Source organism: Cupriavidus neocaledonicus (genome assembly GCF_000372525.1).
GTDB classification, from domain to species: domain Bacteria; phylum Pseudomonadota; class Gammaproteobacteria; order Burkholderiales; family Burkholderiaceae; genus Cupriavidus; species Cupriavidus neocaledonicus.
Genome location: NZ_AQUR01000102.1, coordinates 1 through 115343, shown reverse-complemented (window position 1 = coordinate 115343; position 115343 = coordinate 1). Strand labels below are relative to the sequence as shown.

Below are 115343 nucleotides of genomic sequence, written 5' to 3'. Positions count from 1 at the left end.
GGCTGCCGGCGCGCGTGGCCGAGCCGCATTCCGAGACCGCCTACACCATCGGCCAGGCCATGCAGTACATCGCGGCGCGCGGCGACGATCCGTGGGTGCTGCACCTGTCGCTGGTCAAGCCGCACTGGCCCTACCTTGCACCGGCGCCTTACCACGCCGCCTATTCGCTGGATGACTGCCTGCCGCTGCAGCGCCACGACGCCGAACTGGAAGACCCGCATCCGGTGCTGTCGGCCTATCGCACGCAGGAGGAATGCGCCAACTTCATGCGCGCCGAGGTCTCGGATACGGTGCGCCCCGCCTACCAGGGCCTGATCCAGCAGATCGACGACCGGCTCGGGCTGCTGTGGGAACAGCTGGAACGGCTGGGCCGCTGGGACGACACGCTGATCGTCTTCACCGCCGATCATGGCGACTTCCTCGGCGACCACTGGCTGGGCGAGAAGGAGCAGTTCTACGACACCGTGCAAAACATCCCGCTGATCGTCTACGACCCTTCCGCGCAGGCCGATGCGACCCGCGGCAGCGCGCAGGACAGTCTGGTCAGCGCGGTCGACGTGGTGCCCACCGTGCTGGATGCGCTGGGCCTGCCGCCCGCCGACCATCGCGTCGAAGGCCGCTCGCTGCTCGACCTGACGCGTGCCGCCGAGCGCAAGAGTGCCGCTGCGTGGCGCGATGCCGTGGTCTCCGAACTCGACTACGCCTACCGCGGCGCGCGCGTCGCGCTGGGCCGCCATCCCGGCGAATGCCGCGCCTGGATGGTGCGCGACGCGCGCTGGAAGTACGTGCACTGGCAGGGCTTCCGGCCGCAGCTGTTCGACCTGCACGACGACCCGCAAGAGTACTTCGACCTGGGCGCCGACCCGGCGCACGAAGCCGTGCGCAGTGCCATGCGGCTGCGCCTGCTGGACTGGTTCTGCACGCTCAAGCCGCGCGTGACGGTGACCAGCGAAGAGGTCGCGGCCAAGACCAATGTGTATAAGCAGGCCGGCGTGTTCTTCGGCGTCTGGTAACCGGATCGCTGCCGCCTGCGTGCGGCGTCGCCAGCGCCGGTTGCCTGAAAAAGTTGCACGGTTTGCCTGTCGATACTGCAACCATGTGCCGTGGCCGGCATCCCGCGCCGCGCATGCCGCCGTCTGCGGCCGGGGTGAGGCGTCGGCCCGGATGGCGTACCCCTTGCAACAGATGCGGGAGGGCCCTGTGTTCGGGCCGGCAACCGGAGCGATCATGAAGAACATCTGGATCCTGGTGGCGGATGAATCCGTCGCCCGCATCTTTGCCTCGCATGGCGACAGCGCGCCGCTGGAAGTCATCGAGGAAATCACCGACGCGGCCGCGCATGCCGACCGCGCCGACTTGCGCCGCGACGCCTATGGCCGCCGCGGCCAGGCCGCCGCCCAGGGCGACGCGGGACACCCCGGCGCCCACCAGGTGGGCCCGTCCACGGTCACGTCTTCGGCCGGCGAGGACGAGCTGCACCAGGAAGCGCAGCTGTTTGCCCGGCGCGTGGCCGACTACCTCGACGATGCGCGCAACAAGCAGCGCTTCGACGAACTGGCGCTGATCGCGGCGCCGCGCTTCCTGGGGCTGTTGCGCAAGACCCTGCCGGCGGGCGTTACCGATGTGGTCACCAGGGAAATCGACAAGGACTTCAAGTACGTGGCCAACAACGACCTGCAGCAGCGACTCGCCGATGAAGGCATCGTGCCGGCGCGGCGCGACGAACGCGTCAATACCGGCCGCGACCGCTAGCGGGATGGCATGACCAAGCAGCCGCCCGTGCTGACGCAGGCGGCTGCGCACCGCGCTCAGCGGGGGGTGCCGGTGCCGCTCGCGGCTCCGCTGCCCCCGCTCGGGGTACCGCTCGGGCTGGTGGTGCTGGTTGCGCCGGAGGTGCCGGTCGAGGTGCTGGTGCCAGGCGTGGTGCGGCTGCGGTTCTGTTCCGTCACTGAACCCGAGCCGGATAGCGAACCCGAGCCGCTGGTGCTGCCGGTGGCGGTGCAACCCGCCAGGATGCCAAGTGCGAGCAGGGCTGTGCCGATGCGCAAGGGTGTTTTCATGTTGTCCTCCATCTGGCAGGTTGGCGGCAAGCCTTGCTGCGTGGCGCAGCCTGCCGGCGGGGCGCCGATGGCGCCGCTGCGCGGGAGAAGACGCAACTGACGTACCAGATTGGGACCGGCGGGCACAGTGCTGCGGCGAAGCCGGCACGGCTGCGCGGCGCGCCCGCGGCGCAGTAAGAAGTACGCGCGGCCGGTAAAAGTTACCGTCCGGGTACCTCGTGACAAGGGAATGGGGCGCCGTGGCGGCGCTGGCTGCCAGCGCCGGCTTCGCGACAGCGCTTCAGCGCGTCAGCGTCCACTTGTAGGCATAGCGGTCCGGGCGGAACAGCAGGTCGGCGCAGAACAGCGGCGTGCCTTCGATGTCGTACGGCGTGCAGCGCAGGCGCAACAGCGGCAGCCCTTCGGCGACGCCGAGCTTGCGGGCCACGTCGGCCGGCGCCGGGACGGCGCTGGCCTCCATCGCCACGTCGCGAAAGCGATACCCGAGCCGGCTTTCGAACAGCGCCATGGCGTCGTTGGTCTCGACATCTTCCTGCACCAGGCGCCGCATCAGCGGCTCGGGCCCCATCAGGTTGAAATACGCGACCGCCACGTCGTCCCAGTAGCGCACCGTGGCCACGCTCAGCACCTTTTCGCCGGGCTGCAGGCTCAGCGCTGCCGCCACATGCGGCGGCGCCCGCAACAGGCGCACCGACGCCAGCTTGCCGTAGGCCAGCTGGCCGCGGGCGCGCCCGGTCTCGTAGAAACCGGTCAGCGCGCCCAGGCTGGGGGTATCGGCGGGCCGCGTGACGAAACTGCCCTTGCCATTCACTTTTTCGATCAGCCCGGCGTTGTGCAGGCCGGACAGGGCCTGCCGCACGGTGATGCGGCTGACGCCGAACTCGGCCATCAGCTCGGCCTCGGACGGCAGCTTGGCGCCCGGGCCGAAGGTGTTGCTGGCAATTCGCTGGCGAATCTCGCTTTCGATCTCTTTGAACCTGGGCAGCGCCACGTGTATCCCCGTGTGTCCCGCCCCGGCGGGCGGCTCCGAACTGAGTGAACCGGATTATACCTATCATGACAGGTCTCGTCTTGACCTATTGACCTGTCATAACAGGTAATGGCAGTATCCGTCGTCACCAGCTGTCTGCGCCCCGCTACCCTCACCGCCGGCTGGCAACTCAGGAGACATCACCATGGATAACAGGGCAAACGACAACGCCAGCCCGCCGGCGGAGTTCGACTACATCGTCATCGGCGCGGGATCGGCGGGTTGTGCCGTGGCCGGGCGCCTGGCCGAGGACGCCAGCGTCACGGTGGCGCTGCTCGAGGCGGGCCCGCATGACCATCACTACGCGATCTGGGCGCCAGTCGGCATCGCCGCCGTGGTGCCCAGGGCCGGGCCGCGCAATTACGCCTACTACACCGAGCCGCAGGCGGGCCTGAACGGCCGCCGCTCCTACCAGCCGCGCGGGCGCGGCCTGGGCGGCAGCTCGTCGATCAACGGCATGGTCTATATCCGCGGCCACCGGCGCGACTATGACGACTGGGCCGCGCTCGGCTGCCGCGGCTGGGGCTTCGACGACGTGCTGCCCTACTTCCGCCGCAGCGAGCGCAATCCCCGCCTGGGCGGACAGCAGGACGCGCTGCATGGCAGCGACGGGCCGCTGCACGTCAGCGACCTGCGCTCGCCCAACCCGTTCGCGCAGCGCTTCGTCGAGGCTGCGATACAGGCCGGACTGCCGCGCAACGACGACTTCAACGGCGCCACCCAGGAGGGTGCGGGCCTGTACCAGGTAACGCAGCGCAACGGCGAGCGCTGGAACGCGGCGCGCGCCTACCTGCACAGCGGCAACGCGGCCGACACCGCGCTGAACGGGGGCCGCCGCGGGCTGGCGGTGATGACCGACACGCAGGCGCTGCGCATCCTGTTCGACGGCAAGCGCGCCACCGGCGTCGAGGTGGTCCGTGGCGGCACGGCCCAGGTGCTGCGCGCGCGGCGCGAGATCGTGGTCAGCGGCGGCGCCTTCAACTCGCCGCAGCTGCTGCTGGCCTCGGGCATCGGCCCGGCCGCGCACCTGCGCGAGGTCGGCATCGACGTGCTGCACGAACTGCCGGGCGTGGGCGAGAACCTGCAGGACCATCTCGACATCATCGTCAACAAGCAGCTGCAGACCAGCGAGCTGTTCGGCAAGACCGGCCGCGGCATGCTGCGGCTGGCGCGCGAGGTGATGCGCTACCGGCGCACCCGCACCGGCATGGTGACCTCCAACATCGCCGAAGCCGGCGCGTTCCTGCGCAGCCGTCCCGAACTGGAGATCCCCGACGTGCAGCTGCACTTCGCGGTGGCGCTGCTCGGCAACCGCAACCTGGGCAACCTCGGCCACGGCTATTCCTGCCATGCCTGCGTGCTGCGCCCGAAGAGCCGTGGCCACGTGCGCCTGCGCAGCGCCGACACGCGCGCAGCGCCGCTGATCGACCCGCGCTTCCTGTCGGCCGAGGAAGACATGGCCGGCATGGTCGAAGGGGTGCGCGCGATTCGCCGCATCTTCGCCCAGCCCGCGCTGGCGCAGCACGGCGGGCGCGAGGTCCTGACCGATGCGTTCGGCCCCGACAGCAGCAACGAGGCGGCGATCCAGGACTTCGTGCGCAACCATGCCGATACCGTCTACCACCCGGTCGGCACCTGCAAGATGGGCGTCGACGACATGGCCGTGGTCGACCCCGAGCTGCGCGTGCGCGGCGTGCAGGGGCTGCGCGTCGCCGACGCCTCGATCATGCCGACCCTGGTCGGCGGCAACACCAACGCGCCGGCCATCATGATCGGCGAAAAGGCCGCGGACCTGATCCGGGCCGCGCACCGCTGAGCCCGACCCGCACCGGCACGACACACCAAGGAGACCACCATGCAAGCCACCCCACCCGCCAGCCTCAGCCCGCAAGACTACCGGGCGCTCGAGCAGGAGCCCTTTCCCTTCACCGTGCGCCGCTGCACGCCGACCATCGGCGCCGAGGTCGAGGGCATCGATTTCCGCGAGGCTCTCGACCACGACACCTATCTCGCGCTGCGCCGCGCGCTGCTGAAGTACAAGGTGCTGTTCTTCCGCAAGCAGGCCATCACGCCGGCCCAGCACGTTGCCGTGGCGCGGCGCTTCGGCGAGCTCGAAGTCCACCCCATGTTCACCAACCATCCGGAGCACCCGGAGCTGGTGGTGTTCGGCCGCAACGACAAGACCCGCGGCCGCGAGAACCTGTACCACTCCGACGTGTCGTGGCGCGAGATCCCGTCGATGGGCTCGATGCTGCGCTGCCTGGAGTGCCCGGAGGTGGGCGGCGACACCCTCTGGATCAACATGGCCGCGGCGTACGACAACCTGCCCCAGGAAATGAAGGACCGCATCGCCAGCCTGAAGGCCGTGCACGACGCCATGCCGGCGTTCGGCGCCGCGCTGAGCGAGGAAAAATACGCCGAGATGCGCGCCAAGTATCCGCCCATGGTGCACCCGGTGGTACGCACCCATCCGGAGACCGGCGAGAAGATCCTGTTCGTCAACGAGGCCTTCACCACGCACTTCGCCAACTTCGCCAGGGAACAGCCATACCGCTTCGGCTCCGACTTCCGGCCCGCGGAACTCGACCTGCTGCAATACCTGTACCGCCAGGCCGCCGCGCCCGAGTACCAGGTACGGCTGCGCTGGCAGCCGGACACGATCGCGCTGTGGGACAACCGCTCGACCCAGCACTACGCCGTGCAGGACTACTTCCCCGCGGTGCGCCACATGAACCGCGCCACCATCATCGGCGACCGCCCGGTCTGACCGAACGCCAACCCATCGAGGCAACCGGACATGCATAGCGTCGACAAGTTCTATATCCATGGCAAATGGGTGCAACCCGCCGAGGGCGCCACCCAGGCCGACATCATCGACCCGGCCACGGAGGCCGTGGCAGGCACGCTCGCCATGGGCACCGCCGCGGACGTGGACCGCGCCGTGGCCGCCGCGCGCCAGGCCTTCCCGGCGTGGTCGGTGTCTACCCGCGAAACCCGCATTGCGCTGCTCGAGCGCATCATCGCCGCCTACCAGGCGCGCATGGCCGACCTGGCGCAGGCGGTGCGCCAGGAGATCGGCGCGCCCATCACGCTGGCCACCAACCTGCAGGCCGCCATCGGGCTGGCGCAGTTGCAGGCGACGCTGCAGGCGCTGCGCGACTTTGCCTTCGAAAGCCCGCGCGGCAAGAGCCTGGTGCTGCGCGAGGCCATCGGCGTGGCGGCGCTGATCACGCCGTGGAACTGGCCGCTGAACCAGATCGCGGCCAAGGTGGCGCCGGCGCTGGCGGCGGGCTGCACGGTGGTGCTCAAGCCCTCGGAGATCGCGCCGCTGGACGCGCAGATCTTTGCCGAGATCATGGATGCCGCCGGCACGCCGCCCGGCGTGTTCAATCATGATCTATGGCGAAGGCCGCGTGGTGGGTGCCGCGCTGTCGTCGCATCGCGAGGTCGACATGGTGTCGATCACCGGCTCGACCCGCGCCGGCGTGGAAGTGGCCATCAGCGCCGCGCCGACGGTCAAGCGCGTGGCGCAGGAGCTCGGCGGCAAGTCGCCGCTGATCGTGCTGGACGACGCCGACCTGCAGGCCGCGGTCACCAGCGGCGTGGCCCAGTGCATGGTCAATTCGGGCCAGACCTGCGTGGCGCCCACGCGCGTGCTGGTGCCGCGCGCACGCTACGAGGAAGCGGTGCAAATCGCGGCGGCGGTGGCCAATGCGGTGAAGGTGGGCGATCCGTCGGACCCCGAGACCAAGATGGGGCCGATTTCCAACCGCGGCCAGTACGACAAGGTGCAGCGCCTGATCGGCGTCGGCATCGAGGAAGGCGCGCGGCTGGCCGCCGGCGGCCCGGGCCGCCCCGACGGCCTGGCGCGCGGCTTCTATGCCCGTCCGACTGTCTTTGCCGACGTGCGCAACGACATGACCATCGCTCGCGAGGAAATCTTCGGGCCGGTGCTGTGCCTGTTGCCGTACGACAGCGAAGAGGAAGCCGTGGCCATCGCCAACGACACGGATTTCGGCCTGGCGGCCTATGTCGCCTCGTCCGACCCGGCACGGGCGCGCAGGCTGGCGGCGCGGCTGCGCGCCGGCAATGTGCGCATCAACGGCGCGATGATGGATATCACCGCGCCCTTCGGCGGCTACAAGACTTCCGGCAACGGCCGCGAGTACGGCCCCGAGGGCATCGCCGAGTTCCTCGAGACCAAGACCGTGACTGGCTGAAGTCGGCGCTGCCGCTCCGGGCCGGCCATGATCCGCCCGGCCGCCAGCGCAAAGCTGGCCGCCGGGCGGTGTCGTCTGCGCGACGCATGCCTGCGCGCTGCCGCGCTTGTCTGACATCGGCAGGCGGCGGCGTCCGACAGGCCAACGCCTGACGGAGCGCTATCTTCGAGGGTAGCGCCAGGCCTTTTGCCGAAGCGCCCGGCTATGTCGACCGTTCCCGATCCCACCGCTACGGCGCTGCCGCCAGCGCAGCCCGTCCCGCAGCTGAGCGCTGATGGCCGCCCCACGGGCGCCGCCGCGGACCTGTCCACGCCAGCGTCCGCGCCGGCGCCTGCGCTGCTGACCGATGCCGCCGTCGCCACCGCGCTGCATCGCGCCAGCACCGCGCTGGTGGTGCTGGCGGTGCTGTTCTCGCTGTACGCCGTACACGTGGCGCGCGACTTCCTGGTGCCGGTGGTGATCGCGGTGGTGATGGCCTACCTGCTCGATCCACTGGTGTGCGCGCTGCAGCGGCTGGGGCTGGCGCGCTCGCTCGCCAGCACCATCGTGCTGCTGGCGCTGCTGGCCGCCCTGCTCAGCGGCGCTTACCTGCTGCAGGGGCAGGTCGAATCGATGGTCAACAGCCTGCCGGAGATGGCCAGCAAACTGTCGCGTTCCATCGGCGCGCTGCTCAGCGGCGACGACTCGATGTGGCAGAAGATACGCCGCGCCGCCACCGTCCTCAGCGGCACCGGCCAGCCACCGCCGGCGCGCGGCACTCACGTGGTGGTGGAGCAGTCGGCGGGCCAGATCAACAACATGCTGCTGGCCGGCTCGGTCAGCATCTTCACCATGGCGGCACAGGCGGTGGTGGTGGTGTTCCTGCTGTATTTCCTGATGCTTGCCGGCGATACCTTCAAGCGCAAGTTCATCAAGATGGTGGGCACCACCATCTCGAAGAAGAAGATCAGCGTGCACATGCTGGACGAGGTCAACCGCTCCATCCGCCGCTACATGGGGATGCTGCTGGTGACCAACGCCGGCCTCGGCGTGTGCACCTGGCTGCTGCTGAAATGGCTGGGGGTCGACAACGCCGGCAGCTGGTCGATCGCGGCGGCGGCGCTGCATCTGGTGCCCTACTTCGGCGCGCTGGCGATCGCGCTGTGCCTGGGCATGGTGACGTTCATGCAGTTCGGCACTCTGGGCATGGCCGCCGCCGCGGCCGGCGGCTCGCTGCTGATCGCCACGCTGATCGGTTCGGTCATCACCACGTGGATGACCGGCCGCATGGCGCGCATGAACGCGGTGGCGGTGTTCGTCGCGCTGCTGCTGTTCACCTGGCTGTGGGGCGTGTGGGGAATGCTGCTCGCGATACCGCTGATCACCATCGCCAAGGTAGTCGCGGATCACATCGAAGGCATGGAAGTGGTGGCCGAGTTCCTTGGCGAGTAGCGTGCGTTCGTACACCTGTCGCGGCGCCGCTGCACCGCTATACTGAAACAGCGAATGCTGCACCACAGCATTTCAGCCGCAGCCATTCGCGCGGAGGAACCACCATGTCTCTATGCGACCTGTGCGAGTCGCAACTGGACCGCCCTGGCCATGTACCGCCGCATCCCCAACTGGCGATTTCGGCGACGCTGCGCACGGCGAGCGGCCAGAATGCGTTCGTGTACCGCTGCGGCCACTGCGGCGAGACGCTGCTGCTGGCGTCCGACGACGGGGAAGCGCCGGACCGCTGGACGCACCTCGACGCCGACGGCTGGCGCTGAACGGCGCCACAGTGCTGTTGGCGCTGCCTTGATTCCGCGCAACGCTGATGACTGGCAGCGTCGACATAATCGCCCATCATGGCCAAGAAATTTCCCATCCATCCCAGCCATCCCGAGCGCATCTGCTGGGGCTGCGACCAGTACTGCCCGGTCGACTCGATGCGCTGCGGCAATGGCTCCAGCCGCACCCAGCACCCGGTCGAACTGCTTGGCGACGACTGGCTCGAATGCGGTGACTGGGGCATCGAGGCGCCGCCCGGCAGGGAACCGTCCGGGACCACCCCCAGGTAGCGGATTACAATCGTTGTCTACGGCTCAACGATAAGACCCGGCGCAACTGCCGGCATCCACCGAGACAACCATGCTGAACCTCCAGGATTCCTCGCTGCTGCGGCAGCAGTGCTTGATCGACGGCCGCTGGATCGATGGCGAACGCCGCATCGACGTGACCAATCCCGCCACCGGCGAGCGCGTCGGCCAGGTGCCGCTGCTGGGTGCCGCAGAAACCCGTCAGGCCATCGAGGCCGCCAACCGCGCGTGGCCGGGGTGGCGCGCCCGCACCGCCAAGGAACGCTCGGCGCTGCTGCGCAAGTGGTTCGAGCTGATCATGGCCAATCAGGAAGACCTGGCCCGCATCATGACCGCGGAGCAAGGCAAGCCGATCGCCGAGGCGCGCGGCGAGATCGCCTACGCGGCCTCGTTCATCGAATGGTTTGCCGAGGAAGGCAAGCGGGTCTATGGCGATACCATTCCGGCCCCGGTCAGCAACCAGCGCATCGTGGTGACCAGGGAACCGGTCGGGGTCTGTGCCGCGATCACGCCGTGGAACTTCCCCGCCGCCATGATCACCCGCAAGGCCGGCCCGGCGCTGGCGGTAGGCTGCACCATGGTGCTCAAACCCGCCTCGCAGACGCCGCTGACGGCGCTGGCGCTGGTGGCGCTGGCCGAGCGTGCGGGCATCCCCGCCGGCGTGCTGTCGGTGGTGACCGGATCGGCCAGCGCGATCGGCGGCGAGATGAGCAGCAATGCGCTGGTGCGCAAGCTGACCTTCACCGGCTCGACCGAGGTCGGGCGCACGCTGATGGCGCAGACCGCCGCCACCATCAAGAAGGTGTCGATGGAACTGGGCGGCAACGCGCCCTTTATCGTATTCGACGATGCCGACCTCGACGCCGCCGTGGAAGGCGCGATCGTCTCCAAGTACCGCAATGCCGGGCAGACCTGCGTCTGCGCCAACCGGATCTACGTGCAGTCCGGCGTGTACGACGCGTTTGCGCAGAAGCTGGTGGCCGCGGTGGCGGCGCTGAAGGTGGGCAACGGCATGGACGACGGCGTGCGCATCGGCCCGCTGATCGACGACAAGGCCGTGGCCAAGGTCGAAGAGCACATCGCCGACGCGCTCGGCAAGGGCGCCCGCCTGCTGCAGGGCGGCCAGCGCCATGCGCTCGGGCACTCCTTCTTCCAGCCGACGGTGCTGGCCGACGTCGCGCCCGGCATGCTGGTCGCGCGCGAGGAAACTTTCGGTCCGCTGGCGCCGCTGTTCCGCTTCGACACCGAGGACGACGTGGTTGCCATGGCCAACGACACCGAGTTCGGCCTGGCCAGCTACTTCTATGCGCGCGACCTGGGCCGGGTCTGGCGCGTCTCGGAACGGCTGGAATACGGCATGGTCGGGGTCAACACGGGCCTGATCTCGAACGAGGTGGCGCCCTTCGGCGGCGTCAAGCAATCCGGCGTGGGTCGCGAGGGCTCGCATTACGGCATCGACGACTACCTGGTCATCAAGTACACCTGCATGGCCGGCATCTGATCGCGCCGCCTGTCAGCCCGCCGTGCCCACGGCGGGCCGGGGGCCGGACTGCGGCGCAGGCAGCCGGCAGCTGTCCCGAAAGCGCGCGATCTGGTCGCGCAGCTGCTGCATCTGCTCGACATGGTAGCTGGCCCGCTCCCGGCTGTAGCGGGTGCCGAACTCATACAGCGCCCCGTCCGCGGCGCGGGCCAGGCCTTCGAGCGCCTGCGCCAGCATGCGTCCCTCCACGCTGCGGTGCCGCCGCAGGCGCCAGGACAGCGCCTCCTGGCCTTGGTCGAGCAGATTCTGCTGCAGGTAGCCAAGCCGCTCGGCAAGACCCTGCGCGTCCTGCAGCGCCGCCAGATAGGCGCATGCCACCGCGAGTCGCAGCTGCACCTCGCCGCCGGACAGCAGCTCGCGCGCGCACGCGCCCCAGGCCTGCGTCTCTGGCCCGCGCTCCTGCGCGCCGCATTCGCGCGCGTAGATGTCCAGCGGCAGCACCGACACCGCCAGCCCGGGCGGCAGCACGCTGGTGAAGCGGCTGGCAATGGCCTGCTGCAGGGTAAGGTCCAGCGCGCAGCACGTCTGGATGTCCGCATCGACATGGAAGTCCAGCGCCGGCTGGCGGCCGTGGCCCACCGTAACCACCGCCCGCACCGGGGGGTGCCCCGCCAGGGCCAGGGTCTCGAGGCCGGCTTCGATGCAGCGCTGCTCGGCGGCCTCGGCGCCAAGGGCCTGGACGAGGTCCTGCATCTGCAGCGTGCCCGCGATTTCGGTGCGGTCGACCGCGTGCAGCCACCCGCCGCGGCGGTCGGCGGCCATGGTCATCCGCTTGAGATCGACATGCGTAATCGCATTGCCAGTCATATACCCTCCGGTTCGAGAAGTCGTGTGTCAATCCCGCCGCGATGCCATCACGATCGCGGCATGCATGCCTTGCAAGGCGTGCGGCGGCTCGGCCTCGGTCAACGCGGCCACCAGCAGGCTGTCATCCAGCCGGAAGCGGTACAGCATCTGGTTCGACCGCGCCAGCGCGATGACCCGCGTCGGCGTCAGCGATGCCAGCAGGCGGCCTACCTCGCGCCCGAGACCGAGCCGGAACAGGGCCTCGGCCTCGTTCTCGCGCATCAGCCGCTGCACCAGCAGCAGGTAGGACAGGTTCAGCACCTCGATCTGGCGCAGGCTGTCGGCGTCCGCTTCCGGGGGCATGTCGGGCCCGGCTGCTGCGGGTGTGCCGGCCGGTTCCATGTCAGCCTTGCGCCGGGGCAGATGCGCCCCCGGCGCGGCGCAAGCGCGGCGCGGGCGCGTGGGCGAGGATCGTCGCGCGCGCGGCAATGGCGCGCAGCGCGGGCTTGTCGAGCAGCGTGATGGTGCGGTGCCGTACCGTGATCAGTCCGCCCTCGGCCAGCCGCGAGAGCTGCCGGCTGACCGTTTCCAGCGTCAGGCCGATATAGCTGCCGATTTCCTCGCGGCTCATGCGCAGCACAAAGGCCGACGACGAAAAGCCGCGCAGCGCCAAGCCGTCCGCCAGCCACAGCAGGAACGTCACCAGGCGCTCTTCGGCGGTCATCAGCGCCAGCATGGTCTGCACTTCCCGCGCGCGCTGCAGCTGGCCGTCCAGCGCCTGCAGCAGTTGCCGGCCGAGCGGCGCAAGCGTGGCCGCGGCCAGGCGCAGCGCGTCCACGGTGAACAGGCACAGCTTGGTGTCTTCCAGCGCGGTGGCGTACGACGCATAGTGCGGGCGCACCAGGCTGTCCAGCCCGACCATGTCGCCGGGAAAGTGGAAGGCGACCACCTGGGTGCGCCCGTCCTCGGTGGTGACATGGGTCTTGATGCTGCCGACGCGAATGGCATAGATCGATGTCACCGGGTCTCCCAGCAGGTACAGGAACTCGCCCTTGCGCAGGCGCACCAGGCGTTGCGAGGCTTCGATACCTGGCGCGCCGAGGGCCTGCCCGGCCGGTGCGCACTCAGGCCAGGCGCCGGCCATCTGGCAACACGTGCTGCACGGCATGGCCTCGCGCTGCGGCTGGCGATCGTCGGACTGTGTCATCGGCGCTGTGGGCTGGAAGACCTGGAGAAGCTCGTGCGTCCATTCTATGGAGCCACCCCGGCCAGACAATCCGTACATTCTGATTCTCGGCACGGAAGCGTCCGACCTTGCCGTGCGCCGGGCCGCCGGGACGTCCGTGCTGCACTTGACCGTGCGGGCGGGTGCCAGCGAAGTGCAAGCAGGCGTATCCTTACCGCACCATCAGGATCGGACGCGCCGGCAGCGCCGGCGCGTCGCCCAACCCCATCCCATGACAAGACGCCCCGACGATCCGCAACCCCAGGCCGGCAACGCCAGCACCCCCGAGCCCGGTGCCCCGGACCATGCGCAGGCGGCGGATACCCCTTACCGGACGCTGGTGGAAGCCGTGCAGGACTACGCCATCTTCACGCTCGACGTGGGCGGCCATGTCTCCAGCTGGAACAAGGGCGCCGCCCGCATCAAGGGCTACCGGCGCGAGGAGATCCTGGGCAAGCATTTCTCGCAGTTCTATACCCCGGACGCGGTGGCGCGGCGCTGGCCCGACGCCGAGCTGAAGGCCGCCGCCGAACTGGGCCGCTTCGAGGACGAGGGCTGGCGCGTGCGCAAGGACGGCAGCCGCTTCTGGGCCAACGTCGTCATCACCGCCCTGCGCGACCCCGAGGGCCGGCTGATCGGCTTCGGCAAGGTCACGCGCGACCTGACCGAACAACGCCGCGCCGCCGAGGCGCTGCGCCAGAGCGAGGAGTCGCTGCGCCTGCTGGTGGAAGGGGTCAAGGACTACGCGCTCTTCATGCTCGACCCCGGCGGCCATATCGTCAGCTGGAATTCCGGCGCGTCCTATATCAAGGGATACCGCCGCGACGAGATCATCGGCCGCCATTTTTCGCTGTTCTATCCGCAGGAAGACGTCGCCGCGGGCAAGCCCGCGCGGCACCTGGACCTGGCCCGGCGCGCCGGGCGCGTCGAGGACGAAGGCTGGCGCGTGCGCAAGGACGGCTCGCTGTTCTGGGCCAATGTCACGCTGACCGCCGTCTACGACGATTCGCGCTCGCTGCGCGGCTTTGCCAAGGTGACGCGCGACATGAGCGAACGCCGCCGCCGCGAAGAGCTGGAACGCTCTAGCCAGCGCCTGAACGAGTTCCTGGCCACGCTTTCGCATGAGCTGCGCAATCCGCTGGCACCGGTGCGCAGCGCGCTGACCGCGATGCGGCTCGCCCCGGGCGACGGCGCGCTGGCCAACCAGAGCCTGGCCCTGATCGAGCGCCAGGTGACGCACCTGAGCCGGCTCGTCGACGACCTGCTCGACATCGGGCGCATCACCTCCGGCCGGATCGAGCTGCGCACCGGACCGGTGGAACTCGACGAGATCATTGGGCTGGCGATCGAGGGCGCGCGCCCGGCGCTCGATGCCAAGTCGCAGCGCGTCGACGTGCAGGGCACGCCCGGTGCGATCCGCATGGATGCCGACAAGACCCGGCTGGTGCAGGTGCTGCAGAACCTGGTGCTCAATGCGTCGAAGTTTTCACCGCCCGGCTCGGTGGTGACGATTGCCGCGGCGGTGCAGAACCGTACCCTTGAGCTGCGGGTGACCGACCAGGGCCGCGGCATCTCGCCACATGCGCTCGAAGACATCTTCCAGCTGTTCGTGCAGGAAAGCCGCCCGGGCACCGATGTGCAAGGCGGACTGGGCATCGGCCTGTCGCTGTGCCGGTCGCTGGTGGAGTTGCACGGCGGGACCATCGCGGCCTCCAGCGCCGGGCCGGGGCTGGGCAGCACCTTCACGGTACGGCTGCCGCTGCCGGCCGCGCGCCCGTCCGACGATGCGCACCGCGCCGCCCTGCCCGCCGTCAGCCACGACAAGGCCGACCTGCAGGTGCAGCGCATCCTGCTGGTCGACGACAACCGCGACGCCGCCGACAGCCTGGCGATGCTGCTCGAGATGTGCGGCCACGAGGTGACCATCGCCTACGACGGCTCCGAAGCCCTGCACGTGGCGCCGCGCTGCCGTCCGCATATCGCGCTGATCGACCTGGCCATGCCGGGCATGGACGGCTTCGAGGTCGTGCGCGCCATGCGCGGCGTGGCGGGCACCGAATCCACCCGTTACGTCGCGCTGACCGGCTTCGGCCAGCCGGCGGACCGGCAGCATACCGAGGCCGCCGGCTTCGATGCGCACCTGGTCAAGCCGGTGGAGCTGGAAACCCTGTTCGGCACCATCGCGCGGCTGCGCCCGCCCGGCTGAGCGGCACGGCATCGGGCCGAACCCGACCTTCGCCAATCCCGAACCCGCGCGCGCCGCCGCTGCGACACACTGACGCCCGTTCCATCGCAACAGATCAAGGAAAGGAGACAGCGATGCAGGGTTGGATCAGGCGTGCGGCCATGGGGCTGCTGTTTGCATGCGCGGCCACCGCCGCCGGCACCGCGCTGGCGGACTACCCCGACAAGCCGGTGCGGCTGGTGGTGCCGTTCCCGCCGGGCGGCGCCACCGACCTGCTGGCGCGCGAGATCGGCAACGCGCTGTCGGCGCGGCTGCGGCAGCCGGTGGTGATCGACAACCGCCCCGGCGCCGGCGGCAACCTGGCGGCGGTCGCCGTGGCGCGGGCCCCGGCCGACGGCTACACGCTGCTGTTCGGCACCTTCGGCTCGCTGGCGGTGAACAAGAGCCTCTATGACAAGCCTGGCTACGACCCGCTCAGGGACTTCGCGCCGGTGGCGTCGGTGGCCTACCTGCCCAACGTGCTGGTGGTGCACCCCAGCGTGCCCGCGCGCACCGTGCCGGAACTGCTGGCGCTGGCGCGCAAGGAGCCGGCCAGGCTGACCTACGGGTCGTTCGGCAACGGCTCGTCGTCGCACCTGGCGGGCGAGCTGTTCACGCACCTGGCCGGTGTCGAGATCACGCACATTCCGTACAAGGGCAGCGCCGCAGCGATGACCGACCTGATCGGCGGGCGCATCACCATGATGTTCGACAGCGTCTCCACGGCGCTGCCGTATATCCGCGACAAGCGCGTGCGCGCGCTGGCGGTGACCACGCAGAAGCCGTCCGAGCAGCTGCCCGGCGTGCCGACGCTGGCCGCCGCCGGCGTGCCCGGCTACGAGCTGACCGCCTGGTTCGGCGTGGCGGCCCCGGCAGGCACGCCTAGGGCGGTGATCGACCGTCTCAACGGCGAGATCGTGGCCGCGCTGAAGCAACCGGACCTGGCCGCCAGGCTGGCCAGCCAGGGCACGGTGCCGTTCCCCGCCACGCCGGCGCAGTTCGGCAGCTATATCCGCGCGCAATACGAGAAGTGGGACGGCCTGATCAAGTCCGCCAACATCAAGCTCGATAACTGACCCGCCGCCCCGAGCTCCCTCGAGCTACCCTCGGGTCCTCCTCAGACCGCCTGCGGCGCGCCGAAGCGCCACGACAGCCGCGCCGCCGCCTGCCGCACCAGTGCGGCGGTGGTGCCTTCGGTGCTGCTGTCGAAACTGCCGCTGGAACCCATCACCGCGATCACCAGCGCCAGGCTGCCGGTGTGGTCGAACACCGGCGCCGCCAGCGTGTCGATGCCCGGCACCGGATGGCTCAGCGCATTGTCGAGGCGCGCCGCGCGCACCTGCGCCAGACGCCCGGCGTATGTCGGCGCCAGCTCGCCGCCGGGCCCGAGCACCTGGTCGGCGGCGGCGCCCGCCATGCGCAGCGCATCGTTCTGCAGCAGGCCTGCCAGCACGTTGGCCGGCAGGTGCGCCGCCACGGTGCGGCCGATGGCGGTATGGACCAGCGACAGCACCGTGCCCACGCGCAGGCTGACATGCTGGGGCCGCGCCGATTCTTCCAGCCTCACCACGGTGGGCCCCAGCGGCCCCAGCACCGCCATCGCCACGCTCAGGCCGGTGGTCCCGGCCAGCTCGATCACCTCCGGTTCGGCCTCGCGCGTCGGCGACAGCCGTTGCAGCGCGATCAGCCCCAGTTCCAGCGCCAGCGGCCCGCACAGGTAGTTGCCGGCGGCATCGCGCGCCAGCAGCCCGGTCTTCTGCAGGCTGACCAGGTGCGGAAATGCCTTGGCCGCCGGCATGCCCGCGGCCAGCGCCAGGTCGCGCAGCGGCAGCGGCCGCCCCGCGGCCACCAGCGCGCCCAGCAACCGGCCGGTGCTGTCGAGCGACTGGATGCCGCGCTGCGGCTTGCCGCCGTCGAGGTCCTGCGGGGTTTCGTTCGCGCCGCTCATGCCTGTTCACCATTCGGTTCGCGCAGCACCGCGCCGATCTCCGCGCCCGCGGCGAGCAGCGCCCGTGCCGCCGCGCCGTGCCAGTCGACGTCGATGGCACCGGTCGAGCCCACCAGCGTCAGCACCAGCCGCAGCGCGCCGGTACCGTCCAGCACCGGCACGCTGAGGCTGCTGACCGCCGGGCTGGGGGCGTCGATGCTGCGTTCGATACCGCGCGCACGGATTTCCGCCAGCCTGGCAATGAACGCGGCCTGGTCGGCTTCACTGGCATCCGGCTGCTGCGCCTGCCACAGCGGCTGCCACTGCGCGGGCGGCTGGAACGCGCAGAACACACGGCCGGTGGCGGTGGCCGCCAGCGCCATCACTGTGCCCACGTGCAGGTTGACGTGCAGGGGCGCGCTCGCCGGCACATAGCGCACGATGGTCGGTCCCTGCGGCCCGGCCAGGCAGATCGCCACGCTGCAGCCCAGCGCCTGCGCCAGCGCGTCCGCGCGCGGCAGCGCGGCGCGCCAGGCGGCGTCCTGCTCCAGGTGCAGCAGGCCCAGGCGCAGCGACAGCGGTCCGGGCTCGTAGCGGCCGGACAGGTGGTCGCGCTTGATCAGGCCCAGCCGCGCCAGGCTGACCAGATAGGCATGCGCCTGCGCCGGCGCCAGCTGCGCGGCGTCGGCCAGCGCCGCCAGCGGCATCGGCACGCGTGCCGAGGCCAGCGCCGCGAGCAGGCGCGCGCCCACCTCCACGCTCTGGATGCCGCGCTGCGCCTTGTCGGCACGCGCCGCCGGTGCGCCCGCCGGCGTTACCGCTGTCCCGGTCCTGGGTCTGGCCATCAGCGTCCTGTGTGATCGGAAAAACCGGATATTAATCGAACGCCTCCCCGATCCCGCCGCGCGCGGGTTTACCCCCATTCCGATCCGGCCAAAGTGCATCGCCTCAATTATTTGTCATAGGCTAATCATTTTGCTATTGATTAATTTCCTGACCTTTCCTAAGATGGCATTACCCCGTCGCGACACGGCACACCCGGCCGTGCGACATCCGGAAATCCAAATGAACGGGGGCGAGACAGCCAGTGCCACGCCGCATGCGCTTGCGGCCATTCCCGCGCCGTCCCGCCCTGCCCACAAAAGGAAAAGACGCCATGTCCAAGGCATTCGCATCGCAAGCCGACCTGGAAGCCAAGCAGATCACCTTCACCCAGCTGTCCGAGAACGCGTGGGCCTATACCGCCGAGGGCGATCCCAACTCCGGCGTGGTGATTGGCGATGACGGCGTGCTGATCGTCGACACCACGGCCACGCCGGCGATGGCGCAGGACCTGATCGCGCGCATCCGCGCCATCACCGACAAGCCGATCAAGTACGTGGTGCTGTCGCACTACCACGCCGTGCGCGTGCTGGGCGCCTCGGCCTACTTTGCCGAAGGCGCGCAGCAGATCATCGCCAGCCGCGGCACCTACGAGATGATCGTCGAGCGCGGCGAGGCCGACATGAAATCCGAGATCGAACGCTTCCCGCGCCTGTTTGCCGGTGTCGAGACCGTGCCCGGCCTGACCTGGCCGACGCTGGTGTTCGACAAGGAAATCACCCTGTTCCTGGGCCAGCTGGAAGTGCGCATCGCCCACCTGGGCTCTGGCCATACCAAGGGCGACACCGTGGTGTGGCTGCCGCAGCAGAAGGTGCTGTTCTCGGGCGACCTGGTCGAATACGACGCCGCCTGCTACTGCGGCGACGCGCAACTGGCCGAATGGCCGGCCACGCTCGATGCGCTGCAGGCGCTGAACCCAGAAAAGCTGGTGCCGGGCCGCGGCCCCGCGCTGACCACGCCCGATGAAGTGAAAAAGGGCATCGCATACACCAAGGACTTCGTCACCACGCTGTTCAAGTCCGGCCAGGAAGCGGTGGCGAAAAAGCTCGACCTGAAGGCCGCGATGGCGCACACGCGCCGCGCCATGGACCCGAAGTTCGGCCACGTCTTTATCTACGAGCACTGCCTGCCCTTCGATGTCTCGCGCGCCTACGACGAGGCCAGCGGCATGCGTCATCCGCGCATCTGGACCGCCCAACGCGACCAGGAGATGTGGGCCGCGCTGCAGGACTGACGACGGCACATCAGCAAGCCATCGCACAACAGAGTTTTTCAGGTGGAGGAGACACAAGCATGAGCAGCATCGACTACCAGCGGCTGACGTTCGCCTATCGGCCCTGCGCGGAACAGCAGCGCGCCGGGCAATCCGCCGAGGCCGCGCCCGCGGCGGTGCATCCGGTGGTCGTGGTCGGGGCCGGCCCGGTGGGGCTGGCCACCGCCATCGACCTGGCGCAACGCGGCATGCGCGTGGTGCTGGTGGATGACGACTGCACGCTGTCCACCGGCTCGCGCGCGATCTGCTTTTCCAAGCGCACGCTCGATATCTTCGACCGCCTCGGCTGCGGCCAGCGCATGGTCGACAAGGGGGTGCGCTGGCATGTCGGCAGGGTATTCCTGCGCGACGAGCAGGTCTACAGCTTCGACCTGCTGCCCGAGAGCGGCCACCGGCGCCCGGCCTTCATCAACCTGCAGCAGTACTACCTGGAAGGCTATCTGCTGGAACGCGCGCAGGCGCTGCCCAATATCGAGATCCGCTGGCGCAACAAGGTGGTCGGCGTGGAAAGCCGCCGCGCGCCTGACGCCGGCGTGGTGCTGACCGTCGAGACCCCGGACGGCTGCTACCCGCTGGCCGCGCACTATGTGGTGGCCGCCGACGGCTCGCGCAGCCCGATGCGCAAGCTGCTGGGCCTGGACAGCAAGGGCCGCACCTTCCGCGACCGCTTCCTGATCGCCGACGTCAAAATGGAAGCCGATTTCCCGGCCGAGCGCTGGTTCTGGTTCGACCCGCCCTTCCATCCGCACCAGTCGGTGCTGCTGCACCGGCAGCCGGACAATGTCTGGCGCATCGACTTCCAGCTCGGCTGGGACGCCGACCCGGTGCTGGAAAAATCCCCCGAGCGCGTGATTCCGCGGGTGCAGGCGCTGCTGGGCAAGGACGCGAAGTTCGAGCTGGAGTGGGTCAGCGTCTACACCTTCTCCTGCCAGCGCATGGACAGCTTCCGCCACGGCAATATCCTGTTCGCGGGCGATGCCGCGCACGGCGTCTCGCCGTTCGGCGCGCGCGGCGCCAATAGCGGCATCCAGGATGCCGAGAACCTGGCGTGGAAGCTGGCCTACGTGCTGCAGGGCCATGCCTGCGACCGGCTGCTGGACACCTACGCCAGCGAGCGCGAATTCGCCGCCGACGAGAACATCCGCAACTCCACCCGCTCGACCGACTTCATCACGCCCAAGAGCGCCGCCAGCCGCGTATTCCGCGACGCGGTGCTGGCGCTGTCGAGGCGCCATGCGTTCGCACGCGCACTGGTGAACAGCGGCAGGCTGTCGGTGCCGGCGGTGCTGCATGGCTCGCCGCTGAACACCGAGGACGCCGCCCCGGATGCTGCCGGCAAGCTGGTGCCGGGTGCCGTCTGCTGCGATGCGCCGGTATCCGCAGTGGACGGCCCGGGCTGGCTGCTGTCTTACCTGGGCGGCGATTTCACCTTGCTGGTGTTCGGCAATCCGGAGGCCATCGATGGCGCCACTCTGGCCGAGCTGGCCGCCCTGAAGCAGGCCGGCACGCCGCTGCAACTGGTCTATGTCACCGACGCCGCGCAACCGCCCATGACCTGCACCCACGCGACCGTGCTGCGCGACGACGAAGGCCTGGCGGCGGCGCGCTACGGCGCCGCGCCGGGCACCTGCTACCTGGTCCGTCCGGACCAGCATGTGTGTGCGCGCTGGCACCGTCCCGACCCGGCCGCGATCCGCGCCGCGCTGGCGCGCGCCACCGGCGCCGACCTGCGCGCGCCGCAGCCCGGCCGCATGGCCGCCTGATTGCCCGGACGCCAGCCCTGCCCCACGGAGATTGCCATGCCCAATATGCTCAACACCCAGCCCAACCTGGCGCGGCCCGACGACTTCTACGAGGCGCTGATCGATATGCACCGCGACCTCGACGAGACCCAGAGCCAGGCCGCCAACGCGCAGCTGATCCTGCTGCTGGCCAACCATATCGGCGACCACGACGTGCTGCTCGCGGCCATGGCCGAAGCGCGCGCCGGCGTCGTCGCCAGCGCCGACACCATGCCGGCCTGACCTGAGCGCCAGGCGCAGGCACGGCCAGTCCGGGCCTGCGCCACGCGCCGCCCTTCAACCCATCGCGGGCCAACGCGCACCAGACGCGGCCCACTGGCGGCAACCGCCCGGCTGACTGCCGCCGCAGCCACCACCGCACGGAGACAACATCGATGAGCCATCCGGTCTCAGGGCAGCTTTCGTCCCTATCCAGCCTGGCGCCTTCGGCGCCGGCCGCCCCAGCCCCCGCAGCACTCGCCGCGCGCGACGAGGACGCGCTCTACCGCAAGGTCTGGCTGCGCATCATTCCCTTCCTCTTCGTCTGCTACGTGGTGTCGTTCCTGGACCGCATCAACATCGGCTTCGCGCAGCTGCAGATGAAGCACGACCTGGGCTTCAGCGACGCCATGTACGGCCTTGGCGCGGCGGTGTTCTACGTCGGCTACGTGCTGTGCGAGGTGCCGAGCAACATGCTGCTGGCGCGCTTCGGCGCGCGCCGCACCTTCACCCGCATCATGGTGCTGTGGGGAACCGTGTCGGTGGCGATGATGGCGGTGTCGACGCCCACGCAGTTCTACGCACTGCGCTTCCTGCTGGGCGTGTTCGAGGCCGGCTTCTTCCCCGGCATCGTGCTGTACCTGACCTACTGGTTCCCCGCGCGCCGGCGGGCCGCGGTGATGGCGATCTTCTTTGCCGGCGTGGCGGTGGCGGGCGTGCTGGGCGGGCTGGTGTCCGGCTGGATCATGCGGGACATGGCCGGCGTGCTGGGCCTGCAGGGCTGGAAGTGGATGTTCGCGATCGAAGGCGCGCCGGCGGTGCTGCTTGGCCTGGCGGCCGCGCGCCTGCTGGTCGACGGGCCGCAGCAGGCCAGCTGGCTGAGCGAGCGCGAGCGCGACCATCTGCTGCGCGACACCGCCGCGCACACCCAGGGCGGCGGCCATTCGCTGCACGCGCTGCGCCAGGTGCTGCGCAACCCGCGCGTGTACCTGTTCGCCTTTATCTATTTTTCGCTGACCTGCGGCTCGCTGGCGCTCAGCTTCTGGATGCCGCTGATGATCCGCGATTTCGGCGTGACCGACGTGATGTCGGTGAGCCTGTATTCGGTGGTGCCGAATGCGGTCGGTGCGGTCGGCCTGATCGTGATTGCGCGGCATTCGGACCGCACCGGCGAGCGCCATCGGCATTTCCTGCTGTGCACGGCGGGCGGCGCGCTGGCGCTGGCGGCGCTGACCTTGCCGCTGCCAGGCCTGGCGGCGATGCTGGCGATCCTGTCGGTGGCGGCAGTGCTGATCTTTGCCGCGCTGCCGGTGTTCTGGGCGCTGCCCCCGGGCTACCTGCCGGGCGCCGGCACCGCCGCCGGAATCGCCTTCATCAGCAGCATCGGCATCACCAGCGGCATCGTCAGCCCATGGGTGATCGGCCAGATCAAGACACGCACCGGCAGCCTCGACCATGCGCTCTACCTGCTGGCGGCGCTGCTGCTGGCAAGCGGCCTGGCCATGTGGCTGGGCGTGCCGAAACAGCCCGCGCGGCCGGCGTGAGCCAGGCCTCGGGAAACTTCAATTCCGGATGATCCGCACCCGCGCGGGTGCGGCGTTCAGTGGGATCGGCCGCAGGGAATCACGGAGGCGATTTCCTCCCGCATCACCTCGACCACATCGTCGATTTCCAGCCCCTCGGCGGTGACCAGCACGTCCTGTCCGCGGCCGATCGCGTAGACCACGCCGCGCCAGCGGCCGGGCTCCACGGCCTCGCACAGGCGGATATTAAATTCGGTGTCCTGGTCCTGGCTATACACCGTCACCAGGTCGCCCACCTGGGGAGTGCGCACCGCTTCTCCGTCGAACGCCCGGGCCACCACGGTTACCGGCGACTGCGTCAGCCCCCTGGCAAATCTTGCACGCATGGTCCGCTCCTCTGATTGCGATCCAAGTCCAGCTTACAAGAGGCCCGACAAATAACCAGGGATTTCCATCGGAAAGTGGAACCGGAAGCGCTTCGCGCCTGTCAGACGCCGCCGGATAGACAGCGCGCGCAGATCGACCACAATAAAAGAACCGATATCCGAGGAGACCCGACATGGGCAGCAACATACACGTCGTTCCGCACGACGAAGGCTGGGACGTCATCCACGAAGGCGCACGCTACGCCGAATCGCACCACGCCACGCAGGAAGAGGCGGTCGCCGCCGGCACCTCGCAGGCCCAGCGCGAGCACGTCGAATTGCTGATCCATGGCCGCGACGGCCAGATCCGCTCGCGCAACAGCTTCGGCCACGATCCGCGCACCATACACGGCTGAGCCGCGCTTCTTGCCGCAACGCCGGCGACGCCGGCACGCTGCCGGCAGCCCGCGCCACCATGCCACAACACCGGGCCGACCCGCACGCCGTGGCCGCCATCGCGGCCGCGACCGTGCCGTGGCCGGCGATCGACCATGCGGCCGAGAGCCCGTTCACCGGCCCCTTCGCCAACGGCGCCGCGGCGCTGGCCGACCGGCTCGGCCGCCACCGCGTGGTGCTGCTGGGCGAGAGCACGCATGGCACCGCCGAGTTCTATCACGCGCGCGCTGCCCTGACGGCGCAACTGGTGGCGCGCCACGGCTTCCGCATCATCGCGGTGGAAGCTGACTGGCCCGACGCCGCCGCGGTCGACCGCCATGTGCGCGGACGCCCGCCGCGACCCGCCGAATCCCCCGGCGCCGCCTTTACGCGCTTCCCGGTCTGGATGTGGCGCAATCTCGAGGTGGCGCGCTTCATCCGCTGGCTGCACGCGCACAATGCCGCGCTGGCGCCGGCCCGGCGCGCCGGATTCTTCGGCCTCGACATCTACAGCCTGGGCGCCTCGATGGCGGCGGTGCTGGCTTACCTGGAAGGCGTCGATCCCCGCGCCGCGCAGGCCGCGCGCGAACGCTATGGCTGCCTGGAACCGTGGCGGCGCGATCCGGCGCGCTACGGGCGGGCCGTGCTGCATGGCACCCATGCCGATTGCGAGGACGCGGTGGTCGAACAGCTGCAGGCCTTGCTCGACAAGCGCCTGGCCTATGCGCGCGACGGCCACGAAGACTTCCTGGACGCGGCGCAGAATGCGCGCCTGGTGGCATCGGCCGAACGCTACTATCGCGTCATGTACCACGGCAGCGACGACAGCTGGAACCTGCGCGACACGCATATGTTCGAGACCCTCGAACAGTTGCTGCACGCCCATGGGCCGGAAGCGCGCGCGGTGGTGTGGGCGCACAACTCGCATATCGGCGATGCTTCGCACACCGAGATGGGCACCGGCCAGGGCCAGCTGAATATCGGCCAGCTATGCCGCGAGGCATTCGGCGACGCGGCCGCGCTGGTCGGCTTCAGCACCTACGACGGCACGGTCGCGGCGGCAACCTCGTGGGACGGGGAAATGGAAATCAAGCAGGTGCGTCCCGCGCGGGCGGACAGCTACGAGCACCTGTTCCACGCCGCCGGCCATGCACAGGGCTGGACCGACCTGCGTGGTGACGGTGCTGGCGACGGTAATGGCAGCGCCGTGCGCGCCGAATTGCGCGAACTGCTGATGCCTGCGCGGCAGGAGCGCTTTATCGGCGTGATCTATCGCCCGGAGACGGAACTGCAGAGCCACTACGCGCGCGCCATCCTGCCACGGCAGTTCGACGTGCTGGCGTGGTTCGACCGCAGCAGCGCGGTCCCGGCGCTGCCCGCGGCGCCTGTGCCGGGCGCGCCGGAGACCTGGCCATCGGGCCTGTGAGACGGCGGCGCGGCCCGGCCGCGCTGTGCCTCTTTTATTTGCGGCTCTTCGGCGCCTTCGGTTCCGAAGCCGGATAGTCATACCGCTGCGGCGATTGCGGTCCCTCGTTGACGGCGGGGCTGGCCGGCGTGGCGGGCGTTGCCGGCGTCGCGCGGGTGCCAGCGCCGCCCGGCGTCGCGGGTGTGGCTGGCGTGGCGGGGGTGGCGCGGCGCGTGTCGCCCTGGCCCGGCATGACATCCGAGGCCGACGTGCCCGGCGCGCGTGTATCGGCGCCAGGGCGCGTGGTGGTAGTCTGGGCCCACGCAGGCATGCTGAGCAGCGCGGCCAGCGCAAAGATCGCGGTGTGTCTCATGACAGTCTCCTTCCTCGTTAATCCATCGCTGATGGCCAGCCGCGTTCGGCAGCGGCCGGAACTGGCTCCGTTGCGAAAGCCATGCCAGCGCGCGCAATTCAGCCGCCGGTGCGGTCGGGCGCGACCTCGATGTGATTGACGACGTCGCGCCCGCCGGCATTGGTCCGCACGCAGGCCTCGACCGCGGCGCGGTCGGCGGCGCTGCCGATCGCGCCGCGCAGCGTGATGCGGCCCTGTGCCACGTCCAACGCAATCTCGCTGACGTCGAGGCCGCTTTCCCACAGGCGCTCGCACAGCGAGGCCTGCAGCGCCGTGTCCGCCGCGCCGACGGCGATGCCGCGCGGGTTGGTATCCGTCTTCGGGGAACCGGGCATGGGCAAGGTCTCCGCGGCGCGGCCTCAGTACATGCGCATGCCGTGGCCGGGATGGCCCTCGGTCGCCGCCGGCCTTGCCACGTGCAAGTGGTTGACCAGGTCCCTGACGCCGAACACCTCGTCGGCGATATCCTCGATGCGGTACTTCTGGTGGCGATCCGGCACACTGCCCTCCAGCGTCACCACGCCCTGCTCGACCCGCACTTCGACCTCGTTCAGGTCCAGCCGGCCACTGCGCGTCAGTTGCTCGCACAGGTCCTCGAGGATGCGTTCGTCGCTGCGCCGGTAGTTGCGCGGCCCGACCGGCCGCCACGGCTCCGTCCCGCCGCGGTAGAGATCCATGCGCTCGTTGTAGCCGGTGAACTGGCGGTACGGATCGGTCCGGTCCCGGGCCTGGGGCGCCTCGGCATCGCGCCGCCGCCATGCGCCAGTTCCGCGGCGCCCCCAAACTCGCCGGGGTCGACGGGCTGGTCATAGTCATACACGCCATACGCACCCACATAATGGCTGCGCATATCGGCCTCGGGCACGGCGCTTTCGTGCCATGGAGGGCCGCGCCGGTTGTCTCTGCGATCCATCGTTGCCTCCGTTCTTGCCTCGGTTCGCCCCGCCGCAACCGCGGGCGGGCCTGCTGTCACTGTTACCAGCCGCGCTACTTCAGACGCGGCGGCACCAGGCCGTGGTCGGCGGTGCGCAGTTCGCCATGGCGCAGCTGTTCCACCGCGCAAGCCAGCGCGCGCGCCACGTTGTCGACTTCGCCCTGCACGCTGGCATCGTGGTCCAGCGCGACATGGCTGGTGGCATAAGGCTCGTAGTAGCCGATATACCGATCCAGCCGCGCCTGGGCGCCGGCATCGATCAGTCCCATCCAGTCGAGCCAGTCCGACAGCGCGCGGCGCACGCCTTCGATACCGGCGACGTCTCCATGCACCACCAGCCCGTAGGCGCGCCCCGCCAGGTGCTTGGGATAGTCCCAGCCCGACAGCTCGATCGCCTTGGCCCGCTTCACGTCCTTGCCGTGCGTGGTGGTGGGGTCCGGGTTGCCGCCGTCGGCGCACACCAGCCGGTCCATCATCAGCTTGAGCGGGCTGCTGACCTGGTACCAGTACACAGGCGTAACGATCAGCACGCCGTGGCAGGCCGCCCAGCGCGGGTAGATCTCGTTCATCCAGTCATTGACCTGGCCCAGCGCATGGTTGGGATAACAGCTGCACGGCCAGTGGCACAGCGGCATCGCGGTCGATACGCAACCCTTGCACGGATGGATATGCAGTTGCGCGTCGGAAGTCAGTCGGCTCAGGTCGAGCAGGTCGACCTCGATGCCCTGCGCTTCCAGCCGCTCGCGCGCGCGCCCGGCCAGGCGCCAGGATTTCGACATTTCGCCGGGGCAGGTGTAGTCGTTGCGCGCGGCCGCGCATACCAGCAGCACGCGCGAACGCGTGGCCGGATCGGCCTGGCGCTGCTGGGCCACGCGCACCGCCTCGCTGGCGGCGCGCCATTCGTCGGAAAGGTCGTAATCCGGATCGGCATAGCCCGCGCCCGCCTTGTGCGTGAGCGGCGCCTTGCGGCTTTGCGCATAGGCGTCCCACGCAATGCGCTCGAGGCGGTCCAGTGCGTCATCCTCCTGCCGGTACGCCGGGTCGGTAAAGCGCGCCAGGAAGCGCTGGCGAAAGACTTCGCGCGGCAGCGGACTGGTGACCTGGCCCTTGCGCACGTCCTCGGGATCGCCGGCGTGGCGCGGCGCGCGCGGCGCATCGTGCGCGGGACGGGCGGGGGCTGCGGGTGGCATGGGAGGCTTCGGCGGCTGCTCGGGCATGTCGTTCTCCGTCAGGATCGTTGCGCGCAGACATGCAAGATGAGCGCCACCGCCGCGCAACGTATGCGCCGCGCGCGGCGCGCAGCTTTTACAGGCGCGGTCCGGCGCTGCATGTACATTTTTCCCCGCATTTGGCCGCGCCGCCTGCGTGGCCGGCGCGCGCGGTTCGAGCAGCGCAGCCCGCGCCTGTCGCGCAGGCTGCGCCCACGGTGCTGGCACGGAACCTGCCGCCTCGGCGGGAAAGCGACTGCGGATACCGCAATGGAGAGCATGCAAGTGATTGCCGAGGCGATGCGCGGGCTGCTTGGCGAGGGCGACGACCTGGCCTGGTGGCAGGCCGGCGTGCGCGCCGCCATCGTCTTCGCCGGCACCTGGGCGCTGCTGCGGCTGGCCGGCAGGCGCGCCTTTGCGCAGAAGACCTCGTTCGACCTGTGCATCGTGCTGCTGTTGGGCGCGGTGCTGTCGCGCGCGGTAGTGGGCGCAACCTCGTTCGCGGTGGCCTTTGCCGCGGCGCTGGTGCTGGTGCTGCTGCACCGCGCGGTGGGCTGGCTGTCGAGCCGTTCCCCCGGCTTTGACCGCGCCATCGCCGGCGATGCGCTGGACCTGATGCGCGCGGGCCAGCTGGATCGCGCGCGCATGCGCGGCGCAATGCTGACCGAGGAAGACCTCAGGGCGAATCTGCGCGCGACGCTGCAGACCGACAGCTTCGACGATCTCCGCCGCGTGGTGCTGGAGCGCGACGGCAAGGTCACGTTCGTGCGCGCGCAGCGGGCCGAACCCGCGCCCGCGCCGCCACGCACCGCCGCCGGCACGGTCGCGCGCGGTGACGGCGTGGCGGCGCATGCAACCGGGGCACGGCGATGAGCCACGGCAGCGACAACCGCGCGATCGCGCGCTACCTGCTGCGCCACGGACTGCGCGTGGTGACGGCGGAGTCCTGTACCGCGGGCCTGATTGCCTCGCGTATCGCTGAGGTGCCTGGCTGCGGCGAGGTCTTGCGCTGCGCGATCGTGGCCTACTCGCCGTCCGCCAAGGAGCAGTTGCTGCACGTCCCGGCCGAAACCATCCGGCGCCATGGCCTGACCAGCGAGGCGGTCTCTCTGGCGATGGCGCGCGGCGCCATGCAACTGACCGGCGCCGACCTGGCGATTGCCAACACCGGCGTGGCCGATGGCGGCGGCGACGGCGATATCCCCGCCGGCACGCAGTGCTTCGCCTGGGTGTTCCGCCGCCACGGCCATGCCGCGCACGACGTGGTGTCGCACGCGCACGGCATTGCAGCGTTTACCGAGACACGCCGCTTCGCCGGCGCGCGCAACGCCGTGCGTGAAGCCGCCGCCGACTGGGCGCTGGCACGCATCTGCCACTACCACCAACTGGCGCGCAGCGGGCAAGGCCGCGACCCGCGCGCATGAATCGCCGGCGCGCCGAATCGGCATGCCGGCAATCCCGAGGGCCCTGGGCCCGACCGACGTAGTCTTGCAATGGAGACCATCATGAAACGCACTCTCGCTACCACGGCACTGGTCGTCGGCACCGCGCTCTGCCTGCCGGCCTTTGCTCAACAGGCACCGGCGTCGCCGAACGTGCCGAACCCCAGCGTGCCGCCGATCGAAGGTTCCCCTCCGGCCGCGCGCAACCAGCCGGCCGCTACCGACATGGGCGCCGCTTCCGCCCCCGGCGCCAAGGACACCATGAAGAAGTCCAAGTCCAAGTCGGACAAGACCTCGAACACCGCCCGCAGCAAGAAGCCGCGCGAGCAAGGCGCGCCGGCCGCGCCGACCGCCGATGCGCCAAGCGGCCCCAAGGGCGATTCGCCGGATCCGGCGCCGAAGCGGTAAGCGCCTGACTGACCCCGAACACGCGGCGCGCCGTGCGCGCCGGCTGCGCTCGCCTGCGGCGCCCCCAACGTCGCGGCAGGCTAGCCGCCGCCGCGCATGGCCCGTGTCGCCTGTGCCAGCAGCGCCTCGCGTTCACGCCGGCGCCAGCGCACGCAGCGCCAAAGCTCCTCCAGATAAGGAAGTCCCGCCAGCAGCACCACCGCCACCAGCAGGCCGGCCAGATACGCCGGCGGCAGCGGCTCGGCCTTCAGCGCCAGCGCCATCCGCGCGGGCTCCGGGCCGCGCCCGAACAAGGCGAGAAACTGGCCCCAGTGCAACACCACCACATACGACGCCGCGGCCAGCGGCAGCACTTCCAGCAAGCTGTGCATGTGCTGCTCGACCGGTGCGATATGACGGCGCCTGCTGGCGTAATGCACATCCCACCAGGCAGTGATCTCGTGGATGACCAGCGCCGCCAGCACCACCGCGATCAGCAGCGCGTTGACCTCCAGGAACAGCACCAGCAGCAGCGGCAGGCCCACTTCGGCCAGCATCAGCATGTGCAGCAGCGATTCGTTGACGCCGGCGTTGCGTTCGATCTGCGTGGCCCGGTGGCAGAGCCAGTCGCCCACGCCCGCCAGCAGCCACAGCGGCACCAGCCCGTACATCAGCACGAGCCGGGCGGCGTGTTCGAAGGCAGGGAAGTCGGCCGGCATGGCAGCGCTGTGGCCCGAGGCACGCGGCTATCCGGCTACGGCCGCTCTTGCGGCGCGCGGTACTGCTGCCGCAGCACCCGGAACAGCTCGTGGTTCACCTGCACGCCGCGATACTGGCGGCGCACCACGGCACGCACGCGCGCGCCCAGCACATGCGTGCGCAGCGCCCGCGCGTAGCGCCGCTGCACCGCGTGCTCGCGCTTGCTGATGGCCTGCACGATGGAACGGTCGGAACCGTGCTTGCCAATCCCGGGGGGCGCGGGGACCGGGACCGCGGCCGGCATCGGCACTGCCTGCGGCACCTCGCCCAGGTCGAGCAGGCACGCCTGCAGCTCATGCGCGGCCTGCGCGAACGCATTGGCACGGCTGGTCAGCACGGACTTGAGGTGGGGATTGGCCGCGGCGATCGCGGCGCGGCGGCAGCCCAGCTCCCCCTCGCGCGAGGCCGCGATCAAGGCGTTGAGCAACAGGATTTTTTTCTTCGCCATGGCACACCTGCCCTGGTCCGCGGGCGGACCGTGAAGTCACCGATCGGAGCCGGCGGCTGCCGGCGGTTGCGCGTTGGCGCCGGACCCGCGACGGGTGCCGGACTGGTCCAAGGATAGCGACTGGCGCTGCCGGGCGCCAGCCGCGGCGAAGGCGTGCTGCGCGGCGGCCCGCCACGCCTTGCGCGCCTCGCGCATGCCGCGCAGGTTCATCGCGATCAGCGCCAACTGCAGCACGATCAGCGCATGGGCGTCGCCGTGCCAGCCCCACGCAATCCACAGCACGTTGCTGGCCAGGAACACCCAGAAGCCGGCACGACGCCGCGCGATCGAGCGTGAACCGACCAGCCAGGTTGCCACGACCGTCACCACCATTGCCGGCCATTGCGCCGCCTCCAGCCACTGATCCATGGGTCCCCTTGAATGGCATGCCACCGTGCCGGCCATGGCACGCATGGGCTTGCAGGGGCAAGAACCATACCGGGGAGCGCGCCGGCCGGCAGCGGGCGCGCGGCCCTGCGCGTTATTTCCATCGGCGCGGCGGCCACCAGTACTTTTTACAAGCCATTGCCGGATCGGCACATGCGCTGCCGCGCCGCACGCCCTTGCGGTGCTTGGGCGAGCCGGCCCGCCGCCGCGGCCGGGCGCGCTGGCACGCACTTCGCATGGCAGAGCCATCCCGGCGGCTGGCCGCAAGGCGCCGCTCCGGGATTTTTGTTGCTCCGCCGGAGCGAAACACCGGGAGGACATGTGCGGATCTGCCAGATCGACCTGACCGGAACGCCCGAAGCCGATCAGCATGCGTTGCAACGCGTGGCGGCGCTGGGGTTCGACCACGTATTGATCGGCGGCTGGCCGCACCTGCCTGAGGACGACACGCTCGCGGCGTGCGCCCGGCATGGGCTGGCCCCTCTGCTCGATATCTCACTCGACCGCTATATGGCGGACGGCGCCGCCGGGACCGACGACCTTCCCGATGCAGCCTGGATCGATACCGCGGCGCCCGCCTTCGCGCCGCATGAGACCGACAACCACATCCCCGGCTCGCGCCTGCGCTGGCACGACCGGCAGATCGCCGAGGCGCTGGTGCAATGGTGGGCGGCGCGGCTGCGCCTGGCGTGGGCCGCGGGCGCGGCCGGCTTCTGCTGCCGGGCGCCGGCACGCGTGCCGGGCCAGTGCTGGTCCGCACTGCTGGCGACCTTGCGTGGCGATGCGGTGCCGGAAACGGCGCGCGGCACGCCGCGCTTCCTCGCCTGGACCCCGGGGCTGACGCCGGCACAGCTGGACGAACTCGCGCCCGCCGGCTTCGACGGCGCCTTCTGCTCGTTGCCGTGGTGGGACTACCGCAGCGCCTGGCTGACCGAGGAAATGGCGCGGCTGCGCCGCCTCGGCCGGGTGCTGGCGGCGCCGGCGCTGGCGCCGTCGCGCCATGACGCGCTCAGCGCGCGCCGCGCGCTGTGGACTGCCGCGGCGATCGGCGACGGCATCCTGGTGCCGGCGGGATTCGAGACCGGCGGCGCGCAGGCGCGCGATCCGCTGGCCCCCGACGGCCCCGCGCATGACGGCGTGCCCTACGACATCACCCATGAAGTGCTCGAGGCCAACACCTGGCTGGCCGCGCGCGACCCCGCGCCCGCCCTGGCGGTGCGCCTGCTAAGCGGCCCCGACGCGCCGCTGACCGTGCTGGCACGCCTGCCCGCCCCCGACGGCCATGGTATCGGATCCGGTGCGGCGCCCCGCCGCGATGATCCGGCCGTGCCCGACGCCGGTCCCGCGCTGGCGGTGGTGCTCAACCCCGATCCGATGGAACCGGCCAGCCTTGGCGCCGATCGCGTGCTCAGTGCCATGCCGCATGCCAGCGCCCGCCTGGAGCCGGCCGCTGGCGGTCCGGGCGGCACCATCGACGGCACCAGCCGCCTCGATGCGCTGTCCAGCATCACGCTGGCGCCGGCCGACATCCGCCTGTATGAAGTGCCGCCGGTGCCGCTGAGCCGGCCCGGCATGCCGCGGCCCGACGCGACCCCGCCGCACGGCCACGAAACCCTGGCGGTAACGGGCCTGGACAGCGTGGTCGCCGCCATGGAGGCGCCGCGCATCGCCATCGAACGGGTCGAGCCCGCCTGCGATGCCGGCCGCTTCGCCGTGCGCCGCGTGGTGGGCGAGCGCGTCGACGTCAGCGCCGATATCTGGATGGATGGCCACGACAAGCTGGCCGCGGCGGTGCTGTGGCGCGCGCCGGGCGAAAGCGAATGGCGCGAAACGCCGATGCAGCCCGGCATCAACGACCGCTGGGAAGGCAGCTTCCCGCTGGTAGCGCTGGGCCGGCATGAATTCACGGTCGAGGCCTGGCGCGACACCTTCGCCAGCTGGCTCGACGAGATCGGCAAGAAGCGCGCGGCGGGACTCAACGTCGCGCTCGAGATCGAGGAAGGCGCGCGGCTGGTGGCCGATGCGCTGCTGCGGCCAAGGGCAAATGGCAAAGCGGGCAACGGCAAGGCGGGTAATGGCCGCAAGTCCGGCAAGAAGGGCAGCCAGCAGTCCGCCGCAAACGACGAACTCTCCGCCATCGTCGACGAGCTGACCGCCGCCGCCGGCGATGACGAACGGCGCCTGCAGCTGCTGCTGTCCGAACGCACCGCCGCGGCCATGCACGCCGTGATGCAGACGCCGGCCGGACGGCCGTTCGCGTCGCGCCACCCGGTGGCGATGCCGGTCGAGGCCGACCGGCTGGCGGCACGCTTCGCCAGCTGGTATGAGCTGTTTCCGCGCTCGCAAAGCAACGACGCGCAGCGCCATGGCACCTTTGACGACGTCATCGCGCGCCTGCCCGCGATCCGCGCGATGGGCTTCGACGTGCTGTATTTCCCGCCGATCCACCCGATCGGCCGCACCCATCGCAAGGGCCGCAACAACAGCCTGCGCAGCGAGCCGGGCGACCCCGGCAGCCCCTACGCCATCGGCGGCGCCGAAGGCGGCCACGATGCGCTGCATCCGGAGCTGGGCACGTTCGAGGATTTCAGCCGGCTGATCGACGCCGCCGCGGCCAACGGCCTGGAGCTGGCGCTGGACTTCGCGATCCAGTGCTCACCCGACCATCCGTGGCTGCGGGAGCATCCGGAGTGGTTCGCGCACCGTCCGGACGGCTCGCTGCGCTACGCCGAGAACCCGCCCAAGAAGTACGAGGACATCGTCAACGTCGACTTCTACGCCGCGCCGCCGGCCGGTGCCGCGCTGTGGCAGGCGCTGCGCGACGTGGTGATGTTCTGGGCCGACCACGGCATCCGCATCTTCCGCGTCGACAACCCGCACACCAAGCCCCTGCCGTTCTGGGAATGGATGATCGCCGACGTGCGCGCGCGCCACCCCGACACCATCTTCCTGGCCGAGGCCTTCACCCGGCCCAAGATGATGGCGCGGCTGGCCAAGCTCGGCTTCAGCCAGTCGTACACCTACTTCACCTGGCGCAACACCAAGTGGGAGCTGACCGAATACCTGACCGAGCTGACGCAGACCCCGCTGCGCGACTTCTTCCGGCCACACTTCTTCGTCAACACGCCCGACATCAACCCCTACTTCCTGCATCACGGCGGCCGCCCCGCCTTCCTGATCCGCGCGGCGCTGGCGACGCTGCTGTCCGGGCTGTGGGGCATGTACAGCGGCTTCGAACTGTGCGAGAGCGCGCCCTTCGTGCTCGATGGCAAGGTGCGCGAGGAATACCTGGACTCCGAGAAATACCAGCTGCGCGTGCGCGACTGGCAGCAGCCGGGCAATATCGTCGCCGAGATCTCGCGGCTCAATGAGATCCGTGCCGGACACCCCGCGCTGCAGAACCACCTGGGGCTGCGCTTCTACCATGCCGGCAGCGACGCGGTGCTGTGGTTCGCGCGCTTCGTGCCGGGCACCGATTACCTGTTCGGCGACGACGTGCTGCTGGTGGCGATCAACCTCGACCCGCGCACCGCGCACGATGCCGATATCGAAATCCCGCTGTGGGAATGGGGCCTGCCCGACCAGGCCGGCCTGGCGGTGCAGGACCTGATGCGCGGCCAGCGCTTCACGCTGCGCGGCAAGCACCAGCGCATCCGGCTCGACCCGGCGCAACTGCCGTTCGCGGTCTGGCACGTGCAGCCGCTGGAACGTCCCGCCCCCCGCCCACCTGCTGCGCCGGTCTCGACCGACCCGCACGGCGCCTGACAGGCATACGTGGAGACACGGATGAAACGCCTTACCGAAACCGCCAGCGCCGCCCTGCTCAACGCCGATCCGCTCTGGTACAAGGATGCCGTCATCTACCAGCTGCACATCAAGTCCTTCTTCGATGCCAATGGCGATGGCGTGGGCGACTTCGCAGGGCTGCTCGGCAAGCTCGACTATCTGGTCAACCTGGGCGTCGACACGGTATGGCTGCTGCCGTTCTATCCGTCCCCGCGCCGCGACGACGGCTACGACATCGCCGACTACCGCAACGTCCACCCCGACTACGGCACCCTGGCCGACGCGCGGCGCTTTATCGCCGCGGCGCACGCGCGCGGACTGCGCGTGATCACCGAGCTGGTAATCAACCATACCTCGGACCAGCACCCGTGGTTCCAGCGCGCGCGCAAGGCCAAGCCAGGCTCGGCGGCGCGCCGCTACTACGTGTGGTCGGACCATGACCAGGCCTACGCCGGGACCCGCATCATCTTCTGCGATACCGAAAAGTCCAACTGGAGCTGGGATCCGGTGGCGGGGGCGTATTTCTGGCACCGCTTCTACTCGCACCAGCCGGACCTGAACTTCGACAACCCGCAGGTGCTCAACGAAGTGCTGTCGGTGATGCGCTTCTGGCTCGACATGGGGGTCGACGGCCTGCGCCTGGACGCGGTGCCCTACCTGGTCGAGCGCGAAGGCACCAGCAACGAGAACCTGCCCGAGACCCATGCCGTCATCCGCGCCATCCGTTCCCACCTGGACCAGCATTTCCGCGGCCGCATGCTGCTGGCCGAGGCCAATATGTGGCCGGAGGACGCGCAACAGTACTTCGGCCTGACCGGGCCCGAGCCGGAGGGCGACGAATGCCACATGGCGTTCCACTTCCCGCTGATGCCGCGCATGTACATGGCGATCGCGCGCGAGGACCGCTTCCCGATCACCGACATCATGCGCCAGACCCCGGAGGTGCCGCCCAACTGCCAGTGGGCCATCTTCCTGCGCAACCATGACGAGCTGACGCTGGAGATGGTGACCAGCAGCGAGCGCGACTACCTGTGGGAGGTCTACGCCACCGACCGGCGCGCGCGCATCAACCTGGGGATCCGCCGCCGCCTGGCGCCGCTGATGGAACGCGACCGCCGCCGCATCGAGCTGATGAACAGCCTGCTGTTCTCGATGCCGGGCACGCCGGTGATCTACTACGGCGACGAGATCGGCATGGGCGACAACATCCACCTGGGCGACCGCGACGGCGTGCGCACCCCGATGCAGTGGTCGCCCGACCGCAACGGCGGCTTCTCGCACGCCGATCCCGAGCGCCTGGTGCTGCCGCCGCTGCAGGGTCCGCTGTATGGCTACGAGGCGGTCAATGTCGAGGCCCAGGCGCGCGATCCGCATTCGCTGCTGAACTGGATGCGGCGCATGCTGGCGCTGCGGCGCAAGCACCGCGCCTTCGGCCGCGGCACGCTGCGCTTCCTGTTTCCCGGCAACCGCAAGATCCTGGCGTACCTGCGGGAGTTCGAGGGCGAGCACATCCTGTGCGTGGCCAACCTGTCGCGCGCGCCGCAGGCGGTGGAGCTCGACCTGTCCGCGTTCAACGGCCGCGTGCCGGTGGAGATGATGGGCGCGACGCCGTTCCCGGCGATCGGTACCCTGACCTACCTGCTGACGCTGCCGCCCTATGGCTTTTACTGGTTCGTGCTGAGCGACGAGGCGCAGCCGCCGTCGTGGCACGTGGAGGCGCCCGAACAAATGCCAGACCAGATCACCCTTGTGATGCAGAACACGGGCCGGCCCGAACTGACCGAGGCCTCGCGCCGGCTGATGGCCAGCGAGGTGCTGCCGCACTACATCGGCCGGCGCCGCTGGTTCGGCGCCAAGCACGAGCGCATCGAGTGCGTCGCGCTGGCCTACCTGCTGCCGTTTGCGCGCGGCAGCGGCGGCGAGGACATCTACCTCGGCGAGGTCGAGGTGGGGCTGCCCGGTCGCACCGAGCGCTACCAGCTGCCGGTGGGCATCCTGTGGGACCGCGAAAGCGCCGACGGGGTCTCGCAGCTGGCGCACGGGCTGTCGATGGCGCGCGTGCGCCAGGGCAGCCGCGTCGGGCTGGCCACCGACGGCTTCGTGGTCGAGCCGTTCGCGCGCGAGGTGGTGCGCGCCTTGCGCAACGACCTGCAGGTGCATGCCGGGCACGACCTGATCCACTTCCGCGCCGAGCCCGGGCTGGCCGCGCTGGAACTGGAGCGCGACCCGATCGAATACATGTCGGCCGAGCAGTCCAACAGCTCGCTGTCGTACAACAACACCGCCGTGCTCAAGCTGGTGCGCCGGCTCTCGGGCGGCATCCACCCGGAAGCCGAGATGACGCGCTACCTGACCGCGCAGGGCTATGCCCACGCCGCGGCGCTGCTGGGCGAGGTGGTGCGCACCGGGCCGGACGGCGTGCCGCATACCATGATGCTGCTGCAGGGCTATATCCTGAACCAGGGCAACGGCTGGGACTGGACCCTCGACTACCTGGGCCGCGCCATCGACGATGCGCTGCCGTTGCAGGACAGCGAGGACGAGTTCGCCGAGGCCATGAACGGCTACGCCGCGCTGGCCGGCACGCTCGGGCGCCGGCTGGCCGAACTGCACGCGGTGCTGGCGCGCCCCACCGACGACGACGCCTTCACGCCGCTGCCGGCCAGCGACGACGATGCGCGCGCCTGGGGCGGGCAGGCGATGGAGGCGCTGCAACGCGCCCTGAGCCGGCTGCAGGCGGCGCCTGCCGCCGAGCTGGCGACGCCGGCCTTCGAGGCCGATGTGCAAACCCTGATGGCGGCGCGCGATGCGCTGCCGGGACTGGTCGACAAGCTCGCCGCCGCGGCGCCCGGCAGCCTGCAGACCCGCATCCACGGCGACTTCCACCTGGGCCAGGTGCTGATCGCGCAGAACGACACCTACCTGGTCGACTTCGAAGGCGAGCCCGGCCTGCCGCTGGACTGGCGCCGGCGCAAGACCTCGCCGCTGCGCGACGTGGCGGGGCTGCTGCGCTCGCTCGACTATGCCGCCGCCACGGTCGGCACCGACCGCAGCGAACGCACCCACAGCGAACTGCCGCCGCAGCTGGCGGAGCGGCGCGCGGTGCTGCTGGAGCGCTTCCGCACCACCGCCAACGAAGCCTTCCTGAGCTGCTACCGCCAGCACATGGAAGCCGCGCCCGTGCCATGGGTGGCGCCCGGCCAGCTGCAGCCCCTGCTCGACCTGTTCCTGCTGGAACGCGCGGCGTACGAAGTCGAATACGAAGCCGCCAACCGGGTCGCGTGGATCGACCTGCCGGCCAGCGGGCTGGCCCGCCTGCTGCGCAAGCTGGTCTCGACCGGAGAAGCGGCATGAGCGCTCCCGCCAGCACCGCCGACGGCAACCTGCCCGCCCATGAACTCGATGCCCTGCTGGGCGGCCGCCACCCCGACCCGTTCGGCGTGCTGGGGCCGCATCCGGATGGCGATGCCACGCTGGTGCGCGCCTGCCTGCCCGGGGCGGCGTCCGTACAGCTGGCCGATGCCGGTGGCGCGCCGCTGGCGGAAATGGATCGGCTGCATGGCGGCGGCGTGTTCGCCGCGCGCTTGCCGCGGGCAACGGGCACCGGCGCCGCGGCCTACCGGCTGCGCGTGCAATGGTCCGACGGCACCGAGCAGTGCAGCGCCGACCCCTACGCCTTCGGCCTGCTGCTGGGCGAACTGGACCTGCACCTGATCGCCGAGGGCCGGCACTTCGAGCTGGGCGCCTGCCTCGGCGCGCAATGCCAGCGCGTGGACGGCATCGACGGCGTGCGCTTCGCGGTGTGGGCGCCGAATGCGCGGCGGGTCTCGGTGATCGCCGACTTCAACGGCTGGCACCCGGCGCGGCATCCGATGCGGCTGCGCCATCCCAGCGGGATCTGGGAGCTGTTCGTTCCCGCCGCGCTGGGCGCGCAGCCGGGCAGCCGCTACAAGTACGACCTGCTCGACCCGCACGGCACCGAACTGCCCGACAAGGCCGACCCGCTGGCGCTGGCCGCCGAGCCGCCGCCCGCCACCGCCTCGGTCGTCACCGGTCCCGGCCAGGGCGCGCCCCCGTTCAGCTGGCACGATGACGACTGGCTGGCCCGCCGCCAGCAGTGCGACCCGTACCGCACGCCGATGTCGGTGTACGAGGTCCACGTGCTGTCGTGGCTGCGCGCGGCCAACGACGCGCAGCATGGCTGGAACCTGCTGGCCGACCGGCTGGTGCCCTACGTGCAGGAGCTGGGCTTCACCCATATCGAGCTGCTGCCCATCACCGAGCACCCGTTCGGCGGCTCCTGGGGCTACCAGCCGCTGTCGCTGTACGCACCCACCGCGCGGCTGGGACCACCGCAGGCCTTTGCCGCCTTCATCGACCGCTGCCACCAGGCCGGCATCGGCGTGATCCTGGACTGGGTGCCGGCGCACTTCCCCACCGATCCGCACGGGCTGGCGCAGTTCGACGGCACCGCGCTGTACGAGCACCAGGACCCGCGCGAAGGCTTCCACCAGGACTGGAACACGCTGATCTACAACCTGGGCCGCAACGAAGTGCGCGGCTTCCTGCTGGCCGGCGCGCTGCACTGGCTCGAGCACTTCCATGCCGACGGCCTGCGCGTCGACGCGGTCGCCTCCATGCTCTACCGCGACTACAGCCGCCAGCCCGGCCAGTGGGTGCCGAACCGTTTCGGCGGCCGCGAGAACCTCGAAGCGGTGGACTTCCTGCGCGAACTCAACGCGGTGGTCCATGAACGCTGCCCGGGCGCGCTGACCATCGCCGAAGAGTCCACCGCGTGGCCGGGCGTGACCGCCAGCGTGGCCAGCGGCGGACTGGGCTTCGACTTCAAGTGGAACATGGGCTGGATGCACGACACCCTGCACTACCTGGCCCATGAGCCGGTCCACCGCGCCTGGCACCACCAGAACATGACCTTCGGCCTGGTCTACGCCTGGTCCGAGGCCTTCGTGCTGCCGCTGTCGCACGACGAGGTGGTGCACGGCAAGGGCTCGATGATCGGCAAGGTACCGGGCGACGAATGGCAGCGCTTTGCCGGCCTGCGCGCCTATTACGGCTTTATGTGGGCGCATCCGGGCAAGAAGCTGCTGTTCATGGGTGGCGAGCTGGCGCAGTGGCAGGAATGGAACCACGATGGCGAACTCGACTGGGCGCTGCTGGACCAGCCCATGCACCGCGGCATGCACACGCTGGTGCGCGACCTGAACCGCCTCTACCGCGAGCTGCCCGCGCTGCATGCGCTGGACCACAGCCCCGAAGGCTTCCAGTGGGTGGTCGGCGACGACAACCACAACAGCGTGTTCGCCTGGCTGCGCCGCGCGGGGGCGGACAGCCAGGAGGTGGTGCTGGCGGTGGTCAACATGACGCCGGTGCCGCGCCACGGCTACCGTATCGGCGTGCCCTATGCCGGCACGTGGCGGGAATGCCTGAATACCGATGCTGCCGTCTACGGTGGCGGCAACGTCGGCAACGGCGGCGCCGTGACGGCCATCGACGTGCCTTCGCACGGGCAGCCGGCTTCGCTGGCGCTGACGCTGCCGCCGCTGGCCACGCTGGTGCTGCGCTTCGACCAGGGTGAAGGCATCGAAGGCGCCGCGACATGACGCGCCAGTTCGCTGACCGGCTGCTGCCCGGCAAGCCGTTTCCGCTGGGCGCCCACTGGGACGGGCTGGGGGTCAATTTCGCGGTGTTCTCGGCGCACGCCTCGCGCATCGAGCTGTGCCTGTTCTCCGACAACGGCCGCAAGGAACTGGCCCGGCTGCCGTTGCCGGAATGCACCGACGAGATCTGGCATGGCTACCTGCCCAACGCGGCGCTGGGCACGCTGTATGGCTATCGTGCGCATGGCCCTTACGATCCCGGCCACGGGCACCGCTTCAACCCGCACAAGCTGCTGCTGGACCCGTATGCGCGCCAGCTGAGCGGCCCGGTGCGCTGGTCGGACGCGCTGTTCGGCTACCGGCTGCAAAGCGCGCGCGCCGACCTCACGCCGGACCGCCGCGACAGCGCGCCGACCATGCCCAAGGCAGTGGTGGTGGACGAGAGCTTCCACTGGGGCGACGACCGGCCGCCGGCCGTGCCCTGGCCCGCCACCGTCATCTACGAGGCCCACCTGCGCGGGCTGTCGATGCTGCGCGACGACCTGCTGCCCAACCTGCGCGGCACCTTCGCCGCGCTGTGCGATCCGCGCTTCGTCGACCACCTGGTGCAGCTGGGCGTGACCACCATCGAGCTGCTGCCGGTGCACGCCATCCTGCAGGACCGCTTCCTGCTGGAGCGCGGCCTGCGCAACTACTGGGGCTACAACACGCTGTCGTACTTCGCCCCCGAGCCGGCCTATCTCGGCACCGGACAGTTGCAGGAGTGCAAGGTGGCGATGCGGCGCCTGCATGCCGCCGGCATCGAAGTGATCCTGGACGTGGTCTACAACCACACCTGCGAAGGCAACGAACTGGGGCCGACGGTCTGCTGGCGCGGACTCGACAACGCCAGCTACTACCGGCTGATGCCCGGCAACGAGCGCCATTACATCAACGACACCGGCTGCGGCAACACGCTCAACCTGTCGCACCCGCGCGTGCTGCAGATGGTGCTGGATTCGCTGCGCTACTGGGTGCAGTGCTACCACATCGATGGTTTCCGCTTCGACCTGGGCAGCACGCTGGGGCGCGAAGGCAACGGCTTCGACGCGGGCTCGGGCTTCTTCGACGCGCTGATGCAGGACCCGGTGCTGAGCCGCGTCAAGCTGATCTCCGAGCCCTGGGACCTGGGCCCGGGCGGCTACCAGCTCGGCAACCATCCGCCCGGCTTTGCCGAGTGGAACGACAAGTTCCGCGACGTCAGCCGCCGCTTCTGGCGCGGCGACGCCGGGCACCGCGGCGAGATGGCGGCGCGCCTGGCGGCCTCGGCCGACCTGTTCGACCGCCGCCACCGGCGCCCGTGGGCCAGCATCAATTTCATCACCGCGCACGATGGCTTCACCCTGGCCGACCTGGTCAGCTACAGCACCAAGCACAACGAGGCCAACGGCGAAGACAACCGCGATGGCACCGACGACAACGCCAGCGCCAACTGGAGCCCGGACGGCGGCGTCGAAGGGCCCACCGATGACGCCGAGATCCTGCTGCGCCGCAGCCGCGTGGCGCAGGCGCTGATGGCCACGCTGCTGCTGGCGCAAGGCACGCCGATGCTGACCGCCGGCGACGAATGGGGCCGCAGCCAGGCCGGCAACAACAACGCCTACTGCCAGGACAACGAGCTGTCGTGGCTGGACTGGAAGCAGGCCCAGGCGCCCGGCGCACAGCCGATGCAGCAGATGGTGCGCCGGCTGCTGGCGCTGCGGCGCAGGCTTCATGCGCTGAGCGGCGACCGCTTTGCCCACGGGCGCGAGGAACCGGCACCGGGCATCGCCGACATCGCCTGGTTCGATACCGACGGCAAGCCGCCCACGCCGGAGGAATGGGCCGATCCGGACATCCGCACGCTGGCGCTGCGGCGCGCGGCCGCGCCGCCACAGCCGGAACGCCCGATGCTGGGTACGCTGGCGCAGGCCGCGCCGGGCGATGCGCGCGCGGTGCAGGTGACCCTGCTGCTGCTCAACGCCGGCGACAGCGACGCCAGCTTCCAGCTGCCCGAGCCCGCGCTGCCGTGGGCGCTGCTGTTCGACAGCAGCCGGCCCGAGGCCAGCGATGCCGAACTGGCTGCGGCCCAGGTGCGCGAGACCCAGGCGGTCGCCGCGCACTCGCTGGTGCTGCTGGCCGCGCAGGCGCCCGCGCCGCGGGAGGACCTCGCGTGAGCCGCGCCGGCACGCCCTCGCCGCTGCAGGCGCTGGCGCTGCGCGCCGGCCTGCAGCCGCACTGGACCGACGCCTGGGACCAGCCGCGCGAGGTCGGCGACGCGGCCTTGCGGCGCGTGCTGGAAGGACTGGGCCTGCCCTGCGGCAGCCCCGGGCAGTGCGCCGCCTCGCACGCGTGGCTGGCCGCCGACGACGCGGCGCATGCGCTGCCGCCGCTGGTGACCGCCGAGCGCGGCCAGCCGGTCGTGGTGCCGTGGCCACATACCCTGCCGCAGCGCGCTTACCGCGTGACGCTGGAAGACGGCGCGATCATCGCCGGCACCGCGGTGCGCGGCGCGGGTGCCGACGCCACGCTGATGCACTTGCCCGCCATCGATGTCTGCGGCTACCACCGGCTGGACCTGGGCGATGGCCATACCACGCTGGCGGTGGCGCCGCGGCGCTGCTACGGCGTCGCCGACGCGCTGCGGCATGCCGGCCGCGGCAAGGGCGACCGCGACAGCGCGCGCTCGCCGCCGTGGGGCCTGGCGGTGCAGCTCTACAGCCTGCGGCGCGGCGCGGCGTGCGGCATGGGCGACCTGACCGCGCTGGCCGAAGGCTGCGCCAGCGCCGCGCGCGCCGGCGCCGACGCCATGGCCATCAACCCGCTGCATGCGCCCTTCGCCGCGCTGCCCGAGCGCTACAGCCCGTATGCGCCGTCCAGCCGGCTGTTCCTGAACCCGCTCTATGCCGACCCTGCCACGGTGTTCGGCCAGGCGGCAGTCGACGCCGCCATCGCCGGCCTGGGCGCGGGCGACACGCTGCAGGCGCTCGACGCCCGCGGCGAGATCGACTGGATCGCGCTGGCGCCGCTGCGCTATGCCATCCTGCGCTGGCTGTGGCAACGCCGCGAAACCCTGCTGCCGCGCGCGGCCCTGGACGACTATGCCGCCTTCCGCACGCGTGGCGGCACGGCGCTGCATGCGCATGCCTGCTATGAGGCGATCCAGGCGCACCGGCTCAGCGACAGCGCCAACGGCAACCACCGGCAGTCCGCGCCGGACTGGCGCTGCTGGCCGGTCACGCTGCGCTCCCCGGCCGATGCCGCGGTGGCCGCCTTCGCGCAGTCTCACGCAGACGACGTGGCCTTCCACGCCTTCCTGCAATGGCTGGCCGACGACGGCCTGGCGCGGGCGCAGCGCGCGGCGCGGGATGCCGGCATGGCCATCGGCATCATCCGCGACCTCGCCGTCGGCGCCGATCCCGGCGGCAGCCAGGCCTGGACGCGCCAGCCGGAAACCCTGGCCGGCTTCCATGCCGGCGCGCCGCCGGACCTGTACAACCCGCTCGGGCAGGACTGGGGCGTGGCGGTGTTCTCGCCGCGGGGACTGCGCCGGCACGGCTACGCGGCGTTCCTGGAAATGCTGCGCGCCAACCTGTCCCACGCCGGCGGACTGCGCATCGACCACGTGCTGGGCCTGGCGCGCATGTGGCTGGTGCCGGCCGGGGCGCCGGCCAGCGACGGCGCTTACCTGCGCTATCCGCTGCAGGACTTGCTGCGGCTGGTGGCGCTGGAGTCGTGGCGGCATCGCACCATCATCATCGGCGAAAACCTCGGCACGGTGCCGCCGGAACTGAATGCGGCACTGTCGGCGCGCGGCGTGCTGGGCATCGACGTGCTGTGGTTCCAGCGCGAGGCACCCGCACAGGACGACGCTCGGGAGCAGGCGACGCAAGATGCCGGCAACCTGGCCGGGCAGGAAGCCGAGGCCGCGGCGTTCCTGCCGCCGCAAGCCTGGCCCGCCGATGCCATTGCCACCACCACCACGCACGACCTGCCCACCGTCGCCGGCTGGTGGGCCGGCCAGGACCTGGCGTGGCGCGACCGGCTGCAGCTGCTGGCGCCGGGCGAAACCCTGGCCCAGGCGCAGGCCGGCCGCGCGCGCGAGCGCGTGGCGCTGTGGCAGGCCTTGTGCGACGCCGGACTATGCAGCGGCGCCGTCCCCGCGCCGGACCAGGCTCCGCTGGGCGCGGTGCTGGCCTGGCTGGGCACCGCGCGCACCGCGATGCGGCTGCTGCCGGTGGAAGACCTGCTGGGCCTGGCCGAGCAGCCTAACCTGCCGGGCACCACCAGCGGCCATCCTAACTGGCAGCGCCGGCTCGATACCGACGTGGGTGCGTGGTTCGGCACCCCCGTGCTGCGCGCGCGGGCCGACGCATGGCGTGGCATCCGCCCCGGCGCACGCCATCCGCCGGCGCAGCCATGAGGGCCACGCGCCCCACCCGCCGCGCAAATGTGCCGTGTCCGAAACCACCTTCCGCATCGATCGTGCATCCGCCTTGCGATCCGCTAAGCTTGACCCACGCCCATGCGCAGGAGCCCCGCCATGAACGAAGCCATCCGGCCCGAGCATGCCGATGACACCCGCACCGCCCTGTCCGGCGCCAGCCTGCGCCAGGCCTTTCTCGACCACCTGTTCCATACCCAGGGCAAGCTGCCCGGGCACGCCAGCCAGAACGACCTCTACCAGGCCGCCGCGCATACAGTGCGCGACCGCCTGGTGCAGCGCTGGATCAGCACCGCCGAAGCCTACCTCGGCCAGCCCTCGCGCACGGTGGCCTACCTCTCCGCCGAATTCCTGATGGGCCCGCACCTGGGCAACAACCTGATCAACCTCGGCATCTTCGAAGAGGTCTGCGAGGCCATGGAGGCGGCCGGACTGGATCTCGCCCGCATCCTCGACCAGGAAGTCGAGCCGGGCCTCGGCAACGGCGGCCTGGGCCGGCTGGCGGCGTGCTTCATGGATTCGCTGGCGACGCTGGAGATCCCCGCGCTGGGCTACGGCATCCGCTACGAGTACGGCATCTTCCAGCAGACCATCATGGACGGCATGCAGGTGGAGAAGACCGATACCTGGCTGCGCAACGGCAACCCGTGGGAAATCCAGCGCTCCGAATGGGCGGTGCAGGTGCGCCTGGGCGGGCACACCGAGCACTACACCGACGACCGCGGCCACTATCGCGTGCGCTGGGTCCCGGCCAAGACCGTGGTCGGCGTGCCGTTCGACTCGCCGATCCTGGGCTACCGCGTCAACACCGTGAACACGCTGCGGCTGTGGCGCGCCGACGCAACCGAGGCGTTCGACTTCCACACCTTCAACCGCGGCGACTACCTTGGCGCAGTCAGCAAGAAGGTGACCTCCGAGAACCTGACCAAGGTGCTCTACCCCAACGACGAAACCTCGCAGGGCAAGGAACTGCGGCTCGAGCAGCAGTATTTCTTCGTCGCCTGCTCGCTGCAGGACATGCTGCGGCTGCTCGCGGTCGACGGCATCCCGGTGACGCGCTTCCACGAGAAGTTCGCGGTGCAGCTCAATGACACCCACCCCGCCGTGGGCATCGCCGAGCTGATGCGGCTGCTGGTCGACGAGCACGACCTGCCCTGGAACGAGGCCTGGCACATCACGCACAGCGCCTTCGCCTATACCAACCACACGCTGCTGCCCGAGGCGCTGGAGCAGTGGCCGCTGCCGTTGTTCGGGCGGGTGCTGCCGCGCCACCTCGAGATCATCCTGGAGATCAACGCGCGCTTCCTGGACGAGGTGCGGATTCGCTTCTACGGCGACGAATCGCGCCTTGCGCGGCTGTCGCTGATCGACGAGCATGGCCAGCGGCATGTGCGCATGGCCAACCTGGCGTGCGTCGGCAGCCATGCCGTCAATGGCGTGGCCGAGCTGCACTCGCGCCTGATGCGCGAGGACGTGCTCAAGGACTTCTACGAGATGTGGCCGGAGAAGTTCACCAGCATCACCAACGGCGTGACGCCGCGGCGCTGGCTGGCGCTGTCCAACCCGCGCCTGACGCGGCTGGTATCGGACGCGATCGGCGATGGCTGGATCTCGGACCTCGAGCAGCTGCGCGCGCTCGAGCCGTATGCCGAAGACGCCGGCTTTCGCGATGCCTGGCAGGACGCGCGGCGCGCCAACAAGACCGACCTGGCGCAGCTGGTGCGCGACACCACCGGCGTGGTGGTCGACCCCTCGTCCATGTTCGACGTGATGGTCAAGCGCATCCACGAATACAAGCGCCAGCACCTGGCGGTGCTGCACGTGATTGCGCTGTACCACCGCATCAAGTCCGACCCCGGCGCGCAGATCCAGCCGCGCACCTTCCTGTTCGGCGGCAAGGCCGCGCCCGGGTACGCCTATGCCAAGCTGATGATCCGCTTCATCACCTCGGTGGCCGACGTGGTCAACCGCGACCCGCAGGTGCGCGACCGGCTCAAGGTGGTGTTCCTGCCCAACTTCAACGTCACCTACGGCCAGCGCATCTACCCGGCGGCGGACCTGGCCGAGCAGATCTCGCTGGCCGGCAAGGAAGCCTCTGGCACCGGCAACATGAAGTTCGCGATGAACGGCGCGCTGAATATCGGCACCATGGACGGCGCCAATATCGAGTTGGGCGAAGCGGTGGGCCACGACAACTTCTTTCCCTTCGGCCTGACCGCGCCCGAGGTCTATGCGCTGCGCGACAGCGGCTACGACCCGGCCGCCTATTACCACAGCAACCCGCAGCTGCGCGCGGTGATCGACCTGGTGCAGCAGGGCTTCTTCTCGCGGGGCGAGCCCGGCCTGTTCCGCCCGCTGTTCGAGCCGCAGCATGGGCACGATCCCTATCTGCTGATGGCGGACTTCGCCTCCTATATCGATTGCCAGCAGCAGGTATCGGCCGCGTATGCCGACCCGGCGCGCTGGCAGCGCATGTCGGTGCTGTCGTGCGCGCGCTCGGGGCGTTTTTCGTCGGACCGTGCCATCCGCGAATACTGCGAGCGCATCTGGCATGTCGCGCCGGTGCCGGTGCGGCTGCTGCACCGCGCCAGCGGCGAACCCTGGCAGGTGGAAGCCGGCACGAGCGGGCCGCGCGCAGCCTGAGGCGCGCAACCGTTGCCTGCACCGATGGCATCGGCGCAAGGCGCAGCGTAGTTTCTACAATGCCACAGGTAACAAAGCCCGCGCCGCGCTGGGCTGCGGGCTTGCCGGTGGCGCCGCGAATGCGCCGTTCTGCTGGCATGGAGTTCGCATTGCGCAAGGATCCTATTCCCCCAAGAAGGCAGGAGCCGAATTTGAACGCCGACCCCTTTCTCCTCGCCCCCGGCACCCGCTCCGCGGTGCCGCCGCTGGCGCCGTTCGACTGCTTTGCCGCGCCTTCGGCATCCGCCTTCTGTTCCCCCGACGAACCCGCGCAGGATTACCTGTTCGGGCCGGCCTGGCTGCCCGACGGGCGGGTACGGTTCCGGCTGTGGGCACCCGATGCCGCCGAGCAGGGCCAGGCGGTGCGCGTGGAGATCGCCGGGCTGGGCCCGGTGCCGATGGCATGCGGCGCCAACGGCTGGTTCGAGGCGATCGTGCCGGGCTGCGCGGGCGCGCGCTACTGGTTCCGGCTCGACGACGGCACCACCGTGCCGGACCCGGCCTCGCGCTGGCAGGCCGACGACGTCCACGGCCCCAGCATCGTCCCCGCGCGCGACGCCGCCAGCGCGTTTGCGTGGACCTGTCCCGAATGGCGCGGGCGCCCGTGGCACGAAGCCATCGTCTATGAACTGCACGTCGGCCTGTGCGGCGGCTATGCGGGCGCGGCGCGGCAACTGCCGCGGCTCGCGGCGCTGGGCTTCACCGCGGTCGAGCTGATGCCGGTCGCAGAATTTCCCGGTACGCGCAACTGGGGCTATGACGGCGTGCTGCCGTTTGCGCCGGAGTCCGGCTACGGCACCCCGGACGAACTGCGCGCACTGGTCGACCGCGCCCACCAGCTCGGCATGATGGTGCTGCTGGACGTGGTCTACAACCATTTCGGCCCCGAAGGCAACTACCTGCACCGCTATGCCAGCGCCTTCTTCCGCACGGACCGCCAAACCCCATGGGGGCCGGCCATCGACTTCCGCCGGCCGCAGGTGCGGCGCTTCTTTACCGAGAACGCGCGCTACTGGCTCGAACAGTTCCGCTTCGACGGCCTGCGCCTGGACGCCGTGCACGCCATCGAGGACGAAGGCTGGCTGGCGGCACTGCCGGGCGAACTGCGCACCGCGCTGGCCGATGGCGATGGTCCGCGTCGCCATCTGCACCTGGTGCTGGAGAATGACAACAACGATGCCGCGCTGCTGGCCGCCGGCTACGACGCGCAGTGGAACGATGATGCGCATCACGCGCTGCACGTGCTGCTGACCGGCGAGGACGATGGCTACTACCGCGACTACAGCGCGGCGCCGGATACGGCCGATGCCGGCAATGGCGGCAATCCCGACAGCGCCGCCGCCGGGCGTGGCGTGCCCGCGCTGCGCCACCTCGCGCGCGTGCTGGGCGAAGGCTTTGCCTACCAGGGCGAACGCTCGGCGTTCCGCTCGGCCGCGCTGCCCGCGGTGGCCGATGGCGTGCGGCGCGGCCAGCCCAGCGCGCACCTGCCGCCCACGGCCTTTGTCTGCTTCCTGCAGAACCACGACCAGACCGGCAACCGCGCGTTCGGCGAACGGCTGGCGCAACTGGCCGGGCGCGACGCGCTGCGCGCGGCCATCGCCCTGCAGCTGCTGTGCCCGCAGGTGCCGCTGGTGTTCATGGGCGAGGAAACCGGCAGCACGCAGCCGTTCCTGTATTTCACCAGCCATCCGCCCGAGCTGGGGCGCGCCGTGCGCGACGGGCGCCGGCGCGAGTTCGCCGCGACCGCCGCCTTCAGCGACGACGCGCGCGCGGCCGCCATCCCCGATCCCAACGACCCGGCCACGTTCGAGGCCTCGCGCCCGCGCCTGGACGATGACGGCGACTGGACGCCGTACTACCGCGAACTCCTCGCCGTGCGGCGGCGCGAGCTGCTGCACCGGCTGGCCGGCTGCCAGAGCGCAGGCGTCGATGTGCTGGGGCCGGCGGCGCTCTGTGCGCGCTGGCGGCTGATGGATGGCGTCGAGCTGAGCCTGTGGCTCAACCTGGGCAACGAAGCCGTGCCGTGCACGCGGCCGTGCCACGACCGCAGCACCGCGCTGCATGAGAGCAGCGCCGGCGCGGCCGCGGCGCTGTCGGCGGGGCTGCTGCCGCAGCGCTCGTGCGTGGCCACCGTGTGCGAGCCCGCCGCGGCACGCGCGCGATGATGGCTGACGGTGCGCCGCAGGCGCTGCCGCGCGCAACCGCCCGGCTGCAGCTGCACCCGGGCTTCACCTTTGCCGATGCCGCCGGCGTGGTCGGCTACTACGCCGCGCTGGGCGTCAGCCACCTTTACCTGTCGCCCATTTGCGGCGCGCGGCCCGGCTCCACCCATGGCTATGACGTCACCGATTTCACCGCCGTGCGCGACGAACTGGGCGGCGAGCCCGGCCTGAAAGCACTGGCAGCGCGCGCCCGCGAGGCCGGCCTCGGCCTGATCGTCGACATCGTGCCCAACCATATGGCGGCCGACCCGACCCACAACGGCTGGTGGCGCGACGTGCTGGCGCATGGCCGCGGCAGCCCTCACGCGGCCACCTTCGACATCGACTGGACCCCGCGCGATGCGGCGCTGCGCGGCAAGGTGCTGCTGCCGATCCTGGGGCAGTCGTACTGGGACACCGTGGTGGCCGGCGAACTGCAATGGGTCCCGGCCCGCGACGATGCCGCCGCCCATCTGCGCTATTTCGACCACACGCTGCCGCTGGCGCCAGGCAGCGTCGACGCCGAAGCCGAGCGCGACGGCCCGGCCTGGTACGACGCCACCGGCGCCGAGGGCCGCGGCCGGCTCCATGCCTTGCTGGAACGCCAGCACTACCGGCTGGCCTGGTGGCGCACCGCGGCCGCCGCGCAGAACTGGCGCCGCTTCTTCGAGATCAGCGACCTGGTCGGCGTGCGCGAGGAAGACGAGCGGGTCTTCGATGCGGTCCATGCCCTGGTCCTGCGCCTGCTGCGCGAAGGCTGGATCGACGGCGTGCGCGTGGATCACGTCGACGGCCTGGCCGATCCCGCCGGCTACTGCCGCCGGCTGCGCGCCGAACTGGACCGCCATGCCGCAGCGCGTCCGCCAACGCTGCGGCTGGAGCATCCATGGCTGGTGGTCGAGAAGATCCTCGGCCCGGGCGAGCGCCTGGCGCCGGACTGGCAGGTGCATGGCACCACCGGCTATGACTTCATGGACGAAGTGGCCGCGGTGCTGCATGACGGCGACGGCGAGGCGGCGCTGGACACGCTGTGGGCGACGGTCAGCGGCGATGCGCGCGGCTTCGCGGCGCATGTCGAGGCTGCGCGGCGCCAGGTGCTGGAGCGGCACCTGGTGACGGAATTCGAAGGCGCCGCCGCATGCCTGCGGGACTGCGCCGAGCAGGAGCCCGGCACGCGCGACCTGACCCGGGCCGCGCTGCGGCGCGCGCTGGCGGCGCTGATGGCGGCAGTGCCGGTCTATCGCAGCTACTTCGACGCGCACCCGGCCGAACGCGATGCGGCTGCGGCGCTTGCCGACGACGCCATGCTCGAGCAAGCCATGCGGGCCGCGCGCGCCGGCCTGGCGCCCGACGAAGCGGTGGCGCTGGCCTTTATCGGCGGCTGCCTGCGCACCGCCGCGCCGGCCGACAGCGAGACCGGCGCGCTGCGCCGCCGGCTGCAGCAGCTGATGCCCGCGCTGGCGGCCAAGGCCGGCGAGGACACCGCGTTCTACCGCTACGGCCGGCTGCTCTCGCGCAACGAAGTCGGCAGCGATCCGGCCCGGCTGGCCATGCCGCCGGCGCAGTTCCACGCCCGCATGGCGGCGCGGCGCCTGGCCTGTCCCTACGCCATGCTTGCCACCGCGACCCACGACCACAAGCGCGGCGAAGACGCGCGCATGCGCCTGGCAGTGCTGAGCGAGGTGCCGGGCGCGTGGGCCGATGCCGTGGCCGCGTGGGAGGCCGCCGCGGCTGCGCTGCTGGCGACCTCGCCGCAAGCGCCCGACCCGGGCGACCGGCTGATGCTGTACCAGACCCTGGTCGGCGCATGGCCGATGGAAGACCTGAGCCTTGCCGACGATGCCGGCGCCGCGCAGCCCTTGCTGGAGCGCGTGGGCGCGTGGCAGCGCAAGGCCATCCGCGAAGCCAAGCGCCACGGCAACTGGACCTGCCCCGACACCGACTACGAAGCCGCATGCGAGACCTTCCTGCGCGGCCTTGCCGCACACGGGCCTGCGCACGGGGCCGCCAGCGTGCTGGCGCAGATCGGCCAGTTCGCGCAGCGCATTGCCGTGGCCGGAGCGCTCAACAGCCTGGCGCAGGTGCTGGTGCAACTGACCGCGCCTGGCATTCCCGACCGCTACCAGGGCTGCGAAGGCTGGGACCTGAGCCTGGTCGATCCCGACAACCGGCGCCCGCCCGACTACGCCCGGCTGCAGGCACGGCTGGACTGCAGCGCGGGCTGGGCCCACTGGCTGACGCACTGGCGCGACGGCCGCATCAAGCAGCAGCTGGTGCGCCGGGTGCTGGCGGTGCGGCGCGCGCATGCGGCACTGTTCGCCGACGGCCAATACAGCATGCTGGCGGCGCAGGGCGCGCTGGTGCCCCAGGTGCTGGCCTTTGCGCGCAGCGCCGACGGGCGCCAGGCCATCACCGTGGTGACCCGGCTTGCAGCCGCGCATGTCGACCCCGCCCTGCCGCGCATTCCGCAAGCGGCGTGGGGCGATACCACGCTCAACGTGGGCGCGCCGCAACCGAGCCGCTGGACCGATGCGCTGACCGGCCACGTGGTCCAGGCCCCCATGGGCCGCCTGCGGCTGCGCGACGTGCTGGGCGGCCTGCCGGTCGCGCTGCTGCTGCGCGAACCCTGAGGCGCCGGGCTCAGGAGCGCGGCGGCGCCGTCGCTCGCAATCCGATCGGCGTGAGCGGCCCGCGCGAGGCCTGGGTCGGCGAGGCGCTGCGTTCCTGCGGCAGGTAGGGCCGGATCACCACCGCCACGTAGTCGTCTTCCTTGGGCGTTACCACGATGTACGCGAGCCCCGACATCACCAGCCCGACCTCGCCGAGTTCGGTGGCGATGCGCGCGACGATGAAGCGCTGCAGCAGCATCGGGTTGACGCTGTCGTCGATGGCAAGCGCGGCGGTGCAGATGGTCAGGAAGCAGCGTTCGACCTCGCGGCACACCACCACCACTTCATCGATGGCGTAGCCGGCGCGGCTGGCGCGCACCAGCACCGACACCCCGGCACTGGGCGCGGCCCGGTGCCATCCCGGCTTGACCTTGAAGCTGGGCAGCGCCAGGCCGGAACCGGTGTCCTGCGCGACGGTGTTGAAACGCTGGGCGAAGTCCGAAGGCGTGATCGCAAGCAGCTGGCGCTCGACCGGTGCCGACGACACCGACACCGACGAGGCCAGGACCACGGTGGACAGAATGCTGGCTAGGTTCATGGCTTCCTCGCAACGGCTATACGCTCCCCCGCGCTGTCTGGCCCGGCAGCACACGGCCGCAAGCTGCGCCGCGGCGGGAAGGCCGGCGTTGCGGGTGCTCGCCGGCACCTGCCGCACGCCAGTTATTGCCAGCATTTCCTTCACTATAGACAGGACCGCGCGCCAGCACAGGACGGAACGCAAGCGCCACGCCAGGCGCCACGTCGCCTCTGCGCGCAGCACCGCCGGCGCACTGCGGCGGCTCAGCCACGCGCGCCATGCAGTTTCTGCAGCGGCTGTAAAAACTACGGCGCATGCGGCACCGCGCCGCGCCGGCGGCGGGGCCCCTTGGCGCACAGTCCCCGCCGTGGCGCAGCGCATGCCGGTCCGACGCTTTGCCGGCCCACTTTGCGTTGCGGGAACGGAGCTTGCAGGCCAATGACAGGTGCGGGCCGAACCGCAGGCCCGCCAGCATGCAGAGGAGGGCCTTATGACCGCACCCTACCGCTCCCGCATAACCACGCTGGCGCTGCCGCTGGCCGTGCTGGCCATGGCGGCCTCGCAGCCGGTCATGGCGGCACCGACCGATGCCCCCGCGGCGCCGTCGTCCACGGGCCGCACCGCTGCGCCACGCGACACCGCCGCCGCCAGCGACCGCGCCATCACTGCCGAGGTGCAGGCGCGCCTGGCCAGCGCCCGCACGCTCGATCCCGCCAGGATCCGGGTTTCGACCACCGACGGCGTGGTCAAGCTGGAAGGTACCGTGCGCGACGACAAACAGCGTACGATGGCCATGGAACTGGCGCGTTCCGTGCGCGGCGTCAGCGCGGTTTCGGATGAACTGCGCGCCGGCACCGATTGACCACCTGTCGCCTCACCGGCAGCGCCATGCCAACCTTGATGGAGACGTGATGAGCACCCATCGCCAGCCCGACCACGACACCACCCGCCGCCGCAGCGAGCCCCGCGACCCGCACAAGGGCGGCCCGGACACCGAGCACGAGCGCGGCAAGCCGGGACGCGACCGGCGCCATGATGTCGAGCGCGAGCACGACATTCCCGACGAGAACGGCGAGCCGCCCTCGGTCAGGCGCCCCGGCGGCAAGCCGCACGAAAGCGAGCCGCCGGTCGAGAACTACTGACCCCGAGTGCAACCCGAGCGAGCCGCCTCGCATCTACCCGCACAGGAGGCATGATGAGCAAGACCGTACGAACCGGCCCCACCCGGCATGCCGGCACCCGCACCGATCGCGTGGGCAGCGCGCCAGCGGGGCGGCGCGAAGGCGCGCAAGCCGCCTCCGGCCGCGGCCGTTCGCGCCAGAACACTGCCACCGGCGCGGCCCGCGCCGCGGCCGGCAACATCCCCAGCACGCTGGACCCGGACCTGAACCAGGAAACCGACGATATCGAGAACGAGCTCGAGCAGCGCGATGAAGACGCGCACAGCCCCGAGGAAGAGGAAACTCCGGAAGAAGAGATCGCCGATGAAGTGGTGCGCGCAGCCGAGGCCCTGCCTGCCGACGTGCCGGTCGACAAGGCCGACCGCACCGACGACCGCGAAGAGAACCCGCCGCGGCCACCCCGCCTGGATTAGCCGGGCACCATGGGCGGGGCACCATGGCGCCGCCACCCGGCCCCACCGGCCGCGCCCCCCCCGCGGCTCCGCATGCTACGGAGCCGCGCGGGGTCATTCGGACGCCAGGATGCCGTAGGGCCGCACCCGGATGTGGTTGATCACGTCCTGCACGCCGAACACGCGCTCGGCAACTTCTTCGATGTCGTACTTGCTGCGGCGATCGCCGACGTGGCCCTCCAGCGTCACCAGGCCGTCCTGCACCCGCACCGTGACTTCGCTGACATCAAGTTCCTGCGCATGCGCGAGCCGGTCGCAGACTTCGTCGTGGATGCGGTCGTCGCCGCGGCGGTAGTTCTTCGGGCCGCCCCCGCGATAACCCCGGTGCGCCGGCACGTCCCAGTCGTCCGCGCCGTAGCCTCGCGCGCCTTCTGCAGTCCCATAGGGCGCGCCGGCCGGCCCGCCGTACCAGTCGCGCCGGCCCTCCCAGCGCTCTTCACCATACGGTACGCGGCGCCGCGACCATTCGTCTTCATAGCGTTCCTCGTCCCAGGGTTCCGTTGCGGGCCCCCGGCGCCCGTACCAGCCTTGCCCGGCGCCCTCGGCCGGACGCGTGTCATCGCGCGGCAAGCGCTCGGCGGTATTGCCATAGCGGCCCGCGGTCAGGTTGCGCTGCCTGCGGTTGCGCGCCTGCGCGGGAATGCCGCTATAGCCCTGGTCGTTGCTGCCGTACTGGTGATCGGGGCGCCTGCGCAGGTAATCATCGTCACGGTGTTTCATTGAAGTCCTCCTTGGCGTGCCCGGTGGTGCGCCGCTCGTTCCACCCGCCTTGCGGCACCTCGAAACACGCCACCAGGGGCAGGTGATCCGAGGCCACGCGCGCCAGCGGCGAACGGTGGCTTGCCACCGACACCAGGTGCGCGCGCGGCGACACCCAGATGCGATCCAGCGCGAACAGCGGCAGCCGCGATGGAAAAGTCGCCGTGTGCGGGGTGTGTTCGAAATAGGCGTGCAGCCAGCGCAAGGGCCTGCCCCACAAGAACCATTCGTTGACGTCGCCTAGCAGGATGGTGGGCAATGGCGGCGCGGCGGCGACGTAGTTCAGCAACTGCTGCACCTGGTGGCGGCGCTCGCCGGGGCGCAGCCCCAGGTGCGTGGCGATCACGCGCAGCGGGTTGGCGCAGCCGGAGGCAGTGCAGACCACGGTGGCGTCGATGGCGCCGCGCGGCTCGCAGCCCTTGACGGTCAGGTCGATCTGGTTCACGGCCTCGGGGGCGAAGCGCGTCAGCAGCGCATTGCCGTAGTCGACACTGCCACGCACGCGCGTAAAGCCCGACACCACGTGCATGCCGGTATGCCCGGCCAGGTATTCCAGCGTGTGGTCGTTGCTGCTGCCCGATTCCACTTCCTGCAGCGCCACGATATCGGCGTCGAGCTCGGCCAGTACCGCGGCGATCCGGTCAGGACAATAACGTCGGTCGGTGCCGACGGCGCGGTGGATGTTGTAGCTGACCACCGTCATCTGGGCCAGGCCCGCCGCGCGCGTCGGCGGACAATGCAATGCCGCCGGTGCCCCGGCCACCGCCGGGGTAGCGCCGGGCTCACGCGCGTGGGCAGGATTTACAAGGGACGGTAAGTCCGGTTGCATTCGCATGGCCGGTCTCGGTGAGCGGTTGGAAGCCGCGATCCTCAGGCCCCGTCGAGGAACTGGTTGGGCCTGCCGATGCGGCGGCCCAGGTCAGGGCTTTCCCAGCGGGCGCCTTCCATATACGGGTCCGGCGTGCGCTGCATGGTGGTGCCCGGAATGCCGGGCTGCGCCGGCATGGTCGATGGCTGCGCCTCCGGCGCGGGGGCCGCAGGTGCCGTTGGGGCGAGGTCGGTACGCGTCGGCGCATTGGCGCCTTGCGTGTAAGGGTCAAACTTCTCGGTGCTGCGCGCGCCCTGCGAATACGGGTCGTAGGAGCCGCGCGGCGTACCCGGCGTCTGGGCCATGGCGGGGATGGCGGCCGCCGCCACGGCAATGGCAGCGAGCAGTCGGCTGGTGCGGATATGCTTCATGGTTACCTCCGTTAGGGCGCGATGTGCGCGCCAGTAACCATGGGCAAGCGAAAGGCGTGCCCGTACGCCTTTCGCGCCGCCGCGTGCCCGCCGTGGCGGGCCTCAGGCGATACTCACCTTGCCCGCCCCGGCGTTGCCCCGCGCCAGCACCGGCACCAGCGCCGCACCCGTATGGCTGGCGCGGTTGCGCGACAGCGCTTCGGGATCGGCCGCGCCGACGATGGTGCCGCCGCCCGCGCCACCCTCGGGACCGAGGTCGATGATCCAGTCGGCCTCGGCGATCACGTCGAGGTCATGCTCGATCACCACCACGCTGTGGCCGCCATCGGTGAGCCGGTGCAGCACGCGGATCAGGCGCGCCACGTCGGCCATGTGCAGGCCCACGGTGGGTTCGTCGAGCACGTACAGCGTGTGCGGTGCCTTCTGGCCGCGTCGCGTGATGTCGTCGCGCACCTTGCTGAGTTCGGTCACCAGCTTGATGCGCTGCGCCTCCCCGCCGGACAGCGTCGGCGACGGCTGGCCCAGCGTCAGGTAGCCCAGCCCCACATCCTTCATCAGCTGCAGCGGGTGGGCGATGTTCGACATGGCCGAGAAGAACGCCACCGCCTCGTCGATCTCCATGGTCAGCACCTCGCCGATATTCTTGCCGCGCCAGGTCACGGCCAGGGTCTCGGGGTTGAAGCGCTGCCCGTGGCAGACATCGCACGGCACCTTCACGTCCGGCAGGAAGCTCATGCCGATGGTGCGCACGCCCTGCCCTTCGCACGCCGGGCAGCGCCCGTCGCCGGTGTTGAACGAGAAGCGCGACGCGGTGTAGCCGCGTGCGCGCGCTTCCAGCGTATCGGCGAACAGCCGGCGGATGGTGTCCCACACGCCGATATAGGTCGCCGGGCAGGAGCGCGGGGTCTTGCCGATCGGGGTCTGGTCCACTTCCAGCACGCGGTCGATCGATTCCCAGCCGGTAATCGCCTCGCAGCCATGCCAGTTGTGCTGGACGTTGAGCGGCTTCCTGGCGCTGGCCTTGCCCGCGCCGTTCTCATCCTTGGCCGCATTGCGCGCGCGCCGGGTCGCCGGCGACGACAGCACCGAGCGGCCCACCGCATCGAGCAGGTTGGTCATCAGCACATCGCGCGCCAGCGTCGACTTGCCCGAGCCCGATACGCCGGTGATCGCCACCAGCCGCGACAGCGGCAGGCGCGCGGTCACGTGGCGCAGGTTGTGCAGCGACGCGCCGTGCACCGTCAGCCATTCGGGCGGCTCCGCCGGCTTGCCCGCCGCGCCGGGACTGACCTTGCGCCGCGGCTGCAGCGGATGGACGATCGGGTTGGCCAGGAACTGGCCGGTCGTGGAAGCCGTCGCCGCGGCCAGCTCGGCCACGCCGCCCTGCGCCACCAGCGTGCCGCCACGCTTGCCCGCGCCCGGGCCGATGTCGATGATGTGGTCGGCGCGGCGGATGGTGTCTTCGTCATGTTCCACCACCACCAGCGTGTTGCCCTTGTCGCCCAGCTTGCGCAGCGCGTCCAGCAGGATCTGGTTGTCGCGCGGATGCAGGCCGATGGTGGGCTCGTCCAGCACGTAGCACACGCCCTGCAGGTTGCTGCCGAGCTGCGCCGCCAGGCGGATGCGCTGGGCCTCGCCGCCGGACAGGCTGGGCGCGGCACGGTCCAGGCTCAGGTAGCCCAGTCCCACTTCTTCCAGGAACTGCAGGCGGCTGCCGATCTCGCTGACCACGTCGCGCGCGATCTCGGCATCGCGCCCGGCCAGGCGCAGGCCGTCGACCCAGCGGCGGGTCTCCGAGACGGTCCACTGCGCCACGTCGACAATCGCGTTCTCATTGAAGGTCACCGCGCGCGCCACCGGGTTCAGGCGGGTGCCGTGGCAGTCCGGGCACGGCGTGTCGACCACGCCTTCGGGTTCCTGCTCTTCCGACGGCAGGCTCTGCTCGCGGCCGCGGTTGTCGTCGGCCAGCACGGTGTCGTCGAAGGCCGCGCGCTGCTCGCGCGTCAGCGCCAGCCCGGTGCCGACGCAGGTGCCGCACCAGCCGTGCTTGCTGTTGTACGAGAACATGCGCGGGTCCAGTTCCGGATAACTGGTGCCGCATTGCGGGCAGGCGCGCTTGGTCGAGAACACCTTGACCTCGCCCACGTGCGCGGTGCCGCCGTTGTGCATGGCATGGTCCAGTCCGTCCAGCGGTGCCAGCAGGTGCATCACGCCCTTGCCGGCTTCGAGCGTCTGCGCCAGCAGCGCGCGCAGCCCGGCCTCGTTCTCGGCCGACACCACCAGGTCGCCGACGGGCAGCTCGATGGTGTGCTCGCGGAAGCGGTCCAGCCGCGGCCACGGGTCCACCGGCAGGAATTCGCCGTCGACGCGCAGGTGCGTGTTGCCGCGCGCCTTGGCCCACTTGGCCAGGTCCGTGTAGACCCCCTTGCGGTTGACCACCAGCGGCGCCAGCAGGCCCACGTGCTGGCCGCGATGGTCGCGCAGCAGCTGCGCGGCGATCGATTCGGGGCTCTGCGAGGTCACCGGCGCGCCGTCATGCACGCAGTGCTGGATGCCGAGCTTGACATACAGCAGGCGCAGGAAGTGCCAGACCTCGGAGGTGGTCGCCACCGTGCTCTTGCGGCCGCCGCGCGACAGGCGCTGCTCGATCGCCACCGTCGGCGGGATGCCGTAGACCGCGTCCACCTCGGGACGCCCCGCGGGCTGCACGATCGAACGCGCATAGGCGTTGAGCGATTCCAGGTAGCGGCGCTGGCCCTCGTGGAACAGGATGTCGAAGGCCAGCGTCGACTTGCCGGAGCCCGACACGCCGGTGACCACATTGAACTTGCCGTGCGGGATGTCGACGTTCAGCGCCTTCAGGTTGTGCTCGTGCGCATTGACGATGCGCACCACGTCCTCGCCTTCCACCTCGCGGCGCGCGCGTCGCGCCTGCAGCGCGGCCTGCAGCGGCACGCCTTCGGCCTCGGTGCTTTCCACGCGTTCGGCGGCCAGCGTGCCGGCTTCCCCGAGGGCCGCGTCATAGTGGATCAGCGCCTGGCCGGTATGCGACCCGGCGCAGCGCTTCACGTCTTCGGGGGTGCCGGTGCAGACCACGCGCCCGCCCGCGTCGCCGCCCTCGGGACCGAGGTCGATGAGCCAGTCGGCGGCGCGGATCACGTCCAGATTGTGCTCGATCACGATCAGCGAATGGCCGCCATCGAGCAGCTTGCCGAAGGCCCGCATCAGCTTGGCGATGTCGTCGAAATGCAGGCCCGTGGTGGGCTCGTCGAACATGAACAGCCGGCGCGGCAGGTTGCTGGCGCGGGTGCGCGACGGCGTCGCCTGCGCGGCTTCTGCGAGGAAGCCGGCCAGCTTCAGGCGCTGCGCCTCGCCGCCCGACAGCGTCGGCACCGGCTGTCCCAGCTTCATGTATTCGAGCCCGACATCGACGATGGGCTGCAACACGCGCAGCACCGCCGCGTCGCCGGCAAAGCAGGCCGCGGCTTCGCTGACGGTCAGTTCCAGCACGTCGGCGATGCTGAGCAGGCGTGGCGGCTGGCCGGGCGCGGCGCGCTCGATCTTCACCTCCAGCACTTCCGCACGGTAGCGGGTGCCGTCGCAGTCCGGGCAGCGCAGGTAGACGTCGCTGAGGAACTGCATCTCGACGTGCTCGAAGCCGGAGCCGCCGCAGGTCGGGCAGCGCCCGTCGCCGGAGTTGAAGCTGAAGGTGCCGGCGGTATAGCTGCGCTGCAGCGCCAGCGGCGCCCTGGCGAAGAGCTTGCGGATCTCGTCGAAGGCGCCGACATAGCTGGCCGGGTTGGAGCGCGCGGTCTTGCCGATCGGCGACTGGTCGACGAAGACCACGTCGTCGACCAGCTCGGCGCCGGTCAGCTCGCGGAACGCGCCCGGCGACTCGGTGGCCTTGCCGAAGTGCCGCGCCATGGCGGGATACAGCACGTCCTGCAGCAGCGTGGACTTGCCCGAGCCGGACACCCCGGTCACGCATACCAGCCGCTGCAGCGGGATCTCCACCGTGACGTCCTGCAGGTTGTGCTCGGTCGCGCCCGCCAGCACGATGCGCGGCAGCTCGCCGTCGACCGGCCGGCGCTGCCAGTGCGAGGCATCGGCCACGCGGCGGCGCCCGCCCAGGTAGTCGCCGGTCAGCGTGCCGGCCCGGCGGATATCCGCCGGCGTGCCATCGAAGATGATGTTGCCGCCGCGCTCGCCAGGGCCGGGGCCCATGTCGATCAGGCGGTCGGCGGCCAGCATCACCGACGGATCATGCTCCACCACCACCAGCGTGTTGCCCGCGTCGCGCAGCCGGTGCATGGCCTCGACGATGCGGTTCAGGTCGCGCGGGTGCAAGCCGATGCTGGGCTCGTCCAGCACGAACAGCGTGTTGACCAGCGAGGTGCCCAGCGCCGTGGTCAGGTTGATGCGCTGCACCTCGCCGCCGGACAGCGTGCGGCTCTGGCGGTCCAGCGTCAGGTAGCCCAGGCCGACGTCGCACAGGTATTTCAGGCGCGTGCGCACTTCGGCCAGCAGCAGCTTGAGCGCATCGTCCAGCATCGCGCTGGGCAGCGACAGCGCGTCGAAGAAGCGGCGGATCCGCTCGATCGGCAGCAGCATCAGGTCATGCACGGTCAGGCCCGGCAACGCCTCCAGCTGCGCGCGGTCCCAGTCGACACCGCGCGGCAGGAAGCGGCGCTGCGGCGCCAGCACGGCATCGGCATTGTCCTTCGAGCCCAGTCGCCACAGCAGCGACTCGGTCTTCAGGCGCGCGCCGCCACAGGTTTCGCACGGCGTGTAGCTGCGGTACTTCGACAGCAGCACGCGGATGTGCATCTTGTAGGCCTTCGACTCGAGGTAGTTGAAGAACCGCATCACGCCATACCACTGCTTGTTCCACTGCCCGTTCCAGTCCGGCGAGCCGTGGATGACCCAATCGCGCTCGGCCCGGGTCAGTTCCGACCAGGGCGTGTCGCGCGGGATGCCTGCCTTGCCGGCATAGCGCATCAGGTCATCCTGGCATTCCTTCCACGCCGGCGTCTGCATCGGCTTGATCGCACCGCCGCGCAGCGTCTTGCGCGCATCGGGAATCACCAGCCCCAGGTCGACGCCGATCACGCGGCCGAAGCCGCGGCAGGTTTCGCAGGCGCCGTAGGCCGAGTTGAAGGAAAACAGCGCGGGCTGCGGGTCGGCATAGCGCAGGTCGCTGTCCGGGCTGTGCAGGCCGGTGGAATAGCGCCACACCGGGCCATCGTCGCCATCGGTCAGCACGTAGATGTTGACGCGCCCGCCGCCCCGCCTGAGCGAGGCCTCGATGGCCTCGACCACGCGCACTTTCTCGGCATTGCCGAGGCGGAAGCGGTCCGCCACCACGTCGAGCAGCTTGCGCGCGCCGGTGGGCGACTGCACCACGCGCTGCGCCTGCACGCGCGTATAGCCGCTCACCGACAGCCATTGCTGCACTTCCTCGTCGGTGGCCGATTCCGGCAGCTCCACCGGGAACGTCACCACCAGCCGCGCGTCGTGGTACGGCTGGCCGGCCGCCGTGCGCGCGACCAGTTCGGCGTAGATGGTTTCGGGCGAGTCATGCCGCACCGGCTGCGCGGTCTGCTTGTCGAACAGCTCCGCCGCGCGCGCATACAGCAGCTTCAGGTGGTCGTTCAGCTCGGTCATCGTGCCGACCGTCGAACGCGAACTGCGCACCGGATTGGTCTGGTCGATGGCAATGGCCGGCGGCACCCCATCCACGCGCTCGACCTGGGGTCGGTCCATCCGGTCCAGGAACTGGCGCGCGTAGGCGCTGAAGGTCTCGACGTAGCGGCGCTGGCCTTCGGCATAGAGCGTGTCGAACACCAGGCTGGACTTGCCGGAGCCCGACGGCCCGGTTACCACGGTCATCTCGCCGGGGCGCAGGTCGAGATCGACATCCTTGAGGTTGTGCTGGCGGGCGCCGCGAATGCGGATTAGCTGCTTGCTCGACACGATTTCTCTTTCGGATCAGGACGTTAAGGGAGTGCCGGGAGGGCCCCGGACCACTGTACATCCATACAGTCTATCAGGTTGGAAAGGAATTCGTATCGATTGCGCGAATCGGCAGGCTGCCGGCCCGGCGGGTGCCCGGACTCCGGCCGGGGCGGCGTTTCACGCCTTGCGCGGCGCCGCCGTGGAACCCCGCACGATCAGGTGGGGCTGCAATTGCACGGTGACCGGATCGGAGGCCGGCTTGCTGATCTTCCTGAGCAGAAGGCGCGCCGCTTCCTCGCCCATCTCGTGCACGGCGATCCGGATGGTCGTCAGCGGCGGCGTCAGTGCATCGACGAACGGCATGTCGTTGTGGCCAATGACCGAGATGTCGTCGGGGCAACGCAGGCCCTGCTCGCGCAGGTAGTCGTAGCAGCCCATCGCGACCAGGTCATTGGCCGCCGCAATCGCGGTCAGCGCGGGAAACACGGTCATCAGCTGCGCGCAGGCGACCCGGCCCGCATTGCGGGAATAGCTGGATGCCTCGACCACGTGCCAGTCCGCGCGACGCAGGCGATGGCGCCTGACGGCCTGGATAAAGCCCTCGCGGCGCAGGTAGCCGGTCGACAGCGATGCCGGCCCGGCGATATGCCCGATGCGGCGATGACCCAGTTCCATCAGGTGATCGACGGTCAGCTGCATGGCGCGCACGCTGTCGCTCACGACGGAGGACACGCTGCCCGACCCTTCGCCCCGGTTGACCGTCACCACGGGAACCTGCCGTGCCAGGCAATACTCGAGCAACGGATCCTCGCGTTCCGCGGTGGCTAGCACCAGCCCTTCGACCTGCCGCCCGAGCAGCTGGTCGATCACGAACCGCTGCCGGCGCTTGTCGCTTCCCGCGTTGACCACGATCGGCACATAGCCCTGCTGCGCGAGCACCACCTCGATCCCGGCCAGGATCGGCGGAAACACGGGGTTGGCAATATCGGGCAGCACCACGCCGATCAGCCCGGAACGCTGGGTGCGCAGGCCGGCGGCAATGCGGTTGGGGGAAAAGCCGTGCGCCTCGGCCACGGCCAGCACGCGCGCCGCCACGTCCTCCGCCACGAGATGCCGCGTCGCCGGGTTCATCACCCGCGACACGGTCGAGTAATGCACGTCGATCTCGGCAGCCAGGTCTTTGAGAGTGAGGCGCTTGCGCTCGGACATGTAGGGTGAAGGCCGGGAAGGATGGGAGTACGCCATTTTAAGCCAGCGCGCAATCCGTCTTGCCGCACCCCGGCCCGCCCGGCCCGTCCGGCGCTATTGCCCCGCAAGCGCCCCGGATTGGCGGATGACCGGCGCAAGCTTGCCGATCTCTGCCTGGATATACGACGCGAACTCCTGCGGTGACGAGCGCTTCGGCTCCGCGCCCTGCGCCGCCAGCCGCTCGCGCACGTCGGGCGCGGCCAGCGCCTTGCCGATGTCGGCGTTGAGAGTATCGACGATCTCCTTCGGCGTGCCGGCAGGCGCCAGGATGCCAAACCACGAGTCGAAGGCATAGCCCGGCAGGCCGGATTCCGCCACGGTCGGAATATCGGGCAGCGAACTGCTGCGTCGGGCCGTGGTGACCGCCAGCGCGCGCAGCTTGCCCTGCCGCACGAAAGGCATGGCCGACACCGTCGGGGCGAACATCATGTCGCCGCGGCCGGCCATGACGTCGGTCAGCGCCTCGCCCGTGCCCTTGTACGGGATATGGACGATGTCGATGCCGGCCTGCATCCTGAACATCTCGCCACTGAGATGCGTGGAGCTGCCGGAGCCGGCCGAATCGAAATTCAGCTTTCCGGGCGCCGCCCTGGCAGCCGTCACCAGGTCGTGCACCGATTTGTACTTGCTGCCGGCGCTGACCACCAGCACGTTGGGCACCGTCGCCACCAGCGACACCGGCGCGAAGTCCTTGACCGTGTCGTAAGCCAGCCTGGGATACAGCGTGGCGTTGATTGCATGGCCCACCGACACCAGGATCAGCGTGTAGCCATCCGGCGCCGCCTTGGCGACGCCGGTCGCGCCGAGCGTGCCGCCGGCGCCCGGGCGATTGTCGACGATCACCTGGTAGGTGCCGCCTTCGCTCATCTTGGTGCCGATGATGCGCGCCAGGATGTCGGTGGCGCTGCCCGCCGAAAACGGCACCACCAGGCGGACCGGCTTGGCGGGGTACGGCGCCTGGGCCACCGCGGCGGGCGCGGCGGCAAGCAACAATGACGAGCTCAGCGCCACCACGGCGCCTCGGATGGATCGAATCATGGTCTGTCTCCTCACTACCGGATCGGGTCGAAGCGGCACGCCTCAGAAGAAATGGCGCATGCCCAGGGCAAAGGTCTGCGGGTCGGCGCCGGCGCTGACACCCAGTTCATTGATGGCAAAGTCGTAGATCGCATTGCGCTTGTTATCGATGCGGCTGTAATAGGCGTACAGCGCGGTGCGCTTGGACAACGGATAGTCGTAGCCCACCGTCACCTGCGTGGCCCCCGTCTCCGCGCCGCTGCGGAAAAAGCCTACCGTCTCCGTGGCGCTGCCGGCGCCGTTGCCGGCCAGCGCCACGCCCACGCGCACGCTGCCCGGGCCCAGCTTCTGCACCAGCGACGCGTAGTAGCCGTTGCGCGTCAGGTCGCCGGTGGCGGTGCGGTAGTGCAGCCGCTCATAGACCAGCGCGACGGTCGTGCTGGGAAACTTGTAGGACACGCCCGCCTTGATCGCATCGTCATTGCGGCCGGCGGTCTGGTAGTGCTGGTGGAGTTCGTAGGCCAGCACCACGTTGAGCGGGCCGTTGTCATAGGCCGCGGAAAAGGAGTACAGCCCCGGATTGCGCGGCACGCTGATCTTTTCCTCGTTGATACCCCAGGCCGCGGCACCGCTGAACCCTGCCAGCGCGGGTGTCTTGTAGACAATGATGTTCTTCTGGCGGCGGTCGAACGCGCTGGTATCCTGCACGTTGTCGGTGCTCGACGCCGACCCGTTGCCCATCAGCGCCATATAACCAGCGGTGGTGGGGTAATACGGGTCGTAGCCCGCGGTCGCCTCGGTATAGGGCGTCTGCCAGTGGCCCATGAACAGGGTGCCGGCCTTGCCCTGCAGGCCGATGCGCGAATTGCGGCCAGCGATCTGGCCCTGGCCGTTATCCAGCGACAGATTGCTCTCGATCTGCCAGATCGCCTTCAGGCTGCCGCCCAGTCCTTCTTCTCCGCGCATGCCGAAGACAGAGCGGTTGTTGGTCAGGCGTCCGGCGCCGCCAAGATCCGTCCCGTCGGTGGCCGTGCTGGCCCGGGCATACTCGAGTGCCGTGTTCAGGCGCCCGTACAGGGTCACGGTGGACTGGGCGCCGGCCTGCCCGGCCCAGCCGGCCGCGGCGCTGGCGGCCAGCAGCCAGGCGCTTGCGCGCATGAGGGCGATTGTCATGGGTGTCTCCCTATCTTTGTTGTGGTTGTCGTGGTGGCACTGCAATCGTTTGCAAAAAAACGCCGAAGATCAGCTTGCCGGGAACGGCATCGCCAGCAGCAGCATTGCGGGCCGGTTGCCCGGATTCGATACCTGGCGCGCTTCCCCGGGCGCAAGCCGGACCGAATCGAACTGTCCCAGCAGCACCGTTTGTTCCGACGTGCGGATGCAGACCTCGCCTTCCAGCACGACGTAGTGCTTTTCCACCGCCGAGGCATCCAGCGCGGTATGCCCGCCCGGCAGCAGCACCGAGACGCCGAGCCACAGCGACGCCGCGGGGCCCGCTTCATGGCCTTGCAGGCGCAGGCAATGCATGCCCTCATGATTCGCCGGAAAGTACGCCGGCGCCTGGGCGAACCGGGTGACGTTCATGGCTGCAGCACCACGCGTTCCGCCGCGCCCTCCAGCACGGCACGGTAGGCCTCCCTGGCCTGCGCCAGCGAATAGGTGTAATCGGGCAGTACCGGGAACGGCCGCAGCTTGCCGCTGGCGAACATCGGCGCCAGCTGGTCCAGGATGCGAGCGCAGGCGTTGCTGTCCAGCGCCAGCGTGTCGACGCCCACATAGGTGTGCTGGCCGCGATAGAAGGCGAAGATGTCGAACGGCACCGGCTTCTCGATGGTCGAGATGAAGACCTGCGTGGCGCCGATCGCCATGCTGCGGTTGGCCTGCTCGAAGTACGGGCTGCCGACGGTGTTGTAGACGATGTCCGCGCCGTGCCCGCCGGTCTCTTCGCGCACGACCTCGGCAATCGGTTCGCGGCTGGCATCGATCATGCGGACCGCGCCACTCGCATGGCCGCGGTAAGGCTGGGCCGTCCGTTCCACGGCAAAGACACGCGCGCCCAGCGCGGTGGCGATCTGGATGGTGGCCTGCCCGACCTTGCCATTGCCGCCGCACACCAGCACGGTGCTGCCGGCCTGCGGCATGCCCGCGCGGCGCAGTCCTTCATAGGCCGTGATGAACGGCACGCCCACCGCGCCCGCTTCCAGCAGCGATACCGATTCCGGCTTGGCGCGCACCGAGGCCGCGTCGATGCGCAGGTACTTGCCATGGGTGCCGTCGCGGCGAATGCCCAGCTCGCCGCCGCTGCCCCACACCTGCAGCCCCAGCAATTGCGAGGGGCCATCGACCACCAGGCCGGCATAGTCGCGGCCAGGCGTGCGCGGCCAGACCGCATGCGGCATCAGGCCCAGCGTGGCCTTGACGTCGCTGGGGTTGACCCCGGCACTGGCGACTTCGATGATGCACTGGTCAGCCGCGGCTTGCGGACGCGGCATGCCTTGCAGTTCGAGCTGCAGGGTCTCGATATCGTTGGCTTTCTGGTTGACTCGAATAGCGTTCATGATGGTTTCGGTTTGGTTGAAATCTGGTGCGGCGTTGCTTCAGGCCTCGCGCAGGCCCAGCGTGCGGCGCGCCTGCGCCGGCGAGGCCACCTCGCCGCCTAGCGACCGGACAATATCGCGCGCCTTGGCGACCAGCGCGGCGTTGTCGGGCGCGAGCACGCCCTTCTCCAGGTAGATGTTGTCTTCCAGGCCGACGCGCACATGGCCGCCGGCGAGCCACGCCTGCGCGACGATCGGAAATTCCGCGCGGCCGATGCCAAAGGCGGACCAGTGCGCGCCCGCGGGCAGCATGTTGCGGGCGTAGAAGATCGTCTCCGGCGTGGGCGCAAAGCCATACTTGACGCCCAGCACGAAGGTCCAGAGCCCGGGGCCGTCGAGCACCCCTTCGCGGATGAAATCGAGGGCCATGTTGAGGTCGCCCGAATCGAAGATTTCCAGCTCGGGCATCACGCCGGCGTCGCGGATGATGCCCGCCATCTTGCGCACGTTGGCGGGCGTATTGATGACCACGTCGGCGCCGGAATTCATGGTGTTCAGGTCGAGCGAGCATACGTCCGGACGCAACGCGGCAATGTGCTCGACGCGCTTCGACGGGTGCAGCAGCGTCGTCCCGGGCGCGGCCACGCGCGGCTCGTGCTCGCTCGGCACGAAGCGCCCGCCGGGTCCGGTGGTGAGATTGATGATCAGCGCGCGGTTGCGCTTGCGGATGCGGTCCATGACGTCGGCGTAATAGTCGAGCGACATCGACGGGCGTCCGGTCTCCGGGTCGCGCACATGGATATGCGCGGCGGCGGCGCCCGCTTCGGCGGCCTCCAGCGCGGCATCGGCGATCTGTGCCGGCGTGACCGGCAGGCCGGGGTGCTGTTCGGGGGTGACGATATTGCCGGTCACCGCGCAGGTGATGATGGTCTTGCGTGCATGCATGGCGTTGTCAGGGGTTGCGGGGTTGACGTGGCTGCGGCCTAGCCCAGCTGGCGGCCGCCATCGACGACGATGGTGGTGCCGGTGGCGAAGCGCAGCGAGGTGGCACAGGCGGCGATGGCATCGGCCACGTCTTGCGCCTGGCCGATGCGGCGCAGCGGCGTGGTCCGGGCGGCGCGCTCGTTGAAGCTGTCATCGCGCCCCGGCACGAAGCCGGTGTCGACCACGCCAGGAGAGACATTGAGCACGCGGATCGCGGGCGCCAGCGCGCGTCCCAGCGACATCGCCATGACGTCGAGGCCGGCCTTGGCCGCGCAGTAGGCTACGTTGCTGCCCTGCCCGGTGCGGCCCGCGATCGAGCCGACATTGACCACCAGTCCGTCGCCGTTGGCACGCAGCAGCGGCGCGAAGGCGCGGATCGCCGCGAACTGGCCGCGCCAGTTGATGGCGAACAACTCGTCGATCAAAGCGTCGTCCAGCGCGTCGAGGTCGGCATGCGGAATGGCGCGGGTAAAGCCCGCGCTGTTCACCAGGATATCGACGCGACCGTAGTGATGGCTGGTTTCGTCGGCCAGCTTGCGCAGCGACGCGCTGTCACCGATCTCGGCCACCGCGGCCAGGTGGTTGCCGGCCGGCAGCGCGGCCGCGGCGCTGGCCGCCTTGTCGGCATCGCGGCCGGCCAGCACGATGCTGGCGCCCAGGCGCGCCAGCGTCGCGCCGGCCGCCAGGCCAATGCCGCCGCTGCCGCCGAGGATCACGGCTACCTTGCCGGAAAGAGAAGATGCGCTCATGGTTTCGATGTGGGTAGTCAGGGATGATGCGAACGCCGCGCTCAATCGATGGGCGGCTTGGGAAAGGCCTGCTCGCCCGGCTCGAGCGTGAAATCGAACGCGAGCGTAAAGAACGGCGCCGGCACGTTGCCCCACGGGCTGTACCCGTGGTCGTGCCGCTGCAACTGGCCGACGAGTTGCCGGTGCACGCCAAAGGTGACATCGGATTCCAGCTGGGCTGGTTCGTCGGCGAATACCTGCGTCACCAGCGTGCGGTAGCCCGGCGCCGCGACGATGAAATGGATATGCGCCGGCCGGTACGGATGGCGCCGCTGCGCGGCAAGCAGGGTGCCCACCGGACCGTCGGTCGGCACCGGATAGCCTGCCGGGCGCACGGAGCGGAAATGGTAGTGACCGCCTTCATCGGCATGGAAGCAGCCGCGCAGGTTGCGGTCGGGCTGGGTCGGATCCTGGTTGTCGTAGAGCCCTACCGGCGAAGCCTGCCAGACTTCGACCAGCGCACCCGGCAGCGGCTTGCCGTCGGTGGCGCGCACCGTGCCGCTGACGAACAGCGGCAGGCCGGGCGCGTTGTCCTGCACGACGCAGTCGCCGCACGCATAGCGCGGCGCGTTGGCGCGATAGAACGGGCCCAGCAGCGCCCCCGGCGTGCGTCCGTGCCGCGTGCCGTTGTTCATCACCGTCACCAGGGTCGACAGCCCGAGCACGTCCGCGGCCAGCACGACCTCGTTGTGCGTGGCATGCGTGGCCTGACCCAGGCGGGCCACGAACTCCAGCGCAAACTCGAATTCCGCGTCGGTCAGGCGCGCCTCCCGCAGGAAGGCATGCAGGTGCCTGACCAGCGCGTCCATGACAAAGCGCAGGCGCGCGTCGGGCGTATCCGCCATCGCGGCCTCGACGATGTGGGTGACCGACTGCTCGTCGTCGATCAGTGCAAGCGGACCGACCGGCGATTGCTGCGCAGGTTCTACGTAGGTTTCCATCTGCCCTCCATTGCAAACGTTTGCAGTGGTTTGCATTATCGTCGCCAGCGAGAATCGGTCAAGGCGGATTTCGCTGGACAGCGCGGGCCGAATGGCACCTCCGCGGCAGTTAGCTCAATAAATTCAAGGGGCTACGGCGCGGAGCTGGGACAAACCCGTAGGGGCGGCAAGTGCGGTGCTAGCAACCGGTTTGTAACCGGACACGCCCGGAAGCATGGCGTACTTGTCGATGTGGCGCAGGGCCGACTGATGGACGAACCGTAACTGGTGCGGCGGTCATCCGAGAGCTGGGCACCAAGGCGGAATGACCGATGTCCCCCGCCCCGTGCGCCACTATCGAGACAGCGCTTCCGCCACCGCCCTGAAGGCCCTGAACGTGATCGCGTTATTGGCCGCGTTGCCCGCCACCGGGTGCGAGGCGTAGCGCACGATGGTCAGTTCGGCTTGCGGGTCGATGTAGATGCGCTGGCCGTGGATGCCAGCGGCCTGGAACATGCCGTGGCTGTCGTGCGAAACCCACCACATGTCGCGATAGCTCCAGCCCGGCAACGCCGCCGCGCTGCCGGACCTGGCAAACAGCTCGCGGCTGCCGCCGCGGCGGATATCGGCCACCACCGACGCCGGGATGATTTGCTTGCCGTTGAAGCGCCCGTTGGCGCGGATGGTCTCGCCAAAGCGCGCGAGATCGCGCAGCGTGGTGTTCAGGCCGCCGCCGCCGGATTCGGTGCCGATGCTGTCGACGGTGAAATACGCGTCCTGCTCGGCGCCCATCGGCTGCCAGATCCGCTCGGACAGCAGCTTCGCCAGCGACTGGCCCGAGGCGCGGCGCAGGATCCATGCCAGCACCTCGGCATTGACCGTCTTGTAGGCAAACGCGGCATCGTGGCTGCCGTCCTTCTGCAGCGTCTTCAGGAAGTCATAGAACGTGCCGGGGCCGTTGTAGTTGGCCGGGCGCGCCAGCATGCCGCCGGCACGCGCGTAGTCCCAGATCTCGGCCCTGGGATCGGCATAGTCCTCGGAGTAGCGCACGCCGATGGTCATGTCCATCACCTGCCGCACCGTGGCATCGCCATACGCGGTACCGGCCATCTCCGGCAGGTAGCGCGTCACCGGCGCGGCCGGGTCGAGCTTGCCTTCCGCCGCCAGCATGGCGGCGAGCGTGCCGACGAACGACTTGGTCACCGACATCGCGATATGCGGCGTATGGCTGTCGAGCGCGCCGAAATAGCGCTCGTAGATGACCTTGCCCTGGTGCATCACCAGGATGCCGTCGGTATAGGTCAGCGCCAGCATCTCGTCGAAGGTGCGGCGCGTACCGTCGGCATCGGTGAACGGGATCGCGCCGATGGCCTGCTCCGCGCGCGGCAGCGTGCTGGCTGGGCCGGGTCCGCGCCATACCGATGCAGTCGGCCCCAGTTCGCGCACATGCGAGAACAGCCAGCGGTTGCGCGGAAACCTGTTGCCGCCCGGGACATGGGTGATCAGCTTGTCCGGCGGCGGCGGAAAGCCCTGCATCCAGCCCATGAGGTTGGGATCGGTGGCCAGCGCCGCCGCCACCGTCGTCGCCGGTGCGGCAGCCGGGGGCGCGGTGCTGGCCGCGCTGGCAGCGGACTGGCTCCACGCCGGCAGGCTCGCCGCGACCAGGGCCACGCCAGCCAGGCGGCGCCATGACCGCGCGGATTTCCGATGGGACTTCAACGACATGCTGTCTCCTTCATTGGTTATTTTGGTCAGGGATTGCCGCCCTCGCCCTCAGTCCGCCGATGCCTCCGCGCCTTGCTGATGTGCGATGAGCGCGTTGGTGAGCTTGTCGATGCAGCGATCCAGCGTCTTGACTTCAGCCTCGCTCAGCACCGACAGGAACATCTTCTCCAGCACGTCGCCGCGCTGGTAGGTCTGCGCCACCAGGGCCTCGCCGGCCGGCGTCAGGTAGAGGTTCAACTGCCGGGCATCGGCCTCTCCGACTTCCCGACGCAGCAAACCCCGCTTTGCCAGCGCGGTGACCAGCTTCGATGTCACGGTTTTTTCCAGCAGCACCAGTTCCATCAACCGCGTCAGCGTCAAGCCGGGTTCCAGCCCGGCAAAACGCAGCACGCGCAGTTCGCGCAGGCCGATGCCGAATTCCCGCTCGTAGAAGCCTGAGGCCGAGTTCTTGGTCATTTCGCACAGCCGGTTCAGGCGGAACGACATGAATTCGAGGATCGAATGGGTGGAGGTTGGGTTGGACATGTAGTCAGTAGGCTGGGGCGGCAAATGGATTCTATGAGCAATAGTTTCCATTGGCAACTATTCAAAAGCAACGCTGTCCCACGACCGCGGCGGATCGGATCAGGCTTGAGCGCCGGATGTATCCTGCATACGAGAATCCATCGCGCGTTGCGCCAGCGCAGCGCGCGGCACGGGCACCGTGCGCCGATACCAGTCCTCCACCCATCCCTCGGTCAGGCTGAAATCGCGGACCTGCGCCGGGCGGCGCAAGAGTACGCCCAGCACACGCAGTTGCAGGAAGTCCGGCGAAGGCCGGCTCCGCCAGGCTGCAGGGCCGTAGAGCGTCACGTCGAGCTGGAAGATCCCGTCGTTCGGGCAGACTACCATCATCACGCGAGACGTTTCCTCGCTGGTTTCGCTCCAGCCGGTATGCACGCTGAGAAGCGTCGGGGATCGCACGAACTGGGTCAACTCCAGTTCTCCGTGCGTCAAGGAGATGCCATCACCGTCCTCCATCGGCACCCCGAACGTCGCGTGGCGCCACGCATATTCGATGGCGACCACATCGCCCCGGCTCAATTGCAGGTAGTAGCGGAATACATGGCGGCGCTCGGCCTCCCAATCCGTGGTCGGGTCGGCAATGCCCGCTTCGTCCCAGGCTAGCTGACGGGGGTCGAAAAGCACTACGGCGCCGTGCGCCACCGACGCTTGCTGCCGGGCCGGTATCGCGGCGCGGTCCAGCGCCGTGGATTCGTGGGCAATCTCGACGTGCCATTGGCCCGCTTCATCGCAGCGCCATGTGACACCGCTCTGCTGCAGTGGCACGTTGCTTTGCCCCAGTCGGTCGGGTGAGTCCGATTCCAGCCACGCCTCGATCTCGCCGTGTTCCGCCCCGGTTGCGTCGCCCTGGCCCACGCCGATCTCATAGACGCCGTCATGCGGTATCGGTATGCAGGCGAAGCCCGCGGCGCTCACGCGGACCTGCTGGCGCGGCAGGCTGCCGTCGCGCCAGCGCCCCGAGATGTCGCAAGTCCAGAACTGCCCTGCCGGCGTGGCGCAGGACGGCGCGTAGCGCAGCAGCACGCGGTCGCCACCGCGCAGGAAGTACTCGCGGGTGGTGCAGATGTCCGTGCGTGGCCAACGCTCGTTGAAGAAAATGCCGATGACTTCGAGCGGCAGGTACCAGCTATTGCCGTCCTGCGCGGGATGCGGCGTCGCGGCCGGCTGGAAGGAATGCGAAGCCGGTACAGGGGACGGGGACGATGCGGGTCCCACAAGCAAGGGAGACGGCGCTGCGTGCACCGGACCGGTCGGGCCCGGCGTGGCCGCACGCGGGTGCCCCTCTCGGTCGCCCGGCAAACGGCCGGCCAGCATGATCAGCAGCACTCCGCCGGCCCAGACCGCAAGCGCCAGCACTGGCACCCACCAGCCCGACACCAGTTGACTGGCCACCAGCACGGCTATCGCGGCGAGACTCCACTTCATGGGCGGTTCGCGAGAGATTGGCGTCCCGAGCGCCGGGCCAACACGCGCGCAAGCGCGTTCAGTCGAGCAGATGTCCCATCCGCGTGCGCTTGGTCGCCAGGTATTTCTCGTTTTCGGCGTTGGACGGCACGATGTGGCGCAGCTGCTCAGTGACGGTAATCCCTGCCTTCTCGAGCGCGGCCGCTTTCAGCGGGTTGTTGCTCATCAGGCGCACCGACTTGACGCCCCACTGGTGCAGCAAGTCCGCGGCAAAGGCATAGTTGCGGGCGTCGATGGCCTGGCCCAGGGCCAGGTTGGCGTCGACGGTGTCCAGGCCGCCGTCTTGCAGGCGGTAGGCCCGGATCTTTTCGGCCAGGCCGATGCCGCGGCCTTCGTGGCCGCGCAGGTACAGCAGGATGCCGCGGCCCTCGGCGGCGATCTTTTCCATGGCGAGTTCGAGCTGCGGCCCGCAATCGCAGCGGCAGGAGCCGAACACGTCACCGGTCAGGCATTCGGAATGCATGCGGATCAGCACATTGTCGCCCGCCACCTCGCCGACGCTGAGGGCGAGGTGTTCGATACCTGAATCGGCGCCCTTGAAGGCGTGCGCCGTGAAGTCGCCGAATCGCGTCGGCAGGCGCGCCGAGTCGATCAGCTCAATTTCTGTGTCGTTCATACCGGAATTCTTGGTCAATAGGCGGGGGCGCAGCCCGGCACCGCCGACATTATGAGCGGAATCGGGCGTTCGCGCTGGAATTCCCCCGCCGGGACTGGCGCCGGGGGTGGTCGGCCAATTCCTACAAGCGCAAGCGCCGTCGACTTATGCAGCCGCTTCACAGGGATCTCTAGACTCGGTTTACAGGACATGGGTCGTTCCCCGCGGGCGCGGAAACAGTGCGCAGTGCCCGCCTCTCGGCACGGCCGCAGCAGGAGTTCGCCATGACAGCCAATCCCTTGAATGCCGAGGCCGCAAGCACCAAGATCGCAGCATTGTTCGACACCAAGCTCGCGGCCAGCAGCGCCGCCGAGCGCGTCTGCTACGAGGCGCACCTGAAGCGCGGGCAGGTGCGGCTGGTGCATCCGTACGAGGCCCATTTCGGCCGCAAGCTCGAGCCCGAGAACGACGGCATCGTGCACACCGCGGTGCGCTCGCACCTGATGATGGCGGCGCTGGGCGCCGTGGTCGGCCTCGCCGTGGTCGGCATCCTGCACCGGCAGGAAGTCGACGCGGTGATGCAGAGCCCGGGCCTGGCGGTCGGCGTCGCCATGTTCCTCGGGGTGATGCTCGGCATGCTGCTGGCAGGCCTGATGACCGCGCGGCCGGACCACCAGCTGGTGATCACGCCGGTGCGCGAGGCCGTGCAGCATGGCCGCTGGGCGGTGCTGGTGCACCCGACCACCCCGCAGCAATGCAACGAGGCCCTGCGCGCCCTGCGCAATACCACCAACGAAGTGCTCAGGACCGCCTGATCACGGTTCGACCGAGGTCTCGCGCTTGAGCGTGCGCAGCACGAAGGTCGAGCGGCTGTGGCGCAGGCCCGGCAGCTTGTAAAGCTTGTGCCGCAGGAATTCCTCATAGCCCTGCGTGCCGGCCACCGCCACCTTGATCAGGTAGTCGTATTCGCCGGTCAGCAGGTAGGCCTCCATCACCTCGGGCAGTTCCGCCAGCGCCTTGCCGAAGCGGTACAGCATGTCGTCGTCGTGCCGCTCCAGCGTGACTTCGATCAGCACAGTGTCCGGCAAGCCCAGCGCCTTCTGGTTCAGCAGCGCGGCGTAGCCTTCGATCACCCCGCTTTCCTCCAGCGCGCGCACGCGGTTCCAGCAAGGCGTGGCCGACAGGCCCACCTGCTCCGCCAGTCGCGCATTGGACAGGCGGCCGTCGCGCCGCAGTTCGCGCAGGATGCGGCGATCGGTCTCATCGAGTTTGGGCGACTGTGCCATTCAACGCTGCCTCTTAGGAATATTCTCCCGCTGATTCTATCAAATGAAGATGGTTTTACTGATATTGACGCGGATATGGAGAAAATTAAAAAGCCAATTCTGAGGCACGGCTGCTAAATTAACCTGCATAGATCCATTGCCGGAAACGACACATGCCAGCCACCCTCCCGCTCCCCACCCTGCGCCTTTCGCTGCGTCTCGCCCCTGCCGACCTGTTCGGCGCGATGGAATGGGTGCTGGCCAATGCCCGTCGTACCGGACTGGCGCCGCAGCAGCTGAGCTTCGACGCCGCCCCGCAGGCCGTGATGCATGCCACGCTGACGGCAGACGACGCCGGCCTGCTGTGGCTGTTCCTGCGCCGCCTCGATAACGGCTTCGACGTGGAGCTGCTGGTTGCGGACGTGGAGGATCCGGACGACGACACGGTGGCCGAGCCGGCACCGCGTGCCGCCATCCGCCGCGACCGGCCCGCGGACCTGATGCTGACCGCTTGAGTCGAGAGCCGCCGCTACGCGGCCGGCGCCAGCAGCTCGATGCCGTCGAGCTGCGCCGCGCAGGTATCGCGCACGATCGCGACAAAATCCGCCACGTAGGGCCGCCGCGCCATCGCCGCCGGCACGGTCGCGTAGAGTTCGCTCCACAGCCCCCTGGCGCCGATGCGCTTGGCCAGCACGTAGTCGTGGTCGACATAGTTCTTGACGCCCCAGTTGGGCAGCGCCGCCACGCCGCGGCGGCTCGCCACCAGTTGCAGCACCGCCACTGTCAGTTCGGCGGTACGCCGCTCCAGGTGGATGCCGGCGGGTTCGAGCACCTCGCGGATCAGGTCGATGCGTGATTCGGGCACCGGGTAGGTGATCAGGGTTTCGCCGGCGAGGTCGGCGGCTTCGATGCGGCGCTTGTTGCGCAGCCGGTGTTCGTTGGCGATCACCGCGAGGATCTCGAAGCGGAACAGCGGCGCCACCTCCAGCCCGCGCCGCGCCGCCGGCTGCGAGCCGATCACCATGTCGGCGCGGCCGTCGCGCAGCAGCGCGATGGGATCGGCGTGGAAGCCCGCGACCAGGTCCACTTCAACCTCCGGCCAGCGCCGGCGGAATTCGTCCATCACCGGCATCAGCCAGTCAAAGCACGTATGGCACTCCAGCACCACGCGCAACTCGCCGCGGGTGTCGCCCTTGAGCCGTGCGATATCGCGCTCGGCCGCGCTGACCGCGGCCAGCACCTCGCGCGCCAGCGCCAGCAGGCGCTCGCCCGCCGGCGTGAAGCGCAGCCCCTGGCGCGTGCGGTCGAACAGCGGCACGCCGTAGTGCGATTCGATCGCCTTGATCTGGTGCGACAGCGCTGACTGGCTGACATGCACGCGCTCGGCCGCGGTGGCAAGCCGGCCTGACTCGGCAATGGCCACCAGCGAACGCAAATGGCGGACTTCGATCATGCACGGCTCCCGCGTCGCCGTCGTTCCATCTTGATATGAAACCGATTCATATATTGTTTAAAACTTGTCGCTTGATTCATTTTACGGGCAAACCGACACTGTGCGCCAGACTTCTACCGGAGCAACATCGATGGCACGCACCCATATCCTCGGCTTTCCCCGCATTGGCGAACGCCGTGAACTGAAATTCGCGCAGGAAGCGTTCTGGCGCGGCGAACGCACCGAGGCCGAGCTGCGCACGGTGGCCGCCGAACTGCGCCGCCGCCACTGGCAGCTGCAGGCCGAGCGCGGCCTGGACACCGTCGCCACCGGCGACTTTGCCTTCTACGACCAGATGCTGAGCCTGACCGCGCTGCTGGGCGCGCTGCCGCGGCGCTTCGGCTTCGACCCGGCGCAACTGACGCTGGCGCAGTATTTCGAGCTGGCGCGCGGCAACCGCGAGCAGCCGGCGATGGAAATGACCAAGTGGTTCGACACCAACTACCACTACCTGGTGCCGGAGCTGGACGCCGACACCAGCTTCGACGGCGGCCCGCAATGGTTCTTCGAGGAAACCGATGAAGCGCTGGCGCTGGGGCTGCGCGCGCGTCCGGCGCTGATCGGGCCGGTAACCTACCTGTGGCTGTCGAAGAGCCATGTGCCGGGCTTCGACCGGCTGTCGCTGCTGCCGCGGCTGCTGCAGGCGTATCGCCGCATCCTGGGCCAGCTCAAGGCACGTGGCATCGAGTGGGTGCAGATCGACGAGCCGGCGCTGTGCCTGGACCTGGAACCGGCCTGGCTCGATGCCTTCGACACCGCCTATGCCGCGCTGCATGAGGGCGGCCCGACGGCGCGCCCCAAGCTGCTGCTGGCAACGTATTTCGACACCGCCGCCGACCATGCGCAGCGCGCGGCCGCGCTGCCGGTCGACGGCTTCCATATCGACCTGGTGCGCGCCCCCGCGCAGCTGGCGGCATGGCAGGCCGTGCTGCCCGGGCATGCGGTGCTGTCGCTCGGCGTGATCGACGGCCGCAATATCTGGCGCACCGACCTGCGCCGCGTGCTGGACCTGCTGCGCCCGCTGCACGGCGCGCTGGGCGAGCGCCTGTGGCTGGCGCCGTCGTGCTCGCTGCTGCATGTGCCGGTGTCGCTGGCGCAGGAATCCCGGCTCGATGCCGAGCTGAAGTCCTGGCTCGCCTTCGCCACCGAAAAGCTGGACGAACTGTCGGTGCTGGCCGGCGCGCTGAACCAGGGTGACGGGGCCGTCGCCGACGCCCTGGCGGCCTCGGACGCCGCGCAGGCGTCGCGCCGGGCCTCGCAGCGCGTGGTCAACCCGCGCGTCCAGCAGCGCCTGGCCGGCGTGAATGACGCGATGGCGCACCGCGTCAGCCCCTTCGCCGCGCGCATCGAGCGCCAGCGTGCAGCGCTGGCGCTGCCGCTGCTGCCGACCACCACCATCGGCTCGTTCCCGCAGACCGCCGCGATCCGCCAGACCCGCGCCGCGTTCAGGCGTGGCGAGATCGGCGCGCTGGAATACCTGGAGCGCATCCGCGCCGAGATCGCGCTGGCGGTGCGCAAGCAGGAGGCGCTGGGGCTGGACGTGCTGGTGCATGGCGAGGCCGAGCGCAACGACATGGTCGAATACTTCGGCGAGCAGCTGTGCGGCTATGGTTTCACCGAAAACGGCTGGGTGCAGAGCTACGGCTCGCGCTGCGTCAAGCCGCCGGTGATCTACGGCGACGTGTACCGCCCGGAACCGATGACGGTCGACACCGCCCGCTACGCGCAGTCGCTGACCGAGCGGCCGATGAAGGGCATGCTGACCGGCCCCATCACCATGCTGCAGTGGTCCTTCGTGCGCGACGACCAGCCGCGCGCCACCACCGCGCGCCAGCTCGCGCTGGCGATCCGCGACGAGGTGTGCGACCTCGAGCAGGCCGGCATCCGCGTGATCCAGATCGATGAACCAGCGCTGCGCGAAGGGCTGCCGCTGCGCCGCTCCGACTGGGACGCCTACCTCGACTGGGCGGTGACCGCGTTCCGCCTGTCGGCCAGCGGCGTGCAGGACCAGACCCAGATCCACACGCATATGTGCTATGCGGAATTCAACGACATCCTGCCCGCGATCGCGGCAATGGACGCCGACGTGATTACCATCGAGACCTCGCGCTCGGCGATGGAACTGCTGGAAGGCTTTGGCGACTTCGACTACCCCAACGAAATCGGCCCGGGCGTCTATGACATCCACTCGCCGCGCGTGCCGTCGGTGCAGGCGATGGAGCGGCTGCTGGACCGCGCCTGCGAGGTGGTGCCGCCGCAGCGGCTGTGGGTCAATCCGGACTGCGGGCTGAAGACCCGCGGCTGGGAGGAAACCGAAGCAGCGCTGGCCAACATGGTCAGCGCGGCCCGCGCGCTGCGCCAGCGCCTGTCGGCGCCGGAGATTGCGGCGTGGAAGCGCGTCGAGCGCACTGCCGCGGCCGGCACCGCACCGGTGCCGCACACCGCCGGCGCCTGCACTGCCTGCGCCACGCACGCGCACTGACCAGCCAGCCTCACGCAGAGCACCGCGCTTAAAAAAACAGGCCGCATGCCCGTCGGGGCATGCGGCCTGTTTGCCTGCCAGCGCCAGGCGGATCAGTTCACGCGCATCACCGGCGGCGGCATCCAGCTGCCGTCCAGCAGCGCCTGTTCCGGCCAGTACGCCCGCAGCATCATGTTCAGGCCGTCGGGCGGCGCCGGCAGCCAGTTGGCGGCCCTGGCGCCGGCCGGGCGCTCATGCTGGATGTAGATGTCGAGCGAGCCGTCGCGGTTGTAGCGCAGGCGGTCGCGGCTGCCGATGGCGTAGCGCCCGATCGGGTTCGGCACGAAGGCCTGGCGCTCGTTGTACAGCGTCAGCGACCAGAACGCGCGCGCCGGCGGCAGCTGGTTCTTGTCGAAGTGCAGCACGTAGCGCGCCCCGCCCTGCAGCGGCTTGCCGTTGGCATCGGTACGGGTGGAAGCGTAGATCGCGTCCTCCGGCAGGTTGGCGCCCAGGCCCACCCACGCCGTGACCGCGCGGCGGCCATAGCTGGTGCCGTAGGTGCCCAGGTCGCGATGCATGACCCAGCCGTTGCCCGCGTCGGCGTTGCCCTTGCGCGCGGCCTGCTCGATCGCCGCAAGCGCCGCCGTGGCGCCCTCCTGCACGGCGCGCGCGGTGGACGGCTCCAGCACCGTGGTCTTGAACGGCACGCCGGGGCGGATGCCCATGCGGCGCATCTTTTCGACCATGGCGCTGTCGGCCGGTGCCGGTGGATTGGCCGGCAGCAGCGCGGCAAACCGCGTGAAGAATGCCTGCGCGTCCATGGCCGCCACCTGCTCGACCGGGGCGCTGTTGGGGTCCAGCGCGGGCCGCGCGCCGGCCTTGTCCGGCACGCGGCGGCCGCCGCCCCAGGCCGACAGCGGCGTCAGCCGGTACTGGTCCTGCAGCCGGTGCACCGCCGCAAAGTCCTGCTTGCCGCTGGCTTGCGTGCGGCCGATCAGCCAGACCATCGACGTGGGCGAGCGGATCTCCTGCACGCCCTTGGGCAAGGTGCCCCGCCAGTCCGGACCGGTGATGGCGAAATTGCCGCGGCGGGTGCCGGTGGTGCGCTTGCCCGGCGCGGCGAACACATTGGTCCACGCATCCATCAGCGGCATCAGGTAATAGCGCCCCTGCGTGTCGGGCACCGACAGGATCACCGGCTCGCGCGACAGGTCCAGCCACGCCGACGAGTACAGGGTGTCGGCATTGGGGCTGACCACGTCGGTGAAGGTGGCGTCCGGGAAGGTGCGCTTGTGGCTGAAGGTGTTGGCGGGCGTGCGCAGCGTCATCAGCTCGCGCGTCACGTCCATCAGCACCATCGGATAGGCAAAGGTGAAGACCTCGGCGGACAAGGCCTTCATGGCCTGGTCCGAGGGCGGCTGCTCGGCCGCAGCCGGGTTGCCGGCATAGTCAGGCCCGGTGGCGCAGCCGGACAGCATGGCGGCGAGCGTGACCGCGCCCGCCAGTTGACGAAAGATAGGCTTCATGACCCCGATTCCCAGAAGTTCTTGTGCGCTCAGCGGGCATTTCGGCTATGGCTGCCGGCATGTCGTCCCGGAGGCGCATCTGTCCGTCGCATCTTGTCCGCGCACTACGGGCCTGTCAATTCCTCGAATGCAGGGATCCGAGACGGCGCGCACCAACGGCAGAACACAACGGCGAAGGGGTGCATGATAAGCCACGCGACCGGACCACGGAAAGGCCCGGGCGGCGGCGCATCAGCGCTTCAGGAAATCGAGCACGACCTTGCTGAAGGCCTGTGCCTGCTCGAGGTTGGAGATATGCGCGGCGTCCAGCTCGACGTAGTGCGCGCCGGGAATCGTCTGCGCCAGGTACACGCCATCGCGGGGCGGCGTGGGCAGGTCGCCGGAGCCGGCGACCACCAGCGTGGGCGTGGCAATGCCGCCGACCTCGGCGCGCAGGTCGGCGTCGCGCACCGCCAGGCAGTTGGCGGCATAGCCCGCGGGCGGGCTGGCGCCGAGCATGGCGCGCAGCGACGCCACCAGTTCCGGGTGCGCGGCCGCGTAGGCCGGAGTCAGCCATTTGTCGACCACTGCCGCGGCAATCGCCGCCATGCCGTCGCGTTCGACCGCCGCGGCGCGGCTGGTCCAGTTTTCGGGCGGCCCGATATACGCCGCGGTATTGCACAGCACCAGCCGGCGCAGCCGCCGCGCATGGTTCAGCGCCAGCCACATGCCGGTGATGCCGCCCATCGACAGGCCGCAGAAGCTGGCCTGCCCGATGCCAAGCTGGTCGAGCAGCGCGATCACATCGCCGCCCAGTTGCGCGATGCTGTAGGGACCGGGCGGCACCGACGACTCGCCGTGGCCGCGCGTGTCATAGCGCAGCACGCGGAAATGCCGGCTGAAGGCATCGACCTGCGGTGCCCACATATCCAGGCTGGTGCCGAGCGAATTGGACAGCACCAGCACCGGCAGGTGCTCGGCGCCATCGAGGCGGTAGTGCAGGCGGACGTCGGGAAGATCGGCGAAAGGCATGGCGTCGGTCAGTCAGGAATCACGGGCGGTGTTGCGGATCGCTGCGGCTCAGTTCTGCGCGATCGCGGAACCGTGCCGGGCCAGCGGCGTGACCTGGATCTCCATGTACGGGTACAGCGGCAGCGCGGTCAGCAAGGCGTGCAGTTCATCGTTGTCGCTGACGTCAAAGATGCTGACGTTGGCGTACTGGCCCACCACGCGCCACAGGTGGCGCCACTTGCCTTCGCGCTGCAGGCGCTGCGACATGGCCTTTTCATCGGCCTTGAGCTGCTCGACCAATTGCGGGTCGAGCGATGCGGGAATCCTGACGGTCATTTCGGCCATGAACAGCATGGGGTCTCCTGGTGTTTAGGGTGGGATGGTTCAGCGTGCGCGGTCCGCTCAGAGACGGCAGGTGCCGTCGAGATATGCCTTGCGCCAGCGCACGATGCGCACCTCGGCAAACAGGCCCGCCGCGGCGAACGGGTCGGCGTCGATAAATTGCTGCGCGGCCTCGCGGCTGTCGACATCGACGATATAGACACCGCCGCCGGCGTCCGAGCCGTCATCGTTGAGCTTGGCGCCGCACGCCAGCAGCAGCGCCTTGTTGGCTTCCAGGTAGTCCAGGTGGCTGGCGCGGGTGGCCTGGCGCACGTGCTGGTGATCTGGCTTGTCGAGGGTTTCAATCAGGTACGGCATGCGGTTTCTCCTGTCGGCCTTGCGGCCGGGCGTCAAGGTCAGGCAATCTGCGCGCCCCACATCAGCATCGCAGCGATATAGATCAGGCCCACCCAGAACATCATGATCACGGTGTAACCCATCACGTCCTTCAGGTTCAGCTTCGACAGCGCCAGCGCGGGCAGGATCCAGAACGGCTGCACCAGGTCGTTCCAGGCGTTGCCGAGCATCACCGACATCGAGGTCTGGCTGACCGAGCTGTTGATGGCCTTGGCCGCATCCACCATGAACGGGCCCTGGATCACCCAGTGCCCCCCGCCGGACGGCGCGAAGAAGTTGATCACGAAGGAACTGACCAGGCCCCAGAACGGCAGCGTCTGCGGCGTCGCGATATCGACGAACACGCGCGAGATGGTATCCACCAGCCCCGAGCCGGCCATGATCGCCATGATGCCCGCATAGAACGGGTACTGCAGGATGATGCCGGAAATGGTCTTGATGCCTTCGTTGAGCTTGGCCACGTAGTTGACCGGCGTGCCCAGCAGCAGCACCCCGGCGAACAGGATCAGGAAGTTGATCAGGTTCAGGTCCAGCGAGCCGCCCTGGGTGAAGTAGATCACGGCATAGGCCATGCCGCACAGCCCGATCGCCAGGCTCAGGATGCGGCTGTTGTTCAGGCGCCCGGCCAGCGTGTTCTCGCTGCCGATGCTGTGGGCCGAGGCGGCCTCGGCCCGGGCCGGTTCCTGGTCGCGGCGGATCTCGACCACTTCGGCCGGATGGCGCGGGTGCAGCCAGGCATTGAGCAGCGGCAGCGTGACGATCACCGCCAGGCTGGTCAGCAGCATCGGCGTCGAGAAGATGGTGTCCGACAGCGGGATCACGCCCATCGCCTTTTCCATCGGGTGCCCCGGGGTCGAGATCAGCACCGGGATGCTGGCCGACAGGCCCAGCCCGTACAGCGTAAAACCGCTGTATGCCGAAGCGATGATCAGCGGGTAATGCACGCCGCGGACCTTCAGCGCCAGCTTCTTGGCGATGATGCCGCCGATGACGAGGCCGAAGCCCCAGTTCAGGTAGCTGCCGATACCGCCCACCAGCGTGGCGACGATGATCGCCGTGCGCGGCGTATGCACGGCGCCGACGATGCGGTCCAGCATGCGGTCGGTCAGCGGCGCGGTGGCCAGCACGTAGCCCATCGCCAGGATCACGGCCATCTGCGTGGTGAAGGCCAGCAAGTTCCAGAAGCCCTTGCCCCAGCTGGCGATCACCGCCGGCGCCCCCTGGCCCTGCACCAGCACCGCCAGCGCCATGGTCAGCAGCGTCAGGCCGATGGCAAATACGAAGGGATCCGGCAGGTACCGGCGCATGAGTTCGGTGAAGAACCCGGCAATCTTGTTCATGACTTCCTTGTCTCCTGAGTCGGCTAACGTTACGCCATTAGAACTACAGTTCTATATGCGAACGTAGCGAAGGCGCGTGGCTATGCTAAAGGCCGTTCGACCGGCAGGTCAAGGAAATGGGAAGTTGCGATTACCGCTATTTAGCGCAATAGTTGCGCGCTTGCATGCCCGGTATTTGCGTTGGAGAGACGGCGCGGATCAGTACCGCATCTGGACATCGTCGACCTTGCCGGTGCGCGCGTTGTACAGGCAGGCGTAGTGAAAGCCGATCGCCGCAGAGCTGTCGTCCGGCTCGAACACGCCTTCGCCGTTGACCGAGGTCTGCGCGTTGGGGCGCTGGTAGTACTGCTCGCGGTCGGCCATCAGCATGACGCTGCCGGGTTGCGGAAAGCGGCGCTGCAGCGCCTCCGCCACCGCCGGCTCGCACGCAGCGGACGCCGCCCGCGACATGGCCTGGGGATCGACGGTGATGCGGGTGGCAGGCGGCGGCACCGGGCGCGGTGCCCGCTGTGGCGGCGTCTCGCAGGCCGCCACCAGGCACGCAACCGTCAGGCACAGGTAAGAAGCTCGGATCACGCGGACCTCCTCCGATAGGAACGCCGGGCGGTGGCGCTCCGCAAAGTGAAGCGGAGCTGTCAGGTTACTGCCTGTGGCCGGAAAAGCCAAAGTCCGGCCGCTCGCGCCCCCGCGTCGGGAGGCTCGTGGCAGCGGCCGCGGCGCCGGGATTGCCCGGACTTTCGAATCCGCGAACGCGGCTAAACTAGCGCACGCGGCCGCCCCGGTCTACCCCGGCGCGCCGCGCGTACAACCCACGATGCCGACCAATGACAACCACAGAGACAAGCGGCAACCGCCCCGTCCATTCCACCCCGCTGCTGCGCACGGCGGCCAGCCTGCTGGTGGTGCGCGACGCGCCCGCCGGCATGGAAGTGCTGCTGCTGCGCCGCGTCGAACGCGCCAACGACCGCAGCAGCGGCGCCTATGTGTTTCCCGGCGGCACCCTCGATGTGCAAGACCGGCACCTGCACGCGCACGCCCACGGCCTCGATGACGTGCGCGCAAGCGAGCGGCTGGGCCTGCCGGCCAGCGGCCTGGACTTCTACCTCGCCGCGGTGCGCGAATGCTTCGAAGAGGCGGGCCTGCTGTTCGCCTGCGACGAGCAAGGGCGCCCGCGTGCGCCGCACGAGCTTGACGCCGCCCAGCAGGCCCGGCTGCGCGAGGCCGTGCAACGCGGCGGCCCCGGACTGGCCCACGCCTGCGCGCAGCTGGGCCTGCGCCTGGCGGCGGACCGGCTGGCTTATCACAGTTACTGGCTGACGCCGCCCGGCCTGCCCAAGCGTTTCGATACCCGCTTCTTTGTCGCCATCGCTCCGGAAGGCCAGCTGGCCGTGCCCGACGGCACCGAGGTCGTCGAGCACCGCTGGGTGCGCCCGGCCGACGCCGCCGACCCGGCCAGCGGCCTGCCGATGATGCATGTCACGCGCCGCACGCTGAGCTCGATCGCGCAGTTCGAGACCGCCGGCGCCTGCTTTGCGTATTTCTCGCAGTTGCGCGGCATCGCCTGCATCATGCCGCGCCTCGCCAATGGCGCGGCCGGGGTGCGCCCGGTGATGCCGAACGAGCCGTGCTATGCCGAGATCGGCCGCATCGATCCCGACGGCAAGGTGCACGGCCGGTACGAACTTGCGCCCGGCGTGCCGGTGCAGTTGTCGCAGCGGGTATGGCGCGTCACGGCCAACAACGGCAGCGTGATGACCGGTCCCGGCACCAATACGTACCTGGTCGGCGGCGGCGCGTGCAATGAATGGGCCGTGATCGACCCGGGCCCCGACGATGGCGAGCATGTGCGCGCCATCCTGGATGCGGCGCCCGGCCCGATCCGCTGGATTCTCGCCACGCATACGCACCTGGACCACTCCCCCGCCGCGGCGGCATTGCAGGCCGCCACCGGCGCCACCGTGCTCGGACGCGCCGCCCCCGCCGGCCCCTGGCAGGACGCCACCTTCGCGCCGCGGCGCGAACTTCAGCACGGCGAACGCCTGGCCCTGGCCGACGATTGCACGCTGCGGGTCTGCCACACGCCCGGACATGCGTCCAACCACCTCTGCTACCTGCTCGAGGAAGAAAAGACGCTCTTCACCGGCGACCACGTGATGCAGGGATCGACGGTGGTGATCGGTCCGCCCGATGGCGACATGCGTGCCTACCTCGACTCGCTCGCGGCGCTGCAGGAAGAAGACCTCGAGTGGCTGGCGCCCGGGCACGGTTTTCTGATCGCGCGCCCGCAGGACGCCATTCGCATCCTGGTGCGGCACCGCCTGCAGCGCGAGGCCAAGGTCGCCGGCGCGCTGCGCGAACTGGGCCCGGCGCCGCTCGAACAACTGGTGCTGCGCGTCTATGACGATGTGCCGCCGCGCATGCATCCGGTGGCGCAGCGATCGCTGCTGGCGCACCTGATCAAGCTGCGCGACGAGGGCAAGGCGCAGGAGGCGGATGGCGCCTGGTCGGAAGCCGCGGGCTGAGGGCGGCGGCGACCGTTGAAGATTTTTCGGCGGGGGGCTTGCGCAATCCAATAATTGCGATACAATTGCGCCTCTCGTGTGCGGCTGTAGCTCAGTTGGATAGAGTACTTGGCTACGAACCAAGGGGTCGTGGGTTCGAATCCTGCCAGCCGCGCCACCTATGCAGAAAAAAAAGGGCTTCCGGAAACGGAAGCCCTTTTTTGTTGCCGCGCGCCTGTCACGCGCGGCTGCCCCCACCACTCCTACCACCGATATCTCGCCCCCACGGTGCCGCTCGGGTTGCGCCCCGCCCGCACCTTGAACCACAGCTTCATGCCGGTCTTGGTATTGCCATGCGCGCCGATATTGAACGAGAACAGCCCGCGCAGCAGATCGGCATCGATCTTGGTGCCGTTGATATTAATGACCTGCTTGCGGCTGTCCTGCCACCAGTCGGCCTCGACGAACGGATAGATGCCGGCCAGCCGCGTCGGCTGCGCGCCGTACAGGCGCACGCCGATGCCGGTGGCGCTGGCATCGCCGGGCATCGCCTGCGCCAGCTGGTTCGGGTCCGCGCTCGTGGCGGGCTGGTAGGCCAGTTGCAGCCGCGGCTGGATGGTCAGCCCGCCGGCGCGCGGCACCACGGCATCGACCGCCAGCGCCATGGTGCGCACGCGATTGTCGGCAAAGCCGCTGGCCGTGGTGATGTCATCGAGATGCAGCGACAACCGCCGCGCACGCTCCGGCAGGGCCGCGGTCTCGCGCTCCACCGCGGCAAGGCCCGGGGCATCGTCATCGGGCCCGGCGCCGAAGGCGCGCGGCAAGGGGGAAGAAGACGGAGATGAGGATGGCGGCGGCGCCGCCGCGTATTCGACGACCACCGGCTCGAGCGGCTGGACCCTCCAGCCGCTCGCGTCGGAGCCGTCGGTCAGCTGCCCGGAAACCTGCGCCGGTTCCACCGGTTCCGCTTGCGTCAGGCTGGCCTGCAGCGGCGGGTCAGCGGCAGCAGCGCCATGGAAATCCGGCAAGGCTTCGTCTGCGTGGGCCAGCGCACACATCAGCATGGCGAGCATGGCGCAGATATGCGGGTGATGGTGATGGTGGACGATGCCGGGATGCGCGGCACAGCCGTGCCATCCGGGGTTCGTCCCCGCCTCCCTCTCTCGCGATGATGACAAGACCACAGTCATGGCAACCACCTTCGGGACGTTATAAATGCCTGCCCGATGAGCTTGAGCATAGGTCAAATGCCCCGCCAGCGTTAGCCGCGAATGTTCGGCCGCGCGCGCCCGCGCGAGCCCGCCGCAGGGCGCCCGGCGCCGGTGTGTCGCTGGCACAAATCGCGGAAGATTTGGACAGCTGCCGCGGCCTTTTCGTCAATAATGTCGGGAATGACAGAATTTCCACGCATGGCCCGGCCGCTGGCTGCCGGGCGGAGACAGCATGGCCCTGCGGCAACGCGCCCGACAGCTTGATCCCGGCAACGGACCGCGCCGCAGCCTGCAGCGCAAACTGGCGGTGGCCACCACGGTGGGCGGCCTGTGCACGGTGGTGCTGGCGGCCCTGGTGATCGCCGCCTCGTACGGCGACTTCGCCGCGGCCCGGCAGAACCTGTACGACATCTCGGCGTACCGCGACGTGCTGGACGCCGCCAACACGCTGTCCGCCGAACGCGGCCCGGCCAACAGCGTGCTGGGCGAGCCGCCGTCGCCCCACAGCGCGGCGCGCGAGCGCCTGCAGGCCTTCCGCGCCCGCAGCGACGCCGCGCTGGCGCGGCTGTCGGCGCCGCCGTCCGCCCCCTTCGGCCTGCATAGCCACCACCTGCCGCCGCTGATGGTCGAGCGCGTGCGCGAGCGTCTGGCGCGGGCGCGCGCCGAGATCGACGAACTCGCCGCGCGCGCGCCGCAGCAGCGCGACATGGACGAAATCCGCCACGCCATCGAAAGCATGTTCGAGGTCGTCGACGCGCTGCAGCCCGCCATCGCCTGGCAGGTGCGCGAGCTTTCCGTTTGCGATGACGGCCTGGCCGCGCCCGCGCTGACCGGCAAGATGCTGGGCGACCTGCGCGAATACGCCGGGCGCATGGCGTCGCAGATCATGGCACCGGTGGCGGCGCGCCGGCCGATGCCGGTGCAGAGCCTGGTCGACGCAACGCGCTCGCGCGGCCGGCTGCTGGCGCTATGGCAGCTGGCCGGACCGGCGTACAACATGTTCGGCGCCGCGCCCACGCTGGAGCAGGCCTATGCCGACGCCGGCCACCAGTTCTTCGGCCGCGGCGTGGCCATGGTCGACAGCCTGGTCGCGCAGGGGCGCAGCTCGGGCAACTACTCGATGACGCCCACCGAACTGACCAACCGCTACGTGCCCACGCTAGAGCCGCTGGAGCGGCTGCGCAGCGTGTTCCTGGACGAAGTGGTGGCGCATTTCACCAGCACGCGCGAGCGCGCGCTGCGCCGGCTCGCGGCCGCGTGCGGTACGTCCGCGCTGATCCTCGCGGTGCTGAGCTACATGCTGGTGTTCGCGCGGCGCGCGGTGTTCCTGCCGCTGCTGCGCGCGCGGGCCGAGGTGATCGCGCTGGCCGAGGACCGCGGCCAGCCGCACGAAACCCCGTCATTCGGGGCTGCCATGCAGGCCAGGCGCAAGGGCCAGGCCGCCGAAATGCTGCGCCTGTTCGATGCCATCGACATCCTGCGCCGCAAGCTGCGCGAGCGCGCCGCGCTGACCGCGCAGCTGGAGCAGCAGGCCCGCACCGACAGCCTCACCGGCCTGCTGAACCGGCGCGCGCTGGAACTGGTGGCGGCGCGGTACGGTGCGCACGAGTACGCCAGCCTGGTGCTGATCGACGTCGACCGCTTCAAGCAGATCAATGACCGACACGGCCATGCGGCCGGCGACCACGTGTTGCGCAATATCGCCGCGCAGATGCACGCGCTGGTGCCGGCCGAGGGTGTGCTGGCCCGCTTCGGCGGCGAAGAATTCGCGCTGTGGCTGCCGCACGGGCGGCCCGGCGAAGCCGCGGCGCTGGCCGAAACGCTGCGGGCGGCCATCGCGGCGCGGCCGGTCTGCCTGTCAGGCACCACGCAGCTTGCCGTGACAGCCAGCTTCGGCGTGGCGGTCGGCCATGGCGGCGCGGGCAACTGGCAGCGCCTGTTCGGCGCGGCCGACGCGGCCATGTACCGCGCCAAGGCGGCGGGCCGCAACTGCGTGCGCGAGGCGCAGGACCTGGAAGGCATGCCGGCACGCTGAACCAGTTCGCCGCACCGGACGGAAACGCCGGGCGAAAAAAAAGCCCGCTCGCGCGGACTGCCATGGCTGTTCCCGTTTCGTTGCCCATTCCGGTTCGTCCGGGGCCGAAACGAAGAAAGGCTCGCTTGCGCGAGCCTTTCCGAATTTTGGTGCCCAGAAGAGGACTCGAACCTCCACAGTGTTGCCACCGCTAGGACCTGAACCTAGTGCGTCTACCAATTCCGCCATCTGGGCTTCGTTTTGCTGCATTGCTGCAGCGCTGCGAAGAACGAAATTATGCCGAGTGCTGCGGGTACTGTCAACACCCGCCCGCAAAAAACTTTGTGCACGCTATGTCGCACCGCCGCCGCGCCAAAAATCCACCTGCGCCGGGCGGCCCGGCAGCGCCAGCGCCGCGGTCGCCGCCGGCATGGTGGCGATGGTCTTGCCGGCCCGCAGCACGCGCAGCCGCGTGGCACGCAGCCGGATCGCCTCGACCGGATCGCGCGCCTGCAGCAGCACCAGGTCGGCGCGGCAGCCCGGCGCCAGGCCATAGCCCTCCAGCCCGAGGATGCGCGCCGGCGTGGCGGTGACCGCGTCGAAGCAGGCGCGCATCGCCTCCTGCCCGGTCATCTGCGCCACGTGCAGGCCCATGTGCGCCACTTCCAGCATGTCGCCGGAGCCCAGGCCGTACCACGGGTCCATCACGCAATCGTGGCCGAACGCCACCGGCACGCCGGCTGCCATCAGCTCGGGCACGCGCGTCATGCCGCGGCGGCGGGGGTACGTATCGTGCCGCCCCTGCAGCGTGATGTTGATCAGCGGATTGGCGATCGCCGCGACGCCGGCCTCGCGCACCAGCGGGATCAGCTTGGACACGTAGTAGTTGTCCATCGAATGCATCGAGGTCAGGTGCGATCCCGCCACCCTGCCCTGCAGGCCCAGGCGCACGGTTTCGCTGGCCAGCGTCTCGATATGGCGCGACAGCGGATCGTCGCTTTCGTCGCAATGCATGTCGACGCGCAGGCCGCGCTGCGCCGCCAGCTCGCACAGCAGCCGCACCGACTCGGCCCCCTGCGCCATGGTGCGCTCGAAATGCGGAATGCCGCCGACCACGTCGACCCCCAGCTCGAGCGCGCGCTTCAGGTTGGCGAGCGCGCCGGGCGCGCGCAGCACGCCGTCCTGCGGGAATGCCACCAGCTGCAGGTCCAGGTATGGCCGCACGCGTTCGCGCACGTGCAGCAGCGCCTCCACCGCCAGCAGGCGCGGATCGCACACGTCCACATGCGAGCGGATCGCCAGCAGCCCGCGTGCCACGGCCCAGTCGCAATAGGCAAGCGCGCGTTCGACGATGGCCTCCTGCGTCAGCAACGGCTTGAGCTCGCCCCACAGCGCAATGCCTTCCAGCAGCGTGCCCGACTGGTTCACGCGCGGCAGCCCGTACGACAGCGTCGAGTCCATATGGAAGTGCGCGTCGACGAACGGCGGCGTCACCAGCTGGCCGGCGGCATCGATCTCTTCGCCCGCATGCGCGGCCAGGGCCGGCTCGACCGCGACGATGTGCCCGTCGGCAATGCCGATGTCGATGCCGGTGCGCCCGTCGGGCAGGTTGCAACGCCGCAGGATCAGGTCGAGCATGGGTCGTGTCGTGGTATCCGGGATGGGGTTCGGTATGGAATCTCAGGCCAGCGGCACCGGCGCCAGGCCGCAGCCGCGCAGCAGCATCAGCACCACGTGCTCGGTGGCATGCGCGTAGTCCTGCGGCTGCAAGCGGCTGATCCCCAGCACCGCGCAGACCTGCGATTCAAAGTCCGCGTAGGTCTGCGTGGCGGCCCAGATGGTGAAGAACAGGTGCTGCGGATCGACCGGCGCCATCTGGCCGCGGTCGATCCACTGCTGCACCACCGCGGCCTTGCGCGACACCAGTTCGCGCAGGGCATGGCGCAGCACCTCGCCGATCTCGGGCGCGCCGTGCAGCAGCTCGTTGGCGAATACCCGCGACGCATCCGGATGGCTGGCCGACAGCCGCATCTTGGCGCGGATGTACTGCTCCAGCGCCACCTGCGGCGGCAGCTCGGCGCGGATCACGTCGGCTTCCGACAGCCACAGCTGCAGCGTGTGCGCCAGCACCGCGCGGTACAGCGCCTGCTTGGTGCGGAAGTAGTAATGCAGGTTCGACTTGGGCACGCCCGCGCGCATGGCGATCTCCGCCATGGTGGCGCCGGCAAACCCGGCCCGCGCAAACACGTGCTCGGCCGCGCGCAGGATCATGGCCTGGTTCTCCTGCCGGATGCGGCCGCCCGCCGCCGCACGCGCCGGCGGCGCCCGCAAGGGCGGCGCAAGACTGGCGTGCGAGTCCATCAGCGCGTGCCGTACAGGCGGTCGCCGGCGTCGCCCAGGCCGGGCACGATATAGCCGTGCTCGTTGAGGGTCTCATCGATGGCCGCGGTGACGATGCCGACGTCCGGATGCGCGGCGCGCAGCGCGCGCAGGCCGGGGCGCGAGGCGATCAGGCACACATACTTCATGGTGGTGACGCCGGCCTCCCTGAGCCGGTTCAGCGCGGCGATGGCCGAGTTGCCGGTGGCCAGCATCGGATCGACCACGATCACCATGCGTTCCTGGATGTCCTCGGGCATCTTGAAGTAATACTCGATCGGCTCCAGCGTCTCGGGGTCCCGGTACAGGCCGATATGCCCCACGCGCGCCGCCGGCAGCAAGTCGAGCATGCCGTCGATAAAGCCGTTGCCGGCGCGCAGGATCGACACCAGGCACAGCTTCTTGCCGGACAGCACGCGCGATTGCGTGGCCGCGATCGGCGTGCGGATCGCGATGGTTTCCATCGCCAGGTCGCGCGTGGCCTCGTAGGTCAGCAGCTGGCTGATCTCGCGCACCAGGCGGCGGAAGTTGTCGGTGGTGGTCTCCTCGCTGCGCACCAGCGTGACCTTGTGCTGCACCAGCGGGTGGTCGACCACCATCACCCCGGACAGGCAGGCCAGGTCGGCGGGATCCGGCTCGCGGGGCTCAACTGCGGGAACAGCGGACATGTCGTTCATGGTGACGCTCCTGATGCCACGTTGCACAGGCCATCGCTAGCCTTCCCTGCCTGCAACGCCGCCCGCGGCGCGGGCGGCGCGTTCAGAACACCGTGCCGTCGCTGGTGATGGCAAACGGCGGCGCGCCGCCGGGCCGGCGCTTGGCGGCGATGCGCCGTCCCGCGGCCCAGGTGCCGCCTTCGAGCACGCGCGCCAGCGGGAACTGCGCTTCCTCCAGCCCCAGCGCCTGGCGCACGCAATCGGCCACCAGGTCCAGGCCGCTGACGGTCAGCGCGCGCCATTCGACGATGACCGGCTCATCCACCGCATGCGGCTCGGCGGCAAAGCCGGGGTCGCGCGGCACCATCAGCTCGAAGTCATACAGCAGGCCGCCGTTGCGGTACTCGGGCAGGCCGGTCAGCGCATCCAGGCCGGTCACGCTCAGGCCGGCGTCTTCGAGCGGCTCCAGCAGCGAATAGGTCAGCCACTGGGTCAGCTTGTGGAACGGCACCAGCCCGCCCGGCGCCGCCGGATGGCGCCAGCAGTCGCCCAGCGACACGCCCTCGACCACGATGCGCCCCGGCCATACCGGCCCGAGGCCCACCAGCAAGGTGCGCAGCAGGAAGCCGGCATCGAGCTGGCCGCCGACGGCGTGCGCCTTCAGGTAGTCATAGAGGTTGCCCAGCCGCGCCGGCCGCCCGAACAGCGCCGGGGTCGCCTCCATCACCTCGCCCAGCCGGCGCAACAGCCCGGCGCGGCCTTCCAGCCCCACCAGCGGGTTGTGCTGCGCGACCTGGAAGGCGTGCGCAATGCTGTCGGCATCGATGCGCTGCAGGCGCTCGGCATCCGCGCGCAGCGGATCGCCCGGCGCCGCCGAAAAGCCGCCGCGCGCGAACAGGTCGAAGCTGGCCGCGCCCAGTCCTTCCGAACGCGTCAGCACCGCGTCGCTGGCCGGGTCGCGGTAGCGCCATTCCGGCCCGGCGCCCGCATCCAGCAGCACGCTGGGGATCACCAGGTCGATGCCGATGCGCGCGCGCTCCTCGCGGTGTTCGGGCCCGCTCAGCGCGGCGCGCTCGCACAGCACCTGCCAGCGGTCCGCGCGCTGGTCGCCCGCGCCGCTTTCGAAATGGCGCCAGCGGCTGTGGTACGGCACCTGCAGGTCCGGATAACGCTGCCGGATGGTGCTGGCGACGTAGTCGGCAATCGCATGCACGCGGTCCGGGTGCCAGGTGAAGCGTTCGGACGCGCCGCTGGCCACGTGTTCGGTGACCGCCGCGCAATGGGTGCGCACCGCCTCGGCGCACAGCAGCGCCGCCGCGGGATGCCCTTCGGGCACCGGGCTCAGCCAGCCGTCGCCATGGCGCTCGTTGCCGGCACTGTCCTCGGGATACCTCGTCATTCGTTCAACCCCCTGCCCTTTGCCAGGGCCAGTTCGTTCGCATCCGGCGGCGTGTAGTGCGTGAAGTAGCCGGCGGCCACCTTGGCGTCGATCTCGACACGCGCGTCGGCGGGAATCAGCGCCTCGGGGATCGCCACCTGCTCGACCACCTCGATGCCCTGCGCCACCAGCGCGCCGTGCTTCATGTTGCTCATCGACGCCCAGCGGTCGATGCGCCGGATGCCCAGCCAATGGAACACATCCGGCATCAGCTCCTGGAAACGCATGTCCTGCACGCCCGCCACGCATTCGGTACGGGCAAAATAAGTCTCGGCGCGGTCACCGCCGGCCTGGCGCTTGCGGGCGTTGTAGACCAGGAACTTGGTCACCTCGCCCAGCGCGCGGCCCTCCTTGCGGTTGTAGACCACCAGCCCTACGCCGCCCTGCTGCGCCATCTCGATGCACACCTCGATGCCGTGTGCCAGGTACGGCCGGCAGGTACAGATGTCTGACCCGAACACATCGGATCCGTTGCATTCATCGTGCACGCGGCAGGCCACGCGGGTCTCGGGCTTGCCCAGCTGGCTGACATCGCCGAAGAAATACAGCGTCATGCCGCCGATCGGCGGCAAGAAGACCTTCAGGTCCGGCCGCGTCACCAGTTCCGGGAACATGCCGCCGGTCTGCTCGAACAGGCTGCGGCGCAGCACGCTTTCCTTGATGCCGAACCGGGCCGCCATGCCGGGCAGGTACCACACCGGGTCGACCGCCGCCTTGGTCACGCGCACGTCGCCATTGGCATGCAACAGGTCGCCGTCGGGCTTGAGCCGGCCCGCGGCGATGGCCGAGACCAGCTCTGGCATGTTGATGTGCGCGCGCGTCACGGCGATGGTCGGGCGGATATCGACGCCGGCGGCGATGCGGTCGGCAAAGACGGTGGAGACCAGGTGCCCCCACGGGTCGAGCGAGACGATCTTGTCCGGATCGCCCCACTGCGGATGCGGGCCGATGGCCTCGGCGGGCGCGGTGTCGGTCAGGTCCGGACGGTGGTCGCGCTGCAGCGTGCCGGAGGCGACCGCGAGCGCCCGGTAGATGGCGTAGGCGCCGGCGTGGGTGCCGATCACATTGCGCTGCGCCGGGTTGCCCAGGCTGGCGATCACCGGTCCGCGCTCCGCCGCCGTGGGGGCGCCCCAGTGGATCGGCTCGGCCGGCTTGTCGCGGCGCGCGTGCGAAGTCAGGACGATATGGTCGGACATGGCAACCCCGGTTCCCGATGGAATCCTGACCAATCGGTCAGGTTTACGATTCCATACTAGGCAACCTTTGTGCCATCGCCCAATGCCCGTTTACGCCAGTTCGGCACCATTGTGTGTGGCGCCCAACGCAAGTCCGCGCAGCGCCATGCACGCCGGGCGTGCCGACGGCACCACGCCGGCGGCATGCATGCACCACCCCGATGCCGCGGGCAGGCATGCCATGCGCAGGCTGGCCGCGTAGCGCTGCGCGGCGATGCTTGCAAGGGTTACATGGTCGGGCGGCGCGCCGAGCCCCGGCCCGAGTCGCCTGCCGCGTCACCGCGGCCACGCAGCAACGCGCGCAGTGCTGCGAACGGCTGCGCGCTTTCCACGAAACGGTAGAACAAGGCGCCCGCCGCATTGCTCAGGACCCATGCCGCCGCCATGCCGAGCGCGTTCAGCACCGGCTGCCCCGGTGCCAGGTGCGACACCAGCGCATTGACCACCAGGCACACCGAGAAATGGACCAGGAACACGGAATAGGAAATGCGCCCGAAGTACCCCACCACGCGCGCCCGCGGCCAGCGTTCCAGCCATTCGCCGCGCCGTGCCAGCGCCAGCAGCAGCGCGGTGGCGAGCGCCACGGCAATGCGCAGCCGGAAATCCAGTCCCAGCGCGGCCAGCGCCACCGCGCCGAGCAGCGCCAGCGGCAGCAGCGGCCGGCCGGGCGCTGACGCCCAGTAGGCCAGCGTGCCCATGCCATAGGCCCCGAAGAAGTACACCGCCCAGATATCCCACGCGGCATCGCGGTTGAACCAGAACAGCGACGCCACCGCCGCCAGCGCCACCAGGCCGATGCTGAGCGCCACGCCCGCCGTCGCCCTGCCGCGCGACACCGCGCGCGCGGCCCACAGCGTGCCCAGCAGCAGCGCGAACAATTGCAGGTCGATGGCGACGTACCAGGCCCCGGCCGACAACGCCTCGACGTCGACGATGTCATGGAGCAGCGCCAGGTGCGCGAGGAACTGCCCCAGAGTGGGCGACGCCGGGATCGAGTCATGCGTCATCCAGTGCCCCGCCACGGCGGCGCCTGCAATGCTGAGCAGGATTGCCGCGGCAAACGGCACCACCAGTTTCTGGTAGCGGCGCCACAGCATCGACAGCGGATGCTGGCGGATCTCCAGCCGTCCGCCGGGTGCCAGGCTGCGCGCCGCCAGGAAGCCGCTGATCACCAGGAACACCTGCACCGCGATGCGGGCGTAGTCATAGAGCCAGTCCACCAGCCCCGGCGCCAGCTGGTAGGCGGCGTCGGACATCGGTCCATAGAAGGCGAGGTGGTGCAGGACGATCAGTTGCGAACTGACGGCTTTCAGGGCGTCGATGCACGGCAGTCGCGACGGGCGGGAGCTCATTGTTATAGGGAGAATGCAAAAAGCGGGGAAGGCGCGATTCTACCCGCAGCGCCAGCCCTCAATGTGGCGCAATGCATACATTATGCGGATTGGTTACACAGTGGCTTCGCTTGTTGCCAGTTCGACAGCCGCCGCGCGGCGGGCGGCCGCCCGCTCGTCGGGTTACCGGCACAACGCCATCGGCGCTATGCCGATGCCGTGCGCCTGCTCGGCGAGCACATCGCCCCGATCGCGCATCCGTCGCTGCCGCCCTGCGCTCGGGCCGCACCTGGCGCTGGTGCCGAGCGCGCGGCAAGCGCCTCCGAGCCCGAACGCCTACTGGCTGATCCAGGCCGGCGCGCAGCCGCAGGCCGAGACATTCCGCTTCCAGTGAAAAAGTGCGTGACATGAAAAGGCTCCGGTTAGGACCTTTTCATGTGCTGAGCGGCGTCGCACGCTGCCATGAGCAATGCGCCGGCCAGCCATCTGGCAGCGGCATGCGAACCGTGCCTGGCTAGCGCTGCCCCGCACGCGTCCCGCCCTGGGCCAGCGCCTCGCCGGGGGGCGCGACGTTGAGCGTCGCCAGCAGCAGCCCCATGCCCGCCAGGATGCGGTACTGGCTGGCGAGCTCGGTGTACTGGCCCGCCACATAGGCGGTGCGGGCGCTGAAGTACTCGTTCTCCGCATTGAGCAGGTCCAGCAGGCTGCGCTGCCCGATGCGGAATTGCCTGCCGTAGCTGAGCCGCGTGGCATCGCTTGCCTGCACATATTGCTGCAGGCTGGCCAGGCGATCCTGCGCGGTACGGTTGGCGTTATAAGCCAGCGACACGCTTTCCTGCACCTGCCGCCGCAGCCGTTCCAGGTTCTGCGCGGCTTCCTGGATCTGGAAGCCAGCCTCGCTGATGCGGGCCTTGTCGGCATTGCCGCGGAACACGTTATAGCGCACGCGCAGCATCACCCGGCGCTCGTCGGTGGTGCCCAGCACACGATCGCGGTCGCGTGCCCCGCCGACCTCGAGTTCCAGCCTCGGCCACAAGGCCGAGCGCGCCAGCGCGCGTGCGGCCTCGGCTTCGGCGATATCGGCCTGGCCCGCGCCCAGTGCAGGGTGGCTGGCGCTGGCCACCTGCTGGGCCTCGGGCTCGGTCGCGGGCAGGACCGCAGCCAGCGATTCCGGCCGGGACAAGCGCTGCGGTGCCGTCCCGACCACGCGCACGAACGCCGCCTCGGCATCCTGCAGCGCGCCTTGCTCCGCCCGCAGGCTGGCCTTGGCCAGCGCCAGCCGGCTCTCGGCCTGGTAGAGGTCGGCGCGGCGCAGAACGCCGTTATCGGCGCCGAGCCGGATCTGGTCATGGATATGCTGGTGCGCCTCGAGATTGGCGATGGCGATCGCCACCGTCTCCTGCCGCCGCAGCACCTCGACATAGACAGCGACGGTGCGCAGCGCGATGTCTTCCGCGGTGGCGCCGACCCGGTAGGCCGCGCCGTCGATGCGGGCGCCCTGGCGCTCGACATCGCTGCTCACGCCGAAACCGTCGAACAGCATCTGCGTGATGGTGATGTCGGCGGCATGGCGGCCATACGAGGCGTCCGACATTCCGGCCACACGGCTGCTTTGGCTGTCCAGCCGCACGCGGCCGGTGGCGCCGCCGATATCGATCCGCGGCAGGTAGCCGGCGCGCGCCTGCTTCAGCCCTTCGTCGGCAGCCAGGCGGCGGCTGCCCGCGGCCAGCACTTCGGGATTGCTGTGCACGGCCAGGTCGACCGCCTGAGGCAGCGCCTGGGCCGCCGCGTGCCGCGCCAGCGCCAGCGCCAGCGCCATCCATAGCAGCACGGGTGCCAGCCGGCACCATGTCGTCGTCATGCTTCCCCCTGCCGGGCACACCGCGTTCGCGCGCTGCACGCGTCCGAGCGCGGTGCCCTTACCCGCTTATTATGGTTTTGATACTGCCGGCAGCGATGCCGCCGTCCTGCATTGCCGCTTGTTGCTGTGTCCCCCTTCCCGCCTTGCCCCGTTTCCTGCCGGTGGCTGGCTCAAGCCGTATGGATGTTGCCGTTGCTCAGCAGCGTATTCAGGTCCAGTCCCACCACGCCCTGCAGCACGGCCACATCCTGGAACGCGGCGGCGCTGCCGCCGCCGTCCCGGTCCAGGCTGACCACGGTATTGCCGTCGACTTCGGCCAGACGCACGAATTGCGCCACATTGGCGCTGGTCACGCTGACGCCCGCCAGCAGCTCCGACAGGTCCAGCACGTCACCGCCTGCCGACGCCGGCGCGAAGTCGAAATCAGTGATCGTATCGACCGAAGCGGCCTCGGCGCGCAGCAAGCGGAAGGTATCGCTGCCCGCGCCGCCCGCGAGCGTGTCGGACCCCGCGTCCCCGACCAGCAGGTCATTGCCCGCGCCGCCGCCCAGATGGTCATCGCCGGCGCCGCCGCGCAGCACATCGTTGCCGGCCGAGCCCGCGATGGTGTCGTTGAAGGCCGAACCGATCACGCCTTCCATGCCCTTGTAGCTGTCGGTGCCCAGATTGACGCTGCCGAGATTGACCGAGGTCGCGCTGCTGCTCTGCACCAGCGTGAAATCAATCGCGCCGGTGGCATCGGAGAAATCCAGCAGGTCGATGCCCGCGCCGCCATCGAGGGTGTCGTTGCCAGCGCCGCCGCGCAGGATGTCATTGGCGCCGCTGCCGGTCAGCGAGTCGTTGAAGCGCGACCCGACCACGCCTTCCATGTTGCTGTAGGTATCGCTGCCAAGGCCAACGGCGGACAGGTTGACCAGCGTGCCGCTGCCCTGCGCCAGCGTAAATGCCAGCCCGCTGCTGGCATCGGACAGGTCCAGCATGTCGATGCCGGCGCCGCCATCGAGCGTATCGTCCCCGGCGCCGCCTCGCAGCACGTCATCGCCCGCGCCGCCGCGCAACGTGTCACTCGCTGCGCCGCCGATGAAGATATCGCTGGCCGCGGCTCCGGTCAGCGCATCGGTGTTGCTGCCACCGTCGAGGTAGGAAGCCTGATAGGTCTCGCTCGCCAGCGTCACCGTGGCTGCGCCATTCGTCGGCGAGACCTTGACCGTCACCGTCGCCGTGCTGCTGCCGCCCGCGCCATCGGAAACGGTATAGCTGAAGCTGCCCGTCGCCGAGTTGTCGGAATCGAACATGATGTAGCTGTTATTGGTGCCGGGCGCGAACCTCAGGTTGCTGACCGCGCCCGTGGCCCCGCTCAGGCCGGTGATCGCCAGTGCCAGGCCGTCGACATCGCCGTCATTGGCGAGCAGGGCACTGACCGGTATCAGGATGCTGCCAGTGTTGTTCGAGACGTAGACGACGTCCGCGGCAGCCACCGGCGCATCGTTGACGGGCTGGATGGCGATCGCCACGGCATCGATGTCGGCCGTGACCCCGTCGCTGGTCTGCATCTGCAGCGATGCGGCGCCGGCATAGTCCTTGTCGCCTGCAAACTGCAGGCCATCCAGCGCGGCGCGAATGGCCGCGTCACTGCCGGTGAAGGTCATGGCGCCGTCGGCGCTGCCATCGCCAGCAAGAAACTGCAATCCCGCCGTGCCGTTCAGCGTAATCGTGCCCCCGCTCGCCGTCAGCGTCACCGTGTGGCTGCTGCCGTCCGCATCGAAGAAGCCGAGCGCATTGCCGGTGGCGGTGCTGAATGACAGCGGCGCGTCTTCACTGACCGACTGCGCCCCCGGAACGCTGTTGATGACGGCATCGTTGGTGCCCACGATATTGACCGTGACGGTCTGCTGCGCGGTCTGGTCAGCCGACCAGACCGTCAGTGCGTCGCTGGCCTGTTGGCCGGCGGTCAGCGCATCGGCCTTGCTGTTGTCCAGCGTATAAGTCCAGGCGCCTGTGGCGCTGTTGAACGTGAACGTGCCGTATTGCCCGACCAGGCTGTCGGGCGGCACGGCCGCGAAATGGGCCTCGCCGGCATCGGCATCGCCGACGGTCAGCGTGCCGCTGGCCGCGGCATCGCCTGCCGTGGCGTTGGCCGCGCCACCGGCCTCCGTCACCGCCGTGTCTTCGCTCGCCGATGCGGTGACGGTCGCCGCATCGTTAGTGCCGGTGATATTGACCGTGATGGTCTGCTGCGCGGTCTGGTCGGCCGACCAGACCGTCAGTGCGTCGCTGGCCTGTTGGCCGGCAGTCAGCGCATCGGCCTTGCTGTTGTCCAGCGTGTAGGTCCAGGCGCCGGTGGTGCTGTTGAACGTGAACGTGCCGTATTGCCCGACCAGGCTATCCGGCGGCACAGCGGCGAAGTGGGCCTCGCCGGCATCGGCATCGCTGACGGTCAGCGTGCCGCTGGCCGAAGCATCGCCTGCCGTGGCGTTCGCCACGCCACCGGCCTCCGTCACGGCCGTGTCTTCGCTCGCCGATGCGGTGATGGTCGCCACATCGTTAGTGCCGGTGATATTGACCGTGATGGTCTGCTGCGCGGTCTGGTCGGCCGACCATACCGTCAGCGCGTCGCCGGCCTGTTGCCCGGCGATCAGCGCATCGGCCTTGCTGTTGTCCAGCGTATAAGTCCAGGCGCCCGTGGTGCTGTTGAAGGTGAACGTGCCGTATTGCCCGACCAGGCTGTCCGGCGGCACGGCGGCGAAATGGGCCTCGCCGGCATCGGCATCGCTGACGGCCAGCGTGCCGCTGGCCGAAGCATCCCCTGCCGTGGCGTTCGCCACGCCACCGGCCTCCGNCACGGCCGTGTCTTCGCTCGCCGATGCAGTGATGATCGCCGCGTCGTTGGCGCCGTTGATCCGGATATTCAACGTCGATGCCGCCGAGGCCTGGCCATCCGTCACGCTATAGGCAAACGACTCATCGACATGGTCGCCAAGGCGCAGCGACTGGACCAGCGGATTGCCGTTGTCCAGGGTGTAGCTGTAGCTGCCGTCGGCGTTGATCTGCAGCGTGCCGTACTGGCCGACATAGGTGCCGGGACCGGCTACGGCCAGCACATTGCCGGCGTCGACGTCGCTGTCATTGGCCAGCACGTTGCCGGTGATCGGGTTCGGATGGTTGTCTTCGCCGATGGCGTTGGCATCGGCCGCGGCAGTAGGGGCATGGTTGTCGTAGCCGGCAAAATCGGATTTGGTCAGGTCGTGCAGGCCGTCAAGGCGAATCACCATTTCTGCCGTGGCGGGATTGCCGTCGACATCGACGTACACATAGGTATTGCCACCCGCTTGCTGGTACCAGGCGCCATGGGCCGTCGGCATCAAGCCGCCCCACTGGAAGCCGGTGTCGCCCAGCACCGGGCGCAGGTCCAGGCGATCGGTGCCGCGCTGGAAGTCGGCGATGACGTCCATGCCGGCCGCGGTGGAATCGGCGACAGCGTGGTAGACGAAGGTGTCGCGGCCGCTGCCGCCATGCAGCATGTCGCCGCCGCCCCCGCCGGCGATGGTGTCGTTGCCGCCTTCGCCGTAGACCGTGTCCCTGCCATTGCCGCCGGCGATGATGTCGTCGCCGCCGACCACGGCGCCGTCGCCGTTGTCGCCAAAGACCAGGTCGTCGCCGTTGCCGCCCTGGATGCGGTCATTGCCGGGCTGGGCCGACGCATGTCCGCGCCCGAGCAGATAGTCGGCATAGCTGTCGTAGCCGTCGCCATACAGCGTATCGCCGCCGTTGTCGCCGGTGTAGAGCGTCGACGCACCGTCGGCGCTGCCAATCACGTCGTCGCCGCTGCCGCCATAGACCGCGTCGGTGCCGTTGCCGCCGGACAGGCTGTCGTTGCCGCGCCCGCCGAACACACGATCCTTGCCGTTGGCGCCCAGCAGCGTGTCGTTGCCATCGCCGCCTTCGACGATATCGTCGCCGTTGCCGGCATCGACATAATCGCTGCCATCGCCGGCGCTGACATAGTCGTTGCCGTTGCCGCTGAGGATGGTGTCGCTGCTCGCGGTGCCGCTGAGGCTGTCGCTGCCGTTGGTGCCAGTCACGGTTGCCATGGTCGTTCTCTCTCCGTCCTGAATGCAGGCCTCGCGGCCGTGCCTTGCCTGTTATCGTTGCAAAAGGCTCGCGTGCGAGCGCGGGTCCTACCGCTCGCGGAACGCCATGTCCCGGGTCTTGATGATGGGCTTGAGCAGGTAATGGAGCACCGTCTTCTGGCCCGTCAGTACATCCACCGTGGCGACCATGCCGGGCAGGATCGGCACCTGCACCGCACTGCCCGCCGGCCGGTTGTCGCGGGTACGCACGCGCACCAGGTAGTAGCTCTCGGGGCGTTCGCCGGGCCGCTCGGGCGTGAGCGTATCGGCGCTGATATGTTCGACGGTGCCGGCAAAGCCGCCATAGACGGAGAAGTCGTAGGCCGACAGCTTGACCACGGCGGGCTGCCCCGGCCGCAGGAAAGCGATGTCGGCCGGACGCACGCGCGCCTCGACCAGCAACGTGTCTTCCAGCGGCACGATTTCCACCAGGTCCATGCCGGGCTGGACCACGCCGCCCACGGTGTTGACCTTGAGCTGCTTCACAATCCCGGCCAGCGGCGCGCGCACCAGGGTGCGATCGACCCGGTCCTGCAAGGCGGTGTTGGATGCGCTCAGCGCTGCCTGCTCGGCCCTGGCCTGGTTGAGTTCGCGCATGGCCTCGGCGCGGAAATGCGCGCTCGCTTCGTCGAGCTTCTGCTGGCTCTCGCGATAGGCCGCTTCGAGGCGCGGCAGCGCCAGCCGCGACGCGTCGAGCTCGCCCTTGAGGTCATTGGTCTGCCGCTCCAGCCGCAGCACGTCGACATCGGAGACCACGCCCTGCGCCACCATCGGCCGCATCATCGTCAGCTCCTGCGCCACCAGGCGATGGCTCTGCCGCAGTTGCTGCTCGCGCGAGCGCTTTTCGGTCAACTCCTGCCGGCGCTGCTCCGACTGCTGGCGCAGCACGGCCATATTCGCTTCCAGCGCCTGCTTGCGCGAGGCGAACAGCGAGCGTTCCTCGGCCACGAAACGGCGCGCATCGCCGTCGCCGCCCGCACTGGCGACGAAGTCGGTGCCGGCGGCCTCGGCGCTCAGGCGCGCGATACGTGCCACCAGCGCATCATCCTTGGCACGGCCTTCCTGGTACGAGGCGGTGAAGCGCGTATCGTCGATGCGCATCAGCGCCTGGTCCTTGTCGACGACCTGTCCGGGCCGCACCAGGATCTGTGCCACGATTCCGCCTTCCAGGTTCTGCACCACCTGCACCTGGCTCGACGGAATCACCTTGCCCTCGCCCACCGCCACCTCGTCGACCCGCGCCAGCGCCGCCCAGCCCAGCGCCACGATGACGAAGACCACGGCGCACCACAGGATCCAGTGCGCGAACCAGCGTGGCCGCGACAGCGCCGCCGCGTCGCGCGCATCCATGAATGCGGTGTCGTCGGCGTACGGCCGCAGCGCGGCGGCCACGCGGCGCGCAAGGGTGCGGGGCTCAGGCCGAGGCGACATGGAGCTTTCTCCCCGCGAGCGCGTTCAGCACCTCGGCCTTGGGCCCGTCGGCAACGATGCGGCCCTGGTCCATCACGATCAGGCGGTCGACCAGGCTCAGCAGCGAGCCGCGGTGGGTCACCAGCAGCAGCGTGCGCTCGCCCAGCGCTGCCGCCAGCCGCGCCTTGAACTGCTCTTCGGTGCGGTTGTCCATGGCACTGCTGGGCTCGTCGAGCAGCAGCACCGGCGGCTGCAACAGCTCGGCGCGCGCGATGGCGATGGCCTGCCGTTGCCCGCCCGAAAGCCCCTCGCCGCGCTCGCCCAGGCGCAGGTCATAGCCCTGGGGCAGGCGCTCGATGAAGTCGCTGACGCCGCCCAGGCGCGCGGCGCGCAGCACGGCGGCATCGTCGGCCCAGGGCGCGCCTATCACGATGTTGTCGCGCACGGTGCCGCTGAACAGCATCACGTCCTGCGGCACATGGCCGATACCGCGCCGCAGCGCCGCCGGGTCGAGCTGGCGCACCTCGGCGCCGTCGACCAGCACCGAGCCGGCATCGGGCGGATACAGGCCCAGGATCAGCTTTTCGATGGTGGTCTTGCCCGAGCCGATGCGGCCGATCAGCCCGACCCGCTCGCCGCTGGCAATGCGGAAGGACACACCGTCGAGGGCGGCAGCGTCGCGGCCGGGATAGCGGAAGCCGACCGCGCGGAATTCGATCTCGCCGCGCAACGGCGGGCGGTGCAGGAAATGCTTGCCGGGCGGGCGCTCGACCGGCAATGCCATGGTCCGGTCGAGGGCGGCCAGCGCGGTGCGCGCCTGGTGATAGCGCGTGGTCAGCCCGGCCATCTGCGACAGCGGCGCCAGCGCACGCCCGGCCAGGATGGTGCAGGCGATCAGGCCGCCCATGGTGAGGCGGTCGTCGGCAATCTGGTAGACGCCAAGCACGACCACCGCAAGCGTGGCGGCCTGCTGTGCGAACAGCGCCGCGTTGACGACGCACGCCGACAACCAGCGCGAGCGCAGCGCCAGCCTTGCCATCTGCCCGACCACCTGCTCCCATTGTCGCTGCGCGACACCTTCGGCGCCGGTGGTCTTGATGGTCTCGAGTCCCACCAGCGTCTCCACCAGCGCCGCCTGCCGCTGTGCCGCGCAGGCACTGCTGGCCCGCACCGCGCGCGCCAGCGGTCCCTGCAGCGCCAGGCTCAGGCCAAGCACCAGCGGCACCGCCAGCAGCGGCACCCACGCGAGCGGGCCGCCCACCCAGAACATCGCGGCGATGAAGACCGCGGCAAACGGCAGGTCGACCAGCGTGGTGATGGTGGCGGAGGTGAGGAAATCGCGCACCGATTCGAATTCCTGCAACTGGCTGCCGAGGCTGCCGACCGAGGCAGGCCGTGACTTCATCTCGATGCCCAGCACTTTCTCGAACACCGTCGCGGATACCGTCACGTCGATGCGCTTGCCGGCCACGTCGACAAAGTAGCCGCGCAGCATGCGCATGGCGAGCTCGAACAGCAGCACCAGGCCGACACCCACGGCAAGGGCCCACAAGGTCTCCAGCGCATGGTTCGGCACCACGCGGTCATAGACATTCATGGTGAAGAGCGGCATCACCAGAGCAAACAGGCTCAGCAGCAAGGAAGCCACCAACACCTCGCCGTAGGCCGGCCAGCATTGCCGCATCACGCCCCAGAACCATGCCTGCGGCGCGTGATCGGGCGCGTCGGGCGCGGGATCGGACACCGCATCGATGGCAGCCCGGGCGGCATCCGGACGGTACGCGGGCCGGGCCAGGAGGGCGTGTCCGGTGTAGCGCGCCAGCAGGTCTTCGCCGCGCACGGCCTGTTCACCGTCACCGAACTCGGGCAGCACCACCACCAGCCTGCCCTCATCGGCGCGGCGCACCAGGACGCAGGCCTCGCCCTGGTCCAGCAGCAGCATCGCGGGCAGCACGCGGTCAGGGATCTCGTCGGGCTTGCGTCGTACCAGCCGCGCGCACAGGCCTGCGCGCGCCGCGGCACGCGCGCACAACGCTGGGGTGAGGCGATGGCCCTCCAGCGGCAGCCCGGCCACCAGGGCCTCGGCGGAGGCCGGCTGGTGGAAGTGCCGGGCCAGCCAGAGCAGGCAGTCCAGCAGTGCGTCGTCGGGAGGCGCGTCGCCGCGGAGATCCGGGGCGGCAGGCCGGATCTCGCGCGCAGGCGTGGCGGCGGCGTGCATGGCACCGGTCCCGGTATTACCGCGATGGTCGACCGGGCATCTGCCGGGCGATGGCACATGCCGCCATCGTCCTGCGCCCGCGGTTGCTTGCTGCCATCATGCCCCCCGTCCCGTTGCCATGTCGTTTTTCGCAAGCGTAGGTGAGCCGGACGCCGGCGCCCATCGTCCGGATGGCGCAAGGGGCGCTTGCAATGCCGACGGGGCCTCATCCGTTTGGCGTTTCACCTATGCAACCGATACGGGAAAGCGGGCCGGATCTCAGAATTTGCTTATGACGACAATGTCCTTCGCCCCGCGCTTGCTGGGGTATACCCTAGCGTCTTCGCCGGATTGTCGGCTGCTTTCCTGTTTCCCCCGCGCATGACCGCCTTCGCCTTGCCTGCCCTGACCGCCCGCCTTCCCCGTGCCCGCCGCCTGCTCGCGGCAATCCTGCTCGCCGCCGGCGCCGCCGCCATGCTGGCCCCGGCCGCCGCGCGCGCCCAGAGCCCGGTGCTCGACAAGATCCGCGACGCCGGCACCATCGTGCTGGGCTACCGTGAATCCGCGCTGCCGTTCTCGTTTGCCGACGACAAGGGCCAGCCCGCCGGCTATGCCGTCGACCTGTGCCTGCGCGCGGCCGAGGCCGCGCGCCAGAAGCTGGGCCTGAAGGACCTGAAGGTGCGCTGGATGCCGCTGACGCCGCAGAACCGGATCCCGGCGGTGGTGAACGGGCTGGTCGACCTCGATTGCGCGCCCAACACCAACTCGCTCGAGCGCCAGAAACAGGTCGCGTTCAGCGTCTCGCACTATGTGTCGACGGTGCGGATGCTGGTGCGCGCCGATTCGGGCATCCGCTCGTTCGGCGACCTGCGCGGCAAGACCGTGGTCACCAGCGCGGGATCGACCGGCGACCGCCACGTGCGCCGCTTCAAGGGGCAGTACGGCTATCACGACGTCTACGCCAAGGACCACGGCGAATCGTTCCTGCTGCTGGAATCGGGCCGGGCCCAGGCCTTCGTGATGGATGACGTGCTGCTGGCCGGCCTGCGCGCGCGCGCCAAGGATCCTTCGCAATACGTCATCGTCGGTCCGGCGCTGTCCGTCGAACAGAACGCGCTGATGCTGTCCAAGGCCGATCCGGAATGGAAGCGCCTGGTCGACCAGACCCTGGCCGCCACCTTTGCCGGCCCCGAGGTCGCGGCGCTGCAGCAGCGCTGGTTCCAGCAGCCCATCGGCAGCCGCGGCATCAACCTGGCGCTGGCGCCTTCGGGCGAGGTGCGCGCGGCCTGGAAGCATCCGTCCGACGCGGTCACCGAATAAGGCGTGCCGGCGGCGCCATGCGCAATCGCGCTGGCGCCGCAATTCAGGGTTTCCATGAGGTGGCCGTGCCGGGCAAGCCCCAAGTTGACAGCCGCGAATGATGTTGGCGACACTGGCCCGGGCCATCCCTGTACCGGGCAGGCCATAGACACGACCGCCAGACGGCGGCATATCTCAGGAGAAACCATGAACAAGTTCGTCGCGACCGCGATCGCACTCTGCCTTGGCGCCGCTTCGCTGGCCGTGCAGGCACAAACCGGCGGCAAGCAGCAGTTCGATCCGTATTCCCAGGGCGCCAAGTCGGGCGAGAAGTTCGACCCGTACAGCCAGGGTGCCAAGGCCGGCGACAAGTTCGATCCGTACAGCCAGGGCGCCAACAAGAGCACCCGCACCGACCTGACCGACGCGTCCGCGCCGGGAGCCGAGAAGAAGCCGGCCAAGCAGGCCACCAAGAAAAAGAACAACAAGAACAGCAAGAAGAAAGCCGCCTCCGCACCGGCCGCCAGCTGAACCACGGCTGCCGCCGGGTACAAGGAAACCCGCCTCGGCGGGTTTTCTTGTGTCCTCGCACCGGGTCGCTCCGGGCGCCTGCTACGGTGCCTGCGTATCGCGCTCCAGCGCGGTGACATCGACCCGCTGCACCTTGTCGTCCTGGCGCACCTCGGTGCGCAGCACGAAGGCCTCCGCCGGGCAGTACCAGTCGGTGACGTGCATCACGGTGGGCTCGACCTGCACCAGTTCGCCCCCGATCATCAGCGGGCCCAGCGAGGTGCGCTTGTCGTAGGAAATCGGGTGGCATTCCTTGCGCCCCATCAGGGTCTCGATCGTCTGCAGCCTGCCCACGTGGCGCGAACCGATATGGATGGTGGCGCGCTGCGCGTCCATGGTGCTGACGGCTTCATCGGAGCCCAGCGGATAAACCTTCAGCGAGACGCTGGAGCGGAACACTTCGCCCTCCAGCGTGGTGCCTTCGCGCAGGTCGAGGCCGGCGTAGTTGAACACCCCCTTGCCGCGGAACGCCGCCTCGCCGTACATGCGGGCATAGCGGGCGCGCGCGTTGATGACCGCATGCTGGCTTTCGATGCTGGTCTGCGCCTCGGGCGCACTGCGCTCGATCACCACCTCGTGGACCTGGTTGGTGATCACCGGCGGCCCCATCAGCGCGGACAGCGCCGACTTGGAATTGACTTCGAGCTGGGCGCGGCATCCGGTCGGGCTGCGCTTGACATCGCGCAGGGTCATGCGGATGGACATCGGCATCACGCCGTCGCCTTCCATCTGCACATGCGAACCGGAACGAAACCACGGCGCGTTGCACAGCACCGCCGCGGCGGCGGCCTGCGCCTGGCTGGCCGCGGCCTGGGCGACTCCGCCGGTGCCCGGCAATACCGCCATGCCCTGTGCGCTCGCCGGCTGCAGCGCGCATAGCGCCAGCCCCAGCGTCAATGCCATGCTCGCGACCAGGCCGGCCCGCCGGCCCTGCTGACCCTTTGTCTTCACATCGATCCCCGTCTGGATTTTTCCGGTCCCCGGCATCAGCACCGGCTCCCAGTGACTGATTGACATCAGAATTATCGCGTTTTTGTTGCGTATGTAACTGGTCATTTCACGCCTTCGGCGGTCTAACGGCATGCGGACGACGATGCCCTGGCCTGCAAGGGTCCGGCTGGCTGCAAATGCCCGATACCCCTCTTCCGCGTACTCGCCGCCTAGGATGCGTCCGGGGCCTTGCCGGAGTGACTTGGCCGCCGTGCTACCATTGCGCGCCTCGCGTTTTCCAGCGGTTGTGGCGTCCCCGGCGCCTGGCGGCCAGGGCGTACCCGCAGTGCGCCCGCGCCGACGTTCGCGTCCGGTGTCCACCGCCAGGCCTGGCTCTGCGTTGTGATGGCTTCCCCTTCACCGCGCCTCGCCCGAGACCTGGCCGTCCGCGCTTTTCCAGGAGATCCATGCGTAGTTCATCGACCTCGCGGTTTGCCGCCGCGCCGTCCATCGGAGCCACCGCAACTGCCGTCATGCTGGTTGGCCTGCTGATCCTGCTGGTCTGGTTCGGTACCCTGGACATGCGCCACCTGCTGCGCTCCGATGAAGGCCGCTACGCCGAGATTGCCCGCGAGATGGTCGCCACCGGCGACTGGGTCACGATCCGCTACCACGAGCTCAAGTATTTCGAGAAACCGCCCCTCCACATGTGGGTGACGGCGCTGGCCTACACCCTGTTCGGCGTCGGCGACTGGCAGGCACGCCTGTGCGTGGCGTTGTCCGGCATGCTGGGCATCGGCGTGTCGATGCTGGCGGCGGCCCGCTGGTACGGTTGCCGCGTGGCGATGCTGACCGGCCTGGTGCTGGTGTCGGCGCCGATGTGGAATGTCGCCGGGCACTTCAATTCGCTCGACATGACGCTGTCCGGGGCCATGGCGTGCGTGCTCGCCTGCATGCTGCTGGCCCAGCATCCCGCGGCCACGCCCGCCGTGCGGCGCAACTGGATGCTGGCCTGCTGGGCAGCGATGGGGTTGGCGGTGCTGGTCAAGGGGCTGGTCGGCCTGGCCTTGCCCGGCCTGGTGCTGGTGGTCTATTCGCTGGCGACACGCGACTGGAAGCTGTGGGGCCGCCTGCATCTGCTGGCCGGCATCGCGGTGCTGCTGGCGGTCACGCTGCCGTGGTTCTGGCTGGTGTCCGAACGCAACCCGGAATTCCTGCGCTTCTTCTTTATCCACGAGCACTGGCAGCGCTACACCTCCAACGTGCACCACCGCGAGGGCGCGCTCTGGTTCTTCGTGCCGCTGCTGCTGGGCGGCTTCCTGCCGTGGCTGGGCCTGGTGCCGCAGATGTGGCTGGCGGTGCGCGAGCGCGCCGGGGTGGCGCGCGGCAATGCGCCGCGCCCGTTCCAGCCGGCGCTGCTGGCCGGGCTATGGGCCGTGGCGATCTTTGTCTTCTTCAGCCTGTCCGGCTCCAAGCTGCCGGGCTATATCGTGCCGGTCGTGCCGGCGCTGGCGCTGCTGGCCGGCGTGGCGCTGGATACCACCACGGAACGCGCGTGGCGCTGGCAGGTCAATGCCATGGTCGCGCTCGGCGTGATCGGGCTGGTCGCGATGCCGTTCGTCGGCATGATGGAAAAGCCGGGCACGCCCAATGCGGTGTATCGTGAATTCGCCGGATGGCTCGCCATCGCCTTTGCGGTGATGCTGGGCGGCGCGCTGCTGGCTCGCCGGCTGCTGCGCACGCGCGGCGTGTTTCCCAGCGTGGTGGCCTATGCGCTGGCCATGTTCCTGTGCGCCACGGTCGGACTGCGCGCCCACGAAGTGATGGGCCGGCCGAGCTCGGGCGCGGACCTGGTGCCCGCGATCAATGCCGTGCTGAAGCCCGACATGCCGCTGTACAGCGTGCGGCTGCTGGACCACACGCTGCCGTTCTACCTGCGCCGCACCACGATCCTGGTCGAGCATCCGGATGAACTCGAGTTCGGCGTCAACCAGGAACCGCACAAGTGGATCCCGACCGTCGACCAGTTCCTTGCGCGCTGGCAGGACGGCCAGCGCGCGGTGGCGATCATGGCGCCGCAGACCTACGCCGCGCTGGCCGCGCGCGGCGTGCCGATGCACAAGATCGCCGGCGACCGCCGGCGCGTGGCCGTCGCCAATTTTTCGCTGCCCGGACAGCCAGCCCAGACGCAAGCACCGTAATCCGCCAACCGCCTTGCCATGACGCTTTCCACCTTTGCTTTCATCCTGACCGGCGTGCTGCTCAATGCGGCGGCGCAGCTGCTGCTCAAGGCCGGCGTCAACGCCGTGGGCGCCATCACGCTCGATCGCGGCACGCTGCTGGTGACGGCGCTGCGCGTGCTGACGCAATGGCCGGTGCTTGCCGGGCTTACGCTGTACGTGGTCAGCGTGGGCGTCTGGATCGTGGGCCTGTCGCGCGTCGATGTGTCGATCGCCTATCCGATGCTGTCGCTGGGCTACGTGGTCAATGCGCTCGCGGCCTGGTGGCTGTTCGGCGAGATCATCGGCCCCTTGCGCGTGGCCGGCATCCTGCTGATACTGGCGGGCGTCTTCCTGATCGCCCGCTCCTGAAGGCTGTCCGCGCCTTCGCCCGGCCTGACCCCTGCTACCCCTCCTTCGCTTGCCATGACCGCCTCCGCTCCCGCCTTCCTGCCGTTTGTGCGGCCCGAGATCGACGCCGCCGCCATTGCCGAAGTCGGCAAGGTGCTGGCCTCCGGCTGGATCACCTCCGGACCGAAAATGCAGGCCTTCGAGGCCGCGCTGTCCGACCTGTTCGGCGGGCGCCCGGTGCGCACCTTCGCCAACGGCTCGGCCACCATGGAAATCGCGCTGCGCATCGCCGATATCGGCCCCGGCGATGAGGTCATCACCACGCCGGTCACTTGGGTCGCCACCGCCAACGTGGTGGTGGCCGTGGGGGCGAAGCCGGTGTTCGTCGACATCGACCCGCGCACGCGCAACCTGGACCTCGACGCAGTCGAGGCCGCCATCACGCCTCGCACGCGCGCCATCATGCCGGTCTACCTGTCCGGCCTGCCGGTCGACATGGAGCGCCTGTACGCGATTGCCGCCAGGCACGGGCTGCGCGTGATCGAAGACGCGGCCCAGGCGATCGACTCGCGCTGGCGCGGCCAGCGCATCGGCGCCTTCGGCGACCTGGTCAGCTTCAGCTTCCAGGCCAACAAGAACATCACCACCATCGAAGGCGGCTGCCTGGTGATGAACACGCCCGCGGAAGCCGTGCGCGCCGAGCGCCTGCGGCTGCAGGGCGTGATCCGCACCGGCATGGACGGCATGGACGTCGAAGAGCCGGGCGGCAAGTTCAACCTGACCGATGTCAACGCGGCGGTCGGCCTGGCCCAGCTGGAGCGGCTCGACGCCATCACCGCGCGCCGCGCCGAACTGGCCGACGCCTACTTCCGCTGCGCCGCCGACAGCGGCCTGCAGGACCTCGGCATCGAGCTGCCGCAGGCGCTGGACCCGCAATCGGCCACCACCAACTGGCACATGTTCCAGGTGGTGCTGCCGACCGAGCGCATGCAGGGCGGCCCGGCACAGGCGCGGCACCAGCTCATGGAAGCCATGCGCGAGCGCGGCATCGGCACCGGCGTGCACTACCCGCCGGTCCATCTTTTCACTTACTACCGCTCACTCGGCTGGCGCGAAGGCATGCTGCCGCACGCCGAGCGCATCGGGCGCGGCATCGTCACGCTGCCGCTGTTCCCGGCGATGCAAGCCTCGGACGTGGAGCGGGTCTGCGCAACCCTCAGCGAAACATGCAAACGTCTTTCCCAATGAGCCCGGTCCAGGTCTCGGTCGTCATTCCGGTCTACAACGAAGAAGACGGGCTGCAAGCCCTGTTCGATCGCCTCTATCCGGCACTGGATGGCCTCGGCGAAAGCTACGAGGTCATCTTCATCAACGACGGCAGCGTCGACCGCTCGGCGCAACTGCTGGCGGCACAGTTCCACAAGCGCCCGGACGTGACCCGGGTGGTGCTGTTCAATGGCAACTTCGGCCAGCACATGGCGATCCTGGCGGGCTTCGAGCACACCCGCGGCAAGATCGTGATCACGCTCGACGCCGACCTGCAGAACCCGCCCGAGGAAATCCCGCGCCTGGTCGAGACCATGCGCGCCGGCCACGACTACGTCGGCACCGTCCGCCGCCAGCGCAACGACACCGCGTTCCGCCGCTATGCCTCGCGCGCGATGAACCGGCTGCGCGAGCGCATCACCAAGATCCGCATGACCGACCAGGGCTGCATGCTGCGCGCCTATGACCGCAGCGTGATCGATACCATCAACGCGTGCCGCGAGGTCAACACCTTCATTCCGGCGCTGGCCTACACCTTTGCCTCGAACCCGGTCGAGATCGAAGTCGGACACGAGCAGCGCCATGCGGGCGAATCGAAGTACTCGCTGTACCAGCTGATCCGCCTGAATTTCGACCTGGTGACCGGCTTCTCGATCGTGCCGCTGCAGTGGTTCTCGGCGATCGGCACCCTGCTGTCGCTGCTGTCCGGGGTGCTGTTCGTGGTACTGCTGGTGCGGCGCTTCGTGCTGGGCTCCGAAGTGCAGGGGGTGTTCACGCTGTTCGCCATGAACTTCTTCCTGATCGGCATCCTGCTGTTCGGCGTGGGCCTGCTGGGCGAATACGTCGGCCGCATCTACCAGGAGGTGCGCGACCGCCCGCGCTACCGCATCAAGGCCGTGCTCGAGGCCGACCCGGTCCGCACCGGCGTGGAGCCATGATGCGCGCCGTCGTCTTTGCCTACCACAACGTCGGCGACCGCTGCCTGCGCGTGCTGCATGCGCGCGGCGTGGAGGTGGCGCTGGTGATCACGCACCGCGACCGCCCCGACGAGAACATCTGGTTCCAGCGGGTGGCCGACACCGCCACCGAGCTGGGCATCCCCTTCGTCTATGGCGAGGATCCCGCCGATCCCGCCATCGCACGGGCGGTGCGCGATGCGCGCCCCGACGTCATCTTCTCGTTCTACTATCGCGCCATGATCCCCGCCGGCGTGCTGGCGCTGGCACCGGCAGGCGCGTTCAACATGCATGGCTCGCTGTTGCCGAAGTACCGCGGCCGCGTGCCGGTCAACTGGGCGGTGCTGCACGGCGAGACCGAGACCGGCGCCACGCTGCACGTGATGGAAGCCAGGCCCGACGCTGGCGACATCGTCGACCAGACCGCCGTGCCGATCCTGCCCGACGATACCGCCGGCGAAGTATTCGAGAAGGTCACCGTGGCGGCCGAGCAGACGCTGTGGCGCGCGCTGCCTGCGATGATGGCGGGACAGACGCCGCGCCGCCCGAACCGGCTGGCCGAAGGCAGCTATTACTCGGGGCGCAAGCCCGAGGACGGCCGCATCGACTGGCACCGCCCCGCCGCCGAGGTCTACAACCTGATCCGCGCGGTCGCGCCGCCCTATCCGGGCGCCTTCACGGAAGTTGGCGGGCAGCGCTTCATCGTGGCGCAGGCGCGCCGGCCGCTGCCGGGTGCGGTGCCGTCAGTGCCCGCGGGCACGCCAGCCGGCCTGCAGGTGCGCGACGGCCAGGTCGTCGGCGTGTGCGGCGACGGCGGCCTGATCATCGTCACGCAGCTGTTGGCACCGGACGGCGCGGCCGTCACGCCGCAGGCGCTTGCCCGACATCTCCATACCGAACAGTCCAACGAGGGAAACCGATGAAAAAGGTCCTGATTCTCGGCGTCAACGGCTTCATCGGCCACCACCTGACGCGCCGCATCCTGGAAACCACGCCGTGGCAGGTCTACGGCATGGACATGAACACGGACCGCCTGGGCGACCTCGTCGACCACCCGCGCATGCACTTCTTCGAGGGCGACATCACCATCAACAAGGAGTGGATCGAGTACAACATCCGCAAGTGCGACGTGGTGCTGCCGCTGGTCGCCATCGCCACCCCGGCCACCTACGTGCGCCAGCCGCTGCGCGTGTTCGAGCTGGACTTCGAGGCCAACCTGCCGATCGTGCGCGCCGCGGTCAAG

Annotated in this window: 95 protein-coding genes, 2 tRNA genes and 1 pseudogene (1 of these 98 running past the window's edge); 46 read left to right on the top strand and 52 right to left on the bottom strand. The window is 69.6% G+C overall.

Annotated elements, in window-relative coordinates:
- The 3 genes from A3AG_RS0120650 to A3AG_RS0120640 all read left to right on the top strand — a co-directional run.
- A protein-coding gene (locus A3AG_RS0120650; protein WP_018007253.1) for a sulfatase-like hydrolase/transferase crosses the window boundary here: on the top strand, positions 1-1013 show its 3' portion. The gene continues 556 nt to the left of window position 1, outside the view; 1013 of the gene's 1569 nt are visible here — the last part of the coding sequence; the start codon falls outside the window, past its left edge; it ends in the stop codon at positions 1011-1013.
- A gap of 214 nt (positions 1014-1227) precedes the next feature.
- On the top strand, positions 1228-1752 hold the full coding sequence (locus tag A3AG_RS0120645) for a host attachment protein (RefSeq protein WP_018007252.1): 525 nt from the start codon (positions 1228-1230) through the stop codon (positions 1750-1752).
- A gap of 9 nt (positions 1753-1761) precedes the next feature.
- A complete protein-coding gene (locus A3AG_RS0120640; protein ID WP_018007251.1) occupies positions 1762-2160 on the top strand; it encodes a hypothetical protein in 399 nt (132 codons plus the stop codon).
- 180 nt (positions 2161-2340) lie between these two features.
- Here the strand turns inward: A3AG_RS0120640 and A3AG_RS0120635 are convergent, their stop codons facing one another.
- Entirely contained in the window at positions 2341-3051 is a 711-nt protein-coding gene (locus tag A3AG_RS0120635; RefSeq protein WP_018007250.1) for a GntR family transcriptional regulator, read from the bottom strand.
- 184 nt (positions 3052-3235) lie between these two features.
- On the opposite strand from A3AG_RS0120635, the gene A3AG_RS0120630 reads away from it, so the two are divergent.
- From A3AG_RS0120630 to gabD, 7 genes and pseudogenes are all read left to right on the top strand, one after another.
- Positions 3236-4906, top strand: coding sequence for a GMC family oxidoreductase (locus A3AG_RS0120630; RefSeq protein WP_018007249.1), 1671 nt, complete (start codon positions 3236-3238; stop codon positions 4904-4906).
- 39 nt (positions 4907-4945) lie between these two features.
- Positions 4946-5857 carry a TauD/TfdA dioxygenase family protein gene (locus A3AG_RS0120625; protein ID WP_018007248.1) on the top strand — a complete coding sequence of 304 codons (912 nt, stop codon included), beginning with the start codon at positions 4946-4948 and terminating at the stop codon, positions 5855-5857.
- A 30-nt stretch (positions 5858-5887) separates the two neighbouring features.
- Positions 5888-7310: pseudogene (locus A3AG_RS31825) on the top strand (aldehyde dehydrogenase family protein).
- A 204-nt stretch (positions 7311-7514) separates the two neighbouring features.
- Positions 7515-8741 carry an AI-2E family transporter gene (locus A3AG_RS0120615; protein ID WP_018007247.1) on the top strand — a complete coding sequence of 409 codons (1227 nt, stop codon included), beginning with the start codon at positions 7515-7517 and terminating at the stop codon, positions 8739-8741.
- A 104-nt stretch (positions 8742-8845) separates the two neighbouring features.
- Entirely contained in the window at positions 8846-9061 is a 216-nt protein-coding gene (locus tag A3AG_RS0120610) for a hypothetical protein (RefSeq protein ID WP_018007246.1), read from the top strand.
- A 78-nt stretch (positions 9062-9139) separates the two neighbouring features.
- Positions 9140-9352 carry a DUF3079 domain-containing protein gene (locus A3AG_RS0120605; RefSeq protein WP_018007245.1) on the top strand — a complete coding sequence of 71 codons (213 nt, stop codon included), beginning with the start codon at positions 9140-9142 and terminating at the stop codon, positions 9350-9352.
- 70 nt (positions 9353-9422) lie between these two features.
- A complete protein-coding gene (gabD, locus tag A3AG_RS0120600) occupies positions 9423-10871 on the top strand; it encodes an NADP-dependent succinate-semialdehyde dehydrogenase (protein WP_018007244.1) in 1449 nt (482 codons plus the stop codon).
- A gap of 12 nt (positions 10872-10883) precedes the next feature.
- On the opposite strand, the gene A3AG_RS0120595 is transcribed toward gabD, so the two are convergent.
- The 3 genes from A3AG_RS0120595 to A3AG_RS31820 are packed head-to-tail and all read right to left on the bottom strand — an operon-like array spanning position 10884 to position 12903.
- The gene (locus A3AG_RS0120595) at positions 10884-11717 is read right to left on the bottom strand and encodes a hypothetical protein (RefSeq protein WP_026164341.1); all 834 of its coding nucleotides are present in this window, start codon (positions 11715-11717) and stop codon (positions 10884-10886) included.
- A gap of 27 nt (positions 11718-11744) precedes the next feature.
- Positions 11745-12059: a flagellar transcriptional regulator FlhD gene (flhD, locus tag A3AG_RS0120590; protein ID WP_018007243.1), complete on the bottom strand. Its 315-nt coding sequence runs from the start codon at positions 12057-12059 to the stop codon at positions 11745-11747.
- A 40-nt stretch (positions 12060-12099) separates the two neighbouring features.
- A complete protein-coding gene (locus tag A3AG_RS31820) occupies positions 12100-12903 on the bottom strand; it encodes a Crp/Fnr family transcriptional regulator (protein ID WP_018007242.1) in 804 nt (267 codons plus the stop codon).
- Positions 12904-13153: 250 nt separating this feature from the next.
- On the opposite strand from A3AG_RS31820, the gene A3AG_RS0120580 reads away from it, so the two are divergent.
- Complete coding sequence (locus A3AG_RS0120580) at positions 13154-15127, top strand: PAS domain-containing hybrid sensor histidine kinase/response regulator (protein WP_018007241.1); 1974 nt, start codon at positions 13154-13156, stop codon at positions 15125-15127.
- Between the two features lie 113 nt (positions 15128-15240).
- Positions 15241-16221 carry a Bug family tripartite tricarboxylate transporter substrate binding protein gene (locus tag A3AG_RS0120575; protein ID WP_018007240.1) on the top strand — a complete coding sequence of 327 codons (981 nt, stop codon included), beginning with the start codon at positions 15241-15243 and terminating at the stop codon, positions 16219-16221.
- 41 nt (positions 16222-16262) lie between these two features.
- Here the strand turns inward: A3AG_RS0120575 and A3AG_RS0120570 are convergent, their stop codons facing one another.
- Together A3AG_RS0120570 and A3AG_RS0120565 are read right to left on the bottom strand one after the other, a co-directional pair.
- Positions 16263-17093 (bottom strand): IclR family transcriptional regulator, encoded by an 831-nt coding sequence (locus A3AG_RS0120570; protein ID WP_018007239.1) that lies wholly within the window; start codon positions 17091-17093, stop codon positions 16263-16265.
- Positions 17090-17917 carry an IclR family transcriptional regulator gene (locus tag A3AG_RS0120565; protein WP_018007238.1) on the bottom strand — a complete coding sequence of 276 codons (828 nt, stop codon included), beginning with the start codon at positions 17915-17917 and terminating at the stop codon, positions 17090-17092. Before A3AG_RS0120565 ends, A3AG_RS0120570 begins: the two co-directional genes overlap by 4 nt.
- Positions 17918-18228: 311 nt before the next feature.
- Here A3AG_RS0120565 and A3AG_RS0120560 point away from each other — a divergent pair, with 311 nt between their 5' ends.
- The 4 genes from A3AG_RS0120560 to A3AG_RS0120545 all read left to right on the top strand — a co-directional run bounded on the left by A3AG_RS0120560 (position 18229) and on the right by A3AG_RS0120545 (position 22771).
- A complete protein-coding gene (locus tag A3AG_RS0120560; protein WP_018007237.1) occupies positions 18229-19188 on the top strand; it encodes an MBL fold metallo-hydrolase in 960 nt (319 codons plus the stop codon).
- Positions 19189-19247: 59 nt separating this feature from the next.
- Positions 19248-20990 carry an FAD-dependent oxidoreductase gene (locus tag A3AG_RS0120555; RefSeq protein WP_018007236.1) on the top strand — a complete coding sequence of 581 codons (1743 nt, stop codon included), beginning with the start codon at positions 19248-19250 and terminating at the stop codon, positions 20988-20990.
- Between the two features lie 36 nt (positions 20991-21026).
- A complete protein-coding gene (locus tag A3AG_RS0120550; protein ID WP_018007235.1) occupies positions 21027-21251 on the top strand; it encodes a DUF2783 domain-containing protein in 225 nt (74 codons plus the stop codon).
- A 152-nt stretch (positions 21252-21403) separates the two neighbouring features.
- Positions 21404-22771 carry an MFS transporter gene (locus A3AG_RS0120545; RefSeq protein WP_018007234.1) on the top strand — a complete coding sequence of 456 codons (1368 nt, stop codon included), beginning with the start codon at positions 21404-21406 and terminating at the stop codon, positions 22769-22771.
- Between the two features lie 56 nt (positions 22772-22827).
- On the opposite strand, the gene A3AG_RS0120540 is transcribed toward A3AG_RS0120545, so the two are convergent.
- Positions 22828-23136, bottom strand: coding sequence for a hypothetical protein (locus A3AG_RS0120540; protein ID WP_010814535.1), 309 nt, complete (start codon positions 23134-23136; stop codon positions 22828-22830).
- 173 nt (positions 23137-23309) lie between these two features.
- Between A3AG_RS0120540 and A3AG_RS0120535 the strand changes: the two genes are divergently transcribed.
- Both A3AG_RS0120535 and A3AG_RS0120530 read left to right on the top strand, forming a co-directional pair.
- Positions 23310-23531 (top strand): DUF2188 domain-containing protein, encoded by a 222-nt coding sequence (locus A3AG_RS0120535; RefSeq protein WP_018007233.1) that lies wholly within the window; start codon positions 23310-23312, stop codon positions 23529-23531.
- A 59-nt stretch (positions 23532-23590) separates the two neighbouring features.
- Complete coding sequence (locus A3AG_RS0120530; protein ID WP_018007232.1) at positions 23591-24976, top strand: erythromycin esterase family protein; 1386 nt, start codon at positions 23591-23593, stop codon at positions 24974-24976.
- A 34-nt stretch (positions 24977-25010) separates the two neighbouring features.
- On the opposite strand, the gene A3AG_RS0120525 is transcribed toward A3AG_RS0120530, so the two are convergent.
- The 4 genes from A3AG_RS0120525 to A3AG_RS0120510 all read right to left on the bottom strand — a co-directional run bounded on the left by A3AG_RS0120525 (position 25011) and on the right by A3AG_RS0120510 (position 27518).
- Entirely contained in the window at positions 25011-25328 is a 318-nt protein-coding gene (locus tag A3AG_RS0120525) for a hypothetical protein (protein WP_018007231.1), read from the bottom strand.
- Positions 25329-25426: 98 nt separating this feature from the next.
- A complete protein-coding gene (locus A3AG_RS0120520; RefSeq protein WP_018007230.1) occupies positions 25427-25702 on the bottom strand; it encodes a BON domain-containing protein in 276 nt (91 codons plus the stop codon).
- A gap of 24 nt (positions 25703-25726) precedes the next feature.
- Positions 25727-26044, bottom strand: a complete 318-nt coding sequence (locus A3AG_RS34585; protein WP_240619905.1) for a BON domain-containing protein — start codon at positions 26042-26044, stop codon at positions 25727-25729.
- A 310-nt stretch (positions 26045-26354) separates the two neighbouring features.
- Positions 26355-27518: a flavodoxin family protein gene (locus A3AG_RS0120510; protein ID WP_240619903.1), complete on the bottom strand. Its 1164-nt coding sequence runs from the start codon at positions 27516-27518 to the stop codon at positions 26355-26357.
- A gap of 261 nt (positions 27519-27779) precedes the next feature.
- Here A3AG_RS0120510 and A3AG_RS0120505 point away from each other — a divergent pair, with 261 nt between their 5' ends.
- The 3 genes from A3AG_RS0120505 to A3AG_RS0120495 all read left to right on the top strand — a co-directional run bounded on the left by A3AG_RS0120505 (position 27780) and on the right by A3AG_RS0120495 (position 29359).
- Entirely contained in the window at positions 27780-28382 is a 603-nt protein-coding gene (locus A3AG_RS0120505; RefSeq protein ID WP_018007229.1) for a DUF421 domain-containing protein, read from the top strand.
- Entirely contained in the window at positions 28379-28933 is a 555-nt protein-coding gene (locus A3AG_RS0120500) for a CinA family protein (RefSeq protein WP_018007228.1), read from the top strand. Before A3AG_RS0120505 ends, A3AG_RS0120500 begins: the two co-directional genes overlap by 4 nt.
- Positions 28934-29014: 81 nt before the next feature.
- Positions 29015-29359 carry a hypothetical protein gene (locus A3AG_RS0120495; protein WP_018007227.1) on the top strand — a complete coding sequence of 115 codons (345 nt, stop codon included), beginning with the start codon at positions 29015-29017 and terminating at the stop codon, positions 29357-29359.
- An 80-nt stretch (positions 29360-29439) separates the two neighbouring features.
- On the opposite strand, the gene A3AG_RS0120490 is transcribed toward A3AG_RS0120495, so the two are convergent.
- From A3AG_RS0120490 to A3AG_RS0120480, 3 genes are read right to left on the bottom strand one after another with little or no spacing between them, the layout of a single operon-like run.
- Entirely contained in the window at positions 29440-30057 is a 618-nt protein-coding gene (locus A3AG_RS0120490; RefSeq protein WP_018007226.1) for a hypothetical protein, read from the bottom strand.
- 35 nt (positions 30058-30092) lie between these two features.
- A complete protein-coding gene (locus A3AG_RS0120485; RefSeq protein WP_018007225.1) occupies positions 30093-30545 on the bottom strand; it encodes a DUF2383 domain-containing protein in 453 nt (150 codons plus the stop codon).
- Between the two features lie 36 nt (positions 30546-30581).
- Complete coding sequence (locus tag A3AG_RS0120480) at positions 30582-30953, bottom strand: hypothetical protein (RefSeq protein WP_018007224.1); 372 nt, start codon at positions 30951-30953, stop codon at positions 30582-30584.
- A gap of 339 nt (positions 30954-31292) precedes the next feature.
- Here A3AG_RS0120480 and A3AG_RS0120475 point away from each other — a divergent pair, with 339 nt between their 5' ends.
- The 8 genes from A3AG_RS0120475 to treY all read left to right on the top strand — a co-directional run bounded on the left by A3AG_RS0120475 (position 31293) and on the right by treY (position 52350).
- On the top strand, positions 31293-34736 hold the full coding sequence (locus A3AG_RS0120475) for an alpha-1,4-glucan--maltose-1-phosphate maltosyltransferase (protein ID WP_026164338.1): 3444 nt from the start codon (positions 31293-31295) through the stop codon (positions 34734-34736).
- 21 nt (positions 34737-34757) lie between these two features.
- Positions 34758-38111: a maltose alpha-D-glucosyltransferase gene (treS, locus tag A3AG_RS0120470; RefSeq protein ID WP_018007223.1), complete on the top strand. Its 3354-nt coding sequence runs from the start codon at positions 34758-34760 to the stop codon at positions 38109-38111.
- Entirely contained in the window at positions 38108-40378 is a 2271-nt protein-coding gene (glgB, locus tag A3AG_RS0120465) for a 1,4-alpha-glucan branching protein GlgB (RefSeq protein WP_018007222.1), read from the top strand. The genes treS and glgB overlap by 4 nt, the downstream gene beginning before the upstream one ends.
- Complete coding sequence (gene glgX, locus A3AG_RS0120460) at positions 40375-42570, top strand: glycogen debranching protein GlgX (RefSeq protein ID WP_018007221.1); 2196 nt, start codon at positions 40375-40377, stop codon at positions 42568-42570. Before glgB ends, glgX begins: the two co-directional genes overlap by 4 nt.
- Positions 42567-44816 carry a 4-alpha-glucanotransferase gene (gene malQ, locus A3AG_RS0120455; protein ID WP_018007220.1) on the top strand — a complete coding sequence of 750 codons (2250 nt, stop codon included), beginning with the start codon at positions 42567-42569 and terminating at the stop codon, positions 44814-44816. Before glgX ends, malQ begins: the two co-directional genes overlap by 4 nt.
- 120 nt (positions 44817-44936) lie before the next feature.
- Positions 44937-47480, top strand: a complete 2544-nt coding sequence (locus A3AG_RS0120450) for a glycogen/starch/alpha-glucan phosphorylase (protein ID WP_018007219.1) — start codon at positions 44937-44939, stop codon at positions 47478-47480.
- 191 nt (positions 47481-47671) lie between these two features.
- On the top strand, positions 47672-49684 hold the full coding sequence (locus tag A3AG_RS0120445) for a malto-oligosyltrehalose trehalohydrolase (protein WP_018007218.1): 2013 nt from the start codon (positions 47672-47674) through the stop codon (positions 49682-49684).
- The gene (treY, locus tag A3AG_RS0120440) at positions 49681-52350 is read left to right on the top strand and encodes a malto-oligosyltrehalose synthase (RefSeq protein WP_018007217.1); all 2670 of its coding nucleotides are present in this window, start codon (positions 49681-49683) and stop codon (positions 52348-52350) included. The genes A3AG_RS0120445 and treY overlap by 4 nt, the downstream gene beginning before the upstream one ends.
- Positions 52351-52360: 10 nt before the next feature.
- On the opposite strand, the gene A3AG_RS0120435 is transcribed toward treY, so the two are convergent.
- Complete coding sequence (locus tag A3AG_RS0120435) at positions 52361-52927, bottom strand: hypothetical protein (protein WP_018007216.1); 567 nt, start codon at positions 52925-52927, stop codon at positions 52361-52363.
- A 469-nt stretch (positions 52928-53396) separates the two neighbouring features.
- On the opposite strand from A3AG_RS0120435, the gene A3AG_RS0120430 reads away from it, so the two are divergent.
- Genes A3AG_RS0120430 through A3AG_RS0120420 form a run of 3 tightly spaced genes read left to right on the top strand, consistent with a single transcriptional unit; the run spans position 53397 to position 54500 of the window.
- Positions 53397-53768 (top strand): BON domain-containing protein, encoded by a 372-nt coding sequence (locus A3AG_RS0120430; RefSeq protein WP_018007215.1) that lies wholly within the window; start codon positions 53397-53399, stop codon positions 53766-53768.
- 49 nt (positions 53769-53817) lie between these two features.
- Positions 53818-54048: a hypothetical protein gene (locus tag A3AG_RS0120425; protein ID WP_018007214.1), complete on the top strand. Its 231-nt coding sequence runs from the start codon at positions 53818-53820 to the stop codon at positions 54046-54048.
- Positions 54049-54101: 53 nt separating this feature from the next.
- Positions 54102-54500 carry a hypothetical protein gene (locus tag A3AG_RS0120420; RefSeq protein ID WP_018007213.1) on the top strand — a complete coding sequence of 133 codons (399 nt, stop codon included), beginning with the start codon at positions 54102-54104 and terminating at the stop codon, positions 54498-54500.
- Between the two features lie 93 nt (positions 54501-54593).
- Here A3AG_RS0120420 and A3AG_RS0120415 read toward each other — a convergent pair whose 3' ends face one another.
- The 16 genes from A3AG_RS0120415 to ribA all read right to left on the bottom strand — a co-directional run bounded on the left by A3AG_RS0120415 (position 54594) and on the right by ribA (position 74355).
- Positions 54594-55259 (bottom strand): BON domain-containing protein, encoded by a 666-nt coding sequence (locus A3AG_RS0120415; RefSeq protein WP_018007212.1) that lies wholly within the window; start codon positions 55257-55259, stop codon positions 54594-54596.
- Positions 55246-56133: an endonuclease/exonuclease/phosphatase family protein gene (locus A3AG_RS0120410; RefSeq protein ID WP_018007211.1), complete on the bottom strand. Its 888-nt coding sequence runs from the start codon at positions 56131-56133 to the stop codon at positions 55246-55248. The genes A3AG_RS0120415 and A3AG_RS0120410 overlap by 14 nt, the downstream gene beginning before the upstream one ends.
- A gap of 35 nt (positions 56134-56168) precedes the next feature.
- Positions 56169-56537: a hypothetical protein gene (locus tag A3AG_RS0120405; protein WP_018007210.1), complete on the bottom strand. Its 369-nt coding sequence runs from the start codon at positions 56535-56537 to the stop codon at positions 56169-56171.
- 102 nt (positions 56538-56639) lie between these two features.
- Entirely contained in the window at positions 56640-62510 is a 5871-nt protein-coding gene (gene uvrA / locus A3AG_RS0120400; protein ID WP_018007209.1) for an excinuclease ABC subunit UvrA, read from the bottom strand.
- 159 nt (positions 62511-62669) lie between these two features.
- Positions 62670-63701, bottom strand: a complete 1032-nt coding sequence (locus A3AG_RS0120395) for a LacI family DNA-binding transcriptional regulator (RefSeq protein ID WP_018007208.1) — start codon at positions 63699-63701, stop codon at positions 62670-62672.
- Positions 63702-63794: 93 nt separating this feature from the next.
- On the bottom strand, positions 63795-64778 hold the full coding sequence (locus A3AG_RS0120390) for a tripartite tricarboxylate transporter substrate binding protein (RefSeq protein WP_018007207.1): 984 nt from the start codon (positions 64776-64778) through the stop codon (positions 63795-63797).
- 42 nt (positions 64779-64820) lie between these two features.
- Positions 64821-65915 carry a porin gene (locus A3AG_RS0120385; RefSeq protein WP_085958683.1) on the bottom strand — a complete coding sequence of 365 codons (1095 nt, stop codon included), beginning with the start codon at positions 65913-65915 and terminating at the stop codon, positions 64821-64823.
- A gap of 84 nt (positions 65916-65999) precedes the next feature.
- A complete protein-coding gene (locus A3AG_RS0120380) occupies positions 66000-66341 on the bottom strand; it encodes a cupin domain-containing protein (protein WP_018007205.1) in 342 nt (113 codons plus the stop codon).
- On the bottom strand, positions 66338-67315 hold the full coding sequence (locus A3AG_RS0120375) for a quinone oxidoreductase family protein (RefSeq protein ID WP_018007204.1): 978 nt from the start codon (positions 67313-67315) through the stop codon (positions 66338-66340). The genes A3AG_RS0120380 and A3AG_RS0120375 overlap by 4 nt, the downstream gene beginning before the upstream one ends.
- A gap of 39 nt (positions 67316-67354) precedes the next feature.
- On the bottom strand, positions 67355-68239 hold the full coding sequence (locus A3AG_RS0120370) for a beta-keto acid cleavage family enzyme (protein WP_018007203.1): 885 nt from the start codon (positions 68237-68239) through the stop codon (positions 67355-67357).
- A gap of 38 nt (positions 68240-68277) precedes the next feature.
- Positions 68278-69027 (bottom strand): SDR family NAD(P)-dependent oxidoreductase, encoded by a 750-nt coding sequence (locus A3AG_RS0120365; protein WP_018007202.1) that lies wholly within the window; start codon positions 69025-69027, stop codon positions 68278-68280.
- 41 nt (positions 69028-69068) lie between these two features.
- On the bottom strand, positions 69069-70007 hold the full coding sequence (locus A3AG_RS0120360; RefSeq protein ID WP_018007201.1) for a dioxygenase family protein: 939 nt from the start codon (positions 70005-70007) through the stop codon (positions 69069-69071).
- 333 nt (positions 70008-70340) lie between these two features.
- A complete protein-coding gene (locus A3AG_RS0120355; protein WP_018007200.1) occupies positions 70341-71711 on the bottom strand; it encodes a serine hydrolase domain-containing protein in 1371 nt (456 codons plus the stop codon).
- A 48-nt stretch (positions 71712-71759) separates the two neighbouring features.
- A complete protein-coding gene (locus tag A3AG_RS0120350) occupies positions 71760-72236 on the bottom strand; it encodes a MarR family winged helix-turn-helix transcriptional regulator (protein ID WP_018007199.1) in 477 nt (158 codons plus the stop codon).
- A 99-nt stretch (positions 72237-72335) separates the two neighbouring features.
- Complete coding sequence (locus A3AG_RS0120345; RefSeq protein ID WP_018007198.1) at positions 72336-73700, bottom strand: hypothetical protein; 1365 nt, start codon at positions 73698-73700, stop codon at positions 72336-72338.
- A gap of 58 nt (positions 73701-73758) precedes the next feature.
- The gene (gene ribA / locus A3AG_RS0120340) at positions 73759-74355 is read right to left on the bottom strand and encodes a GTP cyclohydrolase II (protein WP_018007197.1); all 597 of its coding nucleotides are present in this window, start codon (positions 74353-74355) and stop codon (positions 73759-73761) included.
- Between the two features lie 263 nt (positions 74356-74618).
- Here ribA and A3AG_RS0120335 point away from each other — a divergent pair, with 263 nt between their 5' ends.
- Positions 74619-75149 (top strand): hypothetical protein, encoded by a 531-nt coding sequence (locus tag A3AG_RS0120335; RefSeq protein ID WP_018007196.1) that lies wholly within the window; start codon positions 74619-74621, stop codon positions 75147-75149.
- Here the strand turns inward: A3AG_RS0120335 and A3AG_RS0120330 are convergent, their stop codons facing one another.
- Positions 75150-75620, bottom strand: coding sequence for an Lrp/AsnC family transcriptional regulator (locus tag A3AG_RS0120330; protein WP_018007195.1), 471 nt, complete (start codon positions 75618-75620; stop codon positions 75150-75152).
- A 152-nt stretch (positions 75621-75772) separates the two neighbouring features.
- On the opposite strand from A3AG_RS0120330, the gene A3AG_RS0120325 reads away from it, so the two are divergent.
- On the top strand, positions 75773-76114 hold the full coding sequence (locus A3AG_RS0120325) for a hypothetical protein (RefSeq protein WP_018007194.1): 342 nt from the start codon (positions 75773-75775) through the stop codon (positions 76112-76114).
- A 14-nt stretch (positions 76115-76128) separates the two neighbouring features.
- Here the strand turns inward: A3AG_RS0120325 and A3AG_RS0120320 are convergent, their stop codons facing one another.
- Positions 76129-77052, bottom strand: a complete 924-nt coding sequence (locus A3AG_RS0120320; RefSeq protein ID WP_018007193.1) for a LysR family transcriptional regulator — start codon at positions 77050-77052, stop codon at positions 76129-76131.
- Between the two features lie 130 nt (positions 77053-77182).
- Between A3AG_RS0120320 and metE the strand changes: the two genes are divergently transcribed.
- Positions 77183-79573 carry a 5-methyltetrahydropteroyltriglutamate--homocysteine S-methyltransferase gene (gene metE, locus A3AG_RS0120315; RefSeq protein WP_018007192.1) on the top strand — a complete coding sequence of 797 codons (2391 nt, stop codon included), beginning with the start codon at positions 77183-77185 and terminating at the stop codon, positions 79571-79573.
- Between the two features lie 92 nt (positions 79574-79665).
- Here the strand turns inward: metE and A3AG_RS0120310 are convergent, their stop codons facing one another.
- The 6 genes from A3AG_RS0120310 to A3AG_RS0120285 all read right to left on the bottom strand — a co-directional run bounded on the left by A3AG_RS0120310 (position 79666) and on the right by A3AG_RS0120285 (position 84722).
- Positions 79666-81078: a DUF1254 domain-containing protein gene (locus A3AG_RS0120310; protein WP_026164336.1), complete on the bottom strand. Its 1413-nt coding sequence runs from the start codon at positions 81076-81078 to the stop codon at positions 79666-79668.
- 231 nt (positions 81079-81309) lie between these two features.
- Entirely contained in the window at positions 81310-82089 is a 780-nt protein-coding gene (gene pcaD / locus A3AG_RS0120305; RefSeq protein WP_018007191.1) for a 3-oxoadipate enol-lactonase, read from the bottom strand.
- A gap of 48 nt (positions 82090-82137) precedes the next feature.
- Complete coding sequence (catC, locus tag A3AG_RS0120300; protein WP_018007190.1) at positions 82138-82422, bottom strand: muconolactone Delta-isomerase; 285 nt, start codon at positions 82420-82422, stop codon at positions 82138-82140.
- Between the two features lie 48 nt (positions 82423-82470).
- Positions 82471-82767, bottom strand: a complete 297-nt coding sequence (locus A3AG_RS0120295; protein WP_018007189.1) for a YciI family protein — start codon at positions 82765-82767, stop codon at positions 82471-82473.
- Positions 82768-82805: 38 nt separating this feature from the next.
- Positions 82806-84146 carry a short-chain fatty acid transporter gene (locus tag A3AG_RS0120290; RefSeq protein ID WP_018007188.1) on the bottom strand — a complete coding sequence of 447 codons (1341 nt, stop codon included), beginning with the start codon at positions 84144-84146 and terminating at the stop codon, positions 82806-82808.
- 198 nt (positions 84147-84344) lie between these two features.
- Complete coding sequence (locus A3AG_RS0120285; protein WP_018007187.1) at positions 84345-84722, bottom strand: hypothetical protein; 378 nt, start codon at positions 84720-84722, stop codon at positions 84345-84347.
- Between the two features lie 248 nt (positions 84723-84970).
- Here A3AG_RS0120285 and A3AG_RS0120280 point away from each other — a divergent pair, with 248 nt between their 5' ends.
- Both A3AG_RS0120280 and A3AG_RS0120275 read left to right on the top strand, forming a co-directional pair.
- Positions 84971-86668 (top strand): MBL fold metallo-hydrolase, encoded by a 1698-nt coding sequence (locus A3AG_RS0120280; protein WP_018007186.1) that lies wholly within the window; start codon positions 84971-84973, stop codon positions 86666-86668.
- An 80-nt stretch (positions 86669-86748) separates the two neighbouring features.
- A tRNA-Arg gene (locus A3AG_RS0120275) sits at positions 86749-86825 on the top strand.
- Between the two features lie 85 nt (positions 86826-86910).
- Here the strand turns inward: A3AG_RS0120275 and A3AG_RS0120270 are convergent.
- Positions 86911-87837, bottom strand: coding sequence for an autotransporter outer membrane beta-barrel domain-containing protein (locus tag A3AG_RS0120270; RefSeq protein WP_018007185.1), 927 nt, complete (start codon positions 87835-87837; stop codon positions 86911-86913).
- Positions 87838-88090: 253 nt separating this feature from the next.
- Between A3AG_RS0120270 and A3AG_RS0120265 the strand changes: the two genes are divergently transcribed.
- Positions 88091-89893: a GGDEF domain-containing protein gene (locus A3AG_RS0120265; RefSeq protein ID WP_018007184.1), complete on the top strand. Its 1803-nt coding sequence runs from the start codon at positions 88091-88093 to the stop codon at positions 89891-89893.
- A gap of 147 nt (positions 89894-90040) precedes the next feature.
- Here the strand turns inward: A3AG_RS0120265 and A3AG_RS0120260 are convergent.
- The 11 genes from A3AG_RS0120260 to A3AG_RS0120200 form a co-directional block, all read right to left on the bottom strand.
- Positions 90041-90127: transfer RNA gene (locus A3AG_RS0120260), tRNA-Leu, on the bottom strand.
- Positions 90128-90223: 96 nt separating this feature from the next.
- Positions 90224-91510: an amidohydrolase family protein gene (locus A3AG_RS0120255; protein WP_018007183.1), complete on the bottom strand. Its 1287-nt coding sequence runs from the start codon at positions 91508-91510 to the stop codon at positions 90224-90226.
- Between the two features lie 42 nt (positions 91511-91552).
- Positions 91553-92233 carry a TetR/AcrR family transcriptional regulator gene (locus tag A3AG_RS0120250; RefSeq protein ID WP_018007182.1) on the bottom strand — a complete coding sequence of 227 codons (681 nt, stop codon included), beginning with the start codon at positions 92231-92233 and terminating at the stop codon, positions 91553-91555.
- Entirely contained in the window at positions 92233-92928 is a 696-nt protein-coding gene (upp, locus tag A3AG_RS0120245) for a uracil phosphoribosyltransferase (protein WP_018007181.1), read from the bottom strand. The genes A3AG_RS0120250 and upp overlap by 1 nt, the downstream gene beginning before the upstream one ends.
- Positions 92929-93010: 82 nt before the next feature.
- Positions 93011-94306: a URC4/urg3 family protein gene (locus A3AG_RS0120240; protein ID WP_018007180.1), complete on the bottom strand. Its 1296-nt coding sequence runs from the start codon at positions 94304-94306 to the stop codon at positions 93011-93013.
- The gene (locus A3AG_RS0120235; protein ID WP_018007179.1) at positions 94303-95541 is read right to left on the bottom strand and encodes a GTP cyclohydrolase II; all 1239 of its coding nucleotides are present in this window, start codon (positions 95539-95541) and stop codon (positions 94303-94305) included. Before A3AG_RS0120235 ends, A3AG_RS0120240 begins: the two co-directional genes overlap by 4 nt.
- A 266-nt stretch (positions 95542-95807) precedes the next feature.
- Positions 95808-96932 (bottom strand): acyltransferase family protein, encoded by a 1125-nt coding sequence (locus tag A3AG_RS0120225; RefSeq protein ID WP_018007177.1) that lies wholly within the window; start codon positions 96930-96932, stop codon positions 95808-95810.
- A 493-nt stretch (positions 96933-97425) separates the two neighbouring features.
- Entirely contained in the window at positions 97426-98772 is a 1347-nt protein-coding gene (locus A3AG_RS0120215; RefSeq protein ID WP_018007175.1) for a TolC family outer membrane protein, read from the bottom strand.
- A 170-nt stretch (positions 98773-98942) separates the two neighbouring features.
- Entirely contained in the window at positions 98943-102863 is a 3921-nt protein-coding gene (locus A3AG_RS0120210) for a beta strand repeat-containing protein (RefSeq protein ID WP_018007174.1), read from the bottom strand.
- Between the two features lie 87 nt (positions 102864-102950).
- The gene (locus A3AG_RS0120205; protein WP_018007173.1) at positions 102951-104333 is read right to left on the bottom strand and encodes an HlyD family type I secretion periplasmic adaptor subunit; all 1383 of its coding nucleotides are present in this window, start codon (positions 104331-104333) and stop codon (positions 102951-102953) included.
- The gene (locus tag A3AG_RS0120200; RefSeq protein ID WP_018007172.1) at positions 104317-106530 is read right to left on the bottom strand and encodes a type I secretion system permease/ATPase; all 2214 of its coding nucleotides are present in this window, start codon (positions 106528-106530) and stop codon (positions 104317-104319) included. Before A3AG_RS0120200 ends, A3AG_RS0120205 begins: the two co-directional genes overlap by 17 nt.
- A gap of 360 nt (positions 106531-106890) precedes the next feature.
- On the opposite strand from A3AG_RS0120200, the gene A3AG_RS0120195 reads away from it, so the two are divergent.
- Together A3AG_RS0120195 and A3AG_RS0120190 are read left to right on the top strand one after the other, a co-directional pair.
- Positions 106891-107829, top strand: coding sequence for an amino acid ABC transporter substrate-binding protein (locus A3AG_RS0120195; protein ID WP_018007171.1), 939 nt, complete (start codon positions 106891-106893; stop codon positions 107827-107829).
- Between the two features lie 186 nt (positions 107830-108015).
- Positions 108016-108339: a hypothetical protein gene (locus A3AG_RS0120190; RefSeq protein ID WP_018007170.1), complete on the top strand. Its 324-nt coding sequence runs from the start codon at positions 108016-108018 to the stop codon at positions 108337-108339.
- Positions 108340-108420: 81 nt separating this feature from the next.
- Here A3AG_RS0120190 and A3AG_RS0120185 read toward each other — a convergent pair whose 3' ends face one another.
- Positions 108421-109329, bottom strand: a complete 909-nt coding sequence (locus A3AG_RS0120185; protein ID WP_018007169.1) for a hypothetical protein — start codon at positions 109327-109329, stop codon at positions 108421-108423.
- A gap of 446 nt (positions 109330-109775) precedes the next feature.
- Between A3AG_RS0120185 and A3AG_RS0120180 the strand changes: the two genes are divergently transcribed.
- The 6 genes from A3AG_RS0120180 to A3AG_RS31810 form a co-directional block, all read left to right on the top strand.
- Positions 109776-111509: a glycosyltransferase family 39 protein gene (locus A3AG_RS0120180; RefSeq protein ID WP_026164334.1), complete on the top strand. Its 1734-nt coding sequence runs from the start codon at positions 109776-109778 to the stop codon at positions 111507-111509.
- An 18-nt stretch (positions 111510-111527) separates the two neighbouring features.
- A complete protein-coding gene (locus A3AG_RS0120175) occupies positions 111528-111899 on the top strand; it encodes a DMT family transporter (RefSeq protein ID WP_012356262.1) in 372 nt (123 codons plus the stop codon).
- A gap of 54 nt (positions 111900-111953) precedes the next feature.
- Positions 111954-113126 (top strand): DegT/DnrJ/EryC1/StrS family aminotransferase, encoded by a 1173-nt coding sequence (locus A3AG_RS0120170; protein ID WP_018007167.1) that lies wholly within the window; start codon positions 111954-111956, stop codon positions 113124-113126.
- Positions 113123-114082 carry a glycosyltransferase gene (locus tag A3AG_RS0120165; protein ID WP_370867000.1) on the top strand — a complete coding sequence of 320 codons (960 nt, stop codon included), beginning with the start codon at positions 113123-113125 and terminating at the stop codon, positions 114080-114082. The genes A3AG_RS0120170 and A3AG_RS0120165 overlap by 4 nt, the downstream gene beginning before the upstream one ends.
- Positions 114082-115023 carry a formyltransferase gene (locus A3AG_RS0120160; RefSeq protein ID WP_018007165.1) on the top strand — a complete coding sequence of 314 codons (942 nt, stop codon included), beginning with the start codon at positions 114082-114084 and terminating at the stop codon, positions 115021-115023. The genes A3AG_RS0120165 and A3AG_RS0120160 overlap by 1 nt, the downstream gene beginning before the upstream one ends.
- On the top strand, positions 115020-115343 hold a 324-nt coding region (locus A3AG_RS31810; protein ID WP_035849319.1), incomplete at its 3' end, for an NAD-dependent epimerase/dehydratase family protein. The genes A3AG_RS0120160 and A3AG_RS31810, both read left to right, overlap by 4 nt.

Excerpts from the sequence above, each read along its gene's own strand:
- A3AG_RS0120645 (WP_018007252.1), top strand. The coding sequence starts at position 1,228 with ATGAAGAACATCTGGATCCTGGTGGCGGATGAATCCGTCGCCCGCATC.
- A3AG_RS0120640 (WP_018007251.1), top strand. The coding sequence starts at position 1,762 with ATGACCAAGCAGCCGCCCGTGCTGACGCAGGCGGCTGCGCACCGCGCT.
- A3AG_RS0120630 (WP_018007249.1), top strand. The coding sequence starts at position 3,236 with ATGGATAACAGGGCAAACGACAACGCCAGCCCGCCGGCGGAGTTCGAC.
- A3AG_RS0120625 (WP_018007248.1), top strand. The coding sequence starts at position 4,946 with ATGCAAGCCACCCCACCCGCCAGCCTCAGCCCGCAAGACTACCGGGCG.
- A3AG_RS0120615 (WP_018007247.1), top strand. The coding sequence starts at position 7,515 with ATGTCGACCGTTCCCGATCCCACCGCTACGGCGCTGCCGCCAGCGCAG.
- A3AG_RS0120610 (WP_018007246.1), top strand. The coding sequence starts at position 8,846 with ATGTCTCTATGCGACCTGTGCGAGTCGCAACTGGACCGCCCTGGCCAT.
- A3AG_RS0120605 (WP_018007245.1), top strand. The coding sequence starts at position 9,140 with ATGGCCAAGAAATTTCCCATCCATCCCAGCCATCCCGAGCGCATCTGC.
- gabD (WP_018007244.1), top strand. The coding sequence starts at position 9,423 with ATGCTGAACCTCCAGGATTCCTCGCTGCTGCGGCAGCAGTGCTTGATC.
- A3AG_RS0120595 (WP_026164341.1), bottom strand. The coding sequence starts at position 11,717 with ATGACTGGCAATGCGATTACGCATGTCGATCTCAAGCGGATGACCATG.
- flhD (WP_018007243.1), bottom strand. The coding sequence starts at position 12,059 with ATGCCCCCGGAAGCGGACGCCGACAGCCTGCGCCAGATCGAGGTGCTG.
- A3AG_RS31820 (WP_018007242.1), bottom strand. The coding sequence starts at position 12,903 with ATGACACAGTCCGACGATCGCCAGCCGCAGCGCGAGGCCATGCCGTGC.
- A3AG_RS0120580 (WP_018007241.1), top strand. The coding sequence starts at position 13,154 with ATGACAAGACGCCCCGACGATCCGCAACCCCAGGCCGGCAACGCCAGC.
- A3AG_RS0120575 (WP_018007240.1), top strand. The coding sequence starts at position 15,241 with ATGCAGGGTTGGATCAGGCGTGCGGCCATGGGGCTGCTGTTTGCATGC.
- A3AG_RS0120570 (WP_018007239.1), bottom strand. The coding sequence starts at position 17,093 with ATGAGCGGCGCGAACGAAACCCCGCAGGACCTCGACGGCGGCAAGCCG.
- A3AG_RS0120565 (WP_018007238.1), bottom strand. The coding sequence starts at position 17,917 with ATGGCCAGACCCAGGACCGGGACAGCGGTAACGCCGGCGGGCGCACCG.
- A3AG_RS0120560 (WP_018007237.1), top strand. The coding sequence starts at position 18,229 with ATGTCCAAGGCATTCGCATCGCAAGCCGACCTGGAAGCCAAGCAGATC.
- A3AG_RS0120555 (WP_018007236.1), top strand. The coding sequence starts at position 19,248 with ATGAGCAGCATCGACTACCAGCGGCTGACGTTCGCCTATCGGCCCTGC.
- A3AG_RS0120550 (WP_018007235.1), top strand. The coding sequence starts at position 21,027 with ATGCCCAATATGCTCAACACCCAGCCCAACCTGGCGCGGCCCGACGAC.
- A3AG_RS0120545 (WP_018007234.1), top strand. The coding sequence starts at position 21,404 with ATGAGCCATCCGGTCTCAGGGCAGCTTTCGTCCCTATCCAGCCTGGCG.
- A3AG_RS0120540 (WP_010814535.1), bottom strand. The coding sequence starts at position 23,136 with ATGCGTGCAAGATTTGCCAGGGGGCTGACGCAGTCGCCGGTAACCGTG.
- A3AG_RS0120535 (WP_018007233.1), top strand. The coding sequence starts at position 23,310 with ATGGGCAGCAACATACACGTCGTTCCGCACGACGAAGGCTGGGACGTC.
- A3AG_RS0120530 (WP_018007232.1), top strand. The coding sequence starts at position 23,591 with ATGCCACAACACCGGGCCGACCCGCACGCCGTGGCCGCCATCGCGGCC.
- A3AG_RS0120525 (WP_018007231.1), bottom strand. The coding sequence starts at position 25,328 with ATGAGACACACCGCGATCTTTGCGCTGGCCGCGCTGCTCAGCATGCCT.
- A3AG_RS0120520 (WP_018007230.1), bottom strand. The coding sequence starts at position 25,702 with ATGCCCGGTTCCCCGAAGACGGATACCAACCCGCGCGGCATCGCCGTC.
- A3AG_RS34585 (WP_240619905.1), bottom strand. The coding sequence starts at position 26,044 with ATGGATCTCTACCGCGGCGGGACGGAGCCGTGGCGGCCGGTCGGGCCG.
- A3AG_RS0120510 (WP_240619903.1), bottom strand. The coding sequence starts at position 27,518 with ATGCCCGAGCAGCCGCCGAAGCCTCCCATGCCACCCGCAGCCCCCGCC.
- A3AG_RS0120505 (WP_018007229.1), top strand. The coding sequence starts at position 27,780 with ATGGAGAGCATGCAAGTGATTGCCGAGGCGATGCGCGGGCTGCTTGGC.
- A3AG_RS0120500 (WP_018007228.1), top strand. The coding sequence starts at position 28,379 with ATGAGCCACGGCAGCGACAACCGCGCGATCGCGCGCTACCTGCTGCGC.
- A3AG_RS0120495 (WP_018007227.1), top strand. The coding sequence starts at position 29,015 with ATGAAACGCACTCTCGCTACCACGGCACTGGTCGTCGGCACCGCGCTC.
- A3AG_RS0120490 (WP_018007226.1), bottom strand. The coding sequence starts at position 30,057 with ATGCCGGCCGACTTCCCTGCCTTCGAACACGCCGCCCGGCTCGTGCTG.
- A3AG_RS0120485 (WP_018007225.1), bottom strand. The coding sequence starts at position 30,545 with ATGGCGAAGAAAAAAATCCTGTTGCTCAACGCCTTGATCGCGGCCTCG.
- A3AG_RS0120480 (WP_018007224.1), bottom strand. The coding sequence starts at position 30,953 with ATGGATCAGTGGCTGGAGGCGGCGCAATGGCCGGCAATGGTGGTGACG.
- treS (WP_018007223.1), top strand. The coding sequence starts at position 34,758 with ATGAAACGCCTTACCGAAACCGCCAGCGCCGCCCTGCTCAACGCCGAT.
- glgB (WP_018007222.1), top strand. The coding sequence starts at position 38,108 with ATGAGCGCTCCCGCCAGCACCGCCGACGGCAACCTGCCCGCCCATGAA.
- glgX (WP_018007221.1), top strand. The coding sequence starts at position 40,375 with ATGACGCGCCAGTTCGCTGACCGGCTGCTGCCCGGCAAGCCGTTTCCG.
- A3AG_RS0120450 (WP_018007219.1), top strand. The coding sequence starts at position 44,937 with ATGAACGAAGCCATCCGGCCCGAGCATGCCGATGACACCCGCACCGCC.
- treY (WP_018007217.1), top strand. The coding sequence starts at position 49,681 with ATGATGGCTGACGGTGCGCCGCAGGCGCTGCCGCGCGCAACCGCCCGG.
- A3AG_RS0120435 (WP_018007216.1), bottom strand. The coding sequence starts at position 52,927 with ATGAACCTAGCCAGCATTCTGTCCACCGTGGTCCTGGCCTCGTCGGTG.
- A3AG_RS0120430 (WP_018007215.1), top strand. The coding sequence starts at position 53,397 with ATGACCGCACCCTACCGCTCCCGCATAACCACGCTGGCGCTGCCGCTG.
- A3AG_RS0120425 (WP_018007214.1), top strand. The coding sequence starts at position 53,818 with ATGAGCACCCATCGCCAGCCCGACCACGACACCACCCGCCGCCGCAGC.
- A3AG_RS0120420 (WP_018007213.1), top strand. The coding sequence starts at position 54,102 with ATGAGCAAGACCGTACGAACCGGCCCCACCCGGCATGCCGGCACCCGC.
- A3AG_RS0120415 (WP_018007212.1), bottom strand. The coding sequence starts at position 55,259 with ATGAAACACCGTGACGATGATTACCTGCGCAGGCGCCCCGATCACCAG.
- A3AG_RS0120410 (WP_018007211.1), bottom strand. The coding sequence starts at position 56,133 with ATGCGAATGCAACCGGACTTACCGTCCCTTGTAAATCCTGCCCACGCG.
- A3AG_RS0120405 (WP_018007210.1), bottom strand. The coding sequence starts at position 56,537 with ATGAAGCATATCCGCACCAGCCGACTGCTCGCTGCCATTGCCGTGGCG.
- A3AG_RS0120395 (WP_018007208.1), bottom strand. The coding sequence starts at position 63,701 with ATGTCCGAGCGCAAGCGCCTCACTCTCAAAGACCTGGCTGCCGAGATC.
- A3AG_RS0120390 (WP_018007207.1), bottom strand. The coding sequence starts at position 64,778 with ATGATTCGATCCATCCGAGGCGCCGTGGTGGCGCTGAGCTCGTCATTG.
- A3AG_RS0120385 (WP_085958683.1), bottom strand. The coding sequence starts at position 65,915 with ATGCGCGCAAGCGCCTGGCTGCTGGCCGCCAGCGCCGCGGCCGGCTGG.
- A3AG_RS0120380 (WP_018007205.1), bottom strand. The coding sequence starts at position 66,341 with ATGAACGTCACCCGGTTCGCCCAGGCGCCGGCGTACTTTCCGGCGAAT.
- A3AG_RS0120375 (WP_018007204.1), bottom strand. The coding sequence starts at position 67,315 with ATGAACGCTATTCGAGTCAACCAGAAAGCCAACGATATCGAGACCCTG.
- A3AG_RS0120370 (WP_018007203.1), bottom strand. The coding sequence starts at position 68,239 with ATGCATGCACGCAAGACCATCATCACCTGCGCGGTGACCGGCAATATC.
- A3AG_RS0120365 (WP_018007202.1), bottom strand. The coding sequence starts at position 69,027 with ATGAGCGCATCTTCTCTTTCCGGCAAGGTAGCCGTGATCCTCGGCGGC.
- A3AG_RS0120360 (WP_018007201.1), bottom strand. The coding sequence starts at position 70,007 with ATGGAAACCTACGTAGAACCTGCGCAGCAATCGCCGGTCGGTCCGCTT.
- A3AG_RS0120355 (WP_018007200.1), bottom strand. The coding sequence starts at position 71,711 with ATGTCGTTGAAGTCCCATCGGAAATCCGCGCGGTCATGGCGCCGCCTG.
- A3AG_RS0120350 (WP_018007199.1), bottom strand. The coding sequence starts at position 72,236 with ATGTCCAACCCAACCTCCACCCATTCGATCCTCGAATTCATGTCGTTC.
- A3AG_RS0120345 (WP_018007198.1), bottom strand. The coding sequence starts at position 73,700 with ATGAAGTGGAGTCTCGCCGCGATAGCCGTGCTGGTGGCCAGTCAACTG.
- ribA (WP_018007197.1), bottom strand. The coding sequence starts at position 74,355 with ATGAACGACACAGAAATTGAGCTGATCGACTCGGCGCGCCTGCCGACG.
- A3AG_RS0120335 (WP_018007196.1), top strand. The coding sequence starts at position 74,619 with ATGACAGCCAATCCCTTGAATGCCGAGGCCGCAAGCACCAAGATCGCA.
- A3AG_RS0120330 (WP_018007195.1), bottom strand. The coding sequence starts at position 75,620 with ATGGCACAGTCGCCCAAACTCGATGAGACCGATCGCCGCATCCTGCGC.
- A3AG_RS0120325 (WP_018007194.1), top strand. The coding sequence starts at position 75,773 with ATGCCAGCCACCCTCCCGCTCCCCACCCTGCGCCTTTCGCTGCGTCTC.
- A3AG_RS0120320 (WP_018007193.1), bottom strand. The coding sequence starts at position 77,052 with ATGATCGAAGTCCGCCATTTGCGTTCGCTGGTGGCCATTGCCGAGTCA.
- metE (WP_018007192.1), top strand. The coding sequence starts at position 77,183 with ATGGCACGCACCCATATCCTCGGCTTTCCCCGCATTGGCGAACGCCGT.
- A3AG_RS0120310 (WP_026164336.1), bottom strand. The coding sequence starts at position 81,078 with ATGAAGCCTATCTTTCGTCAACTGGCGGGCGCGGTCACGCTCGCCGCC.
- pcaD (WP_018007191.1), bottom strand. The coding sequence starts at position 82,089 with ATGCCTTTCGCCGATCTTCCCGACGTCCGCCTGCACTACCGCCTCGAT.
- catC (WP_018007190.1), bottom strand. The coding sequence starts at position 82,422 with ATGCTGTTCATGGCCGAAATGACCGTCAGGATTCCCGCATCGCTCGAC.
- A3AG_RS0120295 (WP_018007189.1), bottom strand. The coding sequence starts at position 82,767 with ATGCCGTACCTGATTGAAACCCTCGACAAGCCAGATCACCAGCACGTG.
- A3AG_RS0120290 (WP_018007188.1), bottom strand. The coding sequence starts at position 84,146 with ATGAACAAGATTGCCGGGTTCTTCACCGAACTCATGCGCCGGTACCTG.
- A3AG_RS0120280 (WP_018007186.1), top strand. The coding sequence starts at position 84,971 with ATGACAACCACAGAGACAAGCGGCAACCGCCCCGTCCATTCCACCCCG.
- A3AG_RS0120270 (WP_018007185.1), bottom strand. The coding sequence starts at position 87,837 with ATGACTGTGGTCTTGTCATCATCGCGAGAGAGGGAGGCGGGGACGAAC.
- A3AG_RS0120265 (WP_018007184.1), top strand. The coding sequence starts at position 88,091 with ATGGCCCTGCGGCAACGCGCCCGACAGCTTGATCCCGGCAACGGACCG.
- A3AG_RS0120255 (WP_018007183.1), bottom strand. The coding sequence starts at position 91,510 with ATGCTCGACCTGATCCTGCGGCGTTGCAACCTGCCCGACGGGCGCACC.
- A3AG_RS0120250 (WP_018007182.1), bottom strand. The coding sequence starts at position 92,233 with ATGGACTCGCACGCCAGTCTTGCGCCGCCCTTGCGGGCGCCGCCGGCG.
- upp (WP_018007181.1), bottom strand. The coding sequence starts at position 92,928 with ATGAACGACATGTCCGCTGTTCCCGCAGTTGAGCCCCGCGAGCCGGAT.
- A3AG_RS0120240 (WP_018007180.1), bottom strand. The coding sequence starts at position 94,306 with ATGACGAGGTATCCCGAGGACAGTGCCGGCAACGAGCGCCATGGCGAC.
- A3AG_RS0120235 (WP_018007179.1), bottom strand. The coding sequence starts at position 95,541 with ATGTCCGACCATATCGTCCTGACTTCGCACGCGCGCCGCGACAAGCCG.
- A3AG_RS0120225 (WP_018007177.1), bottom strand. The coding sequence starts at position 96,932 with ATGAGCTCCCGCCCGTCGCGACTGCCGTGCATCGACGCCCTGAAAGCC.
- A3AG_RS0120215 (WP_018007175.1), bottom strand. The coding sequence starts at position 98,772 with ATGACGACGACATGGTGCCGGCTGGCACCCGTGCTGCTATGGATGGCG.
- A3AG_RS0120205 (WP_018007173.1), bottom strand. The coding sequence starts at position 104,333 with ATGTCGCCTCGGCCTGAGCCCCGCACCCTTGCGCGCCGCGTGGCCGCC.
- A3AG_RS0120200 (WP_018007172.1), bottom strand. The coding sequence starts at position 106,530 with ATGCACGCCGCCGCCACGCCTGCGCGCGAGATCCGGCCTGCCGCCCCG.
- A3AG_RS0120195 (WP_018007171.1), top strand. The coding sequence starts at position 106,891 with ATGACCGCCTTCGCCTTGCCTGCCCTGACCGCCCGCCTTCCCCGTGCC.
- A3AG_RS0120190 (WP_018007170.1), top strand. The coding sequence starts at position 108,016 with ATGAACAAGTTCGTCGCGACCGCGATCGCACTCTGCCTTGGCGCCGCT.
- A3AG_RS0120180 (WP_026164334.1), top strand. The coding sequence starts at position 109,776 with ATGCGTAGTTCATCGACCTCGCGGTTTGCCGCCGCGCCGTCCATCGGA.
- A3AG_RS0120175 (WP_012356262.1), top strand. The coding sequence starts at position 111,528 with ATGACGCTTTCCACCTTTGCTTTCATCCTGACCGGCGTGCTGCTCAAT.
- A3AG_RS0120170 (WP_018007167.1), top strand. The coding sequence starts at position 111,954 with ATGACCGCCTCCGCTCCCGCCTTCCTGCCGTTTGTGCGGCCCGAGATC.
- A3AG_RS0120165 (WP_370867000.1), top strand. The coding sequence starts at position 113,123 with ATGAGCCCGGTCCAGGTCTCGGTCGTCATTCCGGTCTACAACGAAGAA.
- A3AG_RS0120160 (WP_018007165.1), top strand. The coding sequence starts at position 114,082 with ATGCGCGCCGTCGTCTTTGCCTACCACAACGTCGGCGACCGCTGCCTG.